108 protein-coding genes, 2 tRNA genes, 1 pseudogene and 1 riboswitch (2 of these 112 cut by a window edge) are annotated in these 112,965 nt (G+C 66.3%); of the genes and pseudogenes, 70 read left to right on the forward strand and 41 right to left on the reverse strand.

Features of this window, described 5'->3' with window-relative positions; genetic code table 11:
* Both ACFQ24_RS18790 and ACFQ24_RS18795 read left to right on the forward strand, forming a co-directional pair.
* Positions 1–638 carry the end of a carbon starvation CstA family protein gene (locus ACFQ24_RS18790; protein ID WP_380914011.1) on the forward strand. 1,411 nt of this gene lie to the left of the window's left edge, so only the last 638 of its 2,049 coding nucleotides appear in the window; its start codon lies off the left edge, out of view; it ends in the stop codon at positions 636–638.
* Positions 635–820 carry a YbdD/YjiX family protein gene (locus tag ACFQ24_RS18795; RefSeq protein WP_380914013.1) on the forward strand — a complete coding sequence of 62 codons (186 nt, stop codon included), beginning with the start codon at positions 635–637 and terminating at the stop codon, positions 818–820. Before ACFQ24_RS18790 ends, ACFQ24_RS18795 begins: the two co-directional genes overlap by 4 nt.
* Before the next feature lie 173 nt (positions 821–993).
* Here ACFQ24_RS18795 and ACFQ24_RS18800 read toward each other — a convergent pair whose 3' ends face one another.
* Together ACFQ24_RS18800 and ACFQ24_RS18805 are read right to left on the reverse strand one after the other, a co-directional pair.
* Entirely contained in the window at positions 994–1,911 is a 918-nt protein-coding gene (locus tag ACFQ24_RS18800) for an XdhC family protein (RefSeq protein ID WP_380914015.1), read from the reverse strand.
* A 49-nt stretch (positions 1,912–1,960) separates the two neighbouring features.
* Positions 1,961–2,629: a S24 family peptidase gene (locus ACFQ24_RS18805; protein WP_380914017.1), complete on the reverse strand. Its 669-nt coding sequence runs from the start codon at positions 2,627–2,629 to the stop codon at positions 1,961–1,963.
* 115 nt (positions 2,630–2,744) lie between these two features.
* On the opposite strand from ACFQ24_RS18805, the gene ACFQ24_RS18810 reads away from it, so the two are divergent.
* Together ACFQ24_RS18810 and ACFQ24_RS18815 are read left to right on the forward strand one after the other, a co-directional pair.
* A complete protein-coding gene (locus ACFQ24_RS18810; RefSeq protein WP_380914019.1) occupies positions 2,745–2,927 on the forward strand; it encodes a hypothetical protein in 183 nt (60 codons plus the stop codon).
* Positions 2,924–3,295 carry a hypothetical protein gene (locus tag ACFQ24_RS18815; RefSeq protein WP_380914021.1) on the forward strand — a complete coding sequence of 124 codons (372 nt, stop codon included), beginning with the start codon at positions 2,924–2,926 and terminating at the stop codon, positions 3,293–3,295. Before ACFQ24_RS18810 ends, ACFQ24_RS18815 begins: the two co-directional genes overlap by 4 nt.
* Positions 3,296–3,299: 4 nt before the next feature.
* On the opposite strand, the gene ACFQ24_RS18820 is transcribed toward ACFQ24_RS18815, so the two are convergent.
* A complete protein-coding gene (locus ACFQ24_RS18820) occupies positions 3,300–4,241 on the reverse strand; it encodes a hypothetical protein (RefSeq protein WP_380914023.1) in 942 nt (313 codons plus the stop codon).
* An 18-nt stretch (positions 4,242–4,259) separates the two neighbouring features.
* Positions 4,260–5,486 (reverse strand): TIGR04063 family PEP-CTERM/XrtA system glycosyltransferase, encoded by a 1,227-nt coding sequence (locus tag ACFQ24_RS18825; RefSeq protein ID WP_380914024.1) that lies wholly within the window; start codon positions 5,484–5,486, stop codon positions 4,260–4,262.
* A 91-nt stretch (positions 5,487–5,577) separates the two neighbouring features.
* On the opposite strand from ACFQ24_RS18825, the gene ACFQ24_RS18830 reads away from it, so the two are divergent.
* From ACFQ24_RS18830 to ACFQ24_RS18840, 3 genes are read left to right on the forward strand one after another with little or no spacing between them, the layout of a single operon-like run.
* Positions 5,578–5,718 (forward strand): hypothetical protein, encoded by a 141-nt coding sequence (locus ACFQ24_RS18830; protein ID WP_380914026.1) that lies wholly within the window; start codon positions 5,578–5,580, stop codon positions 5,716–5,718.
* A complete protein-coding gene (locus tag ACFQ24_RS18835) occupies positions 5,711–7,075 on the forward strand; it encodes a putative O-glycosylation ligase, exosortase A system-associated (protein ID WP_380914028.1) in 1,365 nt (454 codons plus the stop codon). Before ACFQ24_RS18830 ends, ACFQ24_RS18835 begins: the two co-directional genes overlap by 8 nt.
* A complete protein-coding gene (locus ACFQ24_RS18840) occupies positions 7,072–7,785 on the forward strand; it encodes a hypothetical protein (protein WP_380914030.1) in 714 nt (237 codons plus the stop codon). The genes ACFQ24_RS18835 and ACFQ24_RS18840 overlap by 4 nt, the downstream gene beginning before the upstream one ends.
* Here the strand turns inward: ACFQ24_RS18840 and ACFQ24_RS18845 are convergent.
* On the reverse strand, positions 7,745–8,299 hold the full coding sequence (locus ACFQ24_RS18845) for a type 1 glutamine amidotransferase domain-containing protein (RefSeq protein WP_380914032.1): 555 nt from the start codon (positions 8,297–8,299) through the stop codon (positions 7,745–7,747). The genes ACFQ24_RS18840 and ACFQ24_RS18845 overlap by 41 nt on opposite strands.
* Before the next feature lie 106 nt (positions 8,300–8,405).
* Here ACFQ24_RS18845 and ACFQ24_RS18850 point away from each other — a divergent pair, with 106 nt between their 5' ends.
* The 4 genes from ACFQ24_RS18850 to ACFQ24_RS18865 all read left to right on the forward strand — a co-directional run bounded on the left by ACFQ24_RS18850 (position 8,406) and on the right by ACFQ24_RS18865 (position 11,980).
* Positions 8,406–9,413: a DNA topoisomerase IB gene (locus tag ACFQ24_RS18850; protein ID WP_380914034.1), complete on the forward strand. Its 1,008-nt coding sequence runs from the start codon at positions 8,406–8,408 to the stop codon at positions 9,411–9,413.
* 21 nt (positions 9,414–9,434) lie between these two features.
* The gene (locus tag ACFQ24_RS18855; protein WP_380914036.1) at positions 9,435–10,598 is read left to right on the forward strand and encodes a mechanosensitive ion channel family protein; all 1,164 of its coding nucleotides are present in this window, start codon (positions 9,435–9,437) and stop codon (positions 10,596–10,598) included.
* Positions 10,599–10,743: 145 nt separating this feature from the next.
* Positions 10,744–11,508, forward strand: coding sequence for a Crp/Fnr family transcriptional regulator (locus tag ACFQ24_RS18860; protein ID WP_380914038.1), 765 nt, complete (start codon positions 10,744–10,746; stop codon positions 11,506–11,508).
* Positions 11,509–11,590: 82 nt separating this feature from the next.
* Positions 11,591–11,980, forward strand: coding sequence for a hypothetical protein (locus tag ACFQ24_RS18865; RefSeq protein ID WP_380914040.1), 390 nt, complete (start codon positions 11,591–11,593; stop codon positions 11,978–11,980).
* Here the strand turns inward: ACFQ24_RS18865 and dgcA are convergent.
* Positions 11,974–12,951, reverse strand: coding sequence for an N-acetyl-D-Glu racemase DgcA (gene dgcA, locus ACFQ24_RS18870; protein ID WP_380914042.1), 978 nt, complete (start codon positions 12,949–12,951; stop codon positions 11,974–11,976). The genes ACFQ24_RS18865 and dgcA overlap by 7 nt on opposite strands.
* Positions 12,952–13,051: 100 nt before the next feature.
* On the opposite strand from dgcA, the gene ACFQ24_RS18875 reads away from it, so the two are divergent.
* Positions 13,052–14,344: a class I SAM-dependent methyltransferase gene (locus tag ACFQ24_RS18875; RefSeq protein ID WP_380914043.1), complete on the forward strand. Its 1,293-nt coding sequence runs from the start codon at positions 13,052–13,054 to the stop codon at positions 14,342–14,344.
* Positions 14,345–14,397: 53 nt separating this feature from the next.
* Positions 14,398–16,185, forward strand: a complete 1,788-nt coding sequence (locus ACFQ24_RS18880) for an ABC transporter transmembrane domain-containing protein (protein WP_380914044.1) — start codon at positions 14,398–14,400, stop codon at positions 16,183–16,185.
* 317 nt (positions 16,186–16,502) lie between these two features.
* On the opposite strand, the gene ACFQ24_RS18885 is transcribed toward ACFQ24_RS18880, so the two are convergent.
* The 5 genes from ACFQ24_RS18885 to ACFQ24_RS18905 form a co-directional block, all read right to left on the reverse strand.
* Positions 16,503–16,823, reverse strand: a complete 321-nt coding sequence (locus tag ACFQ24_RS18885) for a PilZ domain-containing protein (RefSeq protein ID WP_380914384.1) — start codon at positions 16,821–16,823, stop codon at positions 16,503–16,505.
* A 211-nt stretch (positions 16,824–17,034) separates the two neighbouring features.
* Entirely contained in the window at positions 17,035–17,457 is a 423-nt protein-coding gene (locus ACFQ24_RS18890) for an ExbD/TolR family protein (protein ID WP_380914046.1), read from the reverse strand.
* 25 nt (positions 17,458–17,482) lie between these two features.
* Positions 17,483–17,971 carry an ExbD/TolR family protein gene (locus ACFQ24_RS18895; RefSeq protein ID WP_380914048.1) on the reverse strand — a complete coding sequence of 163 codons (489 nt, stop codon included), beginning with the start codon at positions 17,969–17,971 and terminating at the stop codon, positions 17,483–17,485.
* Between the two features lie 143 nt (positions 17,972–18,114).
* Positions 18,115–18,870 carry a MotA/TolQ/ExbB proton channel family protein gene (locus ACFQ24_RS18900; RefSeq protein WP_380914050.1) on the reverse strand — a complete coding sequence of 252 codons (756 nt, stop codon included), beginning with the start codon at positions 18,868–18,870 and terminating at the stop codon, positions 18,115–18,117.
* 71 nt (positions 18,871–18,941) lie between these two features.
* Complete coding sequence (locus tag ACFQ24_RS18905) at positions 18,942–19,601, reverse strand: energy transducer TonB (protein ID WP_380914052.1); 660 nt, start codon at positions 19,599–19,601, stop codon at positions 18,942–18,944.
* A 349-nt stretch (positions 19,602–19,950) separates the two neighbouring features.
* Between ACFQ24_RS18905 and ACFQ24_RS18910 the strand changes: the two genes are divergently transcribed.
* Both ACFQ24_RS18910 and ACFQ24_RS18915 read left to right on the forward strand, forming a co-directional pair.
* Positions 19,951–20,727, forward strand: a complete 777-nt coding sequence (locus tag ACFQ24_RS18910) for a hypothetical protein (protein ID WP_380914054.1) — start codon at positions 19,951–19,953, stop codon at positions 20,725–20,727.
* A 73-nt stretch (positions 20,728–20,800) separates the two neighbouring features.
* On the forward strand, positions 20,801–22,105 hold the full coding sequence (locus tag ACFQ24_RS18915) for a homoserine dehydrogenase (protein ID WP_380914056.1): 1,305 nt from the start codon (positions 20,801–20,803) through the stop codon (positions 22,103–22,105).
* A gap of 6 nt (positions 22,106–22,111) precedes the next feature.
* On the opposite strand, the gene ACFQ24_RS18920 is transcribed toward ACFQ24_RS18915, so the two are convergent.
* Positions 22,112–22,546 carry a hypothetical protein gene (locus ACFQ24_RS18920; protein ID WP_380914386.1) on the reverse strand — a complete coding sequence of 145 codons (435 nt, stop codon included), beginning with the start codon at positions 22,544–22,546 and terminating at the stop codon, positions 22,112–22,114.
* 144 nt (positions 22,547–22,690) lie between these two features.
* Between ACFQ24_RS18920 and glpX the strand changes: the two genes are divergently transcribed.
* On the forward strand, positions 22,691–23,692 hold the full coding sequence (gene glpX / locus ACFQ24_RS18925; protein ID WP_380914388.1) for a class II fructose-bisphosphatase: 1,002 nt from the start codon (positions 22,691–22,693) through the stop codon (positions 23,690–23,692).
* Between the two features lie 7 nt (positions 23,693–23,699).
* On the opposite strand, the gene ACFQ24_RS18930 is transcribed toward glpX, so the two are convergent.
* Positions 23,700–24,077 (reverse strand): MerC domain-containing protein, encoded by a 378-nt coding sequence (locus ACFQ24_RS18930; RefSeq protein WP_380914058.1) that lies wholly within the window; start codon positions 24,075–24,077, stop codon positions 23,700–23,702.
* Between the two features lie 92 nt (positions 24,078–24,169).
* Positions 24,170–25,948, reverse strand: coding sequence for a sensor domain-containing diguanylate cyclase (locus tag ACFQ24_RS18935; protein ID WP_380914060.1), 1,779 nt, complete (start codon positions 25,946–25,948; stop codon positions 24,170–24,172).
* Positions 25,949–26,064: 116 nt separating this feature from the next.
* On the opposite strand from ACFQ24_RS18935, the gene ACFQ24_RS18940 reads away from it, so the two are divergent.
* The 12 genes from ACFQ24_RS18940 to ACFQ24_RS18995 all read left to right on the forward strand — a co-directional run bounded on the left by ACFQ24_RS18940 (position 26,065) and on the right by ACFQ24_RS18995 (position 35,782).
* Complete coding sequence (locus ACFQ24_RS18940; RefSeq protein ID WP_380914062.1) at positions 26,065–27,237, forward strand: aminotransferase; 1,173 nt, start codon at positions 26,065–26,067, stop codon at positions 27,235–27,237.
* 62 nt (positions 27,238–27,299) lie between these two features.
* A complete protein-coding gene (rmuC, locus tag ACFQ24_RS18945; RefSeq protein ID WP_380914064.1) occupies positions 27,300–28,748 on the forward strand; it encodes a DNA recombination protein RmuC in 1,449 nt (482 codons plus the stop codon).
* Positions 28,749–28,866: 118 nt separating this feature from the next.
* The gene (locus tag ACFQ24_RS18950; protein WP_380914066.1) at positions 28,867–29,034 is read left to right on the forward strand and encodes a hypothetical protein; all 168 of its coding nucleotides are present in this window, start codon (positions 28,867–28,869) and stop codon (positions 29,032–29,034) included.
* A 198-nt stretch (positions 29,035–29,232) separates the two neighbouring features.
* A complete protein-coding gene (locus tag ACFQ24_RS18955; protein WP_380914068.1) occupies positions 29,233–29,862 on the forward strand; it encodes a nicotinate-nucleotide adenylyltransferase in 630 nt (209 codons plus the stop codon).
* Positions 29,863–29,874: 12 nt separating this feature from the next.
* Positions 29,875–30,264 (forward strand): ribosome silencing factor, encoded by a 390-nt coding sequence (gene rsfS, locus ACFQ24_RS18960; RefSeq protein WP_380914070.1) that lies wholly within the window; start codon positions 29,875–29,877, stop codon positions 30,262–30,264.
* A 167-nt stretch (positions 30,265–30,431) separates the two neighbouring features.
* Positions 30,432–30,854: a 23S rRNA (pseudouridine(1915)-N(3))-methyltransferase RlmH gene (locus ACFQ24_RS18965; RefSeq protein ID WP_380914072.1), complete on the forward strand. Its 423-nt coding sequence runs from the start codon at positions 30,432–30,434 to the stop codon at positions 30,852–30,854.
* 51 nt (positions 30,855–30,905) lie between these two features.
* Complete coding sequence (locus tag ACFQ24_RS18970; RefSeq protein ID WP_380914074.1) at positions 30,906–32,141, forward strand: murein hydrolase activator EnvC family protein; 1,236 nt, start codon at positions 30,906–30,908, stop codon at positions 32,139–32,141.
* 103 nt (positions 32,142–32,244) lie between these two features.
* The gene (locus ACFQ24_RS18975) at positions 32,245–33,612 is read left to right on the forward strand and encodes a S41 family peptidase (protein WP_380914076.1); all 1,368 of its coding nucleotides are present in this window, start codon (positions 32,245–32,247) and stop codon (positions 33,610–33,612) included.
* A gap of 99 nt (positions 33,613–33,711) precedes the next feature.
* The gene (locus ACFQ24_RS18980) at positions 33,712–34,194 is read left to right on the forward strand and encodes a disulfide bond formation protein B (protein ID WP_380914077.1); all 483 of its coding nucleotides are present in this window, start codon (positions 33,712–33,714) and stop codon (positions 34,192–34,194) included.
* Positions 34,191–34,745, forward strand: a complete 555-nt coding sequence (locus tag ACFQ24_RS18985; RefSeq protein ID WP_380914079.1) for a demethoxyubiquinone hydroxylase family protein — start codon at positions 34,191–34,193, stop codon at positions 34,743–34,745. The genes ACFQ24_RS18980 and ACFQ24_RS18985 overlap by 4 nt, the downstream gene beginning before the upstream one ends.
* 13 nt (positions 34,746–34,758) lie before the next feature.
* Positions 34,759–35,313 (forward strand): hypothetical protein, encoded by a 555-nt coding sequence (locus ACFQ24_RS18990; RefSeq protein ID WP_380914081.1) that lies wholly within the window; start codon positions 34,759–34,761, stop codon positions 35,311–35,313.
* Positions 35,314–35,395: 82 nt separating this feature from the next.
* Entirely contained in the window at positions 35,396–35,782 is a 387-nt protein-coding gene (locus tag ACFQ24_RS18995) for a hypothetical protein (RefSeq protein WP_380914390.1), read from the forward strand.
* 1 nt (position 35,783) lies between these two features.
* On the opposite strand, the gene ACFQ24_RS19000 is transcribed toward ACFQ24_RS18995, so the two are convergent.
* Positions 35,784–37,355, reverse strand: a complete 1,572-nt coding sequence (locus ACFQ24_RS19000) for an amidase (protein ID WP_380914083.1) — start codon at positions 37,353–37,355, stop codon at positions 35,784–35,786.
* Between the two features lie 118 nt (positions 37,356–37,473).
* Positions 37,474–37,592, forward strand: a riboswitch (yybP-ykoY riboswitch).
* Between the two features lie 97 nt (positions 37,593–37,689).
* Here ACFQ24_RS19000 and ACFQ24_RS19005 point away from each other — a divergent pair.
* The 6 genes from ACFQ24_RS19005 to gltB all read left to right on the forward strand — a co-directional run bounded on the left by ACFQ24_RS19005 (position 37,690) and on the right by gltB (position 47,078).
* A complete protein-coding gene (locus ACFQ24_RS19005; RefSeq protein WP_380914085.1) occupies positions 37,690–38,268 on the forward strand; it encodes a TMEM165/GDT1 family protein in 579 nt (192 codons plus the stop codon).
* Between the two features lie 104 nt (positions 38,269–38,372).
* Complete coding sequence (locus ACFQ24_RS19010) at positions 38,373–39,299, forward strand: complex I NDUFA9 subunit family protein (RefSeq protein ID WP_380914087.1); 927 nt, start codon at positions 38,373–38,375, stop codon at positions 39,297–39,299.
* Positions 39,300–39,412: 113 nt separating this feature from the next.
* On the forward strand, positions 39,413–40,219 hold the full coding sequence (locus ACFQ24_RS19015) for an undecaprenyl-diphosphate phosphatase (protein WP_380914089.1): 807 nt from the start codon (positions 39,413–39,415) through the stop codon (positions 40,217–40,219).
* A 165-nt stretch (positions 40,220–40,384) separates the two neighbouring features.
* The gene (locus ACFQ24_RS19020; protein ID WP_380914091.1) at positions 40,385–41,836 is read left to right on the forward strand and encodes an NAD(P)-dependent oxidoreductase; all 1,452 of its coding nucleotides are present in this window, start codon (positions 40,385–40,387) and stop codon (positions 41,834–41,836) included.
* Entirely contained in the window at positions 41,833–42,558 is a 726-nt protein-coding gene (locus ACFQ24_RS19025) for a DUF2059 domain-containing protein (protein WP_380914093.1), read from the forward strand. Before ACFQ24_RS19020 ends, ACFQ24_RS19025 begins: the two co-directional genes overlap by 4 nt.
* Complete coding sequence (gene gltB / locus ACFQ24_RS19030) at positions 42,558–47,078, forward strand: glutamate synthase large subunit (RefSeq protein ID WP_380914392.1); 4,521 nt, start codon at positions 42,558–42,560, stop codon at positions 47,076–47,078. Before ACFQ24_RS19025 ends, gltB begins: the two co-directional genes overlap by 1 nt.
* 3 nt (positions 47,079–47,081) lie before the next feature.
* Here gltB and ACFQ24_RS19035 read toward each other — a convergent pair whose 3' ends face one another.
* Positions 47,082–47,567, reverse strand: a complete 486-nt coding sequence (locus ACFQ24_RS19035) for a hypothetical protein (protein WP_380914095.1) — start codon at positions 47,565–47,567, stop codon at positions 47,082–47,084.
* A gap of 161 nt (positions 47,568–47,728) precedes the next feature.
* Between ACFQ24_RS19035 and ACFQ24_RS19040 the strand changes: the two genes are divergently transcribed.
* Positions 47,729–47,815, forward strand: a tRNA-Leu gene (locus tag ACFQ24_RS19040).
* 131 nt (positions 47,816–47,946) lie between these two features.
* On the opposite strand, the gene ACFQ24_RS19045 is transcribed toward ACFQ24_RS19040, so the two are convergent.
* Positions 47,947–49,038 carry a branched-chain amino acid aminotransferase gene (locus tag ACFQ24_RS19045; RefSeq protein ID WP_380914097.1) on the reverse strand — a complete coding sequence of 364 codons (1,092 nt, stop codon included), beginning with the start codon at positions 49,036–49,038 and terminating at the stop codon, positions 47,947–47,949.
* 159 nt (positions 49,039–49,197) lie between these two features.
* Here ACFQ24_RS19045 and ACFQ24_RS19050 point away from each other — a divergent pair, with 159 nt between their 5' ends.
* Both ACFQ24_RS19050 and ACFQ24_RS19055 read left to right on the forward strand, forming a co-directional pair.
* Positions 49,198–50,214, forward strand: a complete 1,017-nt coding sequence (locus ACFQ24_RS19050) for a threonine aldolase family protein (protein ID WP_380914099.1) — start codon at positions 49,198–49,200, stop codon at positions 50,212–50,214.
* Positions 50,211–51,119, forward strand: a complete 909-nt coding sequence (locus tag ACFQ24_RS19055) for a DMT family transporter (protein WP_380914101.1) — start codon at positions 50,211–50,213, stop codon at positions 51,117–51,119. The genes ACFQ24_RS19050 and ACFQ24_RS19055 overlap by 4 nt, the downstream gene beginning before the upstream one ends.
* 10 nt (positions 51,120–51,129) lie before the next feature.
* On the opposite strand, the gene ACFQ24_RS19060 is transcribed toward ACFQ24_RS19055, so the two are convergent.
* The 11 genes from ACFQ24_RS19060 to ACFQ24_RS19110 all read right to left on the reverse strand — a co-directional run bounded on the left by ACFQ24_RS19060 (position 51,130) and on the right by ACFQ24_RS19110 (position 59,175).
* A complete protein-coding gene (locus ACFQ24_RS19060) occupies positions 51,130–51,276 on the reverse strand; it encodes a hypothetical protein (protein WP_380914103.1) in 147 nt (48 codons plus the stop codon).
* Between the two features lie 55 nt (positions 51,277–51,331).
* Positions 51,332–52,126, reverse strand: a complete 795-nt coding sequence (locus ACFQ24_RS19065; protein WP_380914105.1) for an SDR family NAD(P)-dependent oxidoreductase — start codon at positions 52,124–52,126, stop codon at positions 51,332–51,334.
* A 17-nt stretch (positions 52,127–52,143) separates the two neighbouring features.
* Complete coding sequence (locus ACFQ24_RS19070) at positions 52,144–52,503, reverse strand: HesB/IscA family protein (protein ID WP_380914107.1); 360 nt, start codon at positions 52,501–52,503, stop codon at positions 52,144–52,146.
* Positions 52,503–52,976, reverse strand: a complete 474-nt coding sequence (locus ACFQ24_RS19075) for an SUF system Fe-S cluster assembly protein (RefSeq protein WP_380914109.1) — start codon at positions 52,974–52,976, stop codon at positions 52,503–52,505. The genes ACFQ24_RS19070 and ACFQ24_RS19075 overlap by 1 nt, the downstream gene beginning before the upstream one ends.
* The gene (locus ACFQ24_RS19080) at positions 52,969–54,153 is read right to left on the reverse strand and encodes a cysteine desulfurase (RefSeq protein ID WP_380914394.1); all 1,185 of its coding nucleotides are present in this window, start codon (positions 54,151–54,153) and stop codon (positions 52,969–52,971) included. Before ACFQ24_RS19080 ends, ACFQ24_RS19075 begins: the two co-directional genes overlap by 8 nt.
* 86 nt (positions 54,154–54,239) lie before the next feature.
* Positions 54,240–54,992: a SufD family Fe-S cluster assembly protein gene (locus ACFQ24_RS19085; protein WP_380914111.1), complete on the reverse strand. Its 753-nt coding sequence runs from the start codon at positions 54,990–54,992 to the stop codon at positions 54,240–54,242.
* Entirely contained in the window at positions 54,989–55,735 is a 747-nt protein-coding gene (gene sufC, locus ACFQ24_RS19090) for a Fe-S cluster assembly ATPase SufC (protein ID WP_380914113.1), read from the reverse strand. Before sufC ends, ACFQ24_RS19085 begins: the two co-directional genes overlap by 4 nt.
* A gap of 3 nt (positions 55,736–55,738) precedes the next feature.
* Complete coding sequence (locus ACFQ24_RS19095; protein WP_380914115.1) at positions 55,739–56,194, reverse strand: hypothetical protein; 456 nt, start codon at positions 56,192–56,194, stop codon at positions 55,739–55,741.
* Positions 56,195–56,225: 31 nt separating this feature from the next.
* Entirely contained in the window at positions 56,226–57,710 is a 1,485-nt protein-coding gene (sufB, locus tag ACFQ24_RS19100; RefSeq protein WP_380914117.1) for a Fe-S cluster assembly protein SufB, read from the reverse strand.
* Positions 57,707–58,150 (reverse strand): RrF2 family transcriptional regulator, encoded by a 444-nt coding sequence (locus ACFQ24_RS19105; RefSeq protein ID WP_380914119.1) that lies wholly within the window; start codon positions 58,148–58,150, stop codon positions 57,707–57,709. The genes sufB and ACFQ24_RS19105 overlap by 4 nt, the downstream gene beginning before the upstream one ends.
* Before the next feature lie 86 nt (positions 58,151–58,236).
* On the reverse strand, positions 58,237–59,175 hold the full coding sequence (locus tag ACFQ24_RS19110) for a helix-turn-helix domain-containing protein (RefSeq protein ID WP_380914121.1): 939 nt from the start codon (positions 59,173–59,175) through the stop codon (positions 58,237–58,239).
* Between the two features lie 339 nt (positions 59,176–59,514).
* On the opposite strand from ACFQ24_RS19110, the gene ACFQ24_RS19115 reads away from it, so the two are divergent.
* Both ACFQ24_RS19115 and ggt read left to right on the forward strand, forming a co-directional pair.
* Complete coding sequence (locus ACFQ24_RS19115; protein WP_380914123.1) at positions 59,515–60,570, forward strand: quinone-dependent dihydroorotate dehydrogenase; 1,056 nt, start codon at positions 59,515–59,517, stop codon at positions 60,568–60,570.
* Between the two features lie 52 nt (positions 60,571–60,622).
* Entirely contained in the window at positions 60,623–62,320 is a 1,698-nt protein-coding gene (gene ggt / locus ACFQ24_RS19120; protein ID WP_380914125.1) for a gamma-glutamyltransferase, read from the forward strand.
* Between the two features lie 133 nt (positions 62,321–62,453).
* Here the strand turns inward: ggt and ACFQ24_RS19125 are convergent, their stop codons facing one another.
* From ACFQ24_RS19125 to ACFQ24_RS19135, 3 genes are all read right to left on the reverse strand, one after another.
* Positions 62,454–62,960, reverse strand: coding sequence for a hypothetical protein (locus ACFQ24_RS19125; protein WP_380914127.1), 507 nt, complete (start codon positions 62,958–62,960; stop codon positions 62,454–62,456).
* Between the two features lie 61 nt (positions 62,961–63,021).
* Entirely contained in the window at positions 63,022–63,444 is a 423-nt protein-coding gene (locus ACFQ24_RS19130) for a SufE family protein (RefSeq protein WP_380914396.1), read from the reverse strand.
* A 93-nt stretch (positions 63,445–63,537) separates the two neighbouring features.
* Positions 63,538–64,056 carry a hypothetical protein gene (locus ACFQ24_RS19135; protein WP_380914129.1) on the reverse strand — a complete coding sequence of 173 codons (519 nt, stop codon included), beginning with the start codon at positions 64,054–64,056 and terminating at the stop codon, positions 63,538–63,540.
* Between the two features lie 126 nt (positions 64,057–64,182).
* Between ACFQ24_RS19135 and ACFQ24_RS19140 the strand changes: the two genes are divergently transcribed.
* The gene (locus ACFQ24_RS19140; RefSeq protein ID WP_380914131.1) at positions 64,183–65,070 is read left to right on the forward strand and encodes an aldose 1-epimerase family protein; all 888 of its coding nucleotides are present in this window, start codon (positions 64,183–64,185) and stop codon (positions 65,068–65,070) included.
* A 123-nt stretch (positions 65,071–65,193) separates the two neighbouring features.
* Positions 65,194–66,771 carry a peptide chain release factor 3 gene (locus ACFQ24_RS19145; protein WP_380914133.1) on the forward strand — a complete coding sequence of 526 codons (1,578 nt, stop codon included), beginning with the start codon at positions 65,194–65,196 and terminating at the stop codon, positions 66,769–66,771.
* Between the two features lie 5 nt (positions 66,772–66,776).
* On the opposite strand, the gene ACFQ24_RS19150 is transcribed toward ACFQ24_RS19145, so the two are convergent.
* From ACFQ24_RS19150 to ACFQ24_RS19160, 3 genes are all read right to left on the reverse strand, one after another.
* Positions 66,777–67,904, reverse strand: coding sequence for an FAD-dependent oxidoreductase (locus tag ACFQ24_RS19150; RefSeq protein WP_380914135.1), 1,128 nt, complete (start codon positions 67,902–67,904; stop codon positions 66,777–66,779).
* A 75-nt stretch (positions 67,905–67,979) separates the two neighbouring features.
* Complete coding sequence (locus ACFQ24_RS19155) at positions 67,980–69,230, reverse strand: spinster family MFS transporter (protein WP_380914137.1); 1,251 nt, start codon at positions 69,228–69,230, stop codon at positions 67,980–67,982.
* A gap of 55 nt (positions 69,231–69,285) precedes the next feature.
* A complete protein-coding gene (locus tag ACFQ24_RS19160) occupies positions 69,286–71,652 on the reverse strand; it encodes a TonB-dependent receptor (RefSeq protein ID WP_380914139.1) in 2,367 nt (788 codons plus the stop codon).
* Between the two features lie 161 nt (positions 71,653–71,813).
* On the opposite strand from ACFQ24_RS19160, the gene ACFQ24_RS19165 reads away from it, so the two are divergent.
* The 3 genes from ACFQ24_RS19165 (at position 71,814) to ACFQ24_RS19175 (ending at position 73,962) form a co-directional block, all read left to right on the forward strand.
* On the forward strand, positions 71,814–72,425 hold the full coding sequence (locus ACFQ24_RS19165; RefSeq protein WP_380914141.1) for a TetR/AcrR family transcriptional regulator: 612 nt from the start codon (positions 71,814–71,816) through the stop codon (positions 72,423–72,425).
* Between the two features lie 119 nt (positions 72,426–72,544).
* Positions 72,545–73,270, forward strand: coding sequence for a peptidase (locus ACFQ24_RS19170; RefSeq protein ID WP_380914143.1), 726 nt, complete (start codon positions 72,545–72,547; stop codon positions 73,268–73,270).
* Positions 73,270–73,962, forward strand: coding sequence for a hypothetical protein (locus ACFQ24_RS19175; protein WP_380914145.1), 693 nt, complete (start codon positions 73,270–73,272; stop codon positions 73,960–73,962). Before ACFQ24_RS19170 ends, ACFQ24_RS19175 begins: the two co-directional genes overlap by 1 nt.
* 56 nt (positions 73,963–74,018) lie before the next feature.
* Here ACFQ24_RS19175 and ACFQ24_RS19180 read toward each other — a convergent pair whose 3' ends face one another.
* Positions 74,019–74,474: a peptidylprolyl isomerase gene (locus ACFQ24_RS19180; protein WP_066770797.1), complete on the reverse strand. Its 456-nt coding sequence runs from the start codon at positions 74,472–74,474 to the stop codon at positions 74,019–74,021.
* Positions 74,475–74,622: 148 nt separating this feature from the next.
* On the opposite strand from ACFQ24_RS19180, the gene mgtE reads away from it, so the two are divergent.
* Both mgtE and ACFQ24_RS19190 read left to right on the forward strand, forming a co-directional pair.
* Positions 74,623–76,056, forward strand: coding sequence for a magnesium transporter (mgtE, locus tag ACFQ24_RS19185; protein WP_380914147.1), 1,434 nt, complete (start codon positions 74,623–74,625; stop codon positions 76,054–76,056).
* A gap of 39 nt (positions 76,057–76,095) precedes the next feature.
* The gene (locus ACFQ24_RS19190; protein ID WP_380914149.1) at positions 76,096–76,494 is read left to right on the forward strand and encodes a DUF1489 family protein; all 399 of its coding nucleotides are present in this window, start codon (positions 76,096–76,098) and stop codon (positions 76,492–76,494) included.
* Between the two features lie 105 nt (positions 76,495–76,599).
* On the opposite strand, the gene ppc is transcribed toward ACFQ24_RS19190, so the two are convergent.
* Entirely contained in the window at positions 76,600–79,302 is a 2,703-nt protein-coding gene (ppc, locus tag ACFQ24_RS19195) for a phosphoenolpyruvate carboxylase (RefSeq protein ID WP_380914151.1), read from the reverse strand.
* Between the two features lie 374 nt (positions 79,303–79,676).
* Between ppc and ACFQ24_RS19200 the strand changes: the two genes are divergently transcribed.
* From ACFQ24_RS19200 to ACFQ24_RS19210, 3 genes are all read left to right on the forward strand, one after another.
* Complete coding sequence (locus tag ACFQ24_RS19200) at positions 79,677–81,125, forward strand: helicase HerA domain-containing protein (protein WP_380914153.1); 1,449 nt, start codon at positions 79,677–79,679, stop codon at positions 81,123–81,125.
* 2 nt (positions 81,126–81,127) lie between these two features.
* On the forward strand, positions 81,128–81,589 hold the full coding sequence (locus ACFQ24_RS19205) for a low molecular weight protein-tyrosine-phosphatase (protein ID WP_380914155.1): 462 nt from the start codon (positions 81,128–81,130) through the stop codon (positions 81,587–81,589).
* A 236-nt stretch (positions 81,590–81,825) separates the two neighbouring features.
* Entirely contained in the window at positions 81,826–83,949 is a 2,124-nt protein-coding gene (locus tag ACFQ24_RS19210) for a sodium-translocating pyrophosphatase (protein WP_380914157.1), read from the forward strand.
* Between the two features lie 76 nt (positions 83,950–84,025).
* Here ACFQ24_RS19210 and ACFQ24_RS19215 read toward each other — a convergent pair whose 3' ends face one another.
* Positions 84,026–84,286 (reverse strand): hypothetical protein, encoded by a 261-nt coding sequence (locus tag ACFQ24_RS19215; RefSeq protein WP_380914159.1) that lies wholly within the window; start codon positions 84,284–84,286, stop codon positions 84,026–84,028.
* Between the two features lie 294 nt (positions 84,287–84,580).
* Between ACFQ24_RS19215 and ACFQ24_RS19220 the strand changes: the two genes are divergently transcribed.
* The 14 genes and pseudogenes from ACFQ24_RS19220 (at position 84,581) to ACFQ24_RS19285 (ending at position 96,606) form a co-directional block, all read left to right on the forward strand.
* The gene (locus ACFQ24_RS19220) at positions 84,581–85,579 is read left to right on the forward strand and encodes a sensor domain-containing diguanylate cyclase (RefSeq protein WP_380914161.1); all 999 of its coding nucleotides are present in this window, start codon (positions 84,581–84,583) and stop codon (positions 85,577–85,579) included.
* A 147-nt stretch (positions 85,580–85,726) separates the two neighbouring features.
* Complete coding sequence (locus ACFQ24_RS19225; protein ID WP_380914398.1) at positions 85,727–87,631, forward strand: alpha/beta hydrolase family protein; 1,905 nt, start codon at positions 85,727–85,729, stop codon at positions 87,629–87,631.
* 221 nt (positions 87,632–87,852) lie between these two features.
* On the forward strand, positions 87,853–88,977 hold the full coding sequence (locus ACFQ24_RS19230) for an 8-amino-7-oxononanoate synthase (RefSeq protein WP_380914163.1): 1,125 nt from the start codon (positions 87,853–87,855) through the stop codon (positions 88,975–88,977).
* Complete coding sequence (gene bioD / locus ACFQ24_RS19235) at positions 88,974–89,606, forward strand: dethiobiotin synthase (RefSeq protein WP_380914165.1); 633 nt, start codon at positions 88,974–88,976, stop codon at positions 89,604–89,606. The genes ACFQ24_RS19230 and bioD overlap by 4 nt, the downstream gene beginning before the upstream one ends.
* A 103-nt stretch (positions 89,607–89,709) precedes the next feature.
* Entirely contained in the window at positions 89,710–91,749 is a 2,040-nt protein-coding gene (locus tag ACFQ24_RS19240) for a M13 family metallopeptidase (RefSeq protein ID WP_380914167.1), read from the forward strand.
* Positions 91,750–91,949: 200 nt separating this feature from the next.
* Positions 91,950–92,381 (forward strand): DUF4168 domain-containing protein, encoded by a 432-nt coding sequence (locus ACFQ24_RS19245; RefSeq protein WP_380914169.1) that lies wholly within the window; start codon positions 91,950–91,952, stop codon positions 92,379–92,381.
* A gap of 65 nt (positions 92,382–92,446) precedes the next feature.
* Positions 92,447–93,724, forward strand: coding sequence for an adenosylmethionine--8-amino-7-oxononanoate transaminase (locus tag ACFQ24_RS19250; protein ID WP_380914171.1), 1,278 nt, complete (start codon positions 92,447–92,449; stop codon positions 93,722–93,724).
* 59 nt (positions 93,725–93,783) lie between these two features.
* Entirely contained in the window at positions 93,784–94,002 is a 219-nt protein-coding gene (gene infA, locus ACFQ24_RS19255) for a translation initiation factor IF-1 (protein ID WP_003049127.1), read from the forward strand.
* 13 nt (positions 94,003–94,015) lie between these two features.
* The gene (locus tag ACFQ24_RS19260) at positions 94,016–94,588 is read left to right on the forward strand and encodes a Maf family protein (protein WP_380914173.1); all 573 of its coding nucleotides are present in this window, start codon (positions 94,016–94,018) and stop codon (positions 94,586–94,588) included.
* Between the two features lie 65 nt (positions 94,589–94,653).
* The gene (locus ACFQ24_RS19265; RefSeq protein WP_380914175.1) at positions 94,654–95,643 is read left to right on the forward strand and encodes a ribonuclease; all 990 of its coding nucleotides are present in this window, start codon (positions 94,654–94,656) and stop codon (positions 95,641–95,643) included.
* On the forward strand, positions 95,633–95,827 hold the full coding sequence (locus ACFQ24_RS19270) for a DNA gyrase inhibitor YacG (RefSeq protein WP_380914176.1): 195 nt from the start codon (positions 95,633–95,635) through the stop codon (positions 95,825–95,827). Before ACFQ24_RS19265 ends, ACFQ24_RS19270 begins: the two co-directional genes overlap by 11 nt.
* 50 nt (positions 95,828–95,877) lie before the next feature.
* Positions 95,878–95,953 (forward strand) — tRNA-Phe (locus tag ACFQ24_RS19275).
* Positions 95,954–96,169: 216 nt separating this feature from the next.
* Positions 96,170–96,217, forward strand: a pseudogene (locus ACFQ24_RS19280) (hypothetical protein); the annotation flags it as partial.
* Positions 96,218–96,219: 2 nt separating this feature from the next.
* Positions 96,220–96,606 (forward strand): oxidoreductase C-terminal domain-containing protein, encoded by a 387-nt coding sequence (locus ACFQ24_RS19285; RefSeq protein WP_380914178.1) that lies wholly within the window; start codon positions 96,220–96,222, stop codon positions 96,604–96,606.
* Positions 96,607–96,829: 223 nt separating this feature from the next.
* Here the strand turns inward: ACFQ24_RS19285 and ACFQ24_RS19290 are convergent, their stop codons facing one another.
* Positions 96,830–97,237: a lipocalin-like domain-containing protein gene (locus ACFQ24_RS19290; RefSeq protein ID WP_380914180.1), complete on the reverse strand. Its 408-nt coding sequence runs from the start codon at positions 97,235–97,237 to the stop codon at positions 96,830–96,832.
* 107 nt (positions 97,238–97,344) lie between these two features.
* Positions 97,345–98,166, reverse strand: coding sequence for an SDR family oxidoreductase (locus tag ACFQ24_RS19295; protein WP_380914181.1), 822 nt, complete (start codon positions 98,164–98,166; stop codon positions 97,345–97,347).
* A gap of 89 nt (positions 98,167–98,255) precedes the next feature.
* Between ACFQ24_RS19295 and ACFQ24_RS19300 the strand changes: the two genes are divergently transcribed.
* The 5 genes from ACFQ24_RS19300 (at position 98,256) to treF (ending at position 104,557) form a co-directional block, all read left to right on the forward strand.
* A complete protein-coding gene (locus ACFQ24_RS19300) occupies positions 98,256–99,188 on the forward strand; it encodes a LysR family transcriptional regulator (protein ID WP_380914183.1) in 933 nt (310 codons plus the stop codon).
* A 111-nt stretch (positions 99,189–99,299) separates the two neighbouring features.
* Complete coding sequence (locus ACFQ24_RS19305) at positions 99,300–99,776, forward strand: (2Fe-2S)-binding protein (RefSeq protein WP_380914185.1); 477 nt, start codon at positions 99,300–99,302, stop codon at positions 99,774–99,776.
* A gap of 59 nt (positions 99,777–99,835) precedes the next feature.
* Positions 99,836–100,471, forward strand: coding sequence for an Isoquinoline 1-oxidoreductase subunit (locus tag ACFQ24_RS19310; protein ID WP_380914187.1), 636 nt, complete (start codon positions 99,836–99,838; stop codon positions 100,469–100,471).
* Between the two features lie 53 nt (positions 100,472–100,524).
* A complete protein-coding gene (locus ACFQ24_RS19315; protein WP_380914189.1) occupies positions 100,525–102,696 on the forward strand; it encodes a xanthine dehydrogenase family protein molybdopterin-binding subunit in 2,172 nt (723 codons plus the stop codon).
* A gap of 268 nt (positions 102,697–102,964) precedes the next feature.
* Positions 102,965–104,557 (forward strand): alpha,alpha-trehalase TreF, encoded by a 1,593-nt coding sequence (gene treF / locus ACFQ24_RS19320; RefSeq protein ID WP_380914191.1) that lies wholly within the window; start codon positions 102,965–102,967, stop codon positions 104,555–104,557.
* Between the two features lie 90 nt (positions 104,558–104,647).
* On the opposite strand, the gene ACFQ24_RS19325 is transcribed toward treF, so the two are convergent.
* Positions 104,648–107,050, reverse strand: coding sequence for a TonB-dependent receptor (locus ACFQ24_RS19325; protein ID WP_380914193.1), 2,403 nt, complete (start codon positions 107,048–107,050; stop codon positions 104,648–104,650).
* A 729-nt stretch (positions 107,051–107,779) separates the two neighbouring features.
* Positions 107,780–108,040, reverse strand: coding sequence for an AMP-binding enzyme (locus tag ACFQ24_RS19330; protein WP_380914195.1), 261 nt, complete (start codon positions 108,038–108,040; stop codon positions 107,780–107,782).
* Between the two features lie 263 nt (positions 108,041–108,303).
* Between ACFQ24_RS19330 and ACFQ24_RS19335 the strand changes: the two genes are divergently transcribed.
* The gene (locus ACFQ24_RS19335) at positions 108,304–111,666 is read left to right on the forward strand and encodes a transglutaminase family protein (protein ID WP_380914399.1); all 3,363 of its coding nucleotides are present in this window, start codon (positions 108,304–108,306) and stop codon (positions 111,664–111,666) included.
* Positions 111,663–112,965 carry the 5' portion of a circularly permuted type 2 ATP-grasp protein gene (locus ACFQ24_RS19340; protein WP_380914197.1) on the forward strand. The gene runs 1,160 nt beyond the window's last position, so the window shows 1,303 of its 2,463 coding nt (coding positions 1–1,303); it begins with the start codon at positions 111,663–111,665; its stop codon lies beyond the right edge, outside the window. The genes ACFQ24_RS19335 and ACFQ24_RS19340 overlap by 4 nt, the downstream gene beginning before the upstream one ends.

The following is a 112,965-nucleotide window of genomic DNA, read 5'->3' on the forward strand; positions in this document are numbered from 1 at the left end:
AGGCGCTGTTCATCCTGACCGCCGTGGACGCCGGCACCCGCGCCGGGCGCTTCATGCTGCAGGATCTGATCGCGCTGGCCGTACCACCCTTCAAGGACAGCGCGCGCCAGTGGCCCGGCTTCGTCGCTACGGCCCTGACCGTCGCGGCGTGGGGCTTCTTCCTCTATCAGGGCGTCACCGATCCGCTGGGCGGGGTGAACACGCTCTGGCCGGTGTTCGGCATCTCCAACCAGATGCTGGCCGCCATCGCGCTGATGCTGGGGACGGCCGTCCTCTTCCGCATGAAGCGGGACCGCTTCGCCTGGGTGACGATGCTGCCGGCCACATGGCTGCTCGTCTGCACGCTGTCCGCGGGCTGGCTCAAGCTCCATTCCACCGATCCCAAGGTCGGCTTCATCGCCCATGCCGCCCGATTCGAGGGCGCGGCGGACAGGGGTGAGATAGTGGCGCCCGCAAAATCCATGGCGCAGATGCGGCAGATCATCTTCAACGACCGCGTCGACGCCGCGCTGGTGGCGCTATTCCTGGCCGTGGTGCTGTCGCTCCTCTTCTTCACGATCCGGACCTGTCTGGCCGCGCGTCGCGTCGGTCATGCGACCGCGCAGGAAATCCCCGCTGGGATGAGCACGCTATCATGATGGAATGGCTTCACATTTTGCGCCGGATGGCACGATCCATGGTTGGCGTGCCGGACTATGATGCCTATGTGCGCCATATGATGGCCCACCATCCCGGCCAACCGGTGATGGACCGCACGCAGTTTTTTCGGGACCGGCAGCAAGCGCGCTATGGCGGCAAAGGGGGCGGACGCTGCTGCTGATTTGGCAATTATATTACAACGGATTTTAATTTTACGACTGAAAAATTTACAAATCCCTTAAATTGGGTATTGCTGTTTCCTGTCGGCTTGCTACGCCGCGGCAGTCCTTCGGTGCCCGACAGCTTCCAGGGATGCGCCCTCCGCCCTTCCCTTGCGGCGGAGGGCGGACCTTTTCATCGCCGGGCGTTGAAGCCCGCGACCATGCCCGCCGTGATCGACAGGGCGATCTCCGCCGCGCCGGTCGCCCCGATGTCCAGCCCGGCCGGACCATCGATCCGGGCAAGATCGTGGGCGGAAAATCCCTGCGCCGCCAGACGCTCCAACCGCGCGGCATGGCTTCTGCGCGACCCAAGCGCGGCGATATAACCGGTCGGCGCGCGAAGCGCCGCCATCAGCGCGGGATCGTCGATCTTGATGTCGTGGCTGAGAGTCACGACCGCCGTGGGTTCGCCGGGATGGCGGGCCGCCACCGCCTCGTCGGGCCAGCGGTCGTCCAGTTCCACGCCCGGAAACCGCTCTTCCGTCAGGAAGCGGCCGCGCGGATCGATCACCACCGGGGTCACCCCGATCGCCTGGGCGAGCGGCGCCAGGCTTTGCGCGATCTGCACCGCGCCCACGATCAGCAGGCGACGGGGCGGGTCGTAGCGGTTGAGGAAGTCCCCTTCGCCGGCGCTTTCCCGCGTGACGCCCGTCCCAAGGTCCGTCGCCAGCGTCAGGGCGCGGCCGCGCGCGCTTTCCTGCGCGATCCGCTCAAACAATGCGGGCGGGAAGCCGGCCTCGCTGACCGGTTGCACCATCACCGCGATCTCGCCGCCGCAGGGCAACCCGACCTGCCATGCATCGCCATCGGCCACGCCATAGGTTTCCACGTGCGAAGGCCGCCCGGCGATCACTTCCGCCGCGCGTTGCAGCACGTCGGTTTCGACGCAGCCGCCCGAGATGCTGCCTTCGAACCGGCCGTCCTGATGCACGATCATGTGGCTGCCCCGAGGCCGCGGCGCGGACCCCCAGGTGGACACTACCGTTGCCAGCGCCATGGGCGCGCCGCGCCACTGGATCGCCTTCTCGATTACCGCGCCATTATCGTTCACGCGCTGCGCACTCCTGCCATCATCCCTTCCAGATGAAGAGGAAAGCCGATCAGTTCAAGCGCCGCCCGGTCCAGACCACCCGCCCGACGATATCGACCAGGCCCGGATCGATATCCGTCCAGTCGGGATAATGGCTGTTGTCGCTCAATACGCTGAAATGGCCGCGCATCGGCCCCAAGGCGACACGCTTCACCATCAGCACGCCGTCCAGGCGCAGCACATAGACGCCATCGCGCAGCCGTTCCGCCGCGTCGTCATGATCGACCATGATGTCATCGCCATCGTTCAGCGTCGGCGCCATGGATTCGCCATCGACGCGGATGATCGACACGCGCTGCGGCCGCACCCCCAGATAGCGCAGCCAGCGCGCGTCGAACGCCATCACGCCCGCCGCCCGTTCGTCATCGTCCAGCGAGCCGACGCCGGCGGATGCTCCCAGCGCCAGCCGCGGGACCGCCACCACCGCCGGCAGGCCGCGCGTGCGCGCGGGTTGCCCCGCAGCCTCGTCCATGCCGCCCAGCATGGTTTCGGGTACGCCGAAATAGCGCGCCAGCACCCGCCGGTCCGACTCGTCCAGCTTGCGCGGCGTTCCGCGCTTGATGAACTGCTGAATATAGGCGGCGTTGCGCCCGATCAGCCGGGAAAGGTCGGCGTAGTTTTCGCCCCGCTCGGCAATCAGCCGGTCGAGTGCGACACGCGCATGCTGCGATTCATCCATGACACATCCATAGGGACAGGAATTTTCCTAGACAAGTAGGAAATTGCCAGTGAGATAGGAATAACCCTATCGATTCGCACCGGGCGAGTCGGCCATTCGGAGGAGAAGGACGCACATGCTGACCGCCATCGAGCGATTCTTGCGGGAGTTCCACATGCCACCCACGCGTTTCGGCCGCGAATGCGCGCGCGACCCGCGCCTGGTCTTTGACCTGCGCCTGGGCCGTCAACCGGGGGACCGCGTGAAAAGACGTATAGAACATTTCATGAACACATATCGCAGGAGCATGAGCCAATGACAAGCGCCGTGCACGCCTTCGAGCCGACAAAAATCGTCCGAAGCAAAGGAATAGGAAAAGAACCGGCCGACCCGCTGCCCCGCCTGCTGGATCAGCTGGTCGCGCGCGCCGACGGCATGACCACGGTCGAGCAGGCAACGAGTCGCCCCTGGGCCAGCGCCCTGTTCGACGGGCGCCGCCATCTGGTGCGCCTGCGGATCAGCGGCGTCGATTTCGCCAGCCGCGCTGCCGCCTTCACACAGGGCATCGGCGAGGCGGAATGGACCCTGCCGGGCCATTTCGTCGCGGACATAAGCGTCGACCTCAGTCAGCCGGACGCGGAAGGCGTCATGCTGCACCTGTCGGCGCTCACCATTCAGGACTGGTGACGGATCAGCGCCCGCCGGCCATTGAGCGTAGCGCGCCCAGCGCGGCCCGCAACGCCTCGTCGGTGTCGGGCGCGACCCGATCGCGCACCGGCACCCGGCGGGCGGGGGGCATGTCCGCGATGACGCCGCCTTCGCGCGATGGTGCAGTCGCGGTGCGGGCTCGCATGGCAAGGCCGCGTTCCAGCCGTTCCGTCAACTCCCGGACCGACAGATCATGGGTCGGCATCCGCAAGGGCAGCGGCGTGAGCGGCTCTTCGACAGGCACGGACGCTTGCGGCGTCCATGGCTGCGCCTCTTCCAGTATCGGTTCGCGAGTCACCTCCGCCTCGTCCATGTCCACGGCCGGCGTGGCCAAGGCAGGCCGCAGGAAGGCGGGACCGGCGGCGGGCTGTTCGACCGCCTCGGCCACTTCGGCCTTATCGTCGCGAACCGCCGGGACCGGCGCGCGGCCGCTGTCCGGTCGGGCGAAAATCTCCAGGCCGTCAAAGTCGCGGCTGGCGAAGATGGGCGGGCGTGGCGGGGCGTCGGGATGCGCGTCGGCCCGGCGCAGCGACGGCGCGTCGTGGCTGACGACAGGCGCAGCGCGCCCCCGCGCCAGGGCAGTCAGCTTGGAAAATGCGAAACCCATCGTCTTTGCTCCCTTGGCGCGACTTACGCGCGCTTCTTCCTCTTCCTCATGCGGCGCGTCCACGGGCGCGCGCGCCATCCATTGCGTCACGCCGGCCGCCATCAGGCCGACGAAGGCCGCCAGCGTCAGCCGCGCCGTCATGCCCAGCGGCGGAGCCGCTGCCGGCACCGCTTCGCTGACGCCGCTCGACGCCACCACCGTTTCGATGAGGCCGACCGGCATCCACAACATGGCGAGCGCCGTGGCGAGCGCGGCGAAGGCCGCGACACGGCCGCGCCGATGCTCCGCCGTTTTCCTGCCCCGGTCCGACCCGTTCATATCCTTCGATCATTCCCTTCAGGCCGCCCGCCGCGCGGCCGATCCGCGCGCCAGCAGACGCTGGTAAACGGGTTCGTAACGCAGAATGTTTGACGACCAGTTACGCTCGCGCTCGACGAAGCGCCGCGCCTGGATCCGGCGTTCGTCCCACATGGCCCGATCAGCGAACAGGCCGGCGAGCGCCGCAGCCAGCGCCTTGGGATCGTCCGGCGCGAACAGCGTGCCAGTGACGCCATCCTCGATCAGTTCGCGATGCCCGCCCACGGCGGATGCAGCGACCAGCCGCCCCTGGGCCATCGCCTCCAGCGGTTTCAGCGGCGTCACCAGGTCGGTGAGCCGCATCGCCTTGCGCGGATAGGCCAGCACGTCGACCTGCGCATAATAATGTTCGACCTGATCGTGCGGCACCCGGCCGACGAAGCCGATATGGTCGGCGAAGGGCGACGCCATCGCCTGGTCGCGCAGCGCCTGCTCCATGGGCCCGCCGCCCACCAGCAGCAGCTTGGCCCGCGGCCGCGCCCGCACGAGTCGCGGCAGGGCGGCGATCAGGTCGTCCAGCCCCTCATAATCATAGAAGCTGCCGATGAATCCGACGACGTCGGCACCCTCCAGCCCCAGCTTCGCCGTCAGCGCGGGATCGCGCGGCACTGGATCGCCGAACTGGTCGAGATCGACGCCGTTGGGCGACACGATGATCTTGTCGGGGTCGATGCCGCGCGCGATCAGGTCGCTGCGCAGTCCTTCGCAGATGACGGCGACCGCATCAGCCTGGCGCACCGCATGGGTTTCGAGCTGGCGCGTCAGCCAGTAGCGCGGGCTTCCTTCCGTCCCCGTCCCGTTGCCGACCGACGCATCCTCCCAGAAGGCGCGGATCTCGTAGATCAGGGGCAGGCCATGCCGCTTCGCCGCCTTTTGCGCGGCCATGGCGTTCAGCACCGGAGAATGGGCGTGGATGACGTCCGGCCGCCATTGCCGCACCAGTGCGTCGATCGCGTCGGCATGGGCGGAAATGTCGCGCCATTCGCGAATCAGGGGATTGCCCTCGGCCGGCTGGCCGGGGGTGCGGTGGAAACGAATGCCGTCCACCACCTCCTCCAGCGGACCGTCCGCGATGTGGCGATAGCCGGTGATGCCGCGCACGTCCCAGCCCCTGGCCATCTGCGCGCGCAGGATCGCCCGGGTCCGGAAGGTATAGCCGCTGTGCAGCGGCAGGCTGTGGTCCAGCACATGGAGAATGCGAGTCATAGCCCGCTGTGTCTGCCGGAAAAGGTTTAACGGCCCATAAACTCTGTGGGGCTAGGAGGATGACCGTGCATAGCGGATTCCCCTTCCCCCGATGATCGACGCCCTTTCCCTCCTCATCAGCCATGGCGTCATCCTGCTCGCCGCGTGGAAGCTGTTGCCGCGCGCGGATCTGGACCGCGATCCCGATCCCGGCGAATCGCCCGCGCGCCAAGAGGACCGCGCCAATGCGTGACCTCTTCTTCCTCGCCTTCCTGGGGCTATTCGGCCTCATGGGACTGCGCCGCCCCTTCCTGCTGGTCGCGCTCTACGCCTATATCGACATCGTCTCGCCGCAGCGGCTGTCCTACGTCCTGCTCAATTCCATCCCGATCTCGGCCATTGCCTTCGCGCTGATGGTGGGATCATGGCTGGTGCTGGACGACAAGAAGGACTGCCGCTTCTCGGTCCGCCAAGGCCTCATGCTCGTGCTGGTCGCCTGGTGCGGCTACACCACGCTCCACGCAGACTTCCCGGTCGAGGCGCTCACCAAATGGAACTGGGTGTGGAAGGCGATCATCGCCGGCATCTTCCTGCCGCTGGTGCTGCGCACGCGCCTTCGGATAGAGGCGCTGACCCTGTTCATGATCCTGTGCGCCAGCACCATCATCATCAACGGCGGCATGAAGACGGCGCTGTCGGGCGGCGGCTATGGCGTGCTCAACCTGATGGTGGAGAATAACAGCGGCCTGTACGAAGGCTCCATCATCTCCTGCGTCGCCATCTCGCTGATCCCGCTGATCCTGTGGCTGACGCAGCACGGCACCATCTTCCCGCCGGACTGGCGCGTGAAGGGATTCGCCTGGTGCCTCTGCTTCGCCTGCATGCTGATGCCCATCGGCACCGAAGCGCGCACCGGCCTCGTCTGCCTCGTCATCCTGGCGGGCATGATGCTGCTCCGGTCGAAGCGCAAGTTCGTCTACGGCCCCCTGCTCCTGCTCGGCGCGCTTGTCTCCATCCCCTTCCTGCCTGCCAGCTTCACGCAGCGGATGCAGACGATCGAAAACCATCAGGGCGACGAAAGCGCCTCCACCCGCGTCGCGGTGTGGATGTGGACGCTCGACTATGTGAAGACGCACCCCGCTGGCGGCGGCTTCGACAATTATCTCCAGAACAGCTTCAGCTATTTCACGCAGGAAACCATCGTCGATTCGGGCGGCGCGCGGATCGAGCGCCGCATCGTTACCGACCGGGGCCGCGCCTATCACAGCGCCTATTTCGAAATGCTGGGCGAACAGGGCTATTTCGGCTTCTTCATCTGGGCGCTGATCCACGGCATCTGCTTCATCCGCACCGAAATGATCCGCCGTGCCTGGCGGCGGTCGGACAAGCCGGACGAAGCCTGGATCGCGCCCTATGCGCTCGCGCTGCAGCAGGGGCACATCGTCTATATGATCGGGTCACTGTTCGTAGGCATCGCCTATCAGCCCTTCATCTTCATGATGCTGGCGCTGCAGATCGGGCTGGATACCTATCTCACCCGCCGGCGAAAGGCGGCCGCGCGGGAACAGCTTGCCGCAGCGCTGACCGCGCAGAACGGGCTGCCTGCATGACGGGAGAGATGCGCGCGCTCTGCCTTGCCCACGGCCTGCTACTGGGCCTGTTGCTCGGCTCGCCTCTGATCGGGCCGGGCCTGTCGCCCGCCCTGCTGAGCGCCCTGTTCCTGCTCGGCGGCTTCCACCTGCGTCTTGCCGACCGCCGGCGCGCGCCGCGCGGCGCCCCGTCGTGGATCAGCCATATCCGCATGGCCCCGCTCCGCCTGACGCGATGGGCGGCGCTCGCGACCGTCGCCCTTATCGCCGGAGATGCGGATCAGATGGGGGCGATCCTGTCGGCGGCGCTGGCCGGTGAATTGCTGATCTATCCGTTCAGCACCCATGCGCTCTGCAAACTGCCGCGTTCGGCCATCGGCGCATTGCTGGTCGCCGCCGTCCCCGCTCTCGCCCATGTCCAGGCGGGCGTAGTCGCCCATGCGCTTGCCTTCTCCACCGGGATACTCGCCTGCCTGTTCTGGCTGCGCGGCCCCGATGGCGAACCGCGCGCGCTAGGCCTTTCGACGGCGGGGCTAGGTGCCGCCCTGCTCCTGCCGCTGCTGCTTCCAGCCACGCTTCCCTATGCCTGGCCGGCCGGACTCGTCTGCGCAACGCTCGCACTCGCGCATCTCTCGACGCTACGCCGCCGCCCGATGCCCTGGCGCATGGACGGCGACGCGCGCCTGTGGGTCAGGCGTCCGCTGTGGCTACGTCGGCCAGGGCTGTCCTGAACGCGTCGACGAAGGCAGGAATGTCATCCGGCTTGCGGCTGGTGATGAGGTTCCCGTCCACAACCACCTCACGGTCGACCACGCTGGCGCCCGCATTGGCCAGGTCGGTGCGGACCGAAGGCCATGACGTCACCGTCCGCCCGTCCACCACATCGGCCTCCACCAGCAGCCATGGCCCGTGGCAGATCGCCGCGACGGGCTTGCCGGACAGGGTGAAGTTGCGCACGATCTCGACCGCCTTGTCCTGCGTGCGCAATGTGTCGGGGTTGGCCACCCCGCCGGGCAGCAGCAGGCCGTCATATTGTTCGATATCCACCTGATCCAGCGTGATGTCGGGCGTGATCGTATCGCCCTTCTCGTCATGCTCCATGCCCTGGATCGGATCGGTCCCCGGCGACGCGAGCGTGACGGTCGCGCCCGCCTCGATCAGCTTTTCGCGCGGCTCGAACAGTTCGGACTGCTCGAACCCGTCGGTGGCAAGGATCAGGACACGGCTTTTCTCGATGGACGGCATGGCAACTCTCCTGGGTTAAGCGGAAGGCCCTCTAACGGCCCTGACCGGCCCAAGGTTGCGGAACGAAGCGATGAACGGCGGGTTTTCGGGCATGAGAAGGACAGACATGCCCCAACAGACCGTCACCCATGCGGACCACAGCATTCCCGGCATCACGCGACGCGCCCTGAAGCGCGGGTGGGCCTATTTTGATCCCGATGGCAAACGCATCACCGACCGGGAAGAGATCGAGCGGCTGAACCGCATCGCGCTGCCCCCCGCCTATCGCGACTGCTGGTTCTGCCCTTCGCCTTGGGGGCATATCCAGGCGGTCGGTTATGACGACCGAAACCGCCGCCAATATCGCTACCATCCCGATTTCCGCGCCGCGCGGGAGGCGGAAAAATATGCCGGCTGCCCCGATTTCGGCCGTGCCCTGCCCAAACTGCGCGCCCGGCTGGAAAGCGACCTGTCGAAACGCGGCTTGCGCAAGGACCGCACCGTCGCCGCCGTCGTGCGCCTGCTCGACCTTGCGAAGCTGCGTGTCGGCAACGAACATTATGCCACCACCAACAAGAGCTTCGGCGCGACCACGCTGCGCCGCCGCCACATCGACCTCAACGGCCGCTCGCTGACCCTGCGCTTCCGCGCCAAGTCGGGCAAGGAACAGCAGCAGACGATCACCGATGCGCGCCTGCTCCGCTTCGTGCGGCAGGTGCAGGATCTGCCCGGCCAGCACCTGTTCCAATATCTGGACGAAGATGGGGAACCCCGCCCCATCACCTCCAGCGACGTCAACGCCTATATCGCGCAGGCCATGGGCGGCCCCTTCACCGCCAAGCATTTCCGCACATGGGGGGCGACCGCCATCGCCTTCGAGACATTGGCGGCGGGGCATGTCACGCTCAAGCAATTGCTGGAGCCGGTGGCGCAGGCGCTGGGCAATACGCCGGCGATCAGCCGCAAAAGCTATGTCCACCCCGCGCTGATCGCACTGTGTCATGACGGGCAGGACGAATGGCGCGCAGGGCTTCGGCTGCCCCGCCGCACCCGCTACCTCTCGCGGGAGGAGCGGGGGCTCATCGCCTTCCTCGACGCGGTCGCCGATTGCACCCCGCTTGCGGTCGCGGCCTGATCTGGTCCAATAGGTCCACCCATGGCCGACAAGAAAGATCCAGCCCTCCCCGCGATCAAGGTCGACGCGCCCAATCTGCGCGAGATGTGGGATTCGACCATCGCCTGGTTTCAGGTCCATTATCTCTCGATCCTGATCGCGATCGGCGCGGGTGTGCTCATCTATCTCGCGCTCGCGGCGCTGCGCGAACTGGGCAAGCGGCATCGCGGCACGCGCGGCGATCCGCTGGGCTATGCCCAGGTCTTGAGCCGCGCGGCGGCGCGGACCACCCATTATTTCATGGTCATGGTCGCGGCCCGGCTGGTCGTGGGCTATGCCGACGCACCGCCGTCGCTCTATCGCACGGTCGCCTTCCTCTTCACCATCGCGACCGTGTTGCAGGCCGCGCTCTGGGCGCGGGAGATCATCCTCGGCCTTATCGAGCGGAAGACGCTGGCGGAGGATGGCGGGGGCGAGACGCTGGCCAACGCCATGGGCCTCATCCGCGTGCTGGTCAGCTTCGCGCTGTTCGCCATCGCCGCGATCGTCGTGCTCGACAATCTGGGCGTCAACGTCACCGGCCTGGTCGCGGGCCTGGGCATCGGCGGCATCGCGATCGGCCTCGCCGCGCAGGGCATTTTCTCCGACCTGTTCGCCGCGCTGTCGATCATCTTCGACAAGCCCTTTCGCCGGGGCGAGGTCATCACTTACGACCAGACCACCGCCCGCGTGGAAAAGATCGGCCTCAAGAGCACCCGCCTGCGCGCGATGAGCGGCGAGAAGAAGGTCATTTCCAACGCCAACCTGCTGCAGAAGGAGATCACCAGCCTCCAGACGCTGGTCCAGCGCCGCGTCACCTACGCCATCGGCATCGTCTACCAGACGCCGGAGAACAAGGCAGAGGCAATCCCTGAGATGCTGCGGGAAGTGGTGGAAGCCGAAGGGCTGATCTTCGTCAATTGCGGCATCGTCGCCTTCGGTGCCAGCAGCCTCGACTATCAGCTGAATTTCGACGTGCCAGACCCCGACCATCATGACTATTTCGTCATGCGCCACCGCATCGGCCTTGCCATCTGGAAGCGGTTCAATGCCGAGGGGATCGAGTTCGCCTATCCCACCCAGACCAGCTTCACCGCCGCGCCGGACGGCAAGGCGATCATGCCCTATCCGCAGGTCCAGCCGGTCCGCGACGTCGAACGCCATTGACCGCGGCCACAATGCCGCGCGCGACTGACATGGGATAATGCCAGCCATCCCGCGCAGACTGGCAGGCGCGCTGAAACTGTTCTAAGCTGGTCGTCTATGGCTGCGAGTTCCTTCCTGCTCCCCGCCCCTGTTGCGGAGAGCGCCGTTGCCTACTTCCCACGCTCACATTCTTTCCCAGATATTGCGCAAGCTGGAACTGCGCGGCGCCCTGGACGACGCGGACCGGGGTGCCTTCCTTGCCCTGCCGCTCCACCGCCGCATGGTGGAGCCCAATGTCTATATGGTCCGCGAAGGCGACCGTCCCGACTATGCCAGCGTCATCCTGGGCGGGTTCGCCTTCCGCCAGAAAGTCACGGAAGCCGGCGCGCGCCAGATCGTCAGTGTCCACATCGTCGGCGACTTCATCGATCTGGAAGGCACACTGCTCAACATCGCGGACCATAGCGTGCAGGCGCTGACCCGATGCGACATGGCCTTCATCCCGCGTCAGGCGATACGCGATCTCGTCCTGTCCCATCCGCGCCTTGGACTTGCCATGTGGGTGGATACGCTGATCGACGGATCGGTCTTCCGGGAATGGATCGCCAATGTCGGGCGCAGGGACGGCACGGCGCGCATCGCCCACATCATCTGCGAACTGGGCCGGCGGCTGGAGATTGCCGGGTTGGCGCGGGCGGATGGCTTCACCCTGCCGCTGACGCAGGAGCAACTCGGCGATGCGACCGGCATGACGACGGTGCATGTGAACCGCGTGCTCAAATCGCTTGCGCAACGCGGCCTCATTCGCCGGGTCCGCCGCGACCTCAGCATCCCCGACTGGGAAGGGTTGCGCAGCACCGCCGGTTTCAGCGACGCCTATCTGCATTTCGATCAGGTGGCACGCGGCGTCCGGCCCGATCGCAGCCTCTGACCTGCGCAGCCCGCCGCATCCGCGACTCGCCCCGTCCCGCCTTCCTTGCCTCTGCGCGTCCGGCACGCTTAGCCCAACGCGCATGAAGCCCTTCCTCCTCGCCGCCGCCGTCCTCGCCACTTGCCTGCCCGTAGCCGCCCATGCCGAAGGATTGGGCGCGGAGGTCAATTATGGCCGGGCGGACGGCCATTGGGGAACCGAAGTCGGCGCGGGCTATCGGCTGGGGCTGGCGGGGTTCAGCCTGACGCCGGGCGCGGGCGTCTATCTCGCCGATGGCGATGCCAAGCTCTACGGCCGGATCGAGGCCGCCTACAGCATCCCGCTGTCCGCCACCATTGGCGCAGGGGTGCGCTTCAGCGGCGATGATACGCGCCCCTATGCCACCATAGCCCTGCCGCTGCTGCCCAAGCTGCGGGCGAAGGCCAATGCGGGACCGGGCTATTATGCGGCCGGCCTGACGCTGGGTTACTGACCCGTTCCCCACAGCGTACCCGGCTGCAACATGCCCCCTTCCATCGCCAGCCCGCCCGGCCGGTCCTCCGCCAGCAGCAGCGCGCCGTCCAGGTCGATCCAGTCCGCGCCCTGCGCCGCCAGCGCGGCGGGCGCGATCCCCAATGACGTACCCAACATGCAGCCGACCATGATGCGGAAGCCCCGCTGCCGCGCCCCGCGCGCCAGCGCCAGCGCCTCCGTCAGCCCGCCGGCCTTGTCCAGTTTGATGTTCACCGCGTCGAAATCGCCCAGCCGATCGAGATCGGCGCGGGTGTGACAGCTTTCGTCGGCGCAGAGCGGCACCGCCGCCCTGATCCCCGCCAGCCGCTCTTCGCGCCCGTGAAGGATCGGCTGCTCCACCATCTCGACGCCCAGCGCCGCCAGGCCCGCCGCCTCCGCGGCGATGTCGCGGTCGTGCCAGCTTTCATTGGCGTCGACGATCAGCCGCACGTCCGGCGCGCCCGCGCGTACCGCCGCGACCCGGTCCCGGTCGCCCTCCCCGGTCAGCTTGCATTTGAGCAGGCCGAAGCCGCGCCCCGCCGCCGCCCGCGCGTCCGCCTCCATGCGGGCGGGTTCGCCCAGGCTGATGGTGAAGGCGGTCGGCAGCGGTTCGGGCTTGCTCAGGCCCGCCAATTGCCAGACCGGCGCGCCCTCTCGCTTCGCCTCCAGATCCCAAAGCGCGCAGTCCAGCGCATTGCGCGCCGCGCCGCGCGGCATGTGGGTCAGCAGCGCCTCCCGATCCAGCGGCCCGCTGTAGCTGTTAAGAGCGGCGACGCACCCTTCCGCGCTTTCGCCCTCATAATAGATGGCGGTCCCCTCGCCCCGCCCCTGATGCACGCCGTCGCCCACCGTGCATACGACCACATCGACGTGAGTCTTCGCGCCGCGGCTGATGATGAAGCTGCCCGCGACCGGCCAGCGTTCGACGGTCGCGGAAATTATACGGGTCATCGGCGTTCCCTGCGTCATCAATTGACCATATGAAGGGCCGACATATGCGTGAACGGGGGCGGTCGCCTAGCCCCGCCAACGACAAGGAGCGTCTTTTCCAGTGACATCCCGCGAGCTTACCGGCTTTCTCCCGCTCAGCGAAGCCCATGCGGCGACGGGCGACCTGTCCCGCCGCCTGTCCGACACCGCGTGGAGGATCGGCTTCGGCGCGATCGGCTGGCCTTGGCTGCTCGCCAGCCTGTCTGGGGGCCGCCCGGCGGACAAGCGCGCGCTGCTGGACGAACTCGGCCTGCCGCACGACGCGCTGCCCCATCTTGGCAGTTGGAAGGCCGATGTCGGCTTCCTGCGCCACATCGTGCGCGAGATCGCCCGGCTGCGCCCGGCCCATGTGGTCGAACTGGGAGCGGGCGCGTCGTCGCTGGTCGCCGCGCGGGCGCTTCAACTGCATGGCGGGGGGCGGCTGCACAGCTTCGACCAGCATGGCGGCTTCGTCGATGCCACGCGCCGATGGCTGGGGGAGCATGGTCTCGACGTCGATATCCGCCACGCCCCGCTGACGCAGGAAAGCCCGGACTGGCCGGGCCGCTGGTATGCCGTCGACGGCCTGCCGGACCAGATCGACCTCATCATCATCGATGGTCCGCCCTGGAGCGTGCATCCGCTGGTGCGTGGCGCGGCCGACAGCCTCTTTTCGCGCCTGTCCCCCGGCGGCGTCGTGCTGCTGGACGACGCTGCCCGTCCCGGCGAGCGGCTGGTTGCGCGCCGTTGGCGGCAGCGCTGGCCGCATATCGACTTCCGCCTGATGAAGGACGGAACGAAGGGCACGCTGGTCGGCCGCCGCCGAGACACCAGTCAGCCGGTCGCCAACGACAATATGGATGGCCGCGCCTGGCGGCATCTGGGCCGCGCCGCCGCCATCGCCGCGCTGGTCGCGACGGGCTGGATAGCGCGCGGCGAGCTGGGCGAATTTCCGCAAAGCGCGCAGGCCAGCAGCTTCCTGGACGAGGCCGCCGCCTCTCGCCGTGCCGGCCTCCTCCGGCAGGCGATGCCATCCCAGGTGGAAAGCGCCCGCTTCGACCCGAAGGAAATCGAGCGGTCGGCCGGCATAGTCCTGCCCGAACTGCCCGCAGACTGGCGCGTGACCGACGTTCAGCTCGTGCCCTCTCCCGGCAGTCCCGCCGTGGCGATGAGCGTCCTCACCCCCCAGGGCGAGGCGCTGTCCCTGTTCGCCGACCGCGCCGAGACGCCGGCCGAAGGCACGCCGCTGGTGGCTCGCCGCGCCGGCGAAACGATCGCCTATTGGGAGCGGGGCGACATGGCCTATGCCCTGACCGGCAGGGGCGACGCGAAGCAGCTGATGCGCTGGGCGGACGCGGTCGCGCCCGACGCCTGACGCGCTGGGTCCGGGCATTGAGGCGGGGGCGGTGCCCTGCTAAGCGCGCTTCCATGCAGGACGATCCGCAAAGCCCGCCGCCCGTGAAGGACCGCCCCGCGCTGGGGAGCCTCGCCATGTTGTGGCGGTTCGCGCGCCGCTATCCCGGCCGCATCGCCGCCGCGCTCGCCGCGCTGATCCTGTCCTCGGCGGCGACGCTCGGCATACCCAGCGGCTTTCGGCTGGTGATCGATCGCGGTTTCATGGGCGGCGGCGACATCAATCGCTGGTTCGAATATCTGCTGATGATCGTGGTCGTGCTGGCGATCGCCAGCGCGCTGCGCTTCTATTTCGTGTCCTGGCTGGGCGAGCGCGTCGTCGCCGACATCCGCAGCGCCACCCAGGCCAATCTGCTGCGGCAGGCACCCCGCTTCTTCGAGGAGAACCGCCCGTCCGAAATCGCGTCCCGCATGACCGCCGACACCGCCATCGTGGAGCAGGTGGTCGGGTCCACCGTGTCGGTCGCGCTGCGCAACCTCGTCACCGGGATCGGCGGGCTCATCTATCTCTTCGTGCTCGCGCCCAAGCTGGCGGCGCTGCTGCTGCTCGGCATCCCGCTTATCCTAGCCGTGCTCATCGGCCTCGGCCGCCGGGTGCGCGGCCTCTCCCGTGCCAGCCAGGACCGGCTGGCGGATGTCGGCACCGTCACCAGCGAGGTGCTGGGCGCGATGAAGATCGTGCAGGCCTTCGGACAGGAAGCGCGGGAGGCGGGACGCTTCGATGCGACCGTCGAGCGCGGGTTCGCGACCGCCCGCGCCCGCATCCGGCTGCGCGCCGTGATGACCGCCATGGTCATCGCGCTGGTCTTCGGATCGATCACCGCGGTCATGTGGCAGGGCGCGCTGGACGTCGCGGCCGGCAATCTGTCGGGCGGCAGCATCGCCGCCTTCGTGCTGACCGGCGGGCTGGTGGCCGGCGCGTTCGGCTCGCTGTCGGAAAGCTGGGGCGACCTGCTGCGCGGCGCGGGCGCCGCCAGCCGGCTGGACGAGTTGATGACCGCCACACCCGACATCGTCGCGCCCGCCAGCCCCCGGTCGATCCCGGCCAGCGATCAGGGCGCGCAGCTGCGCTTCGACGATGTCCATTTCCACTATCCTACCCGGCCCGACCAGCCGGCTCTGCACGGCCTGTCCTTCACCGTAAACCCGGGCGAGACGGTCGCGATCGTCGGCCCGTCCGGCGCGGGCAAGTCGACCTTGATCCAGCTGGCGCAGCGCTTCTACGATCCCAACAGCGGCGTTGTCAGCCTGAACGGGGTGCCGCTGCCGGAGGCCGATCCGGCCGATCTGCGCACGATGATGGCGATGGTGCCGCAGGACAGCGTGATCTTCGCCGCGTCCGCGCGGGACAATCTGCGCTACGGCCGGTGGGACGCGACCGACGATCAGGTCTGGGACGCCGCGCGCTCCGCCAATGCAGAATCCTTCCTACGCGCTCTGCCGCAGGGGCTCGACACCTATTTGGGCGAAGGCGGCGCGCGCCTTTCGGGGGGCCAGCGGCAGCGCCTGTCCATTGCCCGCGCCTTGCTTCGCGACGCGCCGCTGCTGCTGCTGGACGAGGCTACCTCCGCGCTCGATGCCGAATCGGAGCGGCTGGTGCAGGACGCCCTCGCCCGGCTGGTGCGCGGCCGCTCCACCATCGTGATCGCCCACCGGCTCGCCACGGTCCGCGCGGCGGATCGCATCATCGTCATGGATGAAGGCCACATCGTGGAGGAAGGTGACCATAACGCGCTCGTCGCACGAGGCGGCCTCTATGCCCGCCTCGCCAGCCTCCAGTTCCAGGACGCGCCGGTCGCCTGATCGGAGCGGGCCGCCCGGGCTTCTTGAAGGCGAGGGGGTGCGTTGGACCCGCTCGCTGGCCCCGGGGAAACAATGTTGGATGCCGCGACCGCCTTTGACGGCGAGAATGACGGAGCGTGAGGACACGAGCGATTTGTCGCTCGCCTGTTGAGCCGGTCAAACAGGCTCAACGGGCACCAGGCACGTCGCATCGTGCGCGATTCATTCTCGCGGGCCGCAGAGGGAAGAGATGGGCTGCGCCGTCCGCACGAGCATGGGCCATGCAGCGCCCACCAATGCTCAATTGGACCGCCGCCGCGGCAACCGCCTATCCGATGTCAGCCGTTCAGGCTGATCTTCACGATATGGTCGAGGATGGCGGGATGCAGCGGCCGTTCGAAGGCGCAGCCGGATTCGTGCGCGCGGGTCCAGGTGACTCGGGCACGACGCCCTTCAAAGCCGGGCAGCATGATCCAGATGTCATCGCCCAAATTCAGCTTCATGAAGCTCTGCAGCCGAAAACCGCTGACGGAGACATCGGCTATATGGCTGGAAAACCAGGTTTCTCCCGGTCGGCGCACCTTGACCGCCATCCGCACGCGCCGACGCTCGGCCGCGCGATCCTGTCGATCATAATCCTGCTGCGCTTCTCCGCCCATGGTCCGTCGTCGCATCACGTTGATCCCGCATTGTCGCGGATCACGGTTAACAATCGGTCAACGCGGTGCCCGCTCCGCACATTCCGTATCCGAAACGAAAAAGGGCCGCCCGAAGGCGACCCTTTGCATATGGCTTCTGCCGTCTGGTCCGGCCACCCCGCCTGACAAGCGGGAAGTCTTGGCGTCGGCCGGGCGTGCCGAACGTCAGCGGTCAGAAACTGCCATATTGTTCGTTGCCGACGAAACCCAGCTTGGTCACGCCTGCGCGCTTGATCTCCGCCAGCACCTCGTCGACGACCACATAGCGGGTCGCGGCGTTGGGCTGGAACTGGAGTTCCGGCTCGACCGGCAGGCGCAGCGACTGCTGCAGATACTGACGCAGGGTCAGCAGGTCGATCGGCGACCCGTTCCAGGTGATGATGCCACCCGCGTCGATCGCGACCTTGTTCTTGACCGGGTCGATCACGCTGTCCGTGGGCGGCGCATTCTGCGGCAGGTCGATCTTCACCGCGTGGGTCTGGATCGGAATGGTGATGATGAACATGATGAGGAGAACGAGCATGACGTCGATCAACGGCGTCGTGTTCATTTCCACCATCGGTTCGCCGTCATCGCGGCCGGCGCTCATAGCCATTGCAAATGCTCCTTATGCGGGCCGATCAGAGGCGGACGGTGCCCGAACCGGGTTCCGGCTCGGAAATGAAGCCCACCTTCGGGAAACCGGCGCGCTGCATCGTGTAGATGGTGCCGCCGATGCACCGATAGGGGGTATTGATGTCGCCGCGGATATGCACTTCGGGCAGGTCTTCCGGCGTCAGATTTTCGACGCCACCGGCCTTCTTGATGTCCGCTTCGAGCTTGGCGACGGCGCGGTCGAGCAGTTCGCTCGAATTGACCGGGGTCATGCCCCAGAAAACCGCACAGCTCCCGTCGGAACCTGTCGTAACCGAGAGGGACACATTTTCCGGCTTCGTCGTGGTCGGCTCGAACGCCACCTTGGGAAGCTGCAGATCGACCGTCTGGACGACGACCGGGACCGCGATGAGAAAGATGATGAGCAACACCAGCATGACGTCGACGAGCGGCGTCGTGTTGATGTCGGACATCGGCTTGTCGTCACCGCCGTCGGAGCCAACACTCATTGCCATTGATACTATCCTAACCTTGGTGTCGTTGGCGCCCCGTCATGACCTGGTGGCGCCAGGCCGAAAGGGTGCGGGGGCCTTAGTCGGTCGGGGAGCCGGGCGGTCGCAGCCGCCGCCCGGTCCCGTAACCGGCGTCCTGAGACCGATCAGGCCTTGGTCGGCGCAGCAGCCGGCTTGGCAGCCGGAGCGGCGACGGCCGGAGCAACGGTCGGCTTCACGGCGCCGTCCGAAACCAGATAGGCCAGCAGGTCGACGGTGAAGCCGTTCAGCTGCTCCGAGATCGCCTTGTTGCGGCGCTGCAGGAAGTTGTAGGCAAGCACCGCGGGAACGGCGACGGCCAGACCCAGCGCGGTCATGATCAGAGCTTCACCGACCGGGCCGGCGACGGCGTCGATCGAGGCCTGACCGGCGGCGCCGATCTTGATGAGCGCGCGGTAGATGCCGATAACCGTACCGAACAGACCGATGAACGGCGAGGTCGAACCCACGGTGGCGAGGAACGCCAGGCCGCCGTTCAGCGACGAGTTGATCGCGCCTTCCGAACGGGCGAGCGAACCGTGCAGCCAGTCATGCGCTTCGACCGGATCCTTCAGCTTGCCATGCTCTTCCTGAGCCTTGATGCCGTCGTCGACGATCTGCTTGTAGGCCGAGTTCTTTTCGAGCTTGGCCGACGCTTCCTTCAGCGAACCGGAGCGCCAGAAGGTCGCACGAACCTTCTTACCCTGGTTGATCACCTTCTGCTGTTCGATCAGCTTGGTGAACAGAATGTAGAAGGTGCCCACCGACATGGCGCACAGGATGATGAAGACGGTCCAGGCGATGGTGCCGCCCTGTTCCAGGGCTTCCATCAGACCATAGGGGTTTTCCGGCTTGGGAGCCGCAGCTGCGAGATACATCAACATGTTCAAGACTTCCCTCTCAATGAGATCAAGCTAGGCGGGGCGGCGCCCGGCGCGCGCCCGCCGATTTTCCATTATTCCGGCAGGCGCCAGGTGATACGGCCGTTGTACGTGTCCGCCATCGGCTGCCCGTCACTGCCTGTCGCCGGCTTGAAGCGCGCGCGGCGCGGCAGCAGGCGGCAGGTCGCTTCGTCAAGGTCGGGATGCCCGGTCGACGACGTGATGGTGCAGTTGGTGACACGGCCGTCAGCGCCGATTTCCAACCGGAAACCAGCCGTACCCGAACGTTCCTCGCGCTGCGCGCGGCTCGGATAGTCGGCGTCGCTGAGCCAGCTTCCCGGTGCGCCACGCGGCGAAGCGCGGGTGGCGGCGACGGGCGGCGGCGGCGGAGCCGGCGGCGGCGGCGGTGCGGCGACCGGAACCGGGTTGAACACCGGCGGGGGCGTCCTCACGGTCTGGATCGGCGGCGCGGGAGCCGGGGTCTGAACGATCGGCGGCGGAGCGACGACCGGCGGCGGCTCGACCGGCTGGTCTGGCGGCGGCGGCGGCGGCTCCTCGTCGGGTGGCGGCGGTTCCTCTTTCACGTCGATCACGTTCAGCTGTTCCGCCGCCTTTTTGACATATTTCATGCCAAGACCGGTGACGAAGGCATAGCCGAGAACAGCGTGAATCAGGGCGACGATGACGATCGATATCGTGCGACTCGATCCTTGCGAGTGGTCAGCATAGGCCATTCGGCAACGACACTCCTTAATTCAACTTACCAGTGGTTTATACAAATCAGCCAAAAACGACCCTAGCCGACCGGGGAATCCCGATCACCTTTGGCCCCTATCCGTTCATTTGCTACCGACCAAACTCCTATCGCGGCGCATCGTGGCACGCAAACGCTTTATCGATTTCCTCATTTGCGTTTACCATTTCACATTGGAATGACTTGCCTGTGACATCCTTGCCACGGGCTGAAACCATAGGACGAACTGCGTGACGAAATCCTCCACCCGCCTCTTGAAACTCGGCGCGGCCTGCCTAATTTCCGCCGCATATTCCGCGGTTTTCCCGGCCTTTGGGCAGCAACCGCGAATGGTAGCGTCACCAGCGGGCGCTGCCGCCGGCCTGTCCTATGCCGACATCGTCGACCTTGCCGACGGTGCGCCGCTCGTCGCCAATGTGCGAATCCGCAACATCATCCCGTTGAAGCCCGATCAAGCCGGAACGGTCCCGTCGGGGCGAAAAAGACTGTTCGTCGAAGCGGAAGTGACCGGGTTGATTCGCGGTGAATCGGGCATCGCGCCGATCGTCACCTATCTGTATGATGCCCCCCTGGATGCGCGGGGCAAGACACCCAAATATAAGAAGGCGCAGATGATCGTCTTCGCCCGTTCCGGCACCCGTCCCGGCGAAATCCAGCTCATAGCACCCGACGCGCAGATTCCGGCCACGGCGGAAGAGCTTTCCCGCGTGAAGGCCATCCTCGCCGCCCTGGTGGCTCCGGATGCGCCGCCCCGGATCCTGGGCCTTGGCGACGCCTTCCATGTCGCCGGCACGATCGCGGGCGAAGGCGAGACGCAGATCTTCCTGCGCACCGAAAATGGCGATCCCGTCTCCCTTTCGATCATCCGCCGCCCCGGTCAGCCGCCGCGCTGGGCAGTCGCGCTTGGCGAAATCGTGGATGAGGCCGCCCGCGCGCCCGAACCCGGCAGCCTGCTCTGGTACAGGCTCGCCTGCGCGCTGCCGCCCGCTCTGCCGCCCTCGTCCGTCCGCGCTCTCGCCCCTGCGGATGCGGACGCCGCGCGCGCCGACTATGCCCTGGTGATCGATGCGCTCGGCCCCTGCGGGCGCACCCGCACGAAGGGCTGACGCGCTTTTCCTTGGACAGCCCGGTTCGGGCCGCTATCAGCGCGGCGTCGGCAAATCAGGGAAAGACATCGCCATGACCAATCTCCACCGCCATGCCCCGCTGCGCGTCGCGCTTGTCGGCCTCGGCACGGTGGGCGGCGGCGTCATTCGCCTGCTGGAAACAAATGGCGACCTGATCGCGCGCCGCGCCGGATGCCCGATCCAGGTTGTCGCCATCTCCGCGCGCGACCGGAACAAGGATCGCGGCGTCGATCTGTCCCGCTACGAATGGGTCGACGACATGACGACGCTCGCCGCGCGCGACGATGTCGATGTCGTGGTGGAACTGATCGGCGGGTCGGACGGCCCGGCCCTCACCCTTGCGCGCCAGTGCCTCGCCGCCGGCAAGCCCTTCGTCACCGCCAACAAGGCGATGCTGGCGCATCATGGTCTGGACCTCGCGCGCGTCGCCGAACAGGGCGGCATCGCGCTTAAATATGAAGCGGCGGTGGCGGGCGGCATCCCGGTCATCAAGGGGATGCGCGAAGGCGCGGCGGCCAACGAGATTTCCCGCGTCTACGGCATCCTCAACGGCACCTGCAACTACATCCTGACCACCATGGAAAAGGAAGGCCGCGACTTCCAGGAGGTGCTCAAGGAAGCGCAGGATCTGGGCTATGCAGAGGCCGACCCCAGCTTCGACATCGACGGCGTGGATGCCGCGCACAAGCTGACCATCCTCGCCAGCCTCGCCTTCGGCACGGAACTGGACTTCGGCGCGGTCGCGACCACCGGCATCCGCCATGTCATCGCTGCCGACATCGCCGAAGCCGCCGCCTTGGGCTTCCGCATCCGCCTCGTCGGCATGGCGCAGAATGGGCCGGAGGGGCTTTTCCAGCGCGTCCATCCGATGCTGGTGCCGCTGGACCACCCGCTCGCCCATGTCGACGGTTCGCTCAACGCCGTGGTGGCGGAGGGGAATTTCGTCGGCCGCCTCTTCTTCCAAGGGCGCGGCGCGGGCGAAGGCCCCACCGCGTCGGCCGTGGTCGCGGACCTCATCGACGTGGCGCGCGACGAATATGGCGACGCCTTCGCCATGCCGGTGGCCGCACTCGCGCCCCAGCACACCGCAGACGCCGGCGCACGCGTCGGCCGCGCCTATCTGCGCTTCAAGGTGCAGGATCGCCCCGGTGTTCTCGCAGAGATCGCGGCAGCGACCCGCGACGCCGGCGTGTCGATCGAATCGATGATCCAGCGCGGCGCCAATCAGGCGGACGGCGTGCTGGTCGCCATCGTCACCCATGCGGGCGAGGAACGCTGCGTGCGCGAGACGCTGGAACGGCTCGCCGGCTCCGACAGCCTGCTGGACGCGCCGATGGTGATGCATATTCTCGACTGAGCCGAGTCAGCGCGGCGTCGCGCCCTTGAAGCGATCGGGCAGAGGCGGCGGCGGTTCAAGGTCCGCGTCGGGATCGACGACCGCCACGGCCGCCTTCGCCAGCGCGCCTATCGCCTGGAACACTGGCAGCCCGCCAGTGCAGCCCGCGCCTTGCCCGCCGACCACCCCGCATGCGCCCTGCCGCACCTGCGCTGCGGAAGCACGGGGCGGCTCGCCCCGCACCGGCACCCCCTCCTCCGGCTCGCGTGGCAGCGGCAACCGCTGCTTCGCGTTCCGTTCCGCCCGGCTCCCGCACACGACGATGGCATTGCCGCTCCGGTCGCAGGGCCGCACCACCCGCGTCTTGTCGCGATAGGCCGCCATCAGCGGATCCTCCGCCTCTTGCGCCTGCGCGGCGGAGGCGGGGAGAAGGAGGGCAAGGATCGGCAGCGCGACACGCATCGCCGCCAAGAACAGCAGCCAATCATGGCTCCATTATGGCCGCGTCTCAAGACCCACAGACCCTACGCGCGGGCCTTCGCTCGCTCGACAAGCGGGGGCGGAGCCCCTATCGCCAGCGCCGCAACGATAAAGACCGGGATGAAGATGATGCAGGCCGATTCGACGCTTGACCGTGTGCTGGTGCTCGAAATGGTACGCGTGACCGAGGCCGCCGCCATCGCCGCGTCGAAGCTGGTGGGACGCGGCGATGAGAAAGCCGCCGATGCCGCCGCGGTCGAGGCGATGCGCCTCGCCTTCAACGACCTCTATATGGACGGCACCGTGGTCATCGGCGAGGGCGAGCGGGACGAGGCGCCCATGCTGTACATCGGGGAGAAGGTGGGCAGCGCGATCGGAACCGGACCGAAGATCGACATCGCGCTCGATCCGCTGGAGGGCACGACGATCACGGCCAAGGCTGGCCCGAACGCACTTGCTGTCCTTGCCATCGCGGAGGAAGGCGGGCTGCTCAATGCGCCGGACGTCTATATGGAAAAGCTCGCCATCGGCCCCGGCTACCCTGAAGGCACGATCGACCTCAACCGCTCCGTGCGCGACAATGTGGAGGCGGTGGCGAAGGTCAAGGGCGTCGACCCGCACGACATCATCGTGTGCGTGCTGGACCGGCCGCGCCACGAAAAGCTGATCGGGGAGCTGCGCGCCATCGGCTGCGGCATCATGCTGATCCCGGACGGCGACGTAGCCGGCGTGATCGCCACCACCAATCCCGAAACCACGATCGACATCTATATGGGATCAGGCGGCGCGCCCGAAGGCGTGCTCGCCTGCGCGGCGCTGCGCTGCGTGGGCGGCCAGTTCAAGGGCCGGCTGCTGTTCCGCAACGATGACGAGCGCGCCCGCGCGCGCAAATGGGGCATCACCGATCTCGACCGCGTCTACGACCTTAAGGATCTGGCGAAGGGCGACTGCATCTTCGCGGCCACGGGCGTGACCGACGGATCGCTGCTCGCCGGGGTCAAGCGCCTGCCCGGCGGCCGGCTGACGACGCAGAGCGTGGTGATGCGCGCCAGCACCGGCACGGTGCGCTGGGTCAAGGGCGAGCACCGGCTCGGCCACAAGGGCCTGCTCGACAATAAGGAAGCGTGAGAAGCGACTACCGCCCGGCGCGGTGGTTGAGGTCGTGACCCAGCGCCAGGATGCCGACACCGATCAGCGTGTAAAGGCTTTCCTGCGCGCCATGATCCATCGTCAGCGCGCCCGCCATCACGCCCAGGCCCAGCGATCCGATGGCGGCCGGCATCATGAAACCGTGGACGATCGCGCCATGGCCCAGCGCCACCGCGCCCAGCAGGATCGCGATCACCAGTCCCGCCTCATGAAAGATCGGGCTTTCGAACAGCCCGCCCGCCGACGCCAGCAGGCCAAGGACGACGGCGGTGACGAAACAATGCGCCACGCACAGCCCCGACAGCGCGATCGCGAAGCGGTCGATTCGTCCGGACATCAGGGCATGGCGCAGGGTCATTTTCATGGCTTGGCGCTACATAGGCCAGCAGGCATGAAGTTACAACATATCATCCGTCTTTTTTGACGAGCCGGCAGCCGCCTGCCTCGGCCTCCCTCTCAGGCCGCCAGCCTCAGGCAATTGCGACCGCTATGCTTGGCGCGATAGAGCGCCTTGTCGGCCGCCTCAAGCATGGCGGACCGGTCGGCACCAGGCGCCAGCGCGACCAGGCCCGCACTGAAGGTGATGCGGATCGATTCGTTTTCGCCCACTGGCGTCGGTTCGGCCACGATCGCGCGTAGCCGCTCGCACAGCCGCGCGGCGCGATCGAGGTCGCTGTCGGTCAGCAGCACCGCGAACTCCTCGCCCCCCAGCCGCCCGACGCTGTCGCCGCCGCGCAAGCCCGAGCGGAGCCGCTCGACGAAGACGCTCAGCACCTGATCGCCCGCGCCATGGCCGTGGCGGTCGTTCACAGTCTTGAAATGGTCGATGTCGATCAGCAGCAGGCTTGACCGCGCGCCTCCGCTCATCCGGTCGATTTCCTGGTCCAGCTTTTCCAGGAAGGCGCGGCGGCTGTCCGCCCCGGTCAGCGAATCACGGGCGGCGACCTGTTGCAGCGCGTGCTGGCGCGCCTTGTGCCGGGATATGTCGCGAATGATGCTGACCGCGCCGTTCGGGTCGCCGCGCTCGTCGACGACGGCCCGCGTCACCATTTCGCACCATTGGAAATCGCCTTCGGGCAGAAACGGCCGGAATTCGACCTTGTGCGCGCTGCCCGGCTGGGTGATCGCGCGATGCTGCGCGGCAATCACGCCGGCACGGTCATCCGGGTGGACCAGATCCGCCGCCGGCTCCCCGACCAGCAGGTCCGGCGCGCAGCCGATCTGCTCATGGGCGCTGGGCGAGGCATAGCGGATCAGCCCGCCCGCATCGATGTTGAGCACCACGTCGCCGCTATGCTCGGCGATGGCGCGGAACTGCGCCTCGCTTTCCAGCAGCATGGCGAACAACCGCCGCCGCGCGTTCAGCTCGGCCGCGACCGGCATGCACAGCAGGAAGCTGACGGCGACGTAGAATTGCAGGAACTGCACCCGCTCCCCGGTGGTCCCGGCGATCAGCGTCAGCGGCCCGATGCCCGACATGGTCGCTGCGCCTCCGATCATGGCGAGGATGATGACGGAGGCGGCCGCACCAAGAGGCCCGACGCGAAAGGCGATCAGCACCAGCGGCAGCAGCGGCGCGAACAGCATCGGATAGCGTGCCAAGTAGAAGACATGCAGACACGCCAGGGTGAACAGTGACAGCAGAAGTACCGCTTCCACCGTGGCGCGCGGCGACGTCTGCCGCAGCCAGCGCCGCAGGTCGCCCTGCAACAGCATGATCAGGATGGGCGTGAAGGTCAGGCCGCCCAGCGCATGGCCGGTATACCATTGCAGGAAGGACGCGGCGAACGGCACGGGCGTCAGCTGCGACGCGACCGTCGCCGCCAGCAGGCCCGTCACTACGTCCGCCACGCCGCACAAGGCCAGGATGAAGACCAGCAGCGGCCGGACCGATCCCGTCACCCGATGGTCCGGAACGAAGCGACGGCACAGGATCGCGACGATCAGCGATTCGATCATGTTGATCGCGGCCATCGGCACGGCGGCCAGCGGCCCCATCCCGAACAGCGTCGTGGCGGCCGTGCTCGCAACCGCGCAGGCGATCACGGCGCGGAGCCAGTGCGCCTTGCGAGAGGTCAGCAACTCCGCCATCAGAAAGGCGTTGGCCGCCCATATGAAGGCCAACCCGCCTTCGAAGCGCGACACCATCAGCGCGACGCTCGCCGCCATGAAATAGACGCTGCCGATCAGCAGGGTCGTAAGTGCAGCTGGATGACGGAGAACGGGCCGGGACATGATCGGCTTCTCCTACGCCGCCATGCTTAATATTGTCCTATCGCGCCCGGTCGCCCACCCGGGCCGCACGCTCTCGCGCCTGTGGACGCCGCGTCGCCAGCCGCTATGCTGCGCGCATGACCCATGCCGCCTACGGCCATCCCGTCTACCGGGACATGCCCACCACCATCTTCGAACATATGTCGGCCCGGGCGCGGGACACGGGCGCGATCAATCTGGGACAGGGTTTCCCCGAACATCCCGGCCCGCCCGAGATACTGGCGGCGGCGGCCGACGCGATGCTCCACCGCTCCAGCCAGTATCCGCCGATGGCCGGCCTGCCCGAACTGCGCGCCGCCGTGGCCGACCATTATGCCCGCCATCAGGGGCTCGACCTTGCCGCGCAGGAGGTCATCGTCACGTCGGGCGCGACCGAGGCGATCGCCGCGAGCCTGCTGGCGCTGGTCCGGCCGGGGGACGAGGTACTGATGCTCGCGCCGCTCTACGACGCCTATCTGCCGCTGGTGCAGCGCGCGGGCGGCGTGGCGAAGGTGGTACGGCTCACCCCGCCCGACTGGCGCATCACGAAAGAAGCGCTGGAGGCGGCGATCACGCCGCGCACCCGCATCCTTCTGATGAACAATCCGGTCAATCCCGCCGGCACGGTCATCCGGCGGGAGGAGCTGGCGCTGCTCGCCGGCCTCTGCGTCGCGCACGACCTTGTCGCCATCTGCGACGAGGTATGGGAACATCTGACCTATGACGGCGTGCTGCATCGCCCGCTGATCGGCTTTCCGGGGATGCGGGATCGCACGGTCAAGATCGGATCGGCGGGCAAGATCTTCGCCGTCACCGGCTGGAAGGTGGGGTGGATGTGCGCCGCGCCGCCGCTCGCCACGCTGCTCGCCCGCGCGCACCAGTTCCTCACCTTCACCACGCCGCCTGCCCTGCAATGGGCGGTGGCGGAAGGGCTGGCCTATCCCGATGCCTGGTTCGCGGACCAGCGCGCCGCCTGCCAGGCCTCGCGCGACCGTCTCGCCACCGGCCTTGCCGCCGCCGGCTATGCCGTCCAGCCCAGCGCCGCAACCTGGTTCCTGTCCATAGGCCTGCCCGCCTCCGGCATCGTCATGGACGATCTTACCTTCTGCGAACGGATCATCGCGGAAGCCGGGGTCGCCGCAATCCCCTTCTCCGTCTTCTATCCGGCCGATCCGGTGACGCATCTGGTGCGCCTCTGCTTCTCCAAGTCCGACGACACGCTCGACCGCGCGATCGATCGCCTCGCCGCTTTCCGCGCCGCCATAGCCTGACGGGACTTGCGGGCGGGACGGCCGCCGGGTAAGTTCCCGTTTCGTTCCTTTGAAAGATTGATATGGACAGCCTCGCCGCCCTCTTCATCGTCATCGCGCTGCTGGCAGGCCTCGCCGCCGGCTGGCTGCTGCGGGGCAAGGCGACCGCTTCGCTGGCGGCGGAAAAGGCGGATCTGGCCGGCCGTCTCGACACCGCCACGGCGCAGCGCAACGCGGCCATCGCCGAACTGGCGGTGGAACAGGAGCGCGTCGCGCAGGCGGGCGCGCAGCTTGCCCGGCTCGAATCAGCCCAGGCCGACGCTGCCCGCCATCTCGACCAGGTTCGCGCCGAGCGGGAAGCGGCGCTGCGTGATCTTGCCGCGCTCCAGTCCGACATTCAGGCGCGCACCCAGGCGTTCGACGCGCAGATCGCCGCGCTGAAAGACGCCAAGGAGCAGCTTTCCGCCCAGTTCAGCGAGATCGGCGGACGCCTGCTCGAATCGGCGCAGGCGCAATTTCTCACCCGCGCCGACCAGCGTTTCGCGCAGGCGAACGAGAAGAGCGAGGCGCAGCTCAAATCGCTGCTCAACCCCGTCGAAACCACGCTCAAACGCTATGAAGAGGGCCTCGCGCGGGTCGAGAAGGATCGCGTCGGCAGCTATGCCGAACTGCGCGAGGCGATCGCTGCGGTCCATGCCGGCCAGGGACAGGTGCGGGAGGAAACCGCCAAGCTCGTCAACGCGCTGCGCGCCGCGCCCAAGACGCGCGGCCGCTGGGGCGAGCAGCAGTTCAAGAACCTGATCGAGACCGCCGGCCTCTCCCCCTTCGTCGATTTTCAGGAGGAAGTGTCCGTCGCGGTGGAAGAAGGCAGGCTGCGTCCCGACTTCGTGATCCGCCTGCCCGGCGACCAGCAGCTGGTGGTCGACGTCAAATGCTCGCTGGAGGCCTATCTCAACGCCGTCGATTCGGTCGATAACCCGACTCGCGAGCGCTTCCTTGCCGATCATGCCCGCGCGGTGCGCACCCATGCCGACGCGCTGGGGCGCAAGGCCTATTGGGAACAGTTCGCCAAGGCGCCCGACTTCGTCATCATGTATGTGCCCGGCGACAATTTCGTCACCGCCGCGCTCGAAGCCGACATGGACTTGTGGGAACGCGCTGCGCGCAACCGCGTCATCATCTGCGGCCCCGCCACCTTCCTCCCCCTCGCCCGCACCCTCGCAGGGCATTGGCGGCAGGCGCGGATGCAGGAACAGGCGCAACAGGTCGGCCAGCTCGGCAAGGAGCTTTACGAGCGGTTGTCGGTCGCCGCGACGCATCTCAAGCGGCTCGGTTCCGGGCTCAACAGCGCGGTCGCCAATTATAACAGTTTCGTCGGCAGCTTCGAAACGCGAGTCCTGTCCACCGGCCGCAAGTTCCGCGATCTCGACATCGAGACGGGCGGCAAGGAGATCGAGGCGATGGAGCCGCTCGACGTGATCGCACGCGATTCCCAGTCGGACGAAGCCAGGGCACTGCCAGCTGCCGAATGACATCGGCGCCTTGGCGCCCAAGTCTTGACTGCGGCCGGAACATCCCGCCACGCCCGGCGTATCTCTGGCAAATGCCGGAAGACATCCTTGTCTTCCGGCAATCGAATCGGAGAATGCCATGTGGAAGGCCATCAACCTGCGCCGGCCGCTGCGGAAGTGGCCGGCCGTGGAACCGCAGCCACCGGACGTGCGGCCGACGATCGACAATCCCTTCGCCGACCTGATGGAGAAGCTCGACCGCATCCCCTATCAGCGTCGTCGCCGCACGGCTCTGAGCGGCGGCTGAGCGAGCGTCGCGTGTGTCCTATTCGCGCGGATTGCATTATGTCAAAGGCATCATCTGCCCTCCCTGCCGCGCAAGTTAATGTCCAACACTTGCAATCTTATGCGCAATTCTACGGGACATATGCGAAGTTAAGCGCCGCATTTCCTATTCCTGGCTCTCCGCGTTGCCGCCCGGCTTTCATGCTGCCATGAAGGCGACATGACACGCATCGGCCTGCTCGGCGGCTCCTTCAATCCGGCGCATGGCGGCCACCGCGCCATCTCCCTCTTCGCGCAGAAAGCCCTTAACCTCGACGAAGTCTGGTGGCTTGTCTCGCCCGGCAATCCGCTGAAGCCCGCCAAGGGCATGGCCCCCCTCCCCGCCCGCCTCGCCCGCGCATGCGCAGTCGCCCGTCGCACGCCGATTCGGCCCACCGCGATCGAGCGCCATCTCGGCACCCGTTATACCGTGGATAGCGTCAAGGCCCTTACCCGCCGCTACCCGCGCCGCCGCTTCATCTGGCTGATGGGTGCGGACAATCTGGCGCAATTCAGCCGATGGCGCGACTGGCGCGGGATCGCGCGACATATGCCCATTGCGGTGATCGCCCGTCCGGGTTATGATGCAGGTGCCCGTGGCTCTGCGGCCATGAGCTGGCTGCGGCGCTTCGTCCGGCCCGCGCGCCAGAGTGCAGACTGGACGAATTGGAGAGTGCCGGCGCTCGTGCTATTGCGCTTCCGCCCTGATCCAAGATCGGCGACCCTGCTGCGGCAGGCGGACCCCCTCTGGCATCGCGAATATGAAGCAACGCGTGTGCGCGACCCGCTCACGCGCCGGTACGTCATCTAGATTGGAGTATATTTGTCTAACCCCGCCCCCGCCAACGATACGGTGTCGAACGCCGAATCCGTGGCCGCCCTGCACGCCCTTGTCATGCAGTCGCTCGACGACGACCAGGCGCAGGAAACCGTCTCCATCCCGCTGGAAGGCAAGAGCAGCATCGCCGATCATATGGTGATCGCGAGCGGCCGCTCGTCGCGCCAGGTCGCGGCGATGGCCCAGCATCTGGCGGAAAAGATCAAGAAGGAAACGGGCCGCTCCGCGCGGGTCGAGGGCCTTCCGGTCGCCGACTGGGTGCTGATCGACGCGGGCGACGTGATCGTCCACCTGTTCAAGCCCGAAGTGCGCAGCTTCTACAATCTGGAACGCATGTGGGGCTTCGTCGACGCCCCGGTGGCGGGCAACGCCTGATCGCGCCGTCTCATGCGGACCCGGCATGCTGAACTTGTTTCAGCATGCATTTCGCCACGCGCATCCTGCTTTCGATGCGCGATGTCGTAGGCAAGGCGCGAGAACGGCGTGACCTTCACCTCGGGCGATGGATGCTGAAGCAAGTTCAGCATGACGGATGTTTTTCCATGCTCCTCCACATCATCGCGCGCGGCAAGATCGGGCGCTCGCCCGAAGCCGAACTGGTCGATCGCTATGTGAAGCGGCTGACCATGCCGCACCGCATCACCGAAATGCCCGATCGGGGCGGCAAGCTGCCCCCCGCCGGTCCCGGCACGGTCACCGTCATGCTGGACGAAAAGGGCCGGCAGCTTTCCTCCATGGACTTCGCCCGCCGGATCGAGGGCTGGCGCGACGCGGGAACGCGCGAATGCCGCTTCCTGATCGGCGCGGCCGATGGGTTCGACGACGCGGAACGGGCGAATGCGGATCTGCTCATCGCCTTCGGCGCGATGACCTGGCCGCACATGATGGCCCGCGCCATGCTCGCCGAACAGCTCTGGCGCGCCTGTTCCATCCTCGCCGGCCATCCCTATCATCGCGAAGGCTAGCGCAACCAGCGCTTTACCCGTAATCACGTCGCCGGAGCGGGGACTTTTCAGGTGAAGCGGGCTTTCCTCATCGCGATCGGATTGACGGGCCTTCTTGCCCTGAGTTCCACGCGCCTGCCCGCCGCCGATGACGCAGCCATCATCCTGTCGGGCACCGCCGGCACCACGCTGGCGCAGGAGCAGCAGGCCCTCAAGGCCGCCCGCCGCCAGTCGGACGAAGCGCGCGACCGCTCGGCGCGGCTGGAGCAGCAGGCCGGCCTCGCCCGTGACGAGGCCGAGCAGGCCCGCCGCCGCGCCGCCGCGCTCGCCGCCCGCATCCAGCAGGCGGAAGCCGATATCCAGGCCGCCCGCGCGCGCATCGCCATCATCGCCCGGATGCAGCGCGTCCAGTCCGCCCGCCTCGCCGCGCGGCAGGAGCCGGTGGTGCGCCTCACCGCCGCGTTGCAGCTGATGGCTCGCCGCCCGACCGCGCTGGCGCTGGTGCAGCCCGGATCGATCGCGGATGCCGTCCATATGCGCGCCGTGCTGGGCCAAGTGCTGCCCGTCATCGAACAGCGCACCGCCGGCCTGCGGGCCGAACTCGACCGCAGCCGCGCGCTGCGCGCCACGGCACAACAGGCCGCCGACGCGCTGACGCAGGCGCAGTCCGACCGTAAGGCCCGGCAGGACGCGCTCGCCGCGCTGGAGGCGCAGAAGCGCCTTGCCGCCCGCGGCTATCGCGCCAATGCCGGACTCGAGAGCGAACGCGCGCTCGCCCTGGGCGAAAAGGCGCGCGACATCGTCGATCTGATGGACCGGCTGGAGCAGGCCGGCGACCTGCGCGATCGGCTCGCCGCCCTGTCTGGGCCGCTGCTTCGCCCCGCCCGGCCGGACCGCGCCGCCGCCCCCGCACCGGAGCGGGAAGCCTTTGCGGCGGGCCCCCCGCCTTACCGCCTACCGGTCATCGGCCAGCTCGTCACCGGCATGGGCGAGGTGAATGACGGCGGCGTGCGGTCACGCGGCCTGACGCTGGTGACGCAACCGGGCGCGCAGGCGATCGCGCCCACCGCCGGCCGCGTCGCCTTTGCCGGCCCCTATCGCGACTATGGCCAGATCCTCATCATCGATCATGGCCAGGGCTGGACCACGCTGATCACCGGCCTCCACCGTGTGACGGCGCAGGTGGGCGACAGCGTTCGACAGGGCGACCCGGTCGGCGTCACCGGCGCGGAACGGCCGAACATCACCGTCGAACTGCGCCGCAACGGTCGCCCGGTCGACATCGTGCCGCTGGTGGGGCTCGGCTAACCCGACGCTCATCGTCCAGCAACGACATTGGTCGAAGCGCGCTTTTGCGTTGCGCTGCGAATCGCCCTATATTGAGCCATTGATGCAGATTCCCAGGAAACCCATGAAATCGACTTTCCTCCAGGGCCCCATGCTTAGGGGAGTCCTTGCGCTCGGGGCGCTTGCGCTCATTCCGGCCACCACTGCGGCGCTCGCCGACGGGGAGGCGTCGAGCTACAAGGCGCTCGACGAATTCATGGACGTGTTCCAGAAGGTTCGCAGCGACTATGTCGAGAAGGTCGACGACGAAAAGCTGATCAAGGGCGCGATCGACGGCATGCTCGCCAGCCTCGACCCGCATTCGAGCTTCCTCGATGCGCGCGACTTCCAGAATCTGCGCACCCAGACCGAGGGCAGCTACGGCGGCCTTGGCCTCTCGGTCACGCAGGAGGACGGCGCAGTCAAGGTGATCGCGCCGACGCAGGACACCCCCGCCTGGCGCGCGGGGATCAAGGCGGGCGACTTCATCACCCATATCGACGGCCAGCTCATCTATGGCGGCACGCTGGACGAGGCGGTGGACAAGATGCGCGGGGCGCCGGGCACGTCCCTCAAGCTTACCATCGTCCGCGCCGGCCGCGACAAGCCCATCGACCTTACGCTCACGCGCGAGATCATTCAGCTGAAGCCCGTGAAGTGGGAAGTGAAGAACGGCATCGGCGTCATCAACATCGTCAGCTTCTCCGCCAACACCGGGGCGGACGTGCGCCAGGCGATCCGCAGCATCGACAAGAGCCTCGGCCACAAGCCCACCGGCTATGTGCTCGACCTGCGCTCCAACCCCGGCGGCCTCCTGGACGAGGCGGTGAGCGTCAGCGACGCCTTCCTTGAGCGGGGCGAGATCGTGTCGCAGCGCGGCCGCAACAAGGGCGATGTCGAACGCTATTATGCCAAGCCCGGCGACGATGCGAAGGGTCTGCCGGTCATCGTGCTGGTCGATGCGGGGTCCGCCTCCGCCTCCGAAATCGTCGCGGGCGCGCTGCAGGATCAGCATCGGGCGCTGGTGATGGGCGAACGCAGCTTCGGCAAGGGCTCGGTCCAGACCATGCTGCCGCTCAGCAACACCACGGCCCTCAAGCTCACCACCGCGCGCTACTTCACCCCGTCGGGCCGCAGCGTGCAGGAAGGCGGCATTCAGCCCGACATCCGCGTGCCCCAGCTCAGCGACCCCGATTACAAGGATCGGCCCAAATTCCGTGAAAGCGACCTGCGCCGCCACCTGATCAACGAGATCAAGACCGACGACAAGGCGCTGGAGGAGGATGCGAAGGACGATCCGCGCTTCACCATGTCCGCCGACGAGTTGAAGAAGAAGGGGATCGAGGACTTCCAGCTCGACTATGCGCTCAAGACCATCTCCCGCTTGGCGAGCACGCCCGGCGCGGCGCTGGCGCAGGCGGCTCCGGCTCCGCGCAAGACGGGCGGCAAATAGTCCGCCCTGTGCTGCCTGTATCCCGTTCTCCGCGAAGGGTGAGCGGGACGCAGGCAAGTTCAGCATGACGAAAGGATCGGAAGGCTCTAAGCATCCGGCATGAAGAGCCTTTCCCTCGCCCGCGCGCTTGCGCTCTTGACGCCGCTGGCGCTGCTGGGCGGCGCCTATGCCTCCCAATATCTGGGCGGCCTCCACCCGTGCCAAATGTGCTGGTGGCAACGTTACCCCCATATGGCCGCGATCCCGCTGGCGCTGCTCGCTTATCTGCTGCGCGGCCGCGCCTGCATAAGTGCGCTGTTTACCGGCCTTGCCGGCCTCGCCGTGGGCATCAGCGGCCTCATCGGCATCTTCCACGCCGGCGTCGAATATGGCTGGTGGGAAGGGCTCACCACCTGTTCGACGATGCCGACCGGCGGCAGCGGCGCGGACATGCTGAACCAGATCATGGCCAGTCCCCTCACCCGCTGCGATGTCGCGCCGTGGGATCTCTTCGGCATCTCGCTCGCGGGCTATAACGGCCTCTTGTCCGGGGCGGCCGCGCTCGCCATCTTGGTCCTGCTTCTGAAGTGGAGGAAGGCATGAGCGCTCCCCGCGATTTTCCCCGCCCGACCCGCACGGTGAGCCCGGCCGAACGTGCCGCCATGCTGCGCGTAGACCAGGCGGGCGAATATGGCGCGACGCGCATCTATGCCGGCCAGCTCGCGGTGATGGGGGATCGCCACCCCTATGCGCGCGTCATTGCCGGCATGGCTGCGCAGGAGGATCGCCATCGCGCGGCGTTCGACGCGATGATCGCCCGGCGCGGCGGCCGTCCGACCCTCCTGTCCCCGATCTGGTCCGTCGCCGGCTTCGCGCTGGGCGCTGTCACCGCCGCGATCGGCCCCAAGGCCGCGATGGCCTGCACCGCCGCGATCGAGACGGAGATCGATCGCCATTATGCGCAGCAGCTGGACGAGCTGGGCGAGGGCGACCCGGAACTCTCTGCCGCGATCACGGATTTCCAGGCGGAGGAAGTGGAGCATCGCGACGCCGCCATTGCCCATGGCGCGGAACAGGCGCCCGCCTACCCCCTGCTTTCGGGCGCGATCCGGCTGGGGTGCCGCGCCGCCATCGCGCTGTCGAAGCGCATCTGAAAAGGACGGACCGATGACCAAGACGCTCATGATCGCCGCCGCCGCGCTGATGGCGGGCGCATCGGCCCCCGCGCTGGCGCAGCAGGCAAGCGCGCCGACCGCCGTAACCGATCCAGGCAGCGAGAAGGTCAATATCGTCATCGTCTATGGCGAAGACGCCTGCCCGCAAAGCGGGGGCGACGACATCGTCGTGTGCGCGCGCAAGGGCGAGGAGGAACGCTATCGCATTCCCGAGCCGCTGCGCGGCGATCCCAACAAGCCCAGCAACCAGGCATGGGGCGAGCGCGTCCGATCGATGGAATATGTCGGCCGGTCCGGCACCGAAAGCTGCTCGCCTGTGGGCGCTGGCGGCGCGACCGGCTGCTTCGCGCAGCTCGCCCGCCTCGCCAAGGCGGAACGGCAGCAGGCCGACAATGCGAGCTGGAAGGATCTGGTGGAGGCCGAGCGCGCCAAGCGCCTGTCCACCATCGACGCCGATAGCAAGGCCATCGAGGCGCGGGTGAAGGCGGAGGAAGCCGCCGCCCAGCAGCAACAGTCCGCGCAACCCACACAGCCTGCGCAACCTTGACGGGTTGCGGCAGGCCATGCCGTCCATGGGAAAACGGGCTCGAAGAGGTCCGGCATAAAGGGGCGTATAAGGAATAGATATGATGCGCCGTCTGCACCTCCTGCCCCTTCTCGCGCTGCTCGCGCCCGCGCCGGTCCTTGCCCAGCCCGCGCCGCCACCGGAACGCACCATCAATCTTACCGTCTATGGCGACGATCCTTGCCCGCAAGGCCAGGGCGACGAGATCGTGGTCTGCGCCCGCCGCCCCGAGTCGGAACGCTACCGCATCCCCAAGAAGCTGCGCGAAAAGCCCGCCGTGGCTGGCGGCCCCGGCTGGGGCAGCCAGGTCGCGACGATGGAGCAGGTACAGCGCAATTCCACGCCCATGGGCTGTTCCGCCATCGGCGGCGCGAACACCGGCTGCTTCGCCCAGATGATGGCCCAATGGTTCGCCGAACGGCGGATGCAGGAAAGCCGCGGCGAACCCTGATCTACCGCGCGCCCTCCAGCGCCGCGCCCTCGTCCACCGTCGCGCGAAAATCCGGCCGCAGCTTCAGCCCCGCCGCCTGCTCATAGGCATAGCCCGCGTCGAGCAGCCTCTGCTCGGCATAGGCGCCCGCGATGAAGCTCAGTCCAACCGGCAATCCGCGCGCCAGCCCCATGGGCACGGTCAGGTGCGGATATCCCGCGATCGCCGCCGGCCCGGTCGACCCGCCCGGCCCCTCATATTGATCGCCCCACACCGTGTCAGACGGCCAGGCCGGCCCGTAGCTGATCGTCACCAGCAGGTCGACGCGATTGTCCGCCAGCATCGCGTCGATCCCCTCACGACCTGCGAGCCGCAACGACTTCTCCCGCGCCGCCTTGTAGGCGGGGTCGTCCAGCCCGGCCTTTGCCTGCGCCATGGCGAAAATCTCCTGCCCGAACAGCGGCATCTCCTTGTCCGCCTGGGCGCTATCGAAGGCGATGAGGTCGGCCAGCGTCCGCGTCGCCACCTGGTCGGGCCGGGTGGAGGCGAGATAGGCGTTCACGTCCGCCTTGAACTCATATTTCAGGACGTCGTAGCTCGCGTCCGACATGCCCTCCATCGCCGGCTTCTTCACCTCGACCAAAGTCGCACCCAATGTCTTGAGCACCGCCAGCGCCGCCTCGTACCGGGCGAGCAGATCCGGCTGCGCCCCGCCCCGCAGCACGCCGATCCGCATCCCCCTGATCTTCTTGGGATCGAGCGCGGCGGCATAGTCGCCCGCATGGGCCATGGCATTGGCGGTGGTGGGATCGCCGGGATCACTGGCGATCAGCGCGGAGAACAATATCGCCACATCGTGCACGCTGCGCGCCATCGGGCCGGCCGTGTCCTGGCTATGGCTGATCGGGACGATATGGGTGCGGGGGATGAGGCCGATCGTCGGCTTCAGCCCCACTAGCCCCATCATCGAGGACGGGCAGATGATCGACCCGTTGGTCTCGCTGCCGATTGCCGCCGGCGCGAAGCCCGCCGCCACCGCCGCACCCGACCCGCTTGACGATCCGCAGGTGGTGCGATCGAGAGCATAGGGGTTACGCGTGAGGCCGCCTACCGCGCTCCATCCGCTCATCGACCGTTCGGACCGGAAATTGGCCCATTCGCTCAAGTTCGTCTTGCCGAGAATGATCGCGCCCTTCGCCTTGAGCGCGGCGGCAACCGGCGAATCGCGGCCGGCATCGTTGCGCGCCAGCGCCAGCGATCCCGCCGTGGTCGGCATCCCCGCCGCCTCGATATTGTCCTTCAGCAGGATCGGCACACCATGCAGCGGCCCGCGCAGCTTCCCCGCGCGCCGTTCGGCGTCCAGCACCCGCGCCTGCGCGACTGCATCGGGATTGATCGTGATGATGCTGTTGATCCGCGGCCCCGTCCGATCCATCGCCGCGATGCGCTTCAGGTAGGCGCGCACCGCTTTCTCGCTGCTCGTGCGCCCGCTCGCCAGATCGGCGGACAGCGATGCTACGCCCTGATCCTCCATCCCCGCCTGCGCCGCCGGCGCGAACAGCAGGGCGGCGGCGATCGCGATCGGCATCTTCATCTTGGATAGGTCCGGTCCATATGGTCGATGCTCTTGACGATCAGCCGCTCCAATACCGCCATCCCGATTTCCCCCCGCTGCGCCATGCTTGCCATCTCCATGCCGCTCGACTAGAGGCTAGCGCGTCATCTGGGGAGTAGCCAGCCGTTCCAAATGGGACGGGCCATATGTCAACATATTTGGCCGAGAGGTCATGGCATATGGGATGTGTCGCCGTCCGTTAGGAACGGCCGCATCGGGCGAGACCAATGGCATCTTCGTTCTGTTGCCCGGCCGGGCGGAGGACGGTGATGGCATTGTGTCGATCGTCTCCGCCCGGCCCCGGAACGCCTGAATGGAAGCCCTTCTGACATCCGCCGCGCTGGTGGCGCTCGCCGAAATGGGCGACAAGACGCAGCTGCTGGCGATGCTGCTCGCCACCCGCTTCCGCAAGCCCGTGCCGATCATCCTCGGCATCTTCGGCGCGACCGTCGCCAATCATTTCCTCGCCGCGCTGGTCGGTCATTCGATCGCCGGCGTGCTGACCCAGCCCTGGTTCCGCTACGCCGTCGCTGCTTCCTTCATCCTCATGGCCGGCTGGACCCTGATCCCCGACAAGATCGACGCCGACGCCCCGCTCAAGGCGCCGTCGAAGGCGGGCGTGTTCATGACCACGCTGGTCGCCTTCTTCCTCGTCGAAATGGGCGACAAGACCCAGGTGGCGACAGTGGCGCTCGGCGCGCGCTTCGACAATCTGTTCGCCGTCACCATGGGCACCACGCTGGGCATGATGATCGCCAATGTCCCCGCCGTCCTGTTCGGCGAAGCGCTGGCGAAGAAAGTGCCGATGCGCGCGCTTCAGATCGGCGCGGCGCTGCTCTTCCTGCTGCTCGGCCTGTGGATGCTGGCCGATCTTCAGGGCTGGCTGGGCTAAAAAAGGGCGGCTGCTTGCGCGCGGCGGTTGTCAGCGCGCGGCGGCTGTTGCAAGGGGTTGAACCAGAGTCATCTACAACCTTTGAAAGACATGGGGTCCGCGTGATGAAGGACAGTCTCGTAACCATCTTCGGCGGCGGCGGCTTTCTGGGCCGGCAGGTCGCCCAGGCGCTGATGGCGCGCGGCGCGCGCGTGCGGATCGCGCAGCGCGACCTCGCCACCGCCGTCAAGGTGAAGCCGCTCGGCGCGCTGGGCCAGAGCCAGTTCGTCGCCGCCGACATCCGCAAGCCCGAAAGCGTGACCCGCGCCATCCATGGCAGCGACGTCGTGATCAACCTGGTCGGCATCCTGGCCGGCGACTTCGACGCGTTCCATCATCAGGGCGCGTCCAATGTCGCAAAGGCCGCCTCGGCAGCCGGCGTGACAGCGCTGGTCCATGTGTCGGCGATCGGCGCGGACCCGGAAAGCCCCTCCGCCTACGGCCGGTCCAAGGCGGCTGGCGAAGCCGCGGTCAAGGCGGCCTTCCCCAACGCCACCATCATCCGTCCCTCGATCATCTTCGGCCCGGAAGACCAGTTCCTCAACCGCTTTGCCGAAATCATCAGCATGGCGCCCGTCATCCCGGTCGTCAGCGGCGCGACCAAATTTCAGCCCGTCTATGTCGCGGACGTCGCCCACGCCATCGCGAATGCCGCGCAGGCGCCCGATCTCCACGGCGGGAAGACCTATGAAGTCGCCGGCCCGCAGGTCATGTCCCTGAAGGACATCAACGGCTGGATCGCGAAGACCATCGGTCGTGACAGGCCGCTGGTGGACGTGCCCGGCCCCTTCGCCTCGCTGCTGGCCATGCTGCCAGGCGGCCCCATCACCCGCGACCAGCTCGCGATGCTTGGCCGCGACAATATCGCCGTGTCGGGGGCGCAAGGCCTCGCCGCGCTCGGCGTGTCGCCCACGCCGCTTGCTGCCGTCGCGGACCGCTGGCTGGTGCGCTACCGCCGCCACGGCCGCTTCGCCGGCCGCGCGAAGGCCTGATCGACTGCGTATCGACCCCCTGTGATCGCGCCGGACCCGCTCAAGGCGGGGTTGGCGCGATCCTCTGATGCGAACCCTTCCTGTCGAGGAAGCGAGAACGGGAGCACGCCTGCATGGACCATATCCTCACCGTCATCCTGCTCGGCATCGTGGAGGGGCTCACCGAATTCCTGCCCGTCTCCTCGACCGGCCACCTCATCCTTGCCAGCGAGCTGCTGGGCTATGACGCGTCCACCTGGGCGATGTTCAACGTCATTATCCAGCTGGGCGCGATCTTGGCCGTGGTGGTGCTCTACTGGCGCACCTTCTGGGCGGTGGGCATGGGCCTGTTGCGCCGCGAGCCGGTCAGCTGGCGCTTCCTGCGCAACCTCATCCTCGCCTTCATTCCCGCGGCGGTGATCGGTCTCGTGCTGCACGACTATATCGAAATCCTGCTTGGCGCGCCGCATGTCGTCGCCTGGGCGCTGATCGCGGGCGGCATCGCTATCCTCCTCATCGAGCGCGCGGTGAAGGAACAGCGCTTCCATGGCATTGCGGACATCCCGCTCGTCCGGGTGTTGGGGATCGGCTTCATCCAGTGCCTTGCGATGGTTCCCGGCGTCAGCCGGTCCGGCGCGACGATCATGGGCGCGCTGACGCTGGGTGTGGAACGGCGCACCGCCGCCGAGTTCAGCTTCTTTCTCGCCATTCCCACGATGCTGGGCGCGACGGCGCTGGAACTGCTCAAGAAAGGCGACCAGCTAACCAGCGCGACGGTCGGCTGGGGCGACATCGCACTCGGCTTCGTCGTCTCCTTCGTTGTGGCGATCGTCGTCATTCGCGCCTTCGTCGGGCTGGTGTCGCGCCACGGTTTCGCGCCCTTCGCCTGGTATCGAATCATCGCCGGTGCGGCCGCGCTGATCTGGCTGGCGGCGCGATAAGGCCGCATCGGACCTATATCGCGCAAGATTGTTGCCAAGAAAATCGAGTAAATTCAATTCTGCCCAATAAATAGGTAATATTTGCTGTCTTATATTGCAGAATCCGCGTGACTCCGTGGGTTTTTCTGCTATCCGCGCTCCTGTCATTCAATCAGGGACGCATTCATGGCCGACAATCCGATGCTGAAGTTCGTGGGCTTGGGCCAATCCTACCCGGAAAAGCGCGCCGCTGACGATCGTGCGGACGATTTCCTCGAAATCAGCCGCAGCTTCCTGGTCCAGAAGGCGGAGGAGCAGGCGTCGCGCTGCTCGCAATGCGGCGTCCCCTATTGCGCCACCCATTGCCCACTGCACAACCATATTCCCGACTGGCTGCGCCTGACGGCGGAGGGCCGGCTGCGCGAAGCCTATGAGCTGTCCAACCTCACCTCCACCATGCCGGAAATCTGCGGCCGCATCTGCCCGCAGGATCGCCTGTGCGAAGGCAATTGCGTCATCGAATTTTCCGGCCACGGCGCGGTCACCATCGGGTCGGTCGAAAAATTCATCACCGACACCGCCTGGAAGGAAGGCTGGGTCGAACCGCTGGTTCCCGGCGCGCCGACCGGCCAGTCCATCGGTGTGATCGGTGCCGGCCCCGCCGGCCTCACCACGGCGGAATATCTGCGCGCGGCAGGGCATGACGTGCATGTCTATGACCGGCACGACCGCGCGGGCGGCCTGCTGACCTACGGCATTCCCGGCTTCAAGCTGGAAAAGGACGTCGTCATGCGCCGCGTCCAGCGCCTCAAGGACGGCGGCATCGTCTTCCACGAAAACTTCGAGGTCGGCCGCGACGCCAGCCTGGAAGAACTGCGCCAGCGCCATGACGCCATCCTGATCGCCACCGGCGTCTACAAGCCCCGCGACATCAAGGCGCCCGGCGTCGGCGCGGCGGGCGTGGTTAAGGCGCTCGACTATCTCACCGCGTCCAACAAGGCCGGCTTCGGCGACGCCGTGCCGGAACATGAGGACGGCACCCTGCTCGCCACCGGCAAGAATGTCGTCGTCATCGGCGGCGGCGACACGGCGATGGACTGTGTGCGCACCGCGATCCGCCAGGGCGCGAAGTCGGTGAAGTGCCTCTACCGCCGCGACCGGGACAATATGCCGGGGTCGCAGCGCGAAGTCGCCAATGCGGAAGAGGAAGGCGTCGAGTTCGTGTGGCTGACCGCCCCCATCGCCTTTGAAGGCACAAGCCAAGTGACCGGCGTCAAGGTGACGAAGATGCGCCTCGGCCAGCCCGACGCGTCGGGCCGCCGCGCGCCCGAACCGGACCCCGGCAGCGAGCACACGCTGGAAGCCGATCTCGTCATCAAGGCGCTGGGCTATGATCCGGAGGATCTGCCCAGGCTGTTCGGCTCGGACGACCTTTCCGTCACCCGCTGGGGTACGCTGCGCGTCGATCACAAGACGATGATGACCAGCATGGACGGCGTGTTCGCCGCCGGCGACATCGTGCGTGGCGCGAGCCTTGTCGTCTGGGCCATCCGCGACGGCCGCGACGTCACCGAACATATGCATCGTTATTTGCGTGCGAAGGCGAAGGCCGCAGCCGGCGAAAGGGTCGCGGCATGAGGCACCTGCTCGCCATCCCGCTGCTGGCGCTGGCCGTCCCCGCTCTGGCGCAGGCTTCGGCGGCGCCTACATCCGTCGAAACTCTTGCGCCGGTCGATCCCGCCTTGCTCGCCAAGGCCCGACCCATCGCCGCCGTCATCATCCCCGATGGGGTCATGACCCGCATGATGGGCCCCATGATGCAGAAGATGATCGGTCCGATGCTTGACGGCATGACGAAGATGCCGGTGCGCGATCTCATGAAGGCCGGCGGCATGGACCCGGCGCAGGCCGATCGCCTCAGCCCCGCCACGATCGAGCAGGTCGTGACCATCGTCGATCCTGCCTATCGTGAGAGGATGCACATCATGATGGGGGGCATGATGCCTGCCCTTGGCCGGTTCATGAGCCGCTACGAACCCGACATGCGCGAAGGCATGGCCGAAGCCTTCGCCAGCCGATACACCGCCGCGGAGCTCGACCAGATCGGGGCGTTCATGCGGACGCCGGCCGGTGCGCGGTTCGGCGGGGGCTTCATGGAGCTTGCGACCGATCCCCATTATATCGGGAAGGTCACGTCGATGATGCCCGCATTGATGCAGGCCATGCCCGACATCATGAAGGAGTCGCAGGCGCAGCTCGCAAAGCTGCCCAAGCCCCGCTCCTACAAGGATCTTACCCCAGCCGAACGCCAGCGCCTCGAAACGCTGCTCGGCGCAGACGCCAAGAAGGTCGCACAATGATGGACCACATGGAATCCGAACGCCTCCGCCTCGCGCGCGAAGGCATGTACCGCCCCGAATTCGAAGGCGACGCCTGTGGCGTGGGCTTGGTCGCAGCGACCGATGGCCGCCCTTCGCGGCGCGTGGTCGCCTCCGCCATCGATGCGCTGAAGGCCGTGTGGCATCGCGGCGCGGTCGACGCGGACGGCAAGACCGGCGACGGCGCTGGCATCCATGTCGACCTGCCGGTGCGCTTCTTCGACGACGCGATCGCGGATTCGGGCCACAAGCCGCTGCCCAACCGGCTCGCCGTCGGCATGATCTTCCTGCCGCGCACGGACCTTTCGGCACAGGAAACCTGCCGCACCATCGTCGAGGCGGAGATCATCGACGCGGGCTACACCATCTATGGCTGGCGCCAGGTGCCGGTCGACGTGTCGGTCATCGGTGAAAAGGCGCAGCGCACGCGGCCCGAGATCGAGCAGATCATGATCGCCGGCCCCATGCCGGAGGAACGCGACGTCGCTGAGTTCGAGAAGGATCTCTACCTCATCCGCCGCCGGATCGAGAAGAAGGTGATCGCCGCGCAGATCCAGGATTTCTACGTCTGCTCGCTGTCCTGCCGCTCGATCATCTACAAGGGGCTGTTCCTCGCCGAATCGCTGTCGGTCTTCTACCCCGACCTTCAGGACGAACGGTTCGAAAGCCGCGTCGCGATCTTCCACCAGCGCTATTCCACCAACACCTTCCCGCAATGGTGGCTGGCCCAGCCGTTCCGCACGCTGGCGCATAATGGCGAGATCAACACGATCCGCGGCAACAAGAACTGGATGAAGAGCCACGAGATCAAGATGGCCTCCCTGGCGTTCGGCGAACAGTCGGAGGACATCAAGCCCGTGATCCCCGCCGGCGCATCCGACACCGCCGCCCTCGACGCGGTGTTCGAGGCGATCTGCCGCTCGGGCCGCGACGCGCCCACGGCCAAGCTCATGCTCGTCCCCGAAGCCTGGCAGTCGGACAGCGCCGACCTGCCAAAGCCCCATGCGGACATGTATGAATATCTCGCCTCCGTGATGGAACCGTGGGACGGCCCGGCCGCGCTCGCCATGACGGACGGCCGCTGGGTCGTCGCCGGCGTGGACCGCAACGCATTGCGGCCGCTGCGCTATACGCTGACCGGCGACAATCTGCTGATCGTCGGCTCCGAAACCGGCATGGTCGTGGTGCCCGAAACCACCATCGTCAAGAAGGGCCGCATGGGCCCCGGCCAGATGATCGCCGTCGATCTCAACGAAGGCGAGATCTATGATGATCGCGCGATCAAGGACCGGATCGCCGCCGAGCGCCCCTATGGCGACCTCATCAAGGACTTCCTGACCGTCAACGACCTGGCGGAAGCGCCCAGCGCGCTGCCGGTCTGGGACAAGACGGAACTCACCCGCCGCCAGGTCGCCGCCAACCTGACGCTGGAGGATATGGAGCTGATCCTCAGCCCCATGGTCGAGGATGCGAAGGAAGCGGTCGGCTCCATGGGCGACGATACGCCGCTCGCCGTCATTTCCGACAAGCCGCGCACGATCAGCCATTTCTTCCGGCAGAATTTCAGCCAGGTCACGAACCCGCCAATCGATCCGCTGCGCGAACGCTATGTCATGAGCCTCAAGACGCGCTTTTCCAACCTCCACAACATTCTGGAGGAAGGGGCGCAGAACAGCCATGTGCTGGTGCTCGATTCGCCCGTCGTCACCAGCGCCGAATGGGCGCGGCTAAAGGCCTATTTCGGCCCGGCCGTGGCGGAAATCGACTGCACCTTCCCGTCGAGCGGCGGGCAGGAGCAATTGCGCGCCGCGATCCGCCGCATCCGCGAGGAGGCGGAGCAGGCCGTGCGCGAAGGCCGCACCGAAATCTTCCTGACGGACGAGGGCGTCAGCGCCGACCGCGTCGCGATCCAGGGCGTCCTCGCCGCCGCCGCCGTACACACCCATCTGGTGCGCAAGGGGCTGCGCTCCTACGCATCGATCAACGTCCGTTGCTCCGAAGCGATCGACACCCATTATTTCGCGGTGTTGATCGGCGTGGGCGCGACCACGGTGAACGCCTATCTGGCCGAAGCCAGTATCGCGGACCGGCACGCGCGCGGCCTGTTCGGCGACCTCAGCTTCGACCAGTGCGTCGAACGCTATCGCACCGCGATCAACGAAGGCCTGCTGAAGATCATGTCCAAGATGGGCATCGCGGTCATCAGCTCCTATCGCGGCGGCTATAATTTCGAGGCGGTGGGCCTGTCCCGCGCGCTGGTGAACGATCTCTTCCCCGGCATGCCGGCCAAGATTTCGGGCGAAGGCTATGCCTCGCTCCATTACAGCGCGATGCTGCGCCACGAAAAGGCGTTCGAGGCCGCGGTCGTCCGCCTGCCGGTCGGCGGCTTCTATCGCCAGCGCAACGGGGGCGAAAGCCACGCCTATTCGGCGCAGCTCATGCACCTGCTCCAGACCGCCGTGGCGACCGACAGCTATTCGACCTATCTGCAATTCTCGCGCGGCGTGCGCGACCTGCCGCCGGTCTATCTGCGCGATCTGATGGAGTTCAACTTCGCCCGCGAAGCCGTCCCCATTGACGAGGTCGAGGCGACCACCGAAATCCGCAAGCGCTTCGTGACGCCGGGCATGAGCCTGGGCGCACTCTCGCCCGAAGCGCACGAGACGCTCGCCATCGCGATGAACCGCATCGGCGCCAAGGCCGTGTCCGGCGAAGGCGGCGAGGATGCGAACCGCTTCAAGCCCTATGAGAATGGCGACAACGCCAATTCGGTCATCAAGCAGATCGCGTCCGGCCGGTTCGGCGTCCATGCGGAATATCTGGGCTCCGCCGAGGAGATCGAGATCAAGGTTGCGCAGGGCGCCAAGCCCGGCGAGGGCGGCCAGCTACCCGGCTTCAAGGTGACGGAGTTCATCGCGAAGCTGCGCCATTCGACGCCCGGCGTGACGCTCATCTCGCCGCCGCCGCACCACGACATCTATTCGATCGAGGATCTCGCGCAGCTCATCTACGACTGCAAGCAGATCAACCCGCGCGCGAAGGTGTGCGTGAAGCTAGTGAGCCAGGCCGGCATCGGCACCGTGGCCGCGGGCGTGGCGAAGGCCCATGCCGACGTCATCCTGGTCGCCGGCCATGTCGGCGGCACCGGCGCATCGCCTCAGACCAGCATCAAATATGCCGGCACCCCCTGGGAAATGGGCCTATCCGAAACCAATCAGGTGCTGACCCTCAATGGCCTGCGCCATCGTGTGAAGCTGCGCACCGATGGCGGCCTCAAGACCGGCCGCGACATCGTCATCGCCGCGATCCTGGGCGCGGAGGAATATGGCATCGGGACGCTGAGCCTCGTCGCCATGGGCTGCATCATGGTGCGCCAGTGCCACAGCAACACCTGTCCGGTGGGCGTGTGCGTGCAGGACGAAAAGCTGCGTCAGAAATTCACCGGCACGCCGGAGAAGGTCATCAACCTCATGACCTTCATCGCGGAGGAAGTGCGCGAAATCCTTGCCCGGCTGGGCTTCCGCAGCCTGGACGAGGTGATCGGCCGCACCGAACTCTTGAAGCAGGTCAATCGCGGCGCGGAGCATCTGGACGATCTCGACCTCAACCCTATCCTCGCCAAGGTGGACGCGCCGGACGACCAGCGCCGCTTCAGCCTGGACGGACGCAACCCGGTTCCCGACAGTCTGGACGCGCAAATGATGAAGGACGCGCGCGCCGTATTCGAACGCGGCGAAAAGATGCAGCTCACCTATACGGTGCGCAACACGCACCGCGCGGTGGGCACCCGCCTGTCGGCCGCCGTCACCGAACGGTTCGGCATGTCGACGCTGGCGGACGGGCACCTGACCGTCCGGCTGCGCGGAAGCGCGGGCCAGTCGCTGGGCGCGTTCCTGTGCAAGGGCATCACCCTGGAAGTGTTCGGCGACGCCAACGACTATGTAGGCAAGGGACTTTCGGGCGGCATCATCAAGGTGCGCACCACCGTCTCCTCGCCGCTGTCGTCGAAGGACAACACCATCATCGGCAACACCGTCCTCTACGGCGCGACCAGCGGCAAGCTGTTCGCCGCAGGGCAGGCGGGCGAGCGCTTCGCCGTCCGCAATTCGGGCGCGCAGGTCGTGGTCGAAGGCTGCGGCGCGAACGGCTGCGAATATATGACCGGCGGCACGGCGGTCATCCTGGGCAAGGTCGGCGCGAATTTCGGCGCTGGCATGACCGGCGGCATGGCCTTCATCCTCGACGAGGACGGCAGCTTCGCCGCGCAGGCCAACCCCGAAAGCATCGTCTGGCAGCGGCTCGACAGCGCCCATTGGGAAGCGCAGGTGAAGGCGCTGATCGCCGAACATGCCGTGGCGACCGACAGCCGCTGGTCGAACACCATCCTCGACGATTGGGATCGCTGGCGCCGCTACATCTGGCAGGTTTGCCCGAAGGAGATGGTGAACCGCCTGGCTCATCCCCTGAGCGACGCGTCGGCCGTAACCGTCGCCGCCGAATGATGGCTATTGCAGCGCCGCTGTCCTGACGAGGGGCGGCGCTTCAGCTTCTGTCGCAACAGGGGCAGCCTGCCCGCCCATTTCGCCACGGGCGAAGCGGGCGACATTGTCCGGCAGTGGATCGACCTGCGCCGTCGACGGCTCGTCCGCAAGCGTCGGCGAAGGATCGTCGGCCGGCAGCTGCGCATAATAATCGCGCACGACGCGGTCTCCACTGTCACTGGCGGACAGACCGCTGTCCCAGCCGGCGTTTTCGGCGCGCCAGCGACGCTCCTCCAGGCTCGGCCCACAGCCGGTGCACTTGACCTCGACCGGACCCGCCATCGCCACAGTCGCTTCCGGCTGGGTTGTGCCGGCCGCGTAGGAAGCATCCTCCACCGGCTCGTCGACCACCGATCGCGGCTGGCTGGTCGCATAGGAACCCAGGCTCACGCCCATGACCATCGCGGCCGCCAAAGTCGCGCCCGCCGGCATCCAGTTTATCAGCGGCATAACCCTGTCTCCCGCGCCTCACGGCCCTCTCCTGCCGCGCGGCGTCATCGTCTCCGATCGATCATAACGCAAAGTGCGATCGGTTGTTGCATGACCCAAAAGCCTTTGCTAAGGGCCGCCTCCTACCAAGGCACCGGCCCCGCCGGTTTCCCTGTTGATGTGCGGTCGTGGCGGAATTGGTAGACGCGCAACGTTGAGGTCGTTGTGGCCGAAAGGCCGTGGAAGTTCGAGTCTTCTCGACCGCACCATCACCCCTGACAGCAGCATTATCCGCTAAAGCCGGGCAGGCCGCTCCAGCGTACCTTTGGCGTCACACAGCAAAACGGCCGGCGAGACCCGAAAGCCCCGCCAGCCGCTTCCCGTCCCCTTGTGCGGGATGTCAGATCGTCCGCACCCATCCGGCCGGATCGGCCACCGTGCCGCGCTGGATGCCGGTCAGCTCCGCGCGCAGGCTGTCGGTCACGATGCCGCCATCGCCATTGCCGACCGTGAAGTCGCCGCCCACGCTCTTGACCGTGCCGATGGGGGTCACCACCGCCGCGGTGCCGCAGGCGAATGCTTCGCGCAGGCGGCCGCTCGCGGCGTCCTCGCGCCACTGGGCGAAGCTGTAGGGTTCCTCGCGCACCTCATGCCCCTTGGCGCGGGCCAGGCTGATGATCGAATTGCGGGTGATGCCGGGCAGGATAGTGCCGGTCAGCGGCGGGGTGACGATCGACCCGTCGTCCATCACGAAGAAGACGTTCATGCCGCCCAGTTCCTCGACCCACTTATTCTCCGCCGCGTCGAGGAAGACGACCTGGTCGCAGCCATGGCCGATCGCTTCCTTCTGCGCCACCAGGCTGGCGGCATAGTTGCCGCCGCACTTGGCCGCACCCGTGCCGCCCCGCGCCGCGCGGGTATAATGTTCCGACACCCACAAAGTCACCGCCTTCTTGCCGCCCTTGAAATAGGCGCCCGCGGGCGATGCGATCACACAGAAGATATATTCGTTGGACGGGCGCACACCCAGAAATGCCTCGCTGGCGAACTGGAAGGGCCGCAGGTACAGGCTGCCCTCCCCGCCGGGAATCCAGTCGGCGTCGATCCTCACCAGCTCCTCGCACGCTTCCAGGAACAGATCTTCCGGCAGCACCGGCATGGCGAGCCGCTCGGCCGAATCCGCAAAGCGTCGGGCATTTTCCTCCGGCCGGAACATGGCGATCCGCCCGTCCCCCAGCCGATAGGCCTTCATGCCCTCAAAAATCTCCTGCGCATAATGGAGCACGGCGCAGGCCGGGTCCATTTCGAAGGGCTTGCGCGGCTCGACCTTGTGGCTGTGCCATCCCTGCCCCTCGGTGTAGCGGATCGTCACCATATGGTCGGTGAAGAGCCGGCCGAACCCGGGATCCTCAAGCAGTACGGCGCGCTCGTTCGCCGCGACAGCCTGGCTGTTGCGGGTGACGGTGAAGCGCGACATCTGCTCGGCGGCCATTGTGAGTCTCCTTGGGTCTGGCTCGAAGGGGCCGCCTATGTCACAGAGCGGCCCATGAAACAATGGGTCATATATACTGACCAATTTCGGATGGCGACGGCCAGCCGGGTCATGCTGGCCTCTTCTCGACCGGTTGCAGCCCCGCTATCGCTCCCGTCCATGCACTTCTTTTCCGACAATACGACGCCCGTCTGCCCGCCCGTCATGGCTGCGATCGCCGCCGCAGACCATGCCGACCATGGCTATGACGGCGACGCCTGGAGCGCCCGGCTGGACGGCGCCTTTTCCACACTGTTCGAAACGGAAGTGAGGGCGCTGTGGGTCGCGACCGGCACGGCAGCAAACTGCATCGCGCTCGCGACGCTTTGCCCGCCCTATGGCGGTATCCTCACGCATGAAGAGGCGCATATCGTCGCCGACGAATGCGGCGCGCCGGGCTTCTTCACCCACGGCGCGACGCTGATGACGCTACCCGGCGACGGCGCGAAGCTGACGCCCGACATGGTGGCCGGCCGGCTTGCGACGATCCGCGGGGACGTACACCAGTCGCCCGCCCGCGCGATCAGCATCACGCAGGCGACCGAATATGGCCGTGTCTATACGCCCGCCGAAGTCGCCGCGCTGGGCGACCTTGCCCGCGCTCATGGTCTTGGCTTCCACATGGACGGCGCGCGCTTCGCCAATGCGATCGCGCACCTGGGCTGCGCGCCCGCCGACATTACATGGCGTGCCGGAGTGGACGCGCTCTCCTTCGGCTGCGTCAAGAATGGCGGCATGGTGGGGGAGGCTTTGCTCTTCTTCGGCCCGCAGGCGGACGCACGCGCCACTGAAGCCAAGCGCTGGCGCAAGCGGTCAGGCCATCTCTTTTCCAAGGGCCGCTATCTTGCCGCCCAAATCCTCGCAATGATCGAAGACGACCTGTGGCTCGCCAACGCCCGCGCCGCCAACGCCGCCGCGCAGGCGCTGGCGCAGAGCGTCCCAACCCGCCTGCTCCACCCGGTGGAAGCCAACGAGCTCTTCCTCCGCCTGAGCGCCCGGGAGGCCGCGCAGTTGCGCGCCGCAGGCTTCGACTTCTACGACTGGGGCGAAGGCGCGGCCCGGCTGGTCACCAACTGGGCGCAGGATGCCGCGAGCGTCGCCCCGCTCGCCGCCGCGTTGAAGGCGCTCGATCCGTGAGCGCACCAAAAGGCGGCGTCGCCCTCCCCTTCATTCTCGTCACCCTGATCTGGAGTTCGACCTGGATCGTCATCCGCGATCAGATCGGGTCGGTCCCGGCCAGCTGGTCGGTCTGCTACCGCTTCCTGCTCGCCGGGGTCGCCATGGCGATCTTCGCGAAGATGCGGCGGGTGCCGCTCGGCATCGGCCCCGCCGGGCTGCTGTTCGCGGCCGCGCTGGGCGTCGCGCAGTTCGTCATGAACTTCAATTTCGTCTACCGCGCCGAACATTTCCTGACGTCGGGCGTGGTCGCCGTCCTCTACGCGATGCTGCTCATCCCCAATTCGATTCTGGCCTGGCTGATCTTCCGCCAGCCGGTCAGCCGCGCCTTCATCGGCGGATCGATCGTGGCGGTGACGGGCATCGTCCTCATGCTGCTACACGAATATCGCGCCGCGTCATTGGTAGGTGGGGCGGTCCAGCCTGAAGCCGTGCTGCTGGGCGCGGCCTTCTCGATCGCAGGACTGCTCAGCGCATCGGCCGCCAACGTCATGCAGGGGATGCAGATCGCCCGGCGGCTGCCGATGGTGGCGGTGCTGACATGGGCGATGCTGATCGGCGCGGCGCTGGACGCGGCGCTCGCCTGGGCGACGGTCGGCCCACCTGTGTTCAACACCCGCCCCCCCTATCTGCTGGGCGTCGCCTGGCTGGGCATAGCGGGATCGGTCGTCACCTTCCCGCTCTATTTCAGCCTGATCCAGCGGATGGGGGCAGGGCGCGCCGCCTATACCAGTGTCCTCATCCCGGTCATAGCAATGCTCATCTCGACGCTGGTCGAGGGCTATCGCTGGTCGCCGCTCGCCATTGCGGGCGCGCTGCTGGCAGTGGCGGGCATGGCGATCGCCCTGCGCGCCAAGGCGGCATGACGGCGCGGATTCAACGGACCTGATAACGCTGCTTGGCGGCGTTCACCCTGTCCAGCAGGCTGGCGATGGAGGGCGGCGATCCGCCGACGCGGCCGGGCGTGGACAGGTCGCTCATGCGGTGGCTGAGGGCGGCGAAGCGCTTGTCGAAACGGGTCATGCCCCGCTTGTCGCCGCCGCTGGTTAACGCCGCGCAAACCACGCGACGAACCGCATCACAGACAGGCCCGCAGCCCATGGGCATAGGTCGGATAGCGCGGCGACCAGCCCAGCAGCCGCTTCGCCCGCCCGTTCGCCACCCGGCGGTTTTCCGCATAGAAGCCTCGCGCCATCGGCGAAAGCTGCGCTTCTTCCATCGTCTGCAATGGCGGCCACACCACGCCCAGCATATCGCAGGCCGCCTCGATCACGCGGTTCTGGCCGCACGGCAGGTCGTCCGCCAGGTTATAGACGCCCGCCGGTCCGTCGAAGGACGCGATCACGCCAGCGACGATGTCGTCCACATGCACCCGGCTAAAGACCTGATCGGGCAGCGCGATGCGATGCGCACGCCCTTCCCGCACCCTGTCCAGCGCCGATCGCCCCGGCCCGTAAATCCCCGGTAACCGAAAGCGCCGCATGTCGGCGCGCAACGCCCCCCATTGCAGATCCGCCTGCGCCCGCGCCATCCGCCGTCCGACGCCGACCGGGCTTGCCTCATCCACCCACGCCCCGCCGGTGTCGCCGTAGACGCCGGTGGACGAGAGATAGCCGGTCCAGAGCGCCGGCGCGGCAGCGATGGCCGCGCCATAGCGGGCAAGGATAGGATCGCCGTCTCGGTCCGGCGGCACGGAGGAAAGGATATGGCTCGCTCCGGCAATCGCGGCGCGCACCGCATCCTCGTCATCGAAGGCCAGCACCCCGTCACCAGCGCTCCGCCGCACCCCGGTCACGCGCCACCCCTCGCCCCGCAACCGGGCCGCCAACCGCCCGGCCGTATAGCCCATGCCAAGGATCAGCAGATGGGGCATCGCAAGCGAAACGCGCGTCAGACCGTAAAGCTCTCGCCGCAGCCGCAGCTGCCCTTGGCGTTCGGATTGTTAAAGACGAACCCGGCGGTGAAATCATCCTCCACCCAGTCCATCGTCGATCCGACGAGATAGAGCACCGATCCGCCGTCGATGTAGAAGGTGCCGCCGGGCGTCTCGATCTTCTCGTCGAACTTCACCTCCTGCGTCACATAATCGACCGAATAGGCAAGGCCCGAACAGCCCCGGCGCGGCGTCGACAGCTTGACGCCGATCGCGCCTTCGGGTGCCTGCCCCATCAATTGCGCGATGCGTGCCTCCGCGTTCGGCGTCAGGATGACGGCGGCGGGGCGGGCGCGGGTCTTGGTCTCGACAGTCATCAGAGCATTCCCAGTTCGAGCTTCGCCTCGTCGCTCATCTTCTGCGGATCCCATGGCGGATCCCAGACGAGGTTGACTTCCACATCCCCCACCCCCGGCACCGCGCCGACGCGCAGTTCGACCTCGGCGGGCATGGATTCCGCCACCGGGCAGTGCGGCGTCGTCAGCGTCATGGTGACGACCGCATGGCCGTCCTCCGTCACATCGACGCCGTAGATCAGGCCAAGGTCATAGATGTTGACCGGGATTTCGGGATCGAAGATTTCCTTCAGCGCGTCGATGATCCCGTCATAGACGCTGCCGCCCGGCTCCCCAGCCGCGGCTTCCGTCGGCTTCTGCGCCAGGAACCCGTCCAGATAGTCGCGCTGGCGGGGGGCGGCCTCCGCCTCTTCCACGCGCGCCTTGGGCGGCGCTTCCACCGCGTCCACCTCTTCCACCAATATCTTGCGCTCTTCGCTATTCATTTCAGTCATTGGCGAAGATCTTCCTTACCCGTTCCAGTCCCGCGACCAGCGCGTCCACATCGCTCTCGTCGCTGTAAATGCCAAAGCTTGCCCGCGCGGTCGCCTCGACGCCCAGATGCCGCATCAGGGGCTGGGCGCAGTGGTGGCCGGCGCGGATCGCCACGCCCGTCTCGTCCAATATGGTGCCGACATCGTGCGGATGCACCCCCTCCACCTCGAAGGAGAGGATACCCGCGCTGTCTTCCGGCCCGAACACGCGCACGCTGTTGATCTGCTCCAGCGCCGCGCGCGCCCGGCCCACCAGCGCGCATTCATGCGCGTGGATGCGATCAAGCCCGATGCTTTCGACATAATCGATCGCGGCGGACAGGCCCACGACGCCGGTGATGTGGGGCGTCCCCGCCTCGAACCGCGTAGGCGCGGGGGCATAGGTGGTCTTCTCGAACGTCACCTTGTCGATCATCGATCCGCCCCCCTGATAGGGCGGCATCGCGTCGAGCAATTCCTTGCGCGCCCACAGCACCCCGATCCCGGTCGGGCCGTAGAGCTTGTGCGCGGAAAAGACGTAGAAGTCGCAATCGAGCGCCTGCACATCGACCGCCAGCCGCGGCACCGCCTGGCACCCGTCGATGAGGATTTTCGCACCGACCGAATGCGCGATATCCGCCGCGCGCCGCACGTCCAGCACGCTGCCCAGCACGTTCGATACATGGGCCAGCGCGACCAGCTTGTGCGCGGGCGTGATCATCGCCGCCATCGCGTCGAGGTCGATCCGCCCGTCCGCCGTCAGGGGCACGACATCGATGGCCGCGCCCACGCGCTCCGCGACGATCTGCCACGGCACGATATTGCTGTGATGCTCCAACATCGACAGCAGGATGCGGTCACCCGTCTTGAGCTGCGTGCCCGCCCAGCTGTGCGCGACCAGGTTGATCCCCTCGGTCGCACCACGGACATAGACGATCTCGCTGTCCGCCCCCGCGCCTATGAAGCGCGCCACCTTGCGCCGCGCCGCCTCATAGGCGAGCGTCATGTTCGCCGACCGCTCATAGACGCCGCGATGCACCGTCGCATAATCCGGGCCATAGGCCCGCGCGATCGCGTCGATCACCGCCTGCGGCTTCTGCGCCGTCGCCGCGCTGTCGAGATAATGCCAGTTGCCGACGCCAGGGAAATCGTGGCGCAGATTGAGAAGCCCGTTCGTCCTGAGCTTGTCGAAGGACGCGCGCTGGGCTTCGCTAGGCTCAGCCCGAACGGATGTGGTTTCCTTCGTCACACCAAAGCCTCCAGCTTGGCGATCGCCGCCGCTTCCAGCACGTCCTTCACGCCCTCGTCGGCGACATCGTCGAACACGCCCGCGACGAATGCCTTCAGCAGCAGCGTCTTCGCGGTCGCCGGGTCCATGCCCCGCGACGCCATGTAGAACAGCGCGGCCTTGTCCAGTTCGCCCACCGTCGCGCCATGCGCGCACTTCACATCGTCGGCAAAGATTTCCAGTTCCGGCTTCGCATTGGCGGTCGCCGTGCGGTCCAGCAGCATCGCCTTCACCGACTGGAACGCGTCGGTGCGCTGCGCATCGCGCGCCACGTTGATGGAGCCGAGATAGCTGCCGGTGGCGCGCTGGCCCAGGATCGACCGGATCGTCTGGCCGCTCGTCGCGTCGGGCTGCGCGTGCGTGACCTTCGTCACGATCTCCAGCACCTGATCGCCCCCGCCGATGATCGCGCCGCTGAGTTCGAAATGGCTGCCCCGTCCCAGCGTCACGTCGAACGTGACCCGCCCCAGCTTGCCACCGACATTCAGCACATGGAAATCGCACCGCGCGCCGTCCGCAATGTCGATGACAAAATCATGCACCGCCGCCTGCCCGGCCGCCGCATTCTGCAAAAGATGATGCGCCGCGCTTGCGCCGTCGGCCACGGCTATCCGCGTCGGTGCCGGCACAGGCCACACGGAGGCGACCGCCTCCAGATCGCTATAGCGCCACGCCTCGTCGCGCCGCGTCGGAAGAGCGAGCGCGTTCACGCCGCCACCACCTCGGCATAGCCCTCGCGCTCCAGCGCCAGCGCCAGTTCCGGCCCGCCCGACTTCACGATGCGGCCGCCGGCCAGCACATGCACATAGTCCGGCTTCACATAGTCGAGCAGCCGCTGATAATGGGTGATGAGCAGCACCGCCTTGTCGGGCCGGCGCATGATTGCGTTGATCCCCGCACCCACGATCTTCAATGCGTCGATGTCGAGGCCGCTGTCCGTCTCGTCCAGGATCGCGAGCTTGGGGTCGAGTATGCCCATCTGCACCATCTCGGCCCGCTTCTTCTCTCCGCCCGAAAAGCCGACATTCACCGGGCGCTTCAGCATCTCCATGTCGAGGCCCAGCAGCCCGGCCTTTTCCTTGGCAAGGCGGATGAACTCGCCGCCGTTCAGCTCGGCCTCGCCGCGCGCGCGCTTCTGGCTGTTCAGGCTTTCGCGCAGGAATTGCAGGTTGGAAACGCCGGGGATCTCGACCGGATACTGGAAGCCCAGGAACAGGCCCGCCGCCGCACGCTCGTGCGGTTCCATGTCCAGCAGGTCCGCGCCCTCGAAGGTCGCGCCGCCGCCCGTGACTTCGTAACCCGGCCGGCCGCCCAGCGTATAGGCCAGCGTCGATTTGCCCGCCCCGTTCGGCCCCATGATCGCATGGACCTCGCCCGCGTTGATGGTCAGCGACAGCCCTTTCAGGATCGCCTTGCCGTCGATTTCGTTGGACAGGTTTTCAATCGAAAGCATCACTTACCCCTTGTGCGCGCGCTGGAGCGTCCGCGCGGTCCAGAAAGCCATGTCGCGCACGTCGCCCGGCGCGGGGAACAGTGTGTCGATATGGCGCTTGATCGGCATATAGGGCCACCAGTCGGCCCCCGGCTCGGGCGCGCCCTTTTCCAGCACGCCGGTCACGAACTCCGTCACCGGCCCCATACGAGCGAGGTTAGGCGCCTTCGCCTTGTGGAACGCCTTGTCGGTCTTGAGCTTCTCGGTGAAGGCCGTGTCGCCCTTCTCCAACGCCGCGCGGCATTCCGCCTGATAAGCGTCGAGATCGCCAAAATCCTTGCGCGCCCGCGCCTCCAGCTCTCCCTCTTCCAGCTCATAATCCTCGGTCAGGATGCGGATCGCGGCAGTCCACGCCTGCCCGTTCCCCACATCCTCCGCGAAATCCGCGAGGGCATCCTGAATATCGTCTTCGTCGCTCAAAATTCTAGTCCCTGATCTATTCGTGGCGGGCTCAGCCCACCGATCCTTCGAGAGAAATCCCCAGCAGCTTCTGCGCCTCGACCGCAAACTCCATCGGCAGCTGCTGCAGCACCTCGCGCGCGAAGCCATTCACGATCAGCCCCACCGCCGCTTCCTGGTCCAGCCCGCGCTGCATCGCGTAGAAAAGCTGGTCGTCGGAAATCTTGCTCGTCGTCGCCTCATGCTCGATCTGCGCGCTCGGGTTGCGCACCTCGATATAGGGCACGGTATGCGCGCCGCACTGGTCGCCCAGCAGCAGGCTGTCGCACTGGGTGAAGTTACGCACCCCCTCCGCGCCCGGCGCGACGCGGACGAGACCGCGATAGGTATTGTTCGAACGCCCGGCCGAAATCCCCTTCGACACGATGGTCGAGCGCGACCCCTTGCCGTTGTGGATCATCTTCGTGCCGGTGTCTGCCTGCTGCCTATTGTTCGTCAGCGCGACCGAGTAGAATTCGCCCACGCTATTCTCGCCGTTCAGCACGCAGGACGGATATTTCCAGGTGATCGCGCTCCCGGTCTCCACCTGCGTCCACGAAACCTTGCTGTTGCGCCCCTGGCAAAGCGCCCGCTTGGTCACGAAATTATAGATGCCGCCCTTGCCCTGCTCGTCGCCGGGATACCAGTTCTGGACGGTGGAATATTTGATCTCCGCGTCGTCCAGCGCGACCAGCTCCACGACTGCGGCGTGCAGCTGGTTCTCGTCGCGCATGGGCGCGGTGCAGCCTTCGAGATAGGAGACGTAAGCGCCTTCGTCCGCGACGATCAGCGTCCGCTCGAACTGCCCGGTATTTTCCGCATTTATACGGAAATAGGTGGAAAGCTCCATCGGGCAGCGCACGCCCTTGGGGATGTAGACGAACGTCCCGTCGGAAAAGACCGCGCAGTTCAATGTCGCGAAATAATTGTCGTGCATCGGCACGACCTTGCCCAGCCATTTGCGGATCAGGTCGGGATATTCCTTCACCGCCTCGCTGATGGAACGGAAGATGACGCCTGCTTCCTCCAACTCCTTTCGGAAGGTGGTGGCGACCGAGACGCTGTCGAACACCGCGTCCACCGCGACCTTGCGCGCGCCCTTGACGCCGGCCAGCACTTCCTGCTCGGCGATGGGTATGCCCAGCTTCTGATAGGTGGCGAGGATCTCGGGATCGACCTCGTCCAGGCTGTTCAGCTCCGCCTTCTTCTTGGGCTCCGCATAATAATAGGCGTCCTGATAGTCGATTGGCGGCACGTTGAGCTTCGCCCAGTCCGGCGCGTCCATCTCCTGCCACATGGCGAACGCCTTCAGCCGCCAGTCGAGCAGCCATTGCGGCTCGCCCTTCTTGGCGGAAATGAAGCGGACGGTGTCCTCGTTCAGCCCCTTGGGCGCGAAGTCCTGCTCGATCTGCGACGACCAGCCATGCTCGTAGGTCGAGGCGCGCTGCGCCGCGTCGAAGGCTTCCTGGTTACGCACTGCGGTCACTTCGTCGGTCATGCCATTTCTCTTGCAAGGCTCGCGATGGTCACCCCGGCCAGCGCCGAGCGGATCGCGTTGTTCGCCATATTCATGTGCGGGCGGATGCGGCAATCGGTTTCCAGATTGCAGTCATGCGCCCCCGTCTCGGCGCAGGCCGTCATGGCGATGGGGCCTTCCACCGCTTCCACCACATCCGCCAGCGTGATCGCGGCCGGCGGGCGCGACAGCCGCACGCCGCCGCCCGTCCCCCGGCTCGATTCGAGCAGCCCCGCCGCCGACAGACGGCTCACCAGCTTCTGCGCGGTTGGCAGCGGGATGCCGGTTTCGGCGCTCAGCGTCGTCGCATTCATCCGAACATATTTTTGGGTCGCAGGGTCAAGCCCCGCTCCCGCCCCGCAATGGCGCGCGGCCGCGCTCATCAACACCACGGCATAGTCAGCGAAACTCGACAGGCGCATTGCGAACCATTCTCAAATCAGACCGATTCGATCCGATTGCGCATGTGGTCCCCTTCGTCCCTGGAATCAAGAGCCAATCACGCCGCTCAGGACAGGCGGTTGAGCACGGCGACATCGCCGCCCAGCGACCGACGCAACAGGGTGAGCTGCGCCACGGCGCTCGGCTCGGTCTGCAATTGAAGCGGCGTCAGCCCGATGAAATGCTTGATTTCCCGGATGAAGTGCGACTGGTCGTAGAAGCCGCCCTCGTCGCACAATTGCTGCCAGCTTTCCCCGTCCAGCGCGATCTTGGCCGAACAGCGCAGTGCCCGATATTTGCGCGCCAGCAGCTTGGGGGATGCGCCATAATAGCGGTTGGTCAGCCGGGCGAGCTGGCGCTGCGACAGGCCGGTTTCCTCCGCCAGCACCTCGACCCGCGGCGATCCTTCGCCCATCAGCCATCCGTCCACGGCAGTCAGGAGGTTCAACACCGCCTGTCGCGGCGGGCGGATCAGCCGCTCCAGCTCGCCCCAGCACAGCGCCGCCATCGTTTCGGCATCCTCGCCCATCGCCCGCAGCCGCTCCAGCAGCGTCCGATAAACCTCTCCCCTCGCGCCCATGTCGCATAGCCTGTCCGCCATCTCGCTGGCGTCCCCGCCATGCAGCGCGAGCCAGCCGGCCGGCAGCAGCGACAGGCCCAGGACGCGAGACGGCCGGTCGAGCTGGAACCGGGTCGCGCCCATGGTCGGTCCCAGCAGGCACACCTCGGGCGTCGCCGCCACGCTGCCGTCGTGGAAATAATAGTCGCCGCCGCCCTCCAGCATGAAACGGAGCTGCGGCACGTCCGCCCGTGTGAAATCCGCAAAGCGATCGGCCGACACGGTAAAGAGGTAGAGCGAACCGATATAGGATGTCAGATGTGCCGGAGGCGCGATATAACGGAGCCGGACCGGCCCCTGCGCCGCGTCCACCCGATAGGACAATGGACCCTGTCCGTCCGGCAGCGCGACCCCACCGCCGGGCGTATCCCCGTTAACCATCCCCATTAATCACCCCAGGCCACTATGGGCCAACGCTCACGGCGCGCAAGAGTCCGCAAACAGGGGATTAAAAAAATTTCGCTGGTCGGCGCCCACCAAAAAATGACCCGGCGATCTCTCGCCGGGTCAGGAAAAGGTCTCATCGGCCAAATGGCCTAGAGCCTTCGGGTCGCAAGCGCGCCTTACGCCCGACTCAGGGACATTTTATTGGACGAAACGGACATTTGACGGAGCGGAACGTTAGGGCGGACGCACTTTCTTATAACGAACTGTCAAATCGGCGCGCCTGTGCCTTTTGCGCCACAGTGACTCGACGTTCCTGGTCCGCGCTGGCATAGGCCCGCCATGTCCTACCGTCTGCTTCGCCCGCTGCTCTTTGCACTGGACGCCGAACGCGCGCATCATCTGTCGATCGCGGCGCTGCAATTCCTGCCGACGCCGGCGGCGCTGCCGCACGACCCGATGCTGGAAAGCCGCGTCGCAGGCATCCGCTTTCCGAACCCGGTCGGCCTCGCCGCCGGCTATGACAAGGACGGACGCATCGCGCACAAGATGCACGGCCTGGGCTTCGGCTTCGCGGAGCTTGGCACGCTGACGCCGCTGGCGCAGCCAGGCAACCCGCAACCGCGCCTGTTCCGGCTGGTGGAGGACCGCGCGGTCATCAACCGCTTCGGCTTCAACAATGGCGGGCAGGGCGCCGCGGCGGACCGCATCGCCCGCTACCGCCGACCCAAGGGCAGCGACGGCCCGGTCATCGGCGTCAACATCGGCGCGAACAAGGATGCGACGGCGGCGGGGCGCGGGATCGCCGACTATGTCACCGGCGTCCGGGTGATGGCCCCGCTTGCCGACTATCTCACCGTCAACATCTCCTCCCCCAACACGCCAGGCCTGCGCGCGCTCCAGGGGCGGGCGGCGCTCGACGACCTGCTCGGCGCGGTGATGGCGGCGCGGGGCAGCGACGCGACGCCCATTTTCCTGAAGGTCGCGCCCGACCTTGAACCCGCCGACGTGGAGGATATCGCCGCCGCCTGCCTCGATCATCGGGTCGACGCGCTGATCGTCTCCAACACCACGATCACCCGGCCCCCGCTCCGTTCGCCCCATGCTGGGGAAGCGGGCGGGCTTTCCGGCGCGCCGCTCACCGACCTGTCGCATCAGCGGCTCAGGGATTTCCGCCACCTGCTGGGCGCGCGCCTGCCGCTGATCGGCGTCGGCGGCATTGGCACCGCAGACCAGGCCTATGCCCGCATCCGCGCCGGCGCCTCGCTGGTCCAGCTCTACAGCGCCATGGTCTATGAAGGCCCCTATCTGGCGAAGCGCATCAATGCGGGACTGAAGGCCCTGCTCCAGCGCGACGGCTTCGCCAATGTCGAGCAAGCGGTCGGCATTGACGCCTAAAAGCCCTGTCAAACAGGTTGCAGGGCAGAACCTTTCGGCTATCGTGCCGCCGATGACGTCCCGCTTCCTCGGCCTTCTGGCCCCCTTCGCTCTTGTCGCCTTCCTTCCCCAGCCGGTCGCTGCCCGCGCTCCCGTCTCCCACAACGCCACCGTTTCCGCCGCCGATCCGCGCGCGGCGCAGGCAGGGCAGGAGATATTGCGCAAGGGCGGCAGCGCCACCGACGCCGCCATCGCCATGATGCTGACGCTGGGCGTGGTCGAGCCGCATAACAGCGGCATCGGCGGCGGCGGCTTCATCCTGCATCATGACGGTCGCACCGGCGCGCTCGACACGATCGACGGCCGGGAAACCGCGCCCGCAGCCGCCCGGCCCGACCGGTTCATGAAGGACGGCAAGCCGCTCTCCTTCCGCGACGCCTGGCCCGGCGGCTATTCGGTCGGCGTACCGGGCAATTTGCGCATGGCGTGGGACGCGCACGAGAAGTGGGGCAAGCTCCCCTGGGCGGACCTGTTCCAACCCGCTATCCGTTATGCCGAGGGTGGCTTCCAGCTGGGCGAGCGCACCGCCACCGCTTTGCGCGCCACGCAGAATATCTGGGCCGACTTCCCCGAAATCCAGAAGCTCTTCTGGGTGAACGGCGCGCCGCCGCCGGTCGGCACGACGCTCACAAACCCGCCGCTCGCCGCGCTCTACAAGCGGATCGCCGCCGAAGGACCGGATGCCTTCTACACGGGTGAGAATGCCAAGCTGCTGAGCGCCGCCGTCACCGACGCGCCGAAAAATCCCGTGCCGATGACCGAGGCGGATATCGCCGGTTACAAGGCGATCCCGCGCGCGCCCGTCTGCGGCAAATATCGCGTGTGGAAAATCTGCGGCATGGCCCCTGCATCCGCGGGCGGCATCACCGTTCTCGAAATCCTCGGCATGGTAGAACGCTTTCCGCTCAAGCAATGGGGCAAGGACGATCCGCGCAGCTGGCACGTGATCGCCGAGGCGATGCAGCTCGCCTATGCCGACCGCGACACATGGCTGGGCGACCCCGCCTTCGTATCGGTGCCGGTTAAAGGGCTGACGTCGCCGGCTTATCTGAAGCAACGCTCGGCGCTCATCCGCATCAACAAGGCGCTGAACGACTATAAGCCCGGCACCCCGCCCGGCGCGCAGTCCCGCACCGCCGCCAAGCCGCAGCCGGAGGAAGGCACCAGCCATTTCGTCGCCGTGGACCGCAACGGCGACATCGTCGCCTGGACCTCGACGATCGAAAGCTTCTTCGGCAGCCAGCTGGTCGCGAACGGCGTGATCCTCAACAACGAACTCACCGATTTCAGCTTCACGCCGGAAAGGAACGGCGCACCCGTCGCCAACCGGGTGGAGCCGGGCAAGCGCCCGCTCTCCTCCATGTCGCCGACCATCGTCTATGACGCCAGGGGCGCACCGGTCTTCACCGTAGGCGCAGCGGGTGGCAAGACCATCATCATGCAGGTGGCGAAGGCGCTGATCGCCCATTTCGACTGGGGCCTGTCGGCGCAGGATTCGATCGCCCAGGGCCTCATCTACTTCAACGGCGAGGGCCTTGTCCTCGAACAGGGCACATCGCTCGAAGCGATGAAGGCCCCGCTCGAAAAGCTCGGCCACCGCGTCAGCGTCACCCGCCTCGGCCTCAAGGCCAACGCCGCCGAACGCCTGCCCGACGGCCGCTGGCAGGGCGCAGCCGATCCGCGCAGCCCCGGCGTATCCTTGCAGGAGTAATCGCGACCTCGTCACCCCGGCCCGGAGCCGGGGTTCCGCTTCCTCTCTCGCTCGCAAGGAAGAAAGCGGGATGCCGGGTCAAGCCCGGCATGACGGGAGAGAATAGAATCCGGCTCGCCTCACCGAGCCGCCCTCACCCCTTCAAATCCAGCCCCGCCACATTGAACGTGAACGGCGCGGTCTTTTCCTTCCCGTCCACCACCAAATCGACCTTCAGCGTCTTGGCGCCCTTGATCGCGGCATAGGCGCCCTGCGACGGCGCGATGGTGATGCCATCGTCGTTGGTCGCCATCCGGCCCTGCCATTCCTCCACCTTGCCGCCATCCAGACTGGCCCGCACGCGGCAATCGGACAGGTCGCAGGTGAAGGGCGCGCCGACCAGCTTCACCGTCACGTCTGCCGTGCCGTTCTTGAGCGGCTGGACCAGCAGCACCGAAAAAGTATCGGGCGCGGTCATCGTCTGCACCGTATTGGCGCTGCCGATATAGGCGACCTTCGCGCCCTTCGCGCCGTTGCCCTCGCCGCCTTCATATTTCCACGTCTGGCCGATCTGCTCGCGCTGGGTCGGCCCCTCGTCCTTCTTGCCCGAACAGGCCGCCAGCGCCAGCGCGGCTGCCGCGATCGTCAGGATGGCGCGCATCGCCCGTCTCCTTGCCATTGGTTACGCAAGGACAATGTTCGGCGGCTGGATAGGTTGCCTGTCAGGCGTAGCGTGCGGCGGTCTCGCGAATGAGGGCGATCATGTTGGGAATGCCCTGCGTCCGGTTGGAACTGAGCTGGTTCCTGAGGTCGAAGGGCGCTAGCGCGCCCTCTATGTCGGCGCTGACGATCTCCGCCGGGCTCCTGTCCTGCACCGTCAGCAGGACCAGCGCGATGATCCCCTTGGTGATGGCGGCATTGCTGTCCGCCAGGAAATGCAGCCGCCCCTGCTCCGGCGCGGTCGGATAGACCCACACGGCGGCCGAACAACCCCGCACGAGGGTCGCGTCGGTCTTGAGCGCATCGGGCATCGGCTCCAGCCTGCGCCCCAGGTCGATCAGCAACCGATAGCGGTCGTCCGCGTCCAGAAATTCATATTCGTCCTGCAGGTCGGCGATGGAGGGCAGATCGGTCATGCCCGCCATATAGGGCGCAACGGCCAAGACGGAAGCCGCTTTCGCTCGCCTCGCCCAATGGGCTCCTGCGAACGCAGGAGCCCGGCCCCGCCGCCAGTGCGCTTATCCCACCTTGCAACCTTTGGCCGCCGCCATCCCGCGCAAATAGCCCCGCCGCGCGATGCCCGCGGTCACCGCCGCCTGCAAGCGCCGCTCGGCCGGGGCAGCGCCGCTGATCTCGCGCACCAGGCCGCGGAAGGGGATCAGCGAATTGATCACCGTCTTGCCCACCGCCTCCGCGATCTTGCCGGTGCGGTTCTCGTTCGCTTCCTTACCTACGGTGAAGTCCGCGCCCAGCACCGCGTTCAGCTCCGCCATCGACGCGTTCAGCCCCTTGCACGTCCGCGACCGCGGCGGTGCATAGGGGTTCTCCACCGCCTTCGCCAGCACCGGCGGTATCTCCGCCTTGTCGATGCCGACATCCTTGGCCGGCTGGGTGGCGATCTTGCCCGCCTTGTCGAGCGTATCGTCCCGCCGCCCCTCCTCTTTCTTCTCGTCCTGCTTGTCCTGCGTCTGCCCCTGCGCGGCGGCCGGAAGCAGCAGCATCAGCGACAGCGTGGCGGCGATGGCGATCTTCTTCATGTCATCATTCTCCCTACCCGCCAAACCGCTGGCCGGCACAACGGTTCCCGCTGCGAAACGACCATCTTTGGGGCAGACAGCCCTATGCCGCCGCGCTACCACGGCCTTCCCTTTCAGGAGCCTTCCTTGTCCGAATCCAGCAGCCTGTCCATTGCCTCGCCCGCCCTCTCGGCCAGCATCGCATCCGAAGGCGCGGAACTCTGGTCGCTTGCCGATGCGGAGGGGCGCGACCTCCTGACCGACGCCGATCCGCGCTGGTGGACGGGGCACGCACCTTTGCTCTTTCCCTTCGTCGGCCGGTCACGCGGAGACGTCTATCGCCTCGACGGCCGCGAATATGCCATGCCGCAGCACGGCTTCGCCCGCCGCAAACCCTTCGCCCTCGTCCACCAGTCCGACGCGCAAGTCACCCTCCGCCTGGAAGCCGATGAGGGAACCCGCGCCGTCTATCCCTTCGACTTCCGCCTCGACATGGACTTCGCGCTGGACGGGCCGACGCTCCGCATGACCGCGACGGTCAGCAACATGGGCGAGGCGAAAATGCCTTTCGCCTTCGGCTACCACCCCGCCTTCGCCTGGCCGCTTCCCTATGGCGGCAGCGTGGAGGACCACCGCATCGCCTTCGAGAAATCCGAACCAGCCCCCATTCGGAAGGTCGGCCACGAACCCGGCCTCATCGCGCATGAGACCTTCCCCTCACCGGTCGAAGGCGACACGCTCGCCCCGACCCATGCGATGTTCGAAGGCGACGCCCTCATCTGGGACGACCTCGCCAGCCGATCCCTCACCTGGGGCGTCCCCGGCAAGCCGCATCTCAAAATAGACTTCCCCGACACGCCCTGGCTCGGCCTCTGGCAGAAGCCCGGCGCCCATTATCTGTGCGTCGAACCCTGGGCGGGCATGGCCGATCCGGTCGGCTTCACTGGCGACGTCTGGGACAAGCCCGGCATCATGGCCCTCCTTCCCGGCGACGCCCGCAGCTTCCGCATGGACGTGACGCTGGTTGCGAACTGACCCCTGTTTTTTTCCGTCATTCCCGCGTAGGCGGGAATCCATCTCCTCACGCCGCCTCCTGACACAAGGTCAGGAGATGGTTCCCCGCCCGCGCGGGGATGACGCCATAGAATGACCGTTTAGATGACCATCCCCTCCCGCCGCACCTTCGCCATCATCTCGCACCCGGACGCTGGCAAGACCACGCTCACCGAAAAGCTGCTGCTGGAAGGCGGCGCGATCCACCTCGCCGGCGAAGTGAAGGCGCGCGGTGCGAACCGCCGCGCCCGTTCCGACTGGATGAAGATCGAGCAGCAGCGCGGCATCTCCGTCACCTCCTCGGTCATGACGTTCGAGCGCACGCGCGACGGTGAGACGATCACCTTCAACCTGCTCGACACGCCGGGGCACGAGGATTTCAGCGAGGACACCTATCGCACCCTCACCGCCGTCGATTCGGCCGTCATGGTCATCGACGCGGCCAAGGGCATCGAGCCGCAGACCCGCAAGCTGTTCGAGGTCTGCCGCCTGCGCAACGTCCCCATCATCACCTTCGTCAACAAGGTTGATCGCGAGGGCCGCGAAATCTTCGGCCTTCTGGACGAAGTCGCCGACCAGCTCCAGCTCGACGTCTGCCCGATGAGCTGGCCCGCCGGCATGGGCGGCGAGTTCGAGGGCATCTATGATTTCGCCACGAACCGCCTGCGCCAGCCCACCGGCCCCTCGCGCGAGTTCGAAGGCAAGGAAGCGCATGTCTCCGGCCTGGACGACCCGAAGCTGGCCGACCTCCTCTCGGATCAAGCGCTCGAACGGCTCCGCGAGGAAGCCGAACTCGCCCAGGGCGGCTATGCCGAATTCGACCTCGCCCGCTATCGCGACGGCGACCTGACGCCGGTCTATTTCGGCTCGGCGCTGAAGCTCTTCGGCGTCACCGAACTGATCGACGCGCTGGCCGCTCATGCCCCGCCGCCGCGCGCCCAGCCGGCCGAACCCGCCGCCGTCGAACCCGACCAAAGCGAAGTCACTGGCTTCATCTTCAAGGTGCAGGCGAACATGGACCCGATGCACCGCGACCGCATCGCCTTCATGCGCCTCGTCTCGGGCAAGTTCCGCCGCGGCATGAAGCTCACGCCCTCAGGCTCGGGCAAGCCGCTCGCGGTCCACTCGCCGATCCTCTTCTTCGCGCAGGATCGCGAACTCGCTGACGAAGCCTTCCCCGGCGACATCATCGGCATCCCCAATCATGGCGCGCTGCGCGTGGGCGACACGCTGAGCGAGAAACCGGGCCTGCGTTTCACCGGCCTTCCCAATTTCGCACCGGAAATCCTGCGCCGCGTGGCGCTCAAAGACCCGACCAAGACCAAGCAGCTCCGCAAGGCGCTGGACGACCTTAGCGAAGAAGGCGTCATCCAGGTCTTCTACCCCGAAATCGGCAGCCAGTGGATCGTCGGCGTGGTGGGGCAACTCCAGCTTGAAGTGCTGATCTCCCGCCTCGAAGCCGAATATAAGGTCGCCGCCGGTCTCGAACCCTCCCCCTTCGACACCGCCCGCTGGATCAGCGGGGACGATGCCGCGATCAAGGATCTGGTCGCCTATAACGGCGCGAACATGGCAAAGGACCGCGACGGCAACCTCGTCTTCATGGCCCGCAGCGCCTGGGACATCGGCTACCAGCAGGAACGCCACCCCAAGGTGAAGTTCAGCGCCACGCGAGAGCGGTAGCGCGCCTAAGCCCAGAAGGTCGCCAGCCGCCTGACCCACTCCTGCGCCGCCGCGTGGTCCGGCGCTTCATTGGCGTCGCCATAGCCGAACCATTCGTCTTGCCCGACCTCCTGCACGACGATCCCGTCACGCCGCGCCAGCATTGAGAGCGACCCGTAATAGACGCCGTAGGTGACGCCCGCCTGCGGGATCAGCCAGGCGATCTGGCCGCGCACCGGCACGATGCTCTCGTCGCGCCAAAGGGCACGCGCGCCATAGCCGGTGCAATGGATGATCGCCGGCTGCTTCAGCTTCGTGACGTCACCCGGCGCATGGAATTCCATCGGCACGATCCTCCCGTCGGCGATGAGAAAATCGGTCGTAAGCTGGCGCATCAGATCGGCGACGTTGAAGGTCAGCGAACTGTTGCGCCGCGCATAGGCCGGCCGAAAGGGATGCGTGCCCGGCGCCAGATCGACGCTGCGCGGCATGATGTCGGCAAGCCGGCTTTCCAGATGGAGGAAATCGTCTGTCCTCTCCGCTCCCGTAACGGCCGCGCGCCGTGGGCCGAAAGGCGTATCGGACAGCATGTAGCGATCTGTCCATTCGACCGGATCGCCGGGCATCCCCAACAGGCTCTGGAAATAGGAAAAGGAGGCGCGCGCCATCCTCTCCCACCGATCGCCGAAGCCCGGATCGACCGCCTTCTCCATCGCGACCCGGCTGTCGGGCGACCAGGTGCCGGTCGCGCGCGCGGACCGGACGAAGGGGAATTGCTCCTTCGCATAGATGGTGACGCGCGCGCCCGCGCGCTGCGCCGTCAGCGCCGCCGTCAGCCCCAGCGCTCCCGCCCCGATCACCGCTACGTCGCGCACTCCGTCCGCCAGCGCCAGCGCGACCGCCACCTCCGCCGATCCCCAGCTCAGCGACCAGCCGCTGCCGCCATGGCCGTAATTATGGACGACGCGCTTGCGGCCGACCTGCTCCACCTCGATGCGTGGCCCTGCAGCGCGGAAGGGCCGCAGGCAGACGGTAGTACGGAAGATGCGGTCGGGCGTCGCGCGCACCGGTTCCACGCCAGCAAAGGGATCGAAGGCCGCGCCCGCCCTGGCCGAAAGGGGCAGCGCCGCCGCCAGCCCCGTGGCCCTGCTCATAAATGCCCGTCTGTCCATCCGCGCCTCCCGGTCCGTCTGCCCTCTCCAACGAAGCAGACCGTCGGGACCGCAATCTCACTGCGCCACCCAGTCCTTCCGCAGCGCCTTGCCCGCCAGCGCCATGAACAGCCCCGCAAGCAGGTAGAATCCCAGCGCCGCGACGATCGCATAGCGCAGCGCCTCCGTCCCGAACTGCGGCGTCAGCGCGTCCGACAGGCTGCCCACCGCCCAGCTGCCAAGGCCGAGGCCCACGAGATTGTTGATGAGCAGGAAGCTCGCCGCCGCGCTCGCCCGCATATGCGCGGGCACCAGATGCTGCACGGCGGTCAGCACCGGCCCCAGCCATACATAGACCAAAGCCTGCGGGATCAGGAAGAGGAGGAAGGCGGCGGTAACGCTGGAGGACAGCACGCCCACGACGAACAGCGGCATGCCCACCACATAGCTGACTGCCGGCACCCAGGCATACCAGGCCCTGTCGCCATTCCCCATCCGGTCGCCCAGCCATCCGCCCAGCAGCACCCCCGCCACCCCGCCGATCAGCAGCAGCCCGCCCAGAAACTGCCCCGCGCCGACGAGATCGAGGGCGAAGCTGCGCATGAGCAGGCTCGGCAGCCAGAAGGCCACGCCATAGCCGCACATCGAACTACATGCCGCGCCTACGGCAAGCAGCCAGAAGCTGCGCTTGGCCGCCAATATGCCGAACACGGCAGAGACCGGCACCGCATCCTTCGCCTGCGCCGGCCGCGCCGGCTCCCGCACCACCAGGCGGAAGATCGGCGCGATAAAGAGGCCCATCAGCCCCACAGCGATGAAGGCCGTCCGCCACTCCACCGTCTGTGCGATATAGCCGCCCAGCAGCACGCCGCCCGCCGATCCCAGCGGGATGCCCAGTGAATAGACCGATAGCGCCCGCGCCCGCTGGTGCGCCGGGAAATAGTCGGAAATGACGGCATAGGAAGGCGCGACGCCGCCTGCCTCGCCCACGCCCACGCCGATGCGGCACAGGAACAGTTGCACGAAGCTGCCCGCCATCCCGCACAGGGCGGTGAAGCCGCTCCACACGGCGAGGCTGACGGTGATCACCCATGTCCGGCTGGTCCGGTCCGCGAGCAGCGCCAACGGGATCGCCAGCGTCGAATAGAGAAGCGCAAAGGCGATCCCGCCCAGCGCGCCGAGCTGCGTATCGCTCAGCCCCAGTTCCGCCTTGATCGGCCCGGCCAGGATGCCCAGGATCTGCCGGTCGAGAAAGTTGAACGTATAGACGAGCAACAGCATCGCGAGCACGATGGCGCGGTAGCGGGGGGAAGCGGTCCTGTCGGTCATGCGGCCTCGTACATGCCCGCCCGCCCTGGGCCAATGCCGGGGCGGGAGCAGCGCATCAGAATTTGAGCGTCCCCGTCACGAACACCTGCCGGGGGTTGCCGTAGAACGCCGTCAGCGTCCCCTCGCGCCCAAGCGAAGGCGTCGGGAATCCGGCGGCATTGTTGATGATCGCGCCCGTCACCGGGTTGGCCGCGACGAAGGTATAGCCCGACGTCTTATATTCCTTGTCCAGGATGTTCTTGCCATGGACGCCCAGCGACCAGCGGTCATTGGGCGCGGTATAGACGATGCTGGCATCCCACAGCGCATAGCCCTTCTGGTCGATATAGGGGTTGGGGATCTCGAACTGGTAGGTCTTCGACCGCCACGATACGGTCGTCCCGGCGTAGAGGCTGCCCTCGCCCACCGGCGTCGAGTAGGAGAGCGTGCCGCTCGCCGTCCATTTGGGCGTATTCTGCACCTTGCGGAACGCGGCCACATCGGTCGGCACGCTGGCGATGTTGGCGATATATTCGCGATACTCGGCATCGATATAGCCGATCGCGGTCTGGAGGCTGAGCCGGTCGCCCGGCGTCATCATGTCGCGGCCAAGGCGCGCGTTGCTCTCGAACTCCAGCCCCTTGAACCGCGCCTTGCCTGCGTTGGACACGACGCCGCAGAAGGACGGGATCGGGCGCGGCGGCGTGCCGCCGATCACGGTGCAGGCGACGGACCCCGGAATCTGCACATCCTTGTAATCGGCATAGAATCCCGCCAGCGCCACATAGAGCGCCCCGTCCATCAGATTGCCTTTGTAGCCGACCTCGTAGCTGTCCACCTCTTCGGGGCGGAAGGCCAGGAAGGACGCGACCTCGCTATCCTGCCGCACGCCGTCGCCGTTCAGGTCCGGCGCGTTGGTGCCCACCCCGCGCGGATCGAAGCCGCCGCCCTTGAAGCCCTTGGAATAGCTCGCGTAGAGATTATGGTCAGGCGTCGGCTTGTAGCTGACGGACACACGCGGCGTGAATTTCCTGTACTTGGCGCTGCCCCGGAAATCGGTGCTGGGCGCGCCGAAGGGCAGGCCCGCACCGCCGAACACCGGCGACCCGCCGCCCAGGTAATTCTGGCGTAGGATATCCGCTGTCCGTTCGTCCCAGGTATAGCGGCCGCCCGCCGACAGGCTGAGCTGCGGACTGAAATCATAGGTGAAATCGCCGAAGATCGCGTAGGTTTCCGTGTCCACATTCGCCTGGGTGAAGGCGGTGAGGCCATTGAGCGTCGTGAAGATGCGCGTGTCGAACTGCGTGTCGGCGCTCGCGTCCAGATAATAGAAGCCGATCATGCCCTTCAATGGCCCGGCATCCACCTGCACCTGCACTTCCTGGCTCAGCTGCTCGTTGCGGTAGAAGGCCGGCACGTCGACATCGACCGCAGGCAGGGCGTCGAAATCGATCGGCGACGCGCTGTCGTCCTTGCGCCAGGCGCTGATCGACTTGAGGGTGAAGGTGTCGTTCAATTCCGCCGTGATGTTCATCGACAGGCCGTAGGACTTCACCTCCTGCCGCGGGTCGCGCAGCCCGCCGCGCGTGTCGAACACATCGCTCAGCACCGGCGCGCCCGAAGCCTGTCCCGGGATCAGGCGATGGCCGCCGCGCGCGTTGCTCTTGTCCTTGGTATAATCGCCGGTGATGCGCATCAGCACCGGCTCGCCATAGCCGCCCATCTCGAAGGTCGCGCGCCCGGCCCAGATATCCTTGTTGTAATTGTCCTCGCCGGTGGTGAGGTTCTTGCCGAACCCGCCGCGCGACAGGCGGGCCAGCGCGCCGCCGACCCGGATCAGGTCGCCGATCGGGGCGGACGCGCTGACGATCCCGTCCGCCTGGTCGTAGCTGCCATAGGTGCCCTTCAGCTTCAGCGAAAAATCCTGCGGCAGCATCTTCGTCACATATTTGACCGCGCCGCCGATCGTGTTGCGGCCATAGAGCGTGCCCTGCGGCCCGCGCAGCACCTCGATCCGCTCCACATCATAAATGTCGAGCAGCGCGCCCTGCGGCCGGTTGAGATAGACATCGTCCAGATAGATGCCGACGCCCTGTTCGAAGCCCGACACCGGATCCTGCTGCCCCACGCCGCGAATGAAGGCGGTGAGCGTGGAGTTGGTCCCGCGCGACGCCTCCAGCGTGGTGTTGGGCGTGACGTTCGCCAGGTCGGTGATGTCGACCGCGCCGCCTCGCTCCAGCGCCTCGCCCGAAAAGGCGCTGACGGCGATCGGCACGCTCACCAGAGTCTCCTCACGCCGGCGAGCCGTGACGACGATCGTTCCGCCGTCGTCATCGGCGGCCGCCTGCGGCGTGCTGTCCTGCGCGAAGGCAGGCGCGGCCATCATGCCGCCCCAGGCGGCGGAGGCAAGAGCGAGGGTGCGAATGGTGTGACGAGCCTTCATCGGATCGGTCCTCTCCTGAAAAATCCCGCGTCCGGTCTGCCGGATCGCCTCGGTTGCCCTATTCGATAATGAAAGTTGAACCGGGTTTCAACTTGAAATAAGAGAGCGCGTGACGACGGCGCAGGAACGCTGCAAGAAGAACACAGCATCAGGGAGTGGAGATGGCCGACGCGCCGCCCGACAAGGACGACAAGACCCCCCGCACCGCGCGGGGCGAACGAACCCGCCGCGCGTTGCTGTCGGCGGCCGCGCAGGAATTTGGCGAGAAGGGCTTTCACGAAGGGTCGATCAGCGGCATCACCCGCCGGGCAGGCTGCGCGCTGGGCAGCTTCTACACTTATTTCGCCAGCAAGGATGACATCTTCCGCGCGCTCGTCAACGATATGTCAGGCCAGGTGCGCGACTATGTCTCGCCCCGCATCGCCGCCGCGCGCGACGGGGTGGAGGCGGAACGGATCGGCCTGCTGAGCTTCCTGGAGTTCGCCCGCGCGCACAAGGAAATCTACCGAATCATCGACGAGGCCGAGTTCGTGGATCAGGCCGCCTATCGCGCCCATTATGAAAACACCGCCGCGCGCATGACCGTGCGCCTTTCGAAGGCGGCCGAGCGCGGCGAGATCGCCCCCGATGTGGAGGAGGTCCATGCCTGGGCGATTATGGGGATGAACGTGTTTCTGGGCCTGCGTTATGGCGTATGGGACGACAGCCGCCCCGCCGAAGAGATCGCCCGCATCGCCAACACGCTGATCGAACGGGGCATCGGCAGGCGCTGACCGGCCTCCGCGCATCCAAAGCGCCCCCCTTGGCGATGGCTATTGGTTGGACAATCCATTCACAACCAATTCAACCGGCACGCGTTAGACGCTCCATAACATATCTAAGGAGACAGGCGATGACGGGCATCCGACATCGGTTACTGGGCATGATCGGCCTTGCCGGGGCGCTGGCGCTGGGCGGCTGCTACGATGACGGCTATGGCTATGGCGGCGTGAGCGTCGGCAGCGGCTATTATGGCGGCGGCTATTATGATCCCTATTGGGACGGCGGCTATTATCCCGGCGGCTATGGCTGGTATGACGGCTTCTATTATCCGGGCAACGGCTATTATGTCTACGACCGGGGCGGTCGTCGCCAGCGCTGGTCCGCCGCGCAGCGCCGCTATTGGGAAAGCCGTCGCGGCGGCCGGCCCGGCAACTGGCAGGGGCGGCCCCCTCGTGGCCCCGATGGCAATTGGCAGGGCCGCCCACCGCGCGGCCCGGATGGCAACTGGCAGGGCCGCCCGCCGCGCGGCCCGGATGGCAACTGGCAGGGCCGCCCGCCGCGCGGTCCCGATGGCAACTGGCAGGGCCGCCCGCCGCGCGGCCCGGATGGCAACTGGCAGGGTCGCCCGCCCCGTGGCCCGAACGGCACGCCCGGCACCGGGCGCTGGCAGGGCAATGGCGCCCCGCGTCCCGACATGCAGCCGGGCTTGACCACGCCGCAGCAGCCGCGCCCGCAGATCGGCCAGCCCAGGCCGCAGCGCGACTGGGGCTCCCGCCCGACGCGGCGTTTCGGCGCCGACCGGCCCACACGCGGCGGCATCGGCCGTGACGCAGCGCCCAGGGTCCAGCCCAACTGATGCGGTGGTCGGCCAGGACCGCCTTGATGCTGCCCCTCCTGTTCGTCGCCGCCTGCGACGGGCGGGAGGAGAGCGCGATCGACAATCTTGCCAACGGCGCCAACCAGACCCAGGTCGAAAACAACGTCCGGGCCGAAGCGATGGCGCTGATGGAACCGCTGAACCCGCCAGCGCCCGGCACGCCCGGCGGCCTGCCGATCGACCCCGAACCCATCGCGGAAGGTTCGATCGACCCGGAAAGCGCGCAGGGCGCGGCGCAGGTCGTGCAGGGCTATTACGGCCTGCTAGAGGAACGGCGCTTCATCGACGCGCAGGACATGTGGAATCAATCGGGCGCGATCGGGGCGCAGGATGACGCCCATTTCGAGGCGCGCTTCCGCGGTTTCAGCGAAATCCACGCCAATGTCGGCGCGCCGGCCGATCCCGAGGGCGCTGCGGGTTCGGTCTATGTGACGGTGCCGGTGCAGGTCTATGGCCGGATCGCCGCCAACGGCAAACCCTTTTCAACCCTGCGCCAGGTGACGCTCCGCCGCGTCAACGACGTGCCGGGCGCGACCGCCGAACAGCGCCGCTGGCATATTGAAAGCATCGGCCCCTACACGCCGCCCGAAACGCCCGCCGCCGACAATGGAGCGGAACCGGCGCGCGCCATTTCCATGACGGACGGCATGGCGGGCAAGAAGAAGCCCTAGGGTTTCACCCCTGTCGTCACCCCGGGGCGAACCCGGGGCGACGGAGGAGAAATTCGTCAGGCGACGGTCGCCTTGACGATCTTGCCCGGCGTGCGCGGCGGCTCGCCCTTGGGCAGCGCGTCGACATGCTCCATGCCCGATGTCACCTCGCCCCAGACGGTATATTGCCCGTCGAGGAACGTCGCATCGTCGAAGCAGATGAAGAACTGGCTGTTGGCGCTGTTGGGGTTGCTGGCGCGCGCCATGGAGCAGACGCCGCGCACATGCGGTTCGCGGCTGAATTCGGCCTTCAGGTCCGGCTTGTCCGGGTGGCCACCCATGCCGGTGCCGGTCGGATCGCCGCCCTGCGCCATGAAGCCGGGGATCACGCGGTGGAACACGACGCCGTCGTAAAAGCCTTCCTTGGCATTTTCCACGATGCGCGCGACATGGCCGGGCGCCAGGTCGGGGCGCAGCTTGATGACGACGTCGCCGCCGCTGTCGAGGGTAAGGGTAAGCGTGTCGTCGGCCATGAAAAATCCTCTCTGTGCCGGGGAAGGGGTGGGTCGTGCCCATATAAAGGCTTAAGACGGGGATGGAAGCGCTGACTGCCCATTGCTTTTCCGATGGGCTTGGGCGAAAGCGGCGGAATGTTACAGGAACCGGACAGTAGGGGGCGCGATGAGCGAGCGCGGCGACGTCGTCGACCCCTTCGGCCATGGGGACGACACTGACGACATTATGATCGAGGCGGCCGAGGCCAGCCACGATGAGGACGATCGGCTGAAGCCCGAATTTCTGACCGCCGTGCTCGCCGCGGTGGAGGAAGGCGACAGCGAAAAGGCGCGCGACCTCGTTTCGCCGCTCCACCCCGCCGACATCGCCGACCTGCTGGAACTGATCCCGTCCGAACGCCGGGCGGACGTCGCGGCGGCGCTGGGCGACCTCGTCGGCGCGGAGGTGATCTCCGAACTCAACGACTATGTCCGCGACGACCTGATCGGCGCGCTCGCGCCCGAACAGCTGGCCGAATTCGCCGCCGAACTCGACACCGACGACGCCGTCGCCATCATCGAGGATATGGAGGAGGCAGACCAGCAGGCCGTCCTCGATGCGATGGAGCCGGAAGACCGGGCCGCCATCGAAAGCGCGCTCGCCTATCCGGAGGAATCCGCCGGCCGCCTGATGCAGCGCGACCTGGTCGCCGTGCCCGAGCATATGACGGTCGGCCAGGTGATCGACTATCTGCGCGACAATGACGACCTGACCCGCGACTTCTGGGAAATCTACATCGTCGATGCGGCGCACCGGCCGGTCGGCTATTCCCAGCTCAGCTGGATACTGACCTGCCCGCGCGGCGTCGCCATGGCCGACCTCATGAAGCGGGAGCAGACGCTGATCCCGGTCGATATGGATCAGGAGGAGGTGGCGCTCCGCTTTCAGAAATATGCGCTGATCTCCGCCGCCGTGGTCGATCGCGCCGGCCGGCTCGTCGGCATGATCACGGTGGACGACGTCGTCCACATCATCTCCGAGGAAGCGGGCGAGGACATCCTTCGCCTGTCGGGCGCGGGCGAAGGCGACATCAACCAGCCGGTGCTGCTGACCGTGCGGACCCGTCTTGTATGGCTGGTGGTCAATCTCGGCACGGCGATGATCGCGGCGTCCGTCGTCGGCCTCTTCGAACGGACGATCGAGCATCTGGCGCTGCTTGCCGCGCTGATGGGGATCGTGTCGGGCATGGGCGGCAATGCAGGAACGCAGACGCTCGCCGTCATGGTGCGCGCCATCGCCACCAATCAGGTGACCGGGTCGAACACTTGGCGGATGATCGGACGAGAATTCCGCATCGCGGCGACGAACGGCGCCGCGCTCGGGACGCTGATCGGGATCGGCTCCTATCTCATTTACGGCCAGCTGGGGCTGTCGCTGGTGTTCGCCACCGCCATCCTCATCAACAATCTGGTAGCGGGGCTGGCCGGCGTGCTGATCCCGGTGACGCTCGACCGCAACAATGTCGATCCGGCGGTCGCGTCGGCGGTGTTCGTCACGATGATGACCGACTCGATGGGCTTTCTCACCTTTCTCGGCCTAGCCACCATCTTCCTCACCTGACATATTGACGCCTGCGGCCGCCCTCCCATCTAGTCTGCCATGCCGCTGCACATGACCAAGATCGCCTTCGGCGCGGAAAGCCCCGCTACGCTGCGCGCCTGGCTCGAAAGCCAGCCGGGGGAGGCACGCACGTCGACCCGTTACCTGCCCAAGCGCGTCGCGGACATGGCGGGCGGCTCGCTCTTCTGGATCCACCAGCACCGCATCGTCGGCCGCAGCCCGATCATCGGCTTCGAGGAAACCGGCACCGGCCGCCACTGGATCCGGCTGGAGCCGCGCCTTATCGCGGTGCGCTCCACCCCCAAGCGCGCGCATCAGGGCTGGCGCTATCTGGAGGACGCCGACGCGCCGCCCGACCTTGGCACCGGGGAATCCGACGATCTCGACGCCATGCCGCCTGCGATGCTGGGCGAACTGGCGCGCCTCGGCCTCGTCTAAACCAACCTTCGTCACCCCGGCCGTAGAGCCGGGGTCCCGCTTTACTTGAGAAGAGTAGCGGGACCCCGGATCAAGTCCGGGGTGACGAGAATGATGGCATTAAACCTACCCACTATTCCGCAGCGCCGTCGCGATCGCGTTGATCGACAGCTCGATGCCTTCCTTGATCCGCGCATCCTCCTCGCCCGCGCGATGGCGCTTGAGCAGCTCCACCTGCAACAGGTTCAGCGGCTCGATATAGGGCAGCCGCAGCCGGATCGACGAGTCCAGCGCCGGGCTCTTCTCCAACAGCCGCGACTGGCCCGTCGCCGCCAGCAGCCCGTCATGCGTGCGCGCCCATCCGTCGCGGATACGCCCGAAAATCTCGTCCGCCTTCGCCTGATCCTCCACCAGCGGCAGGTAGCGCGCGGCGATGCCCAGATCCGATTTCGCCAGCACCATCTCCAGGTTGGCGAGCGCGGATTTCAGGAACGCCCAATGCTGCGCCATGTCGGCCAGCAGCGCCTTGTCCTCGAACGCGGTCAGCGCATGGCCCACGCCATACCAGCCCGGCAGCATCACCCGCGCCTGCGCCCAGCTGAACACCCATGGAATGGCGCGCAGATCCTCGATCGCATTGCTCTTGGTCCGGCTCGCCGGCCGCGACCCGATCTTCAGGCCCGCAATCTCCTGTATGGGGGTCAGCTGGCGGAAGAATTCCTTGAACCCCTCGGTCCCGTAGACGAGGTCGCGATAGGCGGCAAAGGCGCTTTTCGACAGCGCATCCATCGCCCCGCCAAAGCGCTCGGCGTCGCGCGCCGATATCGGGTCCGGCTCCAGGCTGGCGAGCAAAGTGGCGCTGGTCATCGCCTCCAAATTGGTCATGGCGACGTCGCGCGTGCCGAACTTGGCGGCGATCACCTCCCCCTGTTCGGTGATGCGGATGCGCCCCTGCACGCTGCCCCTGGGCTGCGCCTGGATCGCCTTGAACGCCGATCCGCCGCCCCGGCCCACCGCGCCGCCGCGCCCGTGGAACAGCTGCATCGCCGCTCCCGCCTCGGCGAACACCGGCTCCAGCGCCTGACTCGCCCTGTAGAGGCTCCAGGTCGACGTGATGTAACCGCCATCCTTGTTGCTGTCGGAATAGCCGATCATCACTTCCTGATGGCCGCGGACCTTCACCACCCCGGCAATCTCGGGCAGGCCGAAATAGGCGGTCATGATGCCGGGCGCGGCCTCCAGGTCGGCGATCGTCTCGAACAGCGGGATCGCCATGACGGCGGCCTGCGGCGGCGCGCCATCCACTCCCGCGCGCCACAGCCCCGCTTCCTTCAACAGGATGTTGACCTCCAGCAGGTCGGACACGCTTTCCGCCTTGGAGATGATGTAGTGCGTGATGCAGGCTGGGCCGTAAGTGCGATGCGCCTGCGCCGCCGCATGGACGATCGCCAGTTCCGACGCCGTCTCATCGCTATAGTCGGAGAAGGGCGCGCCCAGCGGCCGGTTGTTCGCCAGCTCGCGCCGCAGCAGCGCGATGCGCGCATATTCATCGAGCGCCAGATAGTCGCTTTCCACCCCCGCCTGTTTCAGCAGCTCGGCCACCACCCGCTCATGCACCGCGCTGTTCTGCCGCATGTCCAGCGTGGCGAGGTGAAAGCCGAACGTCTCGACCGCGCGAATGAGCCGCCCCAGCGCTCCGCCGGTCGCCAGCGCGCCGTCGCCCTCGCTCGCCAGCCCCTGCGCCACCGTGACGAGGTCGCGGCGCAGCTCCTGCGGGCTGCCATAGGCCTCGCCCTTGAGGCTCGCCGGCCGCGCCGGCTGCGTGGCCGTCAGCGCAGTGCAGGTCGCCGCCAGCCGCGCATAGATGCCGCTGATCGCCCGCCGATAGGGCTCGTCTCTTCGGCTGGGCGACACGTCGCCGCTCGCCTCGGCCAGGTCCAGCACCGCCTGCGGCACATGGGCCAGTTCGGTGGACAGCGACAGTTCCGCCCCCAGCGCGTGCAGCGCATCGAGATAATAGGCGATGGCCGCGCCGCATCCCTTCTTCAGCGCCAGTTCCAGCTGCTCGGCCTGGACGAAGGGATTGCCGTCCCGGTCGCCGCCGATCCAGTTGCCCACGCGCAGGAAGCTTTGCGGCCGGGCGCCCAGCACCCGCTCCCACCGCGCGTAGAGCGCCGGCAGCACCGGCAGGAAGATGTCGCGGAAATAGGCGAGCACATTCTCGATCTCGTCCGCGACGAACAGCTTTTCCCGCCGCAACGGGCGCGTCTGCCACAGCAGGGCGATCTGGCGGAAGATCGCCTCGTCCAGTTGCTCGCCTTCGTCCGTCTCGGCCCGACCCGCATCCTTGAGCAGCATCAGCTCGGCGATGCGGTTCTTGTGGTCGATCATGCTCTTGCGCCGCACCTCGGTCGGGTGGGCGGTCATCACCGGCACGATCAGCGCGTTGGACAGCAGGTCCAGCACCGCCCCGCGCCCGACGCCCTCCGCTTCCAGACGTTCGATCGCGGACGCCACATCCGCGCCCGGCTCGGCCGCCACGCCCTGCCGGTCCTCGGCCAGGTTGGCGAGCATCGAAAACAGCATGAATCCGCGCGTGAAGGCCAGCGTATCGTCCAGGCTCAGCGCCTCCAGCCCCGTATCCGTCAGGTCCGCGCCCTGCACCCCGCGCGCCCGGTCGACTGAGGCCGATCGGATATATTCGGTCTGCTTGTACAGCTTCTCCCCGCCATAGGCCCGGATGACGTCGCCCAGCAGCCGCCCGAGATAGCGGATGTCGGGGTTTTGCGTGATCGCCGGAGCGGACGGATTGGATGCCAGAGTCGCCATGGTGCCAATGCTGCACCGCAGCAACAGGACGGTCAAGTGAAAGGCTCTCCGGGCACCGGCCCTTTCCTAACCGCCGGGCCTCTGATCTAGCTGAATGCATGTCGATCGTGCGCACTTTCCTTGGCTGTGGGCCGTGACCCTGGTGGCGCGCAACCGTGACCCTGCTGTCGCGTCCTCATGGCTTGACCGCGCCCTCGGCATGACCCTGGGGACGCGCATCTGGCGCGCCGCAAGCGCGTCTCGCCCGTTTTTCGGCGGATTCGCGTCGGCCCATTGCCACGACGGTGTGAACTTCGGCCCCGTGACCCAACTGTCGCCTGTCGATGGCCCCCCCGCCCTTGCGCTCCGCGCCCTGCCGCGCCAAAAGCCACCTCGTGACCGCCAGCATCAGCATAGGAACCGACAGCCACGGCAAGGACGTGACTGTAGACGTGGAGGAATTGCTCGCCACCCGCCTGCTCGTTCAGGGCAATTCGGGATCGGGCAAGTCGCACCTGCTGCGCCGCCTGCTGGAGGAAAGCGCCGCCATGGTGCAGCAGGTGGTGATCGATCCGGAGGGCGATTTCGTCACGCTGGCGGACGAATATGGCCATGTCGTCATCGACGCGGGCGACCATAATGAGCGCGACATCATCCGCATGGCGAGCCGAATCCGCGAACATCGCGCTTCGGTGGTGCTCAGCCTCGACGCGCTGGAACTCGAAGCGCAGATGAAATGCGCCGCGACCTTCCTATCGACCCTTTTCGACGCGCCGCGCGATCATTGGTATCCCGCGCTCGTCGTGGTGGACGAAGCGCAGATGTTCGCGCCCGTGGCCGCCGGCGAAGTGTCGGACGAGGCGCGCCGGCTCTCCCTCGCCGCCATGACCAACCTCATGTGTCGGGGCCGCAAGCGCGGCCTTGCCGGGGTCATCGCCACCCAGCGGCTCGCCAAGCTGGCCAAGAATGTCGCGGCCGAAGCCTCAAACTTCCTCATGGGCCGCACCTTCCTCGACATCGACATGGCGCGCGCGGCCGACCTGCTCGGCATGGAGCGGCGGCAGGCCGAACAGATCCGCGATCTCGAACGCGGCCGCTTCTTGGGCCTTGGTCCCGCCATCGCCCGCCGGCCGGTCAATGTGAAGATCGGCGCGGTGAAAACCGGCACGCGCGGCGGATCGCACAAGCTGATGCCGCCGCCCGTCACCAGCGGCGAGGATTTTCAGGAACTGCTCTTCGCAAGGCAAGAGGAGGACGCGCCTCCTCCCCCGCCCCGCGCCGATCCGCCGCCGCGCCCTGCCGAGGACATCATGCGCCAGCTGGCCGACGCGCCGCAGGCGAAACCCGCCGCGCCGGAACTCGACTTCGGGCAGAACGAACCCATCGTGATCGCCGTTCTGGAGGAGATCGTCGCCGATCTGGGCGACGCTGCGCCGTCGGTCGCCAGCCTCTATCAGGATTTCGGCGTCCGCTGCCGGATGCGCGGCCTCAGACAATCGCCGCTCGACTTGCCCGCCTTTCGCAAGCGCTTCGCCATGGCGCAGGCGGGCATGGCCGACGCCGACGATCCCCGCTGGCAGGACGCGATTTCCGCGGCCGCCCCCGTGCCGGAGGATATGCTCGCCCCCTTCCTCCTCATCGCCCGCGCCGCGCTCGACGGCCGGCCCTGCCCCGACGACGCGGCGCTCGCCCGCGCCTATGGGACCAGCTCGCCCGGCCGCGTCCGCCGCCTCATCGACTATATGGAGAAGCTGGGCGTCATCGTCGCCCGCACCGACTTCTCAGGGAAACGCTCGATCGGCGTCCCCGGCCTCGGCCTCTCGACCGCCGCAGCGGAAGGGTGAAGGTGAACCAGCCCTCCATCCTCTTCGTCTGCCTCGGCAATATCTGCCGCTCACCCCTTGCCGAAGCGGCGCTGCGGGTGGAGGCGGATCGGGCCGGCCTCGCCCTCACCGTCGATTCCGCCGGCACCGGCGACTGGCATGTCGACTGCCCACCCGATCCCCGCGCCCAGCGGCAGGCGTTGAGTGCCGGCATCGACATCTCCCACTATCGCGGGCGGCAGGTGAGCGCCGACGATTTCCGCCGCTTCACCCACATCTACGCGCTAGACGCCGACAATCTGCGCAACCTGCGCCGCCTCCGCCCGGCGGACGGCACCGCCGGGCTCAGCCTGCTGATGGACCTCGTCCCCGGCCGCGAAGGCACAGGCGTCACCGATCCCTATTTTGGCGACGAGGCCGGCTTCGCCGTCACCTGGGACGATGTCAGCCGTGCGGCGCGCGCCATCGTGGCGGGGCTTTCCTGACGCTGATCCATATCAGGACAGCCCCATCTTGACGCGGGCGGCAAGCGCTGTAGCTTCATTGCCTTAATTCTCAGCCGGCTGGAGCGCGTATCCTGTGCCATGCCCCGATGCTGATTGCCGCAGTGCCCTGCACCGGACCCTTGCCGTCCGGCCGCCTGCCTCCATGCCCTTCGCCCGTCCGTCATTCCCTGCGGAGCGCGCGATGATTCCATAACAGAAGGGGGAGAGGAACAAGCATGGACATCGTCATCATTGCGATAGGGTGCGGCCTGCTGGCCGTGCTCTACGGATTATTCACCAGTCGCCAGGTGCTGAGCGCGTCGCCCGGCAATGAAACCATGCAGGCGATCGCGGGAGCGATCCAGGAGGGGGCGAAGGCCTATCTCGCCCGTCAATATACCACCATCGCCATCGTCGGCGTGGTGGTCGCCGTCCTCGTCGCCCTGTTCCTTGGCCTCACCTCGGCCGTCGGCTTCCTCATCGGTGCGATCCTGTCGGGGGCGGCCGGCTTCATCGGCATGAACATCTCCGTGCGTGCAAACGTCCGCACCGCCGAAGCGTCGCGCGGAACGCTGCAAAGCGGCCTCACGGTCGCGTTCCGGGCAGGCGCTATCACCGGAATGCTGGTGGCCGGCCTCGCGCTGCTCGCGATCAGCGTCTTCTTCTGGTATCTGGTCGGCCCCGCCGGCCATGCGCCCGACGACCGGCTCGTCATCGACAGCCTTGTCGCATTGGCCTTCGGTGCCAGCCTCATCTCCATCTTCGCGCGCCTTGGCGGCGGCATCTTCACCAAGGCGGCGGACGTGGGCGCGGACCTCGTCGGCAAGGTGGAAGCCGGCATTCCGGAGGACGACCCCCGCAACCCCGCCGTCATCGCGGACAATGTCGGCGATAATGTCGGCGACTGCGCGGGCATGGCGGCCGACCTGTTCGAGACCTATGTCGTGACCGTGGGCGCGACGATGGTGCTGACCGCGCTGCTCGTCACCGGCGTCGACAATGGCTTCCTGCTGCGGCTGATGGCGCTCCCGCTCTCGGTCGGTGGCATCTGCATCATCACCTCGATCATCGGCACCTATATGGTGCGGCTCGGCGCCAGCCAGTCGATCATGGGCGCGCTCTACAAGGGCTTCTGGACCACGGCGATCCTGTCAATCCCAGCCATCTATTATGTGACTGCGCAGGTGCTGGGCAACATGAACGCCGTCTTCGGCGCGGACCTCGACGGCGTGGGCGGCTATACCGGCATGGCGCTGTTCTGGTCGATGATGGTGGGCCTCGCCGTCACCGGGCTGCTGGTGGTCATCACCGAATATTATACCGGCACCAATTACCGCCCGGTCCGCTCAATCGCAAAAGCGTCCGAAACCGGACATGGCACCAACGTCATCCAGGGCCTCGCCATCAGCCTGGAATCGACCGCGCTTCCCACGCTCGTCATCGTCGTGGGCATCATCGTCGCCTATCAGCTCGCCGGCCTCATCGGCATCGCCTTCGCGGCGACGGCGATGCTGGCGCTCGCAGGCATGGTGGTGGCGCTGGACGCCTATGGTCCCGTCACCGACAATGCCGGCGGCATCGCGGAAATGAGCCATATGGACGACAGCGTCCGGGTCAAGACCGACGCATTGGACGCGGTGGGCAACACCACCAAGGCGGTGACGAAGGGCTATGCCATCGGATCGGCGGGCCTCGCCGCGCTGGTGCTGTTCGGCGCCTATACCGAAGATCTCAAATTCTACAATTCGGCGCTGGGCCTCACCGCGCCGGTCGATTTCAGCCTGTCCAATCCCTATGTCATCGTCGGCCTGCTGCTGGGCGCCCTGCTGCCCTATTTGTTCGGCGCGATGGGGATGACCGCCGTGGGCCGGGCGGCCGGCGACGTGGTGAAGGACGTGCGTGACCAGTTCGCCACCAACAGCGGCATCATGGAGGGGACATCCCGTCCCAACTATGCCCGCACGGTCGACCTCGTCACCCGCGCCGCGATCAAGGAAATGATCGTGCCCAGCCTGCTGCCGGTACTGGCACCGATCGTCGTCTATTTCGCGATTGCGGCGGTCGCCGGGACCGATAACGGCTTCGCAGCGCTAGGCGCACTGCTGCTCGGCGTCATCGTCTCCGGCCTGTTCGTCGCCCTGTCGATGACCTCGGGCGGCGGCGCATGGGACAATGCCAAGAAATATATCGAGGATGGCCATCATGGCGGCAAGGGCAGCGAAGCCCACAAGGCGGCGGTGACGGGCGACACGGTGGGCGATCCCTACAAGGATACCGCCGGCCCGGCGGTCAATCCGATGATCAAGATCACCAATATCGTCGCGCTGCTGCTGCTCGCGGCACTGGCGCATGGCGGCTGATAACTGACCTGCAAATGCGCGAAAGGCCCGGCCGGTGCATCCGGCCGGGCCTTTTGCTGCGCGTCATGCCGCGCCCTCAGCGCTGGGCCAGCACGACCGCGGGCTTGTGGTGGATGGTCAGGCCATCCTTGGCCCAGTCCGTCTTGGTGCGGCACACCGATACCGGCACCAGCGATCCGGTGACGTTCTCACGAAAGCAGTAACGATCGGTCTTCTCGTCATAGGTAACCTTGGCGGTTCCGAAGCGGCCTTCAGCCTGCGCGAAGGCGGGGGTGGAAGCGGCCGAAACGGCGACGGTGGCGGCGATGACGGCGGCGGCAAAAGCGATGGTCTTCATGATGATGTCCTTCCCTGGTTAGTCTGGCGTAGCCCGTTGTGAGCACATCACGAGCTTTGCAGAGGCCGTGCCAATTCACGAAAAACCGCAGAAATGCGTCATCACGACAATTTGCTTAGAAGCAATATGAAAAATATTCCCTGACTATTCGTTCATATTGCCAGTTATTCGGACTATTTCCACACGCTGCCTTTGCGCCGGCCGTTAACTTTTTCTCAACCGCGTCCGTGCACCTTCTTTCCATCGCGGATGGAGAGGGCGATCCGCGGCAGTGTCAATGCAGCGGATGGACATATGGCGCCCCAGGACAAGCTCACCGACGAACCCGGCCGCATCGCCGCGTTGCGCCGCTACGACATCCTCGACACGCCGGCCGACAGCGCCTTCGACCGCATTACCGATCTCGTGCGAACACTCGTAAACGTGCCGATCTCAGCCGTTTCGCTGGTCGATACGAACCGGCAATGGCTGAAGTCGCATCCCGGCCTTGCCGCATCGGAAACGCCGCGCAGCGTCGCCTTCTGCGATCATGCAATCCGCCAGGACCAACCCCTCGTCATCACCAATGCCCAGGCCGATGCGCGATTCTGCGACAATCCGCTGGTGACGGGCGACCCCGGCATCCGCAGCTATGCCGGCGTCCCTTTGCGCACGGCCGATGGCTATAATGTGGGATCGCTCTGCGCCATCGACACGCGCGTTCGCGACTTCGCGCCCGAACAGCTTGCCGCGCTTCGGGGTCTTGCCCCAATTGTCGTCGAGCAGATGGAGCTGCGCCTGCTGGCGGAGCGGGACGCGCTGTCCGGCGCGCTCACCCGCCGCGCCTTCGTCGCCGCCGTCGACCGCCAGATCGCGCTCTATCTGCGGCATGGCCGTCCGGCCGCACTGCTGCTGCTCGATATCGATCATTTCAAGGCGGTGAACGACACCCACGGCCATCCCGCCGGCGACAGGGTGATAGAGGCGGTGGCCGATCTCTGCCACACCCTCTCCCGCCCCAGCGATGCGTTCGGCCGGCTTGGCGGGGAGGAGTTCGGGCTGCTGCTGCCGGAAACGGGCGAGACGGAAGCCGTGCTCGCGGCTCAGCGTTTCTGCGACGCCATCGCCGCGCTCACCATCCCGCACGATCCGCCGCTGCGCGTCACCGCCAGCTTCGGCGTCGCCGCCATCGATCCCCATCGCGTCACCAGCGGCAGCTGGATCGGCGCGGCGGACGCGGCCCTTTATGCCGCCAAGCGCGGCGGGCGCAATCGCGCGATGCTGGCGCCCCGCGTCTCGCTGCGCGCCGCCTGACGCGGGCGACATGCTGTTAGGAGCGCCATTTTCCGAATGACGGGACAATCGTTGCGCACTAGATTTGCGGGGTTTGAAGCGAGCTTCGGGGGAAGAATGGGGCGGTTTACGGGGGCGCTGGCGATGGTAGCCAGCCTGTGGGGGTCAATGACTCTGGCGCAAACGGCACAGCCGCAGCAGCAGGCCAAACAATGGACGGTTCAGGATTTCGCCGCGCTGCCGATGATGAACGCGCCGGCGCTTTCGCCCAGCGGCACGCGCGTCGCCAGCCGCATCGCGATCGGCGGCGAACAGAAATTGATCATCGCCGACATTTTCGACAAGGGCGAGAAGAATGTACGGATGATCCCGCTGGGCGACAACGACCTTAACTGGTGGAAATGGGTCAATGACGACTGGCTGGTGATCGGCTTCGGAGCTGAAACCGATGTCGAAGGATCACCCTGGTATCTCACCCGCGTCGCCGGCGTGAAGGCCGATGGTAGCAAGATCAACGTGATCGCGAAGAATGTCGCGGCGCAGAATGCCGGCGACGTGATCTGGATGGCGCGCGACGGCAGTCCACGCATCCTTCTCTCCTACCAAAGCTCCATCTATTATTCCGACCGCGGCTTTTGGCCGCAGGTGGATGAAGTCGACGTCAGCACCGGCCGGCGACACAATGTCGTCGCGTCGCGGGAATATGTGCGCAGCTGGTATGCCGACGCTGCCGGAACCGTCCGCATGGGCATAGGCTATAATGACAACAGCCGCATGGCGAAGCTGCTTTATCGCCCCGACGCAAAGGCTGCCTTCCACGTCGTGGATCGGGCGAACCGGCGCAAGGATGAATCGCTGATCGCGCCGCTCCTGTTCACCGCCGATCCCTCCCTCGCCATCGCCAGCGACAATCAGGGCGGCACCGACGCGCTCTACGAACTCAATCTCGACACGCTGGAATTGGGCAAGAAGCTGTTCGATGCACCTGGTTTCGACATTGACGGGATAGAGGAGGACACGGCCGGCACGGGTATGGCCGGCGTCTACTATACTGGCGACGCGCCTTCGGTGCATTGGTTCGACGCCAATCTCGCCAAGATCCAGGCCGATGTGGACAAGGCGGTGGGCGACCGTCGCGCCCGTATCATATCCACCAGCCGCGACGGGCAGCGCCTCATCATCCATGTCGGCGCCCCGGATCAGCCCGGCGCCTATTATTTCTACGACACGTCCGCCGGTGCCATGAGCCTGCTGTCGCGCGTTAGCGATCAGTTCCCGCTCAAGACGCACCTGTCGCCGGTCAGGACCATCCGTTACAAGGCGCGAGACGGGCTGGAGATCGCCGCCATCCTCACCCTGCCGGCCGGGCGCGAGGCGAAGAACCTGCCCCTCATCCTGATGCCTCATGGCGGCCCCTTCGCCCGCGATACGGAGGGATGGGACTGGTGGGTGCAATTCCTCGCCTGGCGCGGCTATGCCGTGCTTCAGCCCAACTATCGCGGCTCTTCGGGCTATGGCGTCGCCTTCGCGCAAAAGGGCGAGGGGCAATGGGGCCTCGCGATGCAGGACGATCTCAACGACGCGGTCGATTGGGCGGTGAGGGATGGGATCGCCGACGCAAAGCGGGTGTGCATGGTCGGCGCCTCCTATGGCGGCTATGCCGCGATGCGTGCGGCCCAGCGCGACGGATCGAAATATCGCTGCGCGGTGTCCTATGCCGGCGTGTCGGATTTGGGAGCGATGGTCAGGTACGATTCGCAATTCCTCAACAGCGGCACGCGCAAGGACTGGATGAAGGAACAGGCGCCGGACTTCGCGGCCGTCTCTCCGATCAACTTCGCCGCAAGTTTTTCCACGCCCATCCTGCTGATGCACGGCAAGAAGGATCGTCGCGTCCAGGTCACCCAGTCGCGCAATATGGCAGACAGGCTGAAATCGGCGGGCAAGGTCGCGGGGCGCGACTATGTCTATGTCGAACAGCCGCTGGGCGACCATCATTTCTCGCGCGAGGCGGACCGGCTGGAATTTCTTCAACAGCTCGACACCTTCCTTCGGGCGCATAATCCGTCCTGATGGGCCGCCCTGATCGGCATGGTAGGCATGCCGGTGGGATGTCCTATCCCGCCGCCCGTGCCCATATGTCGATCATGCAGGCAGGGAATGGATAGCCATGGCTTGGAAGGACGTAGGAAATTCCATGTCCTTGCCCTGCAACATCATGACGCATTCTGCGGGAAATATGCGAAGTTAAGCGCGGCTTGCCGGCTTTTGCTGGCGGGCCTATAGCGCGCCCCATGACTGCCGAACCCTTCCGGTCCCAGCTTGCCGCGCTGGAGCAGCGCGGGCGGCTGCGACACCTCTCGCCCCGAACCGGGCGGGATTTCGCCTCCAACGACTATCTCGGCCTTTCGGGTGATCCGATCATCGCGCAGGCGGTGGCGGACGCGCTGGCGCGCGGCGTACCGCTGGGGTCGGGGGGATCGCGGCTGCTGCGCGGCAATGCCCCGGAACATGAAGGGCTGGAGGCGAAGGCCGCCGACTTCTTCCGCACCCAGGCCAGCCTGTTCGTCGCAAACGGCTATGCCGGCAATCTCGCGCTCTTCGCCACCCTGCCGCAGCGGGGCGACCTGATCGTCGCGGACGAGCTGATCCACGCCAGCGCCCATGACGGCATCCGCATGAGCAAGGCGACCGCCGTCTTCGCCCGCCACAACGACGTTCAGAGCGTCGCGGACCTCATCGCCGCTTTCCGCGCCGAAGGGGGGAAGGGCCGCATCTGGATCGCGGTGGAGACGCTCTACTCGATGGACGGCGACATGGCCCCCCTGGCCGACCTAGCGAAAGTGGCGGCGAAGAATGAGGCGATGCTGCTGCTGGACGAAGCGCACGGCACCGGCGTCTTCGGCCCCGGCGGGCGCGGCCTCTCCTCTGGCCTTGACGGGCGGCACAATGTCATCACCCTGCACACCTGCGGCAAGGCGATGGGGGCGGAAGGCGCGCTGATCTGCGGCCCACGCATCCATATCGATTATCTCGTGAACCGCGCCCGCTCCTTCATCTTCTCGACCGCGCCTTCTCCCCTGATGGCGGTCGCGGTGTCCGCCGCGCTCGACCGGATCGAGCAAGCCAGCGATCTGCGGGACCGTTTGAAGATCCTGCGCGAGGACGCCGCCGAAGCCATCTGCGCGCCCCTCGGCCTGCCTGCGCCACGCAGCCAGATCGTGCCCGTCATCCTGGGCGAGGACAGCCGCGCCATGGCCGCCGCCGCCGCCCTGCAGGAAGCCGGCTTCGACGTACGTGGCATCCGCCCGCCCACCGTCCCGCCAGGCACCAGCCGCCTCCGCATCTCCCTGACGCTCAACGCCAGCCGCGCCGATGTCGCAGCGCTTGGGCAGGAACTGCGGCGGATCGTGGCGTGAGCGTGCTGGTCGTCACCGGCACCGACACCGGCGTCGGCAAGACGGTGTTCGCCGCCGGGCTCGCCGGCGCGCTTGGCGCTCATTACTGGAAGCCGATCCAGGCGGGCCTCGAACCGGAAGGAGATCGCGACACGGTCGCCGCCCTGTCCGGCCTCCCCGCCGCGCGCATCCTGCCCGAAGCCTACAGGCTGACCACGCCCGCCTCCCCCCATCTCGCCGCGCGGATCGACGGGGTGGAGATCAAGCTGGCTCGACTGGCGCTGCCGCAAGTGGACGGCCCGCTGGTGGTCGAAGGAGCGGGCGGCCTGCTCGTCCCCGTCAGCGAGACGCTGACCATGGCGGACCTGTTTGCATATTGGGGCCAGCCTGTGATCCTGTGCGCCCGCACCGCGCTCGGCACCATCAACCACAGCCTGCTCAGCATCGAGGCGCTGAAGGCACGCGGCATCCCCATCGCCGGCATCGCCTTCATCGGCGATCCACATGCGGAAAATGAGCGGATCGTCCCGCATCTGGCCGGCATAGCCTCGCTCGGCCGCCTGCCGCTGCTCGATCCGCTCGACGCGTCCCGCCTCGCCGCGGCCTTCGCTGCCCACATCGACCTTTCCGAAACTTTCAACCGGCGATAATTTTCGACCAACGACATGGACAAGCCTGTTTGACGGGCGTTCAAGTCCAGCGCAGGCTGATCGCGCCAGAAGCGGCGCATCGTCACAAGCAAGGGACGCTTCGATGAACAAATTCCTCCTGGGCGCTGCTGCCAGCGCGCTCGCCCTCGCGGCCACCGCCGCCTATGCCGAGCAGGCCGCGACGCCCGCCACGGCCGCCGCTGCCAAGCCCACATACGGCACCTACGGCTTCGACGCCGCCGGCATGGACAGGTCGGTGAAGCCCGGCGACGATTTCTACGATCATGCCAACGGCACCTGGGCGAAGAACACGCCGATCCCGGCCGACAAGTCCAACTATGGCGCGTTCACCGTGCTGGAGGAACTGTCGCAGAAGCGCACGCGCGGCATCCTCGAAGCGGCTCAGGCCGGCCCCGCCAGCAGGATCGGCAACGCCTATGCCTCCTACATGGACAAGGCGTCTGTCGAAGCGAAGGGCCTGGCGCCGATCCAGCCCTGGCTGGCCGAGATCAAGGCGGTGAACGACAAGGCCGCCTATGCGCGCGTCGCCGCCAAGGCCGCGCGACAGGGCATCCGCGGCCCCTTCCGCTTCTATGTGGGCCAGGACGACAAGGATCCCGAAACCTATATCCTCTCGATGACGCAGGGGGGCCTCGGCCTTCCCGACCGCGACTATTATCTCGACCAGGGCGAAAAGATGGCGGCGATCCGCACCGCTTACGTCGCCCATCTGGAAAAGATGCTGACCCTGGCCGGCGAGAACGACGCGAAGGCCCGCGCCGCCGCGCTGATGGCGTTCGAGACGGAAGTCGCCAAGGTCCACTGGACCCAGATCGACAGCCGCGACGCCGACAAGACCTATAACAAGATGACGCTGGCGCAGTTGCAGCAATCCGCGCCCGGCTTCGACTTTGCCGCCTATTATGGCGCGAACGATCTGAAGCCCGCCGACCTGCTCGTCGCCCAGCCCAGCGCCGTCACCGGCGAGGCCGCGCTGATCGCCAAGGCTCCGATCCAGGTGCTGAAGGACGGGCTGCTGCTCTCGTCGTTGCACGCCTACGCCGATTATCTGCCCGACAGCATCGCGAACGCCGACTTCGCCTTCTACGGCACCACCCTGTCCGGCACGCCTGAGCGTGAGGAACGGTGGAAGCGCGGCGTCACCTTCCTCAAGGAGTCGCTGGGCGAGGAGGTGGGCAAGGCCTATGTCGCCCAATATTTCCCGCCGGAAACCAAGGCGGCGATGGACGAGCTGGTGAAGAACGTGCTCGCCGCAATGGGCCGCCGCATCGACGCGCTGCCGTGGATGAGCGCCACCGCCAAGGCGCGCGCGCACAAGAAGCTCGCCGCCTTCACGCCCAAAATCGGCTATCCCGACAAGTGGCGCGACTATGCGGGACTTGAGATCAAACGCGACGACCTGCTGGGCAACGCGATGCGCTCCAACGCGTTCGAATTCGCCTATAATGTCGGCAAGCTGGGCAAGCCCATCTATCGCTGGGAATGGGGCATGACCCCGATGGAGATCAACGCCTACGCCAATTTCGGCATGGTGGAGATCGTCTTCCCGGCCGCAATCCTGCAACCGCCCTTCTTCGATCCCCATGCCGACCCGGCGGTCAATTATGGCGGCATCGGCGCGGTGATCGGCCATGAACTCAGCCATCATTTCGACGATCAGGGCGCGAAATATGACGAAACCGGCAAGCTCAACCAATGGTGGACCGATCAGGACGTCGCCAACTTCAAGGGGCTGACCGACAAGCTGGTAAAGCAATATGACGCCTATGAACCCTTCCCCGGCGCGCATGTGAAGGGTGCCTTTACGCTGGGCGAAAATATCGGCGATCTGGGCGGCCTCGCCGTGGCGCTCGACGCCTATCATGCCTCGCTCAAGGGCAAGAAGGCACCGGTGATCGACGGCACGACCGGCGACCAGCGCTTCTTCCTGGGCTGGGCGCAGGTGTGGCGGCGCAACTATCGCGAAGCGAACCTGCGCCAGCGGCTGGTGACCGATCCGCATGCCCCCTCGCAATATCGCGCCGACATCGTGCGCAACTTCGACAGCTGGTATGACGCCTTTAAACCGGCCCTCGAAGGCAAAATCTATCTCGCGCCGCAGGATCGCGTGAAAATCTGGTGAGGCGGGATGCGGGCCGGATAGTAAATCCGGCCCGTCTATTTATCGCCCGGACGACCCGTTTCATTCTTCCGACAGAGCGTGCCGCGCGGACTCATTGTCCCCTGAATCGCACGACTCGCCGTTCCATTCTTCCCTTCACGGAACGCTTTTCCCAGCTTGTCAGTCTGATCAACAGGTTTGATCGACAGAGGAGAAGAAAGTTGACGGGTCTCAACAGCAAATTTCTGAAGGTCGGTATCGCGTCGGCCGCTATGTTCGCCGCTCTTCCCGCGTGGGCGCAAACCGCCCCCGCCGCCGCGCCGGCCGCCCCAGCTGCGTCAACGCCGGCACCCGCAGCCGCTGCAGGCAATTTCAGCGACGCCGACATCAAGCAGTTCGCGGCCGCCGCCGTCGAAGTGACCAAGATTCAGCAGGACACGTCCATCGCGGATGCCGACAAGCAGCCCAAGATGGTCGCCGCGCTTCAGGCTTCGGGCATCGCGCCTGAAAAGTTCAACCAGATCGGTCAGGCCGCCGCCGCCGATCCGGCCCTGCAGCAGCGCATTCAGGCAGCAGCGCCGCCCGCTCCGGCAGCGGCCGCGCCGGCCGCGCCTGCCACCCCTGCTGGGCCGGCGACTCCGCCACAGCAGTAAGCCGCAGCTAGAGAGGACGAAGGGGAGGCTCTTGGCCTCCCCTTTTTTGCGCGCTAAGCGCGGCCATGGCCTCTCCAGTCTGGCATCCCTTCACCCAACATGGCCTTGAAGAGGCGATCCCGCAGGTCGTCAGCGCGGAAGGCGCGTTGCTGCATCTGGCGGATGGCCGCACCCTGATCGACGGCATTTCCAGCTGGTGGGTAACGACCCACGGCCATTGCGAACCGCGCATCGCCGCCGCCATCGCGCGACAGGCCGCCACGCTCGATCAGCTGATCTTCGCCGGCTACACCCACGGTCCGGCCGAAGAAGTCGCGCAGGGCCTGATCGATCTCGCCCCCCGCGCCCCTAGCCAGCCGACCCTCGCCCATGTCTTCTATTCCGACAGCGGCTCCACCGCGGTCGAGGTCGCGCTGAAGATGGCGCTTGGATACTGGCACAATCGCGGCGAGCCAGACCGCCACCGCATCCTGGTGCTGCAGCGCAGCTATCATGGCGACACGATCGGCGCGATGTCGGTGGGAGAAAGGGGCGTCTATAACGCCGCCTGGTCGCCGCTGCTGTTCGACGTCGGCACCATTCCTTTCCCTGCTCCGGGATCGGAACAGACCTGCCTGGACGCGCTGGAGGCCGCCTGCGCGCAAAAGCCCGCCGCCTTCATCGTCGAGCCGCTGATTCTGGGCGCGGGCGGTATGCTCGTCTATCCCGCCCACGTCCTGCGGGAGATGGCCGCCATCTGCCGCCGCCATGGCGTACTCTTCATCGCGGACGAGGTGATGACGGGCTGGGGCCGCACCGGCACGCTCTTCGCCTGCGAACAGGCGGGCGTCGTGCCGGACATCATGGCCGTGGCGAAGGGCATCACCGGCGGCGCCATTCCCCTCGCTGCCACGCTCGCCACCGGCCCGATCTTCGACGCGCATCGCTCCACCGACCGGGCGAAGCTCTTCTATCATTCGTCCAGCTACACCGCCAACGCCATCGCCTGCGCCGCGGCAGCCGCGAACATCGCCATCTGGTGCGAGGAGGATGTGCTCGGGCGAATCGCAGCCCTTACGGCCGGCATCGCCTCACGACTTGCCGATCTTGCCCGCCATCCCGCCTACGCCAACCCGCGCCAGCTGGGCGCGATCGCGGCGATCGACCTCGTCGCGCCCGACGCCGGATACCTGTCCGATCTCGCGCCGCGCCTGCGCGCCTTTTTCCTGGAAAAGGGCCTCTTGCTGCGCCCCTTGGGCAACACCATCTACCTAATGCCGCCCTATTGCCTCGATGCCGGACAGCTCGATGCGATCTTCGCGGCGCTGCATGCCGCCGGTGACAGATACGGCACGCAAGCCTGACTTTCATTTTGCACCATTTGGCGCTATGGCGGCGCGATTTTACGCATATCCGGGATATTATGGCCAAAGAAGAACTGCTTGAGATGCGCGGACAGGTTGTGGAGCTTCTCCCCAACGCCATGTTCCGCGTGCGTCTGGAAAATGATCACGAAATTCTCGGCCACACGGCCGGCAAGATGCGCAAGAACCGCATTCGCGTTCTCGTGGGCGACGAAGTGCTCGTCGAACTCACTCCCTACGACCTGACCAAGGGTCGGATCACCTACCGCTTCAAATAAGCCGCAGATCACGATGCGGCTCATCCTGGCTTCGGCTTCCCCCAGACGGCGCGACCTTCTGGGCCAGATCGGCGTCGTGCCCGATGCGGTCGATCCGGCCGACATCAACGAAACGCCGTTGAAGGCGGAGCTGCCTGACGCCTATGCCGCGCGCGTCGCGGCTGAAAAAGGCGCGCTCGTGGCGCTGCGGCATCCCGGCGCGCTCATCCTGTCGGGCGACACCGTGGTCGCCGCGGGCCGCCGCATCCTGCCCAAAGCAGAAAGCGCGGAAGAGGCGCGCCGATGCCTCGCCCTGCTCTCCGGCCGCCGCCACCGCGTGTGGAGCGCCATCACCCTGATCGATGGCGAGGGTCGCGCGCGCCACCGGCTTTCGGCCAATGTCGTCATCTTCAAGCGGCTCGACCGGGCGGAGGTCGATGCCTATATCGCCAGCGACGAATGGCGGGGCAAGGCAGGCGGCTATGCGATACAGGGCCGCGCCGCCGGCCTCATCCGCGCGATCCAGGGCAGCCATAGCGCGATCATGGGCCTGCCCCTTTACGAAACCCGCGCGCTGCTCAAGGCAGCGGGCTATCCACTGGACTGAGGAGGGATGGCAAGGGACATGATCCATGTCCCGGTTCGACCATCCCGACCAACAGGATAACGCACATGGCCGAATGGCTCTATGAAGAAGGGATCGGCGAGGCCCGCGCCGCGCTGATCGAACATGGCAAGCTGGTCGAGGCACTGGTGGAGCGCGAGAGCGACGCCGTCCGTGCCGGCGCGGTCGTTCAGGGCCGCCTCGTCGCCACCCTCATCCCAAAGAAGCGGGGCGTCGTGCGCCTCATATCGGGCGAGGAGGCGCTGCTCGAACCCATCCCGCCCCGACTGGCCGAGGGCGCCAACGTCCTCGTCGAAATCCTGCGCGAAGCCGTCCCCGAAGAAGGCCGCCCGAAACGCGCCAAGGCCCGCGTCGCGCCGCAGGGCGTCAAGCCGCATCGCGGCCCCAGTCTGCTTCAACGCATCCGCGCGACCGGCATCCCCGTCCTCCCCTGCCCCGCGCATGAGGAAGACCGGCTGGAAGCGCATGGCTGGAGCGAGCTGATGGAGGAGGCGATGAGCGGCGAGGTCGGCACGGAAGCCGCCGCCCTGCGCCTCTATCTGACCCCGGCCATGCTGCTGATCGACGTGGACGGCTCGCTCCCGCCCGCGCAGCTTGGCCCCAAGGGCGCGAAGCTCGCGGCGCAAACCGTCCGCCGCATGGGGCTTGCGGGGTCGATCGGTATCGATCTGCCGACCATGAACAACAAGGACGAGCGCACGATCGCCGCCGCGCAGATCGATAAATATCTGCCGCTCCCCTTCGAGCGCACGGCGGTGAACGGTTTCGGCTTCCTTCAGATCATCCGCCGCCGGGAGCGCGCCAACCTCATGGAACTGCTGCGCGAGGATCCGCTGCTTACCGCCGCCATGGCGCTGCTGCGCCGGGCGGAACGGCATGGCCAGGGCGGCCCCGCCACGGTCACCGCCGCGCCCGCCATCATCGACCTGCTGCACAAGCGCCCGGACTGGATCGAGCAGCTCGCCCGCAGGCGCGGCGGCGCGATCGCCTTGGCAAGCGACGCGGCACTCTCCATATCGGCAGGCCATGTCGCCTAAACCCGCCTCCTGCCCCATTTGCGGCCAGCCCTCGCAGCCCGCTTCGCGCCCCTTCTGCAGCCCCGCCTGCCGCGATCGCGACCTGCTCCAGTGGCTGGCCGAAGGCTATCGCGTGGCCGGCGCGCCGGCCGATCCGATGGCGCAAAAAAATGATGCCGAAGGGCTGGACAGCGAAGCGGATTGACGCTTATAGGCACGCCTCCATCCGGCGGCCCGGCCGCCCGAAAGCCCCGTGCCCGGGTAGCTCAGTTGGTAGAGCATGCGACTGAAAATCGCAGTGTCGGCGGTTCGACTCCGTCCCCGGGCACCATTTCCCTTATTTTTCATGTCCATAGCCGTCCGGAATTGACGGTATATTCGACCCGTTTGCGGTATCTCGTCCGCCCGCGTCCGCCTCCGTGCCTTGTCACCTGGGCGCGCCAGCGGTATTTATTCTTGGCACTGAAACCGGGAAAACACCGCCATGCTTACAGATGCCGCCATCCGTAAAGTCGGGCTCCGCGAGAAGCCGTTCAAGGTCGGTGGCATGCATGGTCTCTATCTGCTCGTGAACCCAACCGGCTCGCGATACTGGCGGTGGAATTTCTCCCATCGTGGCAAGCGGCAGACTTTGGCGCTCGGCGTTTATCCGAAGTCTCGCTCAAGGAGGCTCGGGAGAAGCGCCTGGAAGCCAGCAAGCTGCTCGAGCGTGGCGCCAACCCGTCCACCCACAAGAAGCTGGCACGCGCCCTCGCCCTCAACGGTCACGAGCAGGTCTATGCTGCTACTCCATGGTTTTGGTCGAATCAGTATGATCCGAAGCTGCAGACGGTCGAACTATCGATGGGTCACGATCAAGTGGTCGTCCGCGGCGATCCCGGAAAGCGGGCCTTTTCGGTTGTCTATCTGAGGCAAGGCAGGGTCATCGCACTGGACTGCGTGAAACGTGTTAAAGACAATATATACGGGGTAGGAAGCTGGTGAAGGCTGGTGCGCGTTTTTCTCCTTTGAGGCTGAGGGATTATAGCGAGCAGTTGAGCGGCATGTTACATTAAAAATTCTCAGTGATTCATCAGTTAATGAATATTTATTCATTGATATATGGTTACTCATTGTTACGTTGCCGACTTTGATCTTTCCCAACTCCATTTATATTGACGTAAGGCTCTTCTATCTCGGTCCTATGTACCGTCCCCAACCTGCAAGCTTATCGGACCGGCGAGCTCACGCGAACGAATTCCGCTTTCACCGAGCCACCGTCGGGGCGCGTGAAGTTCTCGAACATCCTGTCCCCGCGTACAGAGAGGCTCAGCTCTCGCGTCCCACGCACGCTACCAATCCAGTTCGGGAAAGTCGCTCCTTCAACCCGATTGCCAGTGAAGCGTCCGCTCTGGTCCACGGTGTAGGTGCCGAAAAAGCCGATGCTGCTGCCCATAGCGCGTCGATTTTCCGCGTCCGTCCCTTCCCCTCGCCTGTCCGAAGTGAAGCGCGGGGTGTCGGCATCGGTCAAGACCTCGACGAAGTGCATATCCGTCGTGAAGACCAACATGCCAGCGGGACGTAGGCCGTAAGGATGGCGCACCTCGCCATTCTCCTCAAGCGTAGCCGAGACCATTCGCCAGGTGCCCAGAACCTCATTTGGCCGGGGAGGCTTAGCTTGGGCAAATACCACGCTCGTGCTTAAGGCGACAGTGGCTACGATTGCGGGGCTTGCCAACCGCCTCATGATCGGTCTGCCGCGTAAGCCACGTCTCGCTGCCCGTGCAACTCATCGAGACGCCGCGAGAGTTCGCGCTCGATATTGTGGTAAGCGACGCTTCCCAAGGCGACGCGCCGTGCTGGCACGGCCGCATCGCCAGCGGTGATCATGGCATCGGCCGACCGCTCAACGTCACCCTTGATAACGAAGCTGCCATCCGCGATCGCCCGGCGCACTTGGCCCACCGCGGTGTCGTCGTAGATTGGGTTCTCCGGCGCGCGGTCCAGAGCGGTGCCAAAGCCAGTCCCGGTCGGCCCAGGCTCGATGATGGTAAAATCGATGCCGAACGGCGCGACCTCCTGAGCGATAGCTTCCACAAAACCTTCGATCCCCCATTTCGTCGCGTGGTATAGGCTGAAATTCGGGTAGGCGACCTGTCCACCTTCTGACGATACCTGCAGGATGCGACCGCCGCCCTGCGCCCGCAAATGTGGGACCGCCGCCCGGATGAGCTGAATGGATGCAGTCAGGTTGGTCGCAATCTGGCGGTCGATCTGGGCATCTGAAAGCTCCTCGGCGGCGCCAAAGAGACCGTAGCCAGCGTTGCTGACCACGATATCGATCCGGCCGTTCGCGAATGCGCGGTCGATCTCTTGTCGAAGCGACCTGGTATCGGTGAGTTCCAGCTCGATGATCTTCAGGCGGTCGCCGTTCCGCTGCGCCAGATCCTGCATGGCATCGCTACGGCGAACCGTCGCGTGAACAAAATCGCCCCGTTCGAGCAACTTGCGCGTCATCGAAAGGCCAAGGCCCGAGGACGCTCCGGTGATGAACCAAGACTTCATGGCAAACTCCTTTGAAACATGAGTTAGGAGCGCCTCGACGACATGATAAGCATCACTAATCAGCATGGGCTGGTGAAGGAAACACACCAATGATTGATGTCAGCTTGCCGGAGTTGAGGGCGTTCGTCACAGTCGCGCAGCAGCGTAGCTTCCGCCGCGCTGCGGATCTGGCGGGCGTCTCGCGCTCGTCGCTTAGCCATGCTCTGCGAGCGTTGGAACGCCGGCTCGGCACACGCCTTCTTCACCGGACTACCCGCAGCGTTGCACTCACCGAAGCGGGAAATCAGTTGCTCGCCCGCTTAGCGCCGATGTTGCGCGAAATGGACGAGATGCTCGGCGCGGTTGGTCGCGACGGCGGCGCAGTCGGCGGTGTGTTGCGCATCAACGCCAACGAAGGGGGCGCCCGGTGGCTACTCCGGCACACCGTTCCCGCCTTCCTACGGCAGTATCCCCATGTGTCGCTGGAACTGCTCACTGATGGGAGGCTGATCGACATCGTTGCGGAAGGGTTTGATGCGGGTGTACGGCTTTACGAGGCAGTGCCGCAGGACATGGTTGCAGTGCCGTTCGGAGGGGACACAAGATTCATCGCGGTCGCCGCACCGGCCTATGTCGCCGAACACGGAACTCCGCAAACCCCACAAGACCTACAACGCCATCGTTGCGTTCGGCAGCGCTTGCCCAGCGGTAAGGCCTATCGTTGGGAGTTTGCGCGGGACGGCGAGGAACTTGCGGTCGACGTGCCGGGCGATGTCACCCTCGACAACAACACACTGATGATCGAGGCGGCGATCGGCGGCTTGGGCATAGCGTTCGTTCCGGAATCCTATGCGCGCCTGGCGCTTGACGAACAGCACTTGATCACCCTGCTCGATGATTGGTCTCCTCCCGGCCCCGGTCTGTGCCTATACTATTCTCGCAACCGGCATCTTCCCGCGGCGCTGCGTGCGTTTATCGAGGTTGTTCGGTCCACGGATCCAAACTCGGCGCCTCACGGAAACCGTGACCCAGTCGCCTCGTAAACGTCTTGCATTATGGCGGTTTAGGCAAGTTTTTCGAAGGATCAGGCCTTCGTTGTTAAGGGTGAGCATCCTATCCTGAGGCAATGTTCCCGTCAGAATAGAGCCAGTCGTATGTCGTTCGCACTCGTGGTCAATGGCCACGCCCATCAGATAGCGGAGGATGGGCAAACGCCGCTTCTGTGGGTGCTCCGCGACACGCTGCATCTCACGGGCACTAAATATGGCTGCGGGATCGCCCAGTGTGGCGCTTGCACCGTGCATGTCGATGGCCAGCCCATGCGCTCCTGCTCCTTGCCCCTGGAAGCAGCTGCTGGGTCACAGATCATCACGATCGAAGCGGTTGAAGGGCGTGAAGCGGACGCTCTGCGTGCTGCCTGGGTGAGGCGCGACGTGCCGCAATGTGGGTTCTGTCAGTCGGGCCAGCTCATGAGCGCCGTGGCGCTGCTCCGCGTAAAGGCTGTTCCAACCGACGACGATATCGATCGCGCCATGAGTGGCAACATTTGCCGGTGCGCAACCTACAACCGCATCCGGGCGGCGATTCATGACGCAGCGGGATCGTCGCCTTCTCAGGCGAAGACGGCGTGAGGTGGCGACGTCCAGCCCGTGCGGGAACCTCCCGTCGTCGCCGACTTCGGATCGGTTGCATGCCGCTTCTGGCGATCATCATCGGCGTCATCGTTCTCATCGCAGCGATTGCGTTATGGCCCCGCGCCTTGCCGCAACCCGAGCCCATCGCTGCCGCGCCGCCCAAGAACGATGTGGCGCACCTCCGACCGGTTGCGTCATTCGCCTCGATCGGTGATCCCGCAGTACGCTCGCTCGCCTTGTTCGCGGAAGCCGGGCGCGTGATCCAGCATCCGCGTTGCATGAATTGCCATCCCCGCAATGGTCGGCCGACGCAAACCGACGCGATGCAACCGCACGTTCCCTGGGTATCGCGCGGCCCGGACGACGCAGGCGAACCGACGCTGCGCTGCTCGACCTGTCATCACGGCGCGAACTTCGAAGCGTCGGGTGTGCCCGGCAATCCCAAATGGAAGCTCGCGCCGATCGAGCTGGCCTGGCAGGACAAGTCGCTTGGGGATATCTGCCGCCAGATGCTCGATCCGGCGCGCTCGCACATGGATCGCGCCGCGCTGCTCCACCACATGACGGAAGACGAGCTCGTCGGCTGGGCATGGCATCCGGGCGGCGCCCGCAGCCCCGCACCGGGTACACAGGCGGAGTTCGGTGCGCTCATCCAGGCCTGGCTCGAAACCGGCGCGAGGTGCCCCGCATGAATTCTCCACGCGAAGATTCCAGCCCGCCGCGGCCTTCGAAACGCGGCTTTCGCATGACCCGCCGCCGGATGATCCTGGGCGGCTCTCTCATCGGCGGTGCGCTGGTGGTGGGCTACACCGCGACCCACCCGATGGAGGTGGGCGGCGCGATCCTGAGCGGCGGCGGCACCGACCCAGAGCCGAGCGCGTTCGGTTCGTACATCCGCATCGCCCCGGATGGCTCCGTCACCGTCGTGAACCGCCAACAGGAGCTTGGTCAGGGCATCCATGCCGGCTTGGCCGCAATCGTCGCCGAGGAACTGGACGCCGATTGGGACCGAGTAAAGGTCGTCGACTCCCATAGCAATTTTCGCGCCTATGGGCCGCAGGGCTCGGTCGGATCGCGCTCGATCTCATCGAACTGGGATCTGATGCGCAATGCCGGGGCCGCTGCGCGGTCGATGTTCGTCGATGCCGCTGCTTTGCGCTGGGGCATTCCGCCGCGGCTTATCGACGTCCGGGATGGTGTCGTCTCCCATCCCGGCTCGAACCGCTCCGCCACCTTCGCTGAGCTACTCGCCGAGGCATCCCGGCAGGCCCCACCGCAGCAGCCGACGCTCAAGCAGCCGAAGGACTATCGCCTGATCGGCACGGATCGGGTGCGGCGCAAGGACAGCGTGCCCAAGAGCACCGGCGCGCAGATCTATACACAGGACATCCGACGGCCTGACATGCTGGTCGCCATGGTCGCGCACAGCCCGCGCTTTGGCGGCAAGCTCGCGCGGTTCGATCCCTCCGACGCCCGTAAGGTAAAAGGCGTGGTCGACGTCTTCGCGATTGAAAGCGGCGTTGCGGTGGTTGCGCAGAACAGCTTCGCTGCGCGCAAAGGCCGTGAGGCGCTGCGTATCGAGTGGGACGACAGTGAGGCGGAGAAACGATCGACGCCCGATCTGATCCGCTACTATCACGACCTGGCTGCCGGCCGTGGTGACGTAGAGCCTAGCGATTTCGCCATGAAAGGCGACGAGCCCGAAGCGCCGTTCAGCGGGGACGTTGTCGAGTTTGCGTTCGACTTCCCCTATCTGGCCCATGCCCCCATGGAGACACTCGACTGCGTAGCAGCGGTCAACGGCCGGCATGTTTCGATCACGTCAGGCGCTCATATTCCTATTATCGACCAAGTGCGGGCGGCGCTGACGGCTCGTACGATTCCGGGCCTTGTCGATGTCGAGGTCATCCCCGCCGGCGGCTCCTTCGGGCGTCGCGGCGTGATGAGCGCCGACTATGTCGTCGAATGCGTACGCATCGCGAAACGCACTAACGGACGGCCGGTCAAGATGATCTGGACGCGCGAGGACGAGATGATGGCCGGCTATTTCCGGCCGATGTCCCATCACCGTCTCTGGGTGCAGATGGGACGCGACGGCTTCCCCGAACGCTGGCGTATCCACAGCGTCTGTCAGCCGCTTGTTCCGGTGGGCCCGAACAGTCAGGCCGTCGAAGGCATCGAGGGTTCTCCCTATTTCTCGACAGCGTCGACCGTGGACGGGAAGGTGTTCAGCCCTTCCTTCGCGGTGCCGCCCTCCTTCTGGCGATCGGTCGGCCATTCCCACACCGCATTCGTGATGGAGCATATCGTCGATCAGCTCGCTCAACGTGCCGGCCGTGATCCCGCCGAGTATCGTCGGATATTGTATGAAAGAGGAGGCGACCGGCGCCGCCTGGGCTTGCTCGACGAGCTTTGCCGCCGCTCGGAATGGGGCAAACCGATCGAAGCAGGTTGGGCGCGCGGTCTTGCCATCCACGAAACCTACGGAACGCTGGTCGGCCAGGTAGCGGCGGTCGGTCTGGATCAGGGCAGACCTGTCGTTCGCCGCGTCGTCGCAGTCGTTGACTGCGGCATCGCCGTTTCGCCGGACCAGGTCGCAGCGCAGATGGCAGGCGGCATCGGCTTCGGCCTTTCTGCCGCGCTGTACGGCTCGATGACGCTCAAGGACGGTGTCGTCCAGGAGACGAACTTCGACACCTATCCGGTCTTGCGCATGAACGAGATGCCGGCGGTCGAGACGCACATCCTTCCTTCCACCAATCGCCCCACCGGCATGGGTGAACCTGGAGTCCCTCCAATCGCCCCCGCCATCGCGAACGCCCTGCTGGCGCTGACGGGCACGCCAAGGCAAGGCCTCCCACTCAGTGGGGCGTCCTTCCACGGAGATCAAGGGCGTCACCCACAACCCTTCGTTTAATCTCAAAGAAAAGGCCTTCTTCGACGCCAATTTGCGTCCCTTTTCGCACCGTTTGACATTGGAAATACGGCGCGAGTCGCATCATCTGCTCGTCTACCGGCCGATACAGGTCGGTCATCTTCAATCTCCTTACGGAGCATGAATCAGCTCGCAGCGCGACTATCAGTGGTTCCTGACCCAAGCTTGACCGATTAATGAGGCGCGAAACTGTCAGGTGACATCCGTTTTTGCCGTTGCAAAGGCTGGGAGGGCGACCGAAAGAGGGGCAATGAAATACTGGCAATCCTTCGTTGCAGCCTGCCTCGTTTCCCTTCTAGCTTTTGGAAATTCCAGCCGGGCACAGTCCTCACCCGCCGAACTGTATGGTGACCTTTTCCGCCGCATCCAGCTGGAAAAGCTGTTTCCCGACGGCAAGACCTTCGTCGATGCCGTGCCGCGGCTGGACCCCGGCGCGGTCATGGCGGCCTATCGGCAGCAACGGCCCCGCGACAAGGATGCGCTGCGCGGCTTCGTGCTGCGGCATTTCAGGGTGCCGGGCGTCAACGATCATGATGCGTCCAACCTGCGCGACCATGTGCGCGCGCTCTGGCCGGTTCTGGTCCGCCAGCCCGTGGAGCGGCAGGCGGGAAGTTCCGCGCTGCCGCTGCCCGCGCCCTTCATCGTTCCGGGAGGGCGCTTTCGCGAAATCTATTATTGGGACAGCTATTTCACCATGCTTGGGCTGGCCGTCGATGGCCAGCAGCCGCTGATCGAAAGCATGCTGGTGGACTTCACCGCCACCATCGAAACCTATGGCCATATCCCCAACGGCATGCGGACCTATTATCTCAGCCGGTCGCAGCCGCCCTTCTTCGCGCTGATGCTGGACCTGTCGAAGGATGATACGCCCGCGCTCGCCGCGCGCCGGCTAGCGGCGCTGCGGCAGGAACATGCCTATTGGATGAAGGGCGCCGCCTGCGCCATCGCGAGCGGCGCGTGCGAGCGGGTCGTGCGAATGCCCGACGGCACGTTGCTCAACCGCTATTGGGACGACAAGGACACGCCCCGCGACGAATCCTATGCGGAGGATGTGGCGACCGCTGCGGAGGCTGGCGGCGATAAGGGCAAAACCTACCGGCATCTGCGCGCGGGGGCGGAAAGCGGATGGGATTTCAGTTCGCGCTGGTTTGGCGATGGCCGCTCCATCGCGGCGATCCATACCACGGAGATCGTGCCGGTTGACCTCAACAGCCTGATGCTGGCGATGGAGCAACGGATCGAGGTGCGCTGCCGCAAGGCGGGCGACACGGCCTGCGCCAACGAATTCGCCGGGCTGGCGCGCACACGCAAGGCGGCGATCGACCGCCATCTGTGGGTCGGCCGGGAAGGTCGCTATGCCGACTGGGACCGCGAGACCCGGCGTCCCACGCCGGTTCTGTCGGCTGCGACCCTCTATCCGCTGTTCGTCGGCGCCGCCTCCCCCGCGCAAGCCAGCGCGGTTGCCGCGACCGTCCGCGCGAAGCTGCTGGGCCGGGGCGGCCTGCGCACCACGCCCAACCAGACCGGCCAGCAATGGGACCAGCCCAATGGCTGGGCGCCGCTGCAATGGGTGGCGATCGACGGGCTGGCGCGCAACGGACAGGCGACCCTAGCGCGGGACATTGCCGGACGCTGGATCGGCACGGTCGCGGCGGCCTATGTCGAAACGGGCAAGATGCTGGAGAAATATGATGTGGAGGAAAGGAAGCCGGGCGGCGGCGGTGAATATCCGCTGCAAGACGGCTTCGGCTGGACCAACGGCGTCACCAGCGCGCTGCTGGAGCGCTATCCCGACATCGTTACGGACCTGGATCAGGCGGAAACAAAAGCCGCCCTCCGCTAACGAAAAGGAGCCGGACGATCGGATCGTCCGGCTCCTTTTTAATCTCGCGACGGGCGCGCCGGTCAGGAAACCAGCGCGCGCGTCATGCCATCAAAAGCTGTAAGCCGCGCTGAACCGGAAGGACCGGCCCAGGATCGGGCGCGCCAGGATCGTGCCCGAACCCTGCGACCCGATGATGCGCGGATTGCCTTCGGTCAGGCCCAGCTCGTCGGTCAGGTTGTTGCCCGTCACCGCCAGCTTCAGGCGCTGATTGACCTCGACCGAAACGCCCGCGTCCAGCTGATAATAGTTGGGCAGCAGTTGCGCATTTTCCGGATCGGAGAAGCGGTCGCCCGTATATTGCAGCGTGGCGAAGATGGACGGGCGGAAATTGCCGATCTCCAGCTCGTAGCTTGGCGTCACGCGCCACATCCACTTGGGCTGGCGCTGCACGCGGTTGCCGGTATTGTCGATGGTGCCGTTGCCGCTGAAGAAGCCGCGATAGGTGCCGTCGAGATAGGTGCCCGCCGCCGCGATGCTGAAGCCCGCGAACGGACGGATCACGCCTTCCAGCTCGACGCCGGTCGCCTTGGCGCCGCCGACGGACTCGTTGGGCACGCCGTTGATGATCTGCGTCGTGGCCAGCCCGTCGAACTTGTTGTGGAACAAGGTCGCATAGAGGTTGACCAGCGGGGTCGAAACCTTGAGCCCGCCCTCATAGGTCTCGACCTTCGAGATCAGGGTCAGGCCCTCGCGCAGATTGTCGAACTGCGGAAAGCTGTTGCCCCGGCTGTAGCGGGCAAAAACGCCGACCTGGTTGGTGAAGTCGTAATTGGCGCCCACCGTCCACGACCAACGCGACGCGCCATAGTCGATGCGGTTGGCGCGGCCCAGCTGGACCGTCCGGTCATACAGGGTAGCGGCGCTGCCGTCCTGATCGAACGCGGCTCCAGACGTCGCCACGTCGCCCGTCACCTCGTGCCGCTGCCAGCGCACGCCGCCGTCGACGCGCAGCTGATCGGTGATCTGCAGCTCGTCCACCGCGTAGAAGGCGATGTCGCGTCCTTCATAGCGGCCGCTCACCAGGAAGCTGTCGCCCGACGTGAAGCCGTCGCGCGTGGCCACACGGCCGTCGCCCAGCGTCAGGTTCAGGCGGCGCGCATTTGGCTCCGCCGTCAGCAGCACGTCGTTGCCGAGTGCCCAGGTATCGCGCGTGGTGTAGTTGGCAAGGTAGAAGCCGCCGGTCAGCTTGTTGCCGCCCGCGCTGAATTCAAGCGCCAGGTCGTTGACGAAGGCATCGATCCGCTTGCGCACGTCCCAGATGCCTGCGCGCATGACCTGCGTACCGGCGGGCGCCGCTGCGCCGCCCGACGCGAAGGTCAGGCGACCCACGGTCGATCCCGCGCCACCCAGCGCCACCGCCATGTCGGTGGCGCTCATCGGCGCGTCGGTCGGCACCAGACCGACCGTGTTGGCCGTGCCCCACAGATAGCTGGCCCGTTCACGCAGGCGCAGATTGTCGACCAGCTCATAATCAAAGCTGAGGCCCAGATTGCCGATCTTCGCGCCACGCCCGTCAGCCAGGTCAACGGTGCGGCCGGCATTGTTGGTGGTGATACGCGTGTCCTGGCTGGCGAGCGCGCCGGTGCCATGGTCGAAATTGGCGAACTGGCTGATCTTGCTGCCGTCCTGGACGACCGGGATGGGCAGCAGCCACTGGCCATGATCGTTGAGATAGCGGCCGTAGATCAGCACAGAGCCGCGGCCGTCGAAATCGTGACGGATGTTGGCGGTCACCTGCCCGCCTTTTTCGGCGCGGAACCGCGGATCGCGGATGCCGTTGCCCTGGGCGTAATAGCCGCCGACCATGAAGGTCGTGTCCTGGCTGATCGGGCCGGAAATCCAGGCGTCGCCGCGCATCTCGTCATAATCGGTGTAGGACAGCTTGGCGAAGCCCTTCAGCGTATCGCCGCCTTCGCGCTGCTGCACGTTGACGGTCAGGCCCGGCTGCCCGTTCGAAAATAGCGAACCGGTGCCGCCACGCACGGCTTCCACGCGCTCGACGGTCTCGTCGAGGCGGATAAGCTGCGAATTTTCGAGGAAGGACAGGGTTGGCGGCGGGAAGAAGGGCACGCCGCCCAACTGGAAGGTAACGAACTGCGCGTCGCCGCCCGACGGATAGCCGCGCACGAAGATGTTCGCGCCATTCTGGCCGCCTGAGCTTTCCGCGCTGACGCCCGGAATGGTGCGCAGCAGGTCAGCAGTGCTGTTGGGCGCAGCGCGGGCTATCGCCTCGGCACCAAGGCTGGTGACGGCGAAGGCCGCGTCCTGACGCCGGGTGCCGCCGCCAGCCGTGCCGACGACGACGATGTCCGCCTGGCTTTCGTCGGCAGCGGCCTGGGCACCGTCCTGCGGCGCGGTCTGCGCGTTCGCGGCCGTGCCGGCGGCGAAGAGAGCAAAGGGTGTGACGCTTGCCAGAAGCCATCTGCAAGCGGATGTACGTTTGGTCTGCATTTTGTCCTCCTGTGCCCCCGGCATTCTCGATGGAGCCGGATCGCAATCATCGTTGGGAAGTCGTCGTGCGATATCTTCCACTGCCCACTTTGTGTCACGGGCGTAACGGCGTCCTGAAGGCTCAATGGAGCGATCGCAATACGGTTTTGCACCTATTTCAATTCCATAGCGACGTGTGACATTGACGCATCACAAGGCTCGCATGATGTTGACGAGGGGCGGCCGCATACTGGCCACAACCCCCAGCTTGATGCCGATCGAGGGCCGCGGATTGCTGACCGACTGAAGGATGTCGTTAAGACTGCAGGTGAGTGGGCCTCTTCGCTTGAGATCGAGTCCATGCGGATGGAAGAGTCGCGGAGGCAGCGGTCGTGGGGATCGCCGACCCGCGCTGGGGGGGGACGGCCGGTCGCGTGCGTCCTGTTCGTCGAGGGGGCCAGCACCACGTCAACCGCGCTGCGAGATAAATTGCAGGCCGGGCTGAGGTGAGCGCCATATCGCGCCACGCTGTTCCGGACCCATCCACTTCTGTGAGGCACTTCCAAAGACCAGCGTCGGAAGGTCGGCAAGAAGCTACTGCAGGCTTGCCTCGGAGAATCTTCGGAGCAGGTGCGCCGCCTTCGTCATCCATGGAGGGCTCGGGTGGGCCTGTGGACACAGAATTTACGAGTTGATGCCAGCCGCGCTCATTTGGTGGTACGGCCAGGCTAGGATATAACGGCCTCTACGTCAGGGCGCGCTAGTGGGAGCGAGGCTCCGAAGCTTTCTTCTTAGAACTTTGCCGACCGCCGATTTTTGGAATTGCGTCGACAAAACGATGGTGCGCGACACCTTGTAGGCGGTCAGGTTACCACGGCAATGCGCCAGCACCAAGTCAGCCGACAAAGTCTCGTCCCGCCGGACAATATATAGCGCGACAGCTTCCCCGCCTAGGCCATCGGGAATTCCGACACATGCACATTCCGCGACGCCTGGCAGTTCGAAAATCACTGCTTCGATTTCGTTGGGATAGACGTTGAAGCCTGAGGACGGTAAAGCAACAGGTGCTCCAACCGGCTTCTTGACCGATCAGGCGATCATTGCGCGGCTTTAGAATGCGGTTTCCGGCCGGTTTCCACCCACCCACGCAAGGCTGAGGTCGTGAGTTCAATCTTCATCGGCAGCGCCATTTTCCTCCCTTCTCTAGCTATGTTTGCCGGCGATCGACGCGATTGACTGTTGCATTGCAGCAGGGGGTGGCGTTTGATCGCGCCATGCTCAAGGCCGCGCTTCACCATCTGACATCCTATCGCTACAGCAAACCGATCCGCCTGGGACCGCAGGTGGTTCGCTTGCGACCGGCGCCGCACGGTCGGACCAAGGTGCCCAACTATGCGCTGAAGATCGAACCGGCGACCCATTTCCTCAATTGGCAGCAGGATCCGCACGGCAACTGGCTGGCCCGCATCGTCTTCCCCGATCCGGTCGATCATTTCTCCATCGAGGTCGATCTTCTTGCCGACCTCGACATCATCAATCCCTTCGATTTCTTCGTCGAACCCTATGCGGAAAATTACCCGTTCGCATATGACGAGCAGCTGAAGACCGATCTCGCCGCCTATTTCGATATCGAGCCGCAAGGGCCTCTTTTCGATGCGCTGGTGGCCGAACATGCGGGCCATCAAGGGCGAACCGTCGATTTTCTGGTGGAGGTCAACCGCCGCCTCCAGCAGCGCGTCGGCTATGTCATCCGCATGGAAGCCGGAGTCCAGAGCCCTGAAGAGACGCTGGACATCGCCACCGGCTCCTGCCGCGATTCGGCCTGGTTGCTGGTGCAGTTGCTGCGCCGGCTGGGCTTTGCCGCACGGTTCGTGTCGGGCTATTCCATCCAGCTGGTCGCCGACGTGGAGTCGATCGAAGGGCCCAAAGGCGTCACGCAGGATGTGGTCGATCTCCACGCCTGGGCGGAGGCCTATGTGCCCGGCGCGGGGTGGGTCGCGCTGGACGCGACCAGCGGCATGTTCGCCGGCGAAGGCCATATCCCCCTGTGCGCCACGCCCCATTATCGCTCCGCCGCGCCGATCAGCGGCATGGCCGAACCGGCCGAGGTCAACTTCCATTTCGAAATGAGCGTCAGCCGCATCGCGGAAGCGGTGCGCATCACCAAGCCCTTCACCGACGCCCGCTGGGACGCGGTCATGGCGCTGGGCGCCCAAGTGGATGCCGACCTGAAGACGCAGGATGTGCGCCTGACCATGGGGGGCGAGCCGACCTTCGTGGCGGAAGGCGGGGGCGAGGCCGGCGAATGGAACGGCGATGCGGTCGGCCCGACCAAGGCAGCCTATGCGGATCGGCTGATCCGGATGCTGCGCACCGAATTCGCGCCCGGCGGCCTGCTGCATCATGGACAGGGCAAATGGTATCCGGGCGAAAGCCTGCCGCGCTGGGCCTATGCCGTCTATTGGCGGCAGGATGGCGATCCTCTCTGGCGCGATGATAGCCTGATCGCGACGGATGAAGCGCCGGAAGGCGCGCGTGCCACGACGGCGGATGATGCGAAGGCATTCCTCGCAGCGCTGGCGGGCAATATGGGCTTTTCCGAAGACTATACCCATCCCGTGTTCGAAGATCCGGCGGTGTGGATGGTGAAGGAAGCGGACCTGCCCATCAACACCAGTCCGGAAGATCCCGCAATCACCGATCCCGAGGCCCGCGCCCGCATGGTGAAGGCGTTCACGCGCGGCCTGGATCAGCCGGTGGGCTACGTCCTGCCGGTCCAGCGTTGGCAGAGCGCGGCGCAGACCCCGCGCTGGCAGAGCGAGATATGGCAGCTGCGCCGGGGCAAGCTGTTCGCGGTGCCGGGGGATTCGGCGCTCGGTTACCGCCTGCCGTTGGGATCGCTGCCGCATGTGCCAGAATCCGCCTTTCCCTATATCCATCCGCGCGACACGAGCGAACCGCGCGGCCCGCTGGCAGACTATCGGGCGCAGATCAGCGAAGCAGCGACGCGCGAGGAAGCGCAGGCGCAGCCAATGCAGCGCGTGGTCGCTGCGGAAGGGGGAGCCGCGCCGCAGGAACGGGTTGAGCAGGTCATCATCGAGGGCGCAGTGCGCACCGCCATCACCGTTGAACCGAAGGACCATTATCTGTCCGTGTTCCTGCCGCCGGTGGAACAGCTGGAAGACTATCTGGAACTGATCGCGCAGGTGGAAAGCGTCGCAGAGGCGTTGCGCATTCCCGTTCGCATCGAAGGCTATGCGCCGCCGCCCGATCCGCGGCTCAATGTGCTGAAGGCCACGCCCGATCCCGGCGTCATCGAAGTGAATGTCCATCCCGCGGCCAGTTGGGAAGAGACGGTCGACATCACCGAGCGGCTCTATGCCGCGGCGCGCGCCTGCCAGTTGACCGCCGACAAGTTCATGGTCGATGGCCGTTCGATCGGCACGGGCGGCGGCAATCATATCGTCCTGGGCGGCCCGACGCTCAACGACTCCCCCTTCATCCGCCGCCCCGACCTGCTCAAGAGCTTCGTCCTCTACTGGCAGCGCCATCCGTCGCTCTCCTACCTGTTTTCCGGGTTGTTCATCGGCCCGACCAGCCAGGCACCGCGCATCGACGAGGCACGGCACGATGGCCTCTATGAACTGGAGATCGCGCTGGCGCAGGTGCCCGATCCCACGCGGGAGGGGGAGGGCAAACTGCCGCCGCCCTGGACGGTCGATCGGCTGTTCCGCAACCTGCTGGTGGACGTGACGGGCAACACCCACCGGACGGAAATCTGCATCGACAAGATGTTCTCGCCCGATGGCCCGACCGGACGCCTCGGCCTCCTCGAATTTCGCGGGTTCGAGATGCCGCCCGAAGCCAGGATGAGCCTGGTCCAGCAACTGCTCCTGCGCGCGCTGACGGCCTGGTTCTGGCGGCAGCCGCAACAGGGTGGCTTCGTGCGTTGGGGGACGGCGCTACACGACCGGTTCATGCTGCCGCATTTCGTCTGGTCCGATTTTCTGGACGTGCTTACCGACCTGCGCGGCGCGGGATATGATTTCGACCCAAACTGGTTCGAGGCGCAGCGGCAGTTCCGCTTCCCCATCCATGGCGAGGTGGACGCGGGCGGTGTGACACTGGAAATCGCCCACGCGCTGGAGCCGTGGAACGTGCTGGGCGAAACCGGCGCGATCGGCGGCACCGTGCGTTATGTGGACAGTTCGACCGAACGGTTGCAGGTGCGCGCCACCGGGCTGGTGGCGGGGCGGCATATCGTCGCCTGCAACGGCCGCCGCGTGCCGATGACGTCCACCGCCGTGCCCGGGGAAGCGGTGGGCGGCGTTCGATACAAGGCCTGGGCCCCGGCCAATTGCCTCCATCCCAACCTGCCGGTGAACGCACCGCTCACCTTCGACATATTCGACAGCTGGAGCGGCCGGTCGCTGGGCGGTTGCGTCTATCATGTCGCGCATCCGGGCGGGCGCAATTATGATACGCTGCCGATCAACGGCTATGAGGCAGAATCGCGGCGCAAGGCGCGGTTCCAGGATCATGGCCACACGCCTGGTCAGGTCGAGATGCCGCCAGCTGAGCTGCCCGGCGAATTTCCCATGACGCTCGACCTGCGGTTCCAGCGCGCCGGCGGATGATGCAGCAGGACGCCATTGCCCCGACGCAGCCAGGTCAAGGATGGGCCGAAGCCTATCTTGGCCAGTCGGCGGGCAGCGATATTTTTGCCGATGCCGCACCCGACATGGCCGGCCAATGGAGGACGATGCTCGACCGTCTGGCGGCGCAGGGTAAGGGCGATCCCGCTCGGCTCGCGGACCATCTCGCACGACAGGCGAAGGATTTGGGCCTCGCCTTCCGGCTGACGGGGGATGAGCAGGAACGGGATTGGCCGCTTGGGCCGGTGCCCTTGCTGATCGGCGCATCGGAATGGACCCATATCGAACAAGGGCTGATGCAGCGGGCGCAACTGCTCGAACGGGTGATCGCCGACATTTACTCCACCCAGTCGCTGGTACGCGACGGCAAGCTGCCGGCGAGCATTGTGACCGGCAGCCCCCATTATTGGCGGATGATGACTGGGGCGGCTCCGCCGCGCGGGCATCATCTCCATTTCTACGCCGCCGACATTGGCCGCGATCCGGCCGGCGCGTGGCGGGTGCTGGCTGACCGGGTGCGCACCCCGGTCGGCGTCGGCTATGCGCTCGAAAACCGTCTCGCCCTTTCTCGCGCCACCGGCGACCTGCTGGCGACGATGAACACGCGCCGCCTGGCGCCCTTCTTCGCCGACCTGCGCCGGGGCCTCGCCGCCGATTGCGCGCGCGCCGATCCACGGATCGGCCTGCTGACGCCGGGCCGCTTCAACCAGAGCTATGCCGAGCAGGCGCATCTCGCCCGCTATCTCGGCCTGCTGCTGGTCGAAGGCGACGATCTCATCGTCTCGGACGGCCGACTGTTCGTGCGCACGATCCAGGGGCTGAAGCGGATGGACGGGCTATGGCGGTGGATGGACAGCCGCTTCCTCGACCCGCTGACATTCGACAGCCGTTCGCGCATCGGCGTGCCCGACCTGTACGATGCCGCCACGCGCGGCGGGTTGATGATCGCCAATTGGCCTGGAGCAGGCGTGATCGAATCGCCCGCCTTTGCCGCCTTCCTGCCGCAACTGGCGCGGACGGTGCTGGGCGCCGACCTCATCCTGCCGAATATCGCGACATGGTGGTGCGGCCAGCCGCGCGAGCATGCCCATGTCCGCGAGAGGCTGGATCAACTGGTGATCGCGCCCGCCTTCGGCCAGGAAGCCGCAGGATTGCCCCTCGTGGCCCCAGTGGTGCAGCCCGATCAGCGCGCCATGCTGCTGGAGGCCATGGATCGCCGCCCGATGGATTATGTCGGGCAGGAAATGGTGAAGCTGTCCACCACGCCTGCCGTGGTCGACG

Source organism: Sphingobium olei, assembly GCF_042678845.1.
Taxonomy (GTDB): Bacteria; Pseudomonadota; Alphaproteobacteria; order Sphingomonadales; family Sphingomonadaceae; genus Sphingobium; species Sphingobium olei.

Coding starts and splice junctions, on each gene's coding strand:
- ACFQ24_RS18795 (WP_380914013.1), top strand. CDS start 635: ATGATGGAATGGCTTCACATTTTGCGCCGGATGGCACGATCCATGGTT.
- ACFQ24_RS18805 (WP_380914017.1), bottom strand. CDS start 2,629: ATGGATGAATCGCAGCATGCGCGTGTCGCACTCGACCGGCTGATTGCC.
- ACFQ24_RS18810 (WP_380914019.1), top strand. CDS start 2,745: ATGCTGACCGCCATCGAGCGATTCTTGCGGGAGTTCCACATGCCACCC.
- ACFQ24_RS18815 (WP_380914021.1), top strand. CDS start 2,924: ATGACAAGCGCCGTGCACGCCTTCGAGCCGACAAAAATCGTCCGAAGC.
- ACFQ24_RS18820 (WP_380914023.1), bottom strand. CDS start 4,241: ATGAACGGGTCGGACCGGGGCAGGAAAACGGCGGAGCATCGGCGCGGC.
- ACFQ24_RS18825 (WP_380914024.1), bottom strand. CDS start 5,486: ATGACTCGCATTCTCCATGTGCTGGACCACAGCCTGCCGCTGCACAGC.
- ACFQ24_RS18830 (WP_380914026.1), top strand. CDS start 5,578: ATGATCGACGCCCTTTCCCTCCTCATCAGCCATGGCGTCATCCTGCTC.
- ACFQ24_RS18835 (WP_380914028.1), top strand. CDS start 5,711: ATGCGTGACCTCTTCTTCCTCGCCTTCCTGGGGCTATTCGGCCTCATG.
- ACFQ24_RS18840 (WP_380914030.1), top strand. CDS start 7,072: ATGACGGGAGAGATGCGCGCGCTCTGCCTTGCCCACGGCCTGCTACTG.
- ACFQ24_RS18845 (WP_380914032.1), bottom strand. CDS start 8,299: ATGCCGTCCATCGAGAAAAGCCGTGTCCTGATCCTTGCCACCGACGGG.
- ACFQ24_RS18850 (WP_380914034.1), top strand. CDS start 8,406: ATGCCCCAACAGACCGTCACCCATGCGGACCACAGCATTCCCGGCATC.
- ACFQ24_RS18855 (WP_380914036.1), top strand. CDS start 9,435: ATGGCCGACAAGAAAGATCCAGCCCTCCCCGCGATCAAGGTCGACGCG.
- ACFQ24_RS18865 (WP_380914040.1), top strand. CDS start 11,591: ATGAAGCCCTTCCTCCTCGCCGCCGCCGTCCTCGCCACTTGCCTGCCC.
- dgcA (WP_380914042.1), bottom strand. CDS start 12,951: ATGACCCGTATAATTTCCGCGACCGTCGAACGCTGGCCGGTCGCGGGC.
- ACFQ24_RS18880 (WP_380914044.1), top strand. CDS start 14,398: ATGCAGGACGATCCGCAAAGCCCGCCGCCCGTGAAGGACCGCCCCGCG.
- ACFQ24_RS18885 (WP_380914384.1), bottom strand. CDS start 16,823: ATGGGCGGAGAAGCGCAGCAGGATTATGATCGACAGGATCGCGCGGCC.
- ACFQ24_RS18890 (WP_380914046.1), bottom strand. CDS start 17,457: ATGGCTATGAGCGCCGGCCGCGATGACGGCGAACCGATGGTGGAAATG.
- ACFQ24_RS18895 (WP_380914048.1), bottom strand. CDS start 17,971: ATGGCAATGAGTGTTGGCTCCGACGGCGGTGACGACAAGCCGATGTCC.
- ACFQ24_RS18900 (WP_380914050.1), bottom strand. CDS start 18,870: ATGTTGATGTATCTCGCAGCTGCGGCTCCCAAGCCGGAAAACCCCTAT.
- ACFQ24_RS18905 (WP_380914052.1), bottom strand. CDS start 19,601: ATGGCCTATGCTGACCACTCGCAAGGATCGAGTCGCACGATATCGATC.
- ACFQ24_RS18910 (WP_380914054.1), top strand. CDS start 19,951: ATGGTAGCGTCACCAGCGGGCGCTGCCGCCGGCCTGTCCTATGCCGAC.
- ACFQ24_RS18915 (WP_380914056.1), top strand. CDS start 20,801: ATGACCAATCTCCACCGCCATGCCCCGCTGCGCGTCGCGCTTGTCGGC.
- ACFQ24_RS18920 (WP_380914386.1), bottom strand. CDS start 22,546: ATGCGTGTCGCGCTGCCGATCCTTGCCCTCCTTCTCCCCGCCTCCGCC.
- glpX (WP_380914388.1), top strand. CDS start 22,691: ATGATGCAGGCCGATTCGACGCTTGACCGTGTGCTGGTGCTCGAAATG.
- ACFQ24_RS18930 (WP_380914058.1), bottom strand. CDS start 24,077: ATGAAAATGACCCTGCGCCATGCCCTGATGTCCGGACGAATCGACCGC.
- ACFQ24_RS18935 (WP_380914060.1), bottom strand. CDS start 25,948: ATGTCCCGGCCCGTTCTCCGTCATCCAGCTGCACTTACGACCCTGCTG.
- ACFQ24_RS18940 (WP_380914062.1), top strand. CDS start 26,065: ATGACCCATGCCGCCTACGGCCATCCCGTCTACCGGGACATGCCCACC.
- rmuC (WP_380914064.1), top strand. CDS start 27,300: ATGGACAGCCTCGCCGCCCTCTTCATCGTCATCGCGCTGCTGGCAGGC.
- ACFQ24_RS18950 (WP_380914066.1), top strand. CDS start 28,867: ATGTGGAAGGCCATCAACCTGCGCCGGCCGCTGCGGAAGTGGCCGGCC.
- ACFQ24_RS18955 (WP_380914068.1), top strand. CDS start 29,233: ATGACACGCATCGGCCTGCTCGGCGGCTCCTTCAATCCGGCGCATGGC.
- ACFQ24_RS18965 (WP_380914072.1), top strand. CDS start 30,432: ATGCTCCTCCACATCATCGCGCGCGGCAAGATCGGGCGCTCGCCCGAA.
- ACFQ24_RS18975 (WP_380914076.1), top strand. CDS start 32,245: ATGAAATCGACTTTCCTCCAGGGCCCCATGCTTAGGGGAGTCCTTGCG.
- ACFQ24_RS18980 (WP_380914077.1), top strand. CDS start 33,712: ATGAAGAGCCTTTCCCTCGCCCGCGCGCTTGCGCTCTTGACGCCGCTG.
- ACFQ24_RS18985 (WP_380914079.1), top strand. CDS start 34,191: ATGAGCGCTCCCCGCGATTTTCCCCGCCCGACCCGCACGGTGAGCCCG.
- ACFQ24_RS18990 (WP_380914081.1), top strand. CDS start 34,759: ATGACCAAGACGCTCATGATCGCCGCCGCCGCGCTGATGGCGGGCGCA.
- ACFQ24_RS18995 (WP_380914390.1), top strand. CDS start 35,396: ATGCGCCGTCTGCACCTCCTGCCCCTTCTCGCGCTGCTCGCGCCCGCG.
- ACFQ24_RS19000 (WP_380914083.1), bottom strand. CDS start 37,355: ATGAAGATGCCGATCGCGATCGCCGCCGCCCTGCTGTTCGCGCCGGCG.
- ACFQ24_RS19005 (WP_380914085.1), top strand. CDS start 37,690: ATGGAAGCCCTTCTGACATCCGCCGCGCTGGTGGCGCTCGCCGAAATG.
- ACFQ24_RS19010 (WP_380914087.1), top strand. CDS start 38,373: ATGAAGGACAGTCTCGTAACCATCTTCGGCGGCGGCGGCTTTCTGGGC.
- ACFQ24_RS19015 (WP_380914089.1), top strand. CDS start 39,413: ATGGACCATATCCTCACCGTCATCCTGCTCGGCATCGTGGAGGGGCTC.
- ACFQ24_RS19020 (WP_380914091.1), top strand. CDS start 40,385: ATGGCCGACAATCCGATGCTGAAGTTCGTGGGCTTGGGCCAATCCTAC.
- ACFQ24_RS19025 (WP_380914093.1), top strand. CDS start 41,833: ATGAGGCACCTGCTCGCCATCCCGCTGCTGGCGCTGGCCGTCCCCGCT.
- gltB (WP_380914392.1), top strand. CDS start 42,558: ATGGACCACATGGAATCCGAACGCCTCCGCCTCGCGCGCGAAGGCATG.
- ACFQ24_RS19035 (WP_380914095.1), bottom strand. CDS start 47,567: ATGCCGCTGATAAACTGGATGCCGGCGGGCGCGACTTTGGCGGCCGCG.
- ACFQ24_RS19045 (WP_380914097.1), bottom strand. CDS start 49,038: ATGGCCGCCGAGCAGATGTCGCGCTTCACCGTCACCCGCAACAGCCAG.
- ACFQ24_RS19050 (WP_380914099.1), top strand. CDS start 49,198: ATGCACTTCTTTTCCGACAATACGACGCCCGTCTGCCCGCCCGTCATG.
- ACFQ24_RS19060 (WP_380914103.1), bottom strand. CDS start 51,276: ATGACCCGTTTCGACAAGCGCTTCGCCGCCCTCAGCCACCGCATGAGC.
- ACFQ24_RS19065 (WP_380914105.1), bottom strand. CDS start 52,126: ATGCCCCATCTGCTGATCCTTGGCATGGGCTATACGGCCGGGCGGTTG.
- ACFQ24_RS19070 (WP_380914107.1), bottom strand. CDS start 52,503: ATGACTGTCGAGACCAAGACCCGCGCCCGCCCCGCCGCCGTCATCCTG.
- ACFQ24_RS19075 (WP_380914109.1), bottom strand. CDS start 52,976: ATGACTGAAATGAATAGCGAAGAGCGCAAGATATTGGTGGAAGAGGTG.
- sufC (WP_380914113.1), bottom strand. CDS start 55,735: ATGCTTTCGATTGAAAACCTGTCCAACGAAATCGACGGCAAGGCGATC.
- sufB (WP_380914117.1), bottom strand. CDS start 57,710: ATGACCGACGAAGTGACCGCAGTGCGTAACCAGGAAGCCTTCGACGCG.
- ACFQ24_RS19105 (WP_380914119.1), bottom strand. CDS start 58,150: ATGCGCCTGTCGAGTTTCGCTGACTATGCCGTGGTGTTGATGAGCGCG.
- ACFQ24_RS19110 (WP_380914121.1), bottom strand. CDS start 59,175: ATGGGGATGGTTAACGGGGATACGCCCGGCGGTGGGGTCGCGCTGCCG.
- ACFQ24_RS19115 (WP_380914123.1), top strand. CDS start 59,515: ATGTCCTACCGTCTGCTTCGCCCGCTGCTCTTTGCACTGGACGCCGAA.
- ggt (WP_380914125.1), top strand. CDS start 60,623: ATGACGTCCCGCTTCCTCGGCCTTCTGGCCCCCTTCGCTCTTGTCGCC.
- ACFQ24_RS19125 (WP_380914127.1), bottom strand. CDS start 62,960: ATGCGCGCCATCCTGACGATCGCGGCAGCCGCGCTGGCGCTGGCGGCC.
- ACFQ24_RS19130 (WP_380914396.1), bottom strand. CDS start 63,444: ATGGCGGGCATGACCGATCTGCCCTCCATCGCCGACCTGCAGGACGAA.
- ACFQ24_RS19135 (WP_380914129.1), bottom strand. CDS start 64,056: ATGAAGAAGATCGCCATCGCCGCCACGCTGTCGCTGATGCTGCTGCTT.
- ACFQ24_RS19145 (WP_380914133.1), top strand. CDS start 65,194: ATGACCATCCCCTCCCGCCGCACCTTCGCCATCATCTCGCACCCGGAC.
- ACFQ24_RS19150 (WP_380914135.1), bottom strand. CDS start 67,904: ATGAGCAGGGCCACGGGGCTGGCGGCGGCGCTGCCCCTTTCGGCCAGG.
- ACFQ24_RS19155 (WP_380914137.1), bottom strand. CDS start 69,230: ATGACCGACAGGACCGCTTCCCCCCGCTACCGCGCCATCGTGCTCGCG.
- ACFQ24_RS19160 (WP_380914139.1), bottom strand. CDS start 71,652: ATGAAGGCTCGTCACACCATTCGCACCCTCGCTCTTGCCTCCGCCGCC.
- ACFQ24_RS19165 (WP_380914141.1), top strand. CDS start 71,814: ATGGCCGACGCGCCGCCCGACAAGGACGACAAGACCCCCCGCACCGCG.
- ACFQ24_RS19170 (WP_380914143.1), top strand. CDS start 72,545: ATGACGGGCATCCGACATCGGTTACTGGGCATGATCGGCCTTGCCGGG.
- ACFQ24_RS19175 (WP_380914145.1), top strand. CDS start 73,270: ATGCGGTGGTCGGCCAGGACCGCCTTGATGCTGCCCCTCCTGTTCGTC.
- ACFQ24_RS19180 (WP_066770797.1), bottom strand. CDS start 74,474: ATGGCCGACGACACGCTTACCCTTACCCTCGACAGCGGCGGCGACGTC.
- mgtE (WP_380914147.1), top strand. CDS start 74,623: ATGAGCGAGCGCGGCGACGTCGTCGACCCCTTCGGCCATGGGGACGAC.
- ACFQ24_RS19190 (WP_380914149.1), top strand. CDS start 76,096: ATGCCGCTGCACATGACCAAGATCGCCTTCGGCGCGGAAAGCCCCGCT.
- ppc (WP_380914151.1), bottom strand. CDS start 79,302: ATGGCGACTCTGGCATCCAATCCGTCCGCTCCGGCGATCACGCAAAAC.
- ACFQ24_RS19210 (WP_380914157.1), top strand. CDS start 81,826: ATGGACATCGTCATCATTGCGATAGGGTGCGGCCTGCTGGCCGTGCTC.
- ACFQ24_RS19215 (WP_380914159.1), bottom strand. CDS start 84,286: ATGAAGACCATCGCTTTTGCCGCCGCCGTCATCGCCGCCACCGTCGCC.
- ACFQ24_RS19220 (WP_380914161.1), top strand. CDS start 84,581: ATGGCGCCCCAGGACAAGCTCACCGACGAACCCGGCCGCATCGCCGCG.
- ACFQ24_RS19225 (WP_380914398.1), top strand. CDS start 85,727: ATGACTCTGGCGCAAACGGCACAGCCGCAGCAGCAGGCCAAACAATGG.
- ACFQ24_RS19230 (WP_380914163.1), top strand. CDS start 87,853: ATGACTGCCGAACCCTTCCGGTCCCAGCTTGCCGCGCTGGAGCAGCGC.
- ACFQ24_RS19240 (WP_380914167.1), top strand. CDS start 89,710: ATGAACAAATTCCTCCTGGGCGCTGCTGCCAGCGCGCTCGCCCTCGCG.
- ACFQ24_RS19250 (WP_380914171.1), top strand. CDS start 92,447: ATGGCCTCTCCAGTCTGGCATCCCTTCACCCAACATGGCCTTGAAGAG.
- infA (WP_003049127.1), top strand. CDS start 93,784: ATGGCCAAAGAAGAACTGCTTGAGATGCGCGGACAGGTTGTGGAGCTT.
- ACFQ24_RS19260 (WP_380914173.1), top strand. CDS start 94,016: ATGCGGCTCATCCTGGCTTCGGCTTCCCCCAGACGGCGCGACCTTCTG.
- ACFQ24_RS19265 (WP_380914175.1), top strand. CDS start 94,654: ATGGCCGAATGGCTCTATGAAGAAGGGATCGGCGAGGCCCGCGCCGCG.
- ACFQ24_RS19270 (WP_380914176.1), top strand. CDS start 95,633: ATGTCGCCTAAACCCGCCTCCTGCCCCATTTGCGGCCAGCCCTCGCAG.
- ACFQ24_RS19290 (WP_380914180.1), bottom strand. CDS start 97,237: ATGGTCTCGGCTACGCTTGAGGAGAATGGCGAGGTGCGCCATCCTTAC.
- ACFQ24_RS19295 (WP_380914181.1), bottom strand. CDS start 98,166: ATGAAGTCTTGGTTCATCACCGGAGCGTCCTCGGGCCTTGGCCTTTCG.
- ACFQ24_RS19300 (WP_380914183.1), top strand. CDS start 98,256: ATGATTGATGTCAGCTTGCCGGAGTTGAGGGCGTTCGTCACAGTCGCG.
- ACFQ24_RS19305 (WP_380914185.1), top strand. CDS start 99,300: ATGTCGTTCGCACTCGTGGTCAATGGCCACGCCCATCAGATAGCGGAG.
- ACFQ24_RS19310 (WP_380914187.1), top strand. CDS start 99,836: ATGCCGCTTCTGGCGATCATCATCGGCGTCATCGTTCTCATCGCAGCG.
- ACFQ24_RS19315 (WP_380914189.1), top strand. CDS start 100,525: ATGACCCGCCGCCGGATGATCCTGGGCGGCTCTCTCATCGGCGGTGCG.
- treF (WP_380914191.1), top strand. CDS start 102,965: ATGAAATACTGGCAATCCTTCGTTGCAGCCTGCCTCGTTTCCCTTCTA.
- ACFQ24_RS19325 (WP_380914193.1), bottom strand. CDS start 107,050: ATGCAGACCAAACGTACATCCGCTTGCAGATGGCTTCTGGCAAGCGTC.
- ACFQ24_RS19335 (WP_380914399.1), top strand. CDS start 108,304: ATGCTCAAGGCCGCGCTTCACCATCTGACATCCTATCGCTACAGCAAA.